General features: G+C 72.5%; 78 protein-coding genes (1 of these 78 cut by a window edge). 29 read left to right on the top strand and 49 right to left on the bottom strand.

Annotated features, from left to right (window positions below):
• Positions 1-353 precede the first annotated feature (353 nt).
• The 3 genes from ACFY0X_RS08115 to ACFY0X_RS08105 form a co-directional block, all read right to left on the bottom strand.
• Positions 354-983: an RloB family protein gene (locus ACFY0X_RS08115; protein ID WP_387750462.1), complete on the bottom strand. Its 630-nt coding sequence runs from the start codon at positions 981-983 to the stop codon at positions 354-356.
• Positions 937-2256: an ATP/GTP-binding protein gene (locus ACFY0X_RS08110; protein WP_387750459.1), complete on the bottom strand. Its 1320-nt coding sequence runs from the start codon at positions 2254-2256 to the stop codon at positions 937-939. Before ACFY0X_RS08110 ends, ACFY0X_RS08115 begins: the two co-directional genes overlap by 47 nt.
• Before the next feature lie 272 nt (positions 2257-2528).
• On the bottom strand, positions 2529-2963 hold the full coding sequence (locus ACFY0X_RS08105) for an ATP-binding protein (RefSeq protein ID WP_387750456.1): 435 nt from the start codon (positions 2961-2963) through the stop codon (positions 2529-2531).
• A gap of 163 nt (positions 2964-3126) precedes the next feature.
• On the opposite strand from ACFY0X_RS08105, the gene ACFY0X_RS08100 reads away from it, so the two are divergent.
• The 3 genes from ACFY0X_RS08100 to ACFY0X_RS08090 all read left to right on the top strand — a co-directional run bounded on the left by ACFY0X_RS08100 (position 3127) and on the right by ACFY0X_RS08090 (position 5242).
• Positions 3127-3939 (top strand): helix-turn-helix domain-containing protein, encoded by an 813-nt coding sequence (locus ACFY0X_RS08100; protein WP_387750453.1) that lies wholly within the window; start codon positions 3127-3129, stop codon positions 3937-3939.
• On the top strand, positions 3936-4196 hold the full coding sequence (locus tag ACFY0X_RS08095; RefSeq protein ID WP_387750451.1) for a DUF397 domain-containing protein: 261 nt from the start codon (positions 3936-3938) through the stop codon (positions 4194-4196). The genes ACFY0X_RS08100 and ACFY0X_RS08095 overlap by 4 nt, the downstream gene beginning before the upstream one ends.
• A 209-nt stretch (positions 4197-4405) precedes the next feature.
• On the top strand, positions 4406-5242 hold the full coding sequence (locus tag ACFY0X_RS08090) for a hypothetical protein (protein ID WP_387750448.1): 837 nt from the start codon (positions 4406-4408) through the stop codon (positions 5240-5242).
• Positions 5243-5512: 270 nt separating this feature from the next.
• Here ACFY0X_RS08090 and ACFY0X_RS08085 read toward each other — a convergent pair whose 3' ends face one another.
• The 4 genes from ACFY0X_RS08085 to ACFY0X_RS08070 all read right to left on the bottom strand — a co-directional run bounded on the left by ACFY0X_RS08085 (position 5513) and on the right by ACFY0X_RS08070 (position 10307).
• Complete coding sequence (locus tag ACFY0X_RS08085) at positions 5513-5992, bottom strand: ATP-binding protein (protein ID WP_387750445.1); 480 nt, start codon at positions 5990-5992, stop codon at positions 5513-5515.
• A 209-nt stretch (positions 5993-6201) separates the two neighbouring features.
• A complete protein-coding gene (locus tag ACFY0X_RS08080; protein ID WP_387750442.1) occupies positions 6202-7449 on the bottom strand; it encodes an Ig-like domain-containing protein in 1248 nt (415 codons plus the stop codon).
• A gap of 214 nt (positions 7450-7663) precedes the next feature.
• Positions 7664-8914, bottom strand: a complete 1251-nt coding sequence (locus ACFY0X_RS08075; protein WP_387750439.1) for an Ig-like domain-containing protein — start codon at positions 8912-8914, stop codon at positions 7664-7666.
• A 205-nt stretch (positions 8915-9119) separates the two neighbouring features.
• Entirely contained in the window at positions 9120-10307 is a 1188-nt protein-coding gene (locus tag ACFY0X_RS08070) for an Ig-like domain-containing protein (RefSeq protein ID WP_387750436.1), read from the bottom strand.
• Positions 10308-10586: 279 nt separating this feature from the next.
• On the opposite strand from ACFY0X_RS08070, the gene glgX reads away from it, so the two are divergent.
• Positions 10587-12767, top strand: coding sequence for a glycogen debranching protein GlgX (gene glgX / locus ACFY0X_RS08065; RefSeq protein ID WP_387750433.1), 2181 nt, complete (start codon positions 10587-10589; stop codon positions 12765-12767).
• Between the two features lie 6 nt (positions 12768-12773).
• Here glgX and ACFY0X_RS08060 read toward each other — a convergent pair whose 3' ends face one another.
• Complete coding sequence (locus tag ACFY0X_RS08060; RefSeq protein WP_387750430.1) at positions 12774-14201, bottom strand: family 2B encapsulin nanocompartment shell protein; 1428 nt, start codon at positions 14199-14201, stop codon at positions 12774-12776.
• A 233-nt stretch (positions 14202-14434) separates the two neighbouring features.
• Between ACFY0X_RS08060 and ACFY0X_RS08055 the strand changes: the two genes are divergently transcribed.
• Positions 14435-16360, top strand: a complete 1926-nt coding sequence (locus ACFY0X_RS08055) for an ABC transporter ATP-binding protein (protein WP_387750427.1) — start codon at positions 14435-14437, stop codon at positions 16358-16360.
• A complete protein-coding gene (locus ACFY0X_RS08050; protein ID WP_387750424.1) occupies positions 16357-18204 on the top strand; it encodes an ABC transporter ATP-binding protein in 1848 nt (615 codons plus the stop codon). The genes ACFY0X_RS08055 and ACFY0X_RS08050 overlap by 4 nt, the downstream gene beginning before the upstream one ends.
• Positions 18205-18368: 164 nt before the next feature.
• Here the strand turns inward: ACFY0X_RS08050 and glgP are convergent, their stop codons facing one another.
• Entirely contained in the window at positions 18369-21200 is a 2832-nt protein-coding gene (gene glgP / locus ACFY0X_RS08045; protein WP_387750421.1) for an alpha-glucan family phosphorylase, read from the bottom strand.
• A 1035-nt stretch (positions 21201-22235) separates the two neighbouring features.
• Here glgP and ACFY0X_RS08040 point away from each other — a divergent pair.
• The 7 genes from ACFY0X_RS08040 to pyk all read left to right on the top strand — a co-directional run bounded on the left by ACFY0X_RS08040 (position 22236) and on the right by pyk (position 35243).
• Positions 22236-24191: an alpha-1,4-glucan--maltose-1-phosphate maltosyltransferase gene (locus ACFY0X_RS08040; RefSeq protein ID WP_387750614.1), complete on the top strand. Its 1956-nt coding sequence runs from the start codon at positions 22236-22238 to the stop codon at positions 24189-24191.
• Entirely contained in the window at positions 24188-25912 is a 1725-nt protein-coding gene (gene treS / locus ACFY0X_RS08035; RefSeq protein WP_387750418.1) for a maltose alpha-D-glucosyltransferase, read from the top strand. Before ACFY0X_RS08040 ends, treS begins: the two co-directional genes overlap by 4 nt.
• A 246-nt stretch (positions 25913-26158) precedes the next feature.
• The gene (locus tag ACFY0X_RS08030) at positions 26159-27646 is read left to right on the top strand and encodes a maltokinase (RefSeq protein WP_387750416.1); all 1488 of its coding nucleotides are present in this window, start codon (positions 26159-26161) and stop codon (positions 27644-27646) included.
• Between the two features lie 57 nt (positions 27647-27703).
• Positions 27704-30145, top strand: a complete 2442-nt coding sequence (glgB, locus tag ACFY0X_RS08025; protein WP_387750413.1) for a 1,4-alpha-glucan branching enzyme — start codon at positions 27704-27706, stop codon at positions 30143-30145.
• Between the two features lie 214 nt (positions 30146-30359).
• Positions 30360-32501 (top strand): phosphate acetyltransferase, encoded by a 2142-nt coding sequence (pta, locus tag ACFY0X_RS08020; RefSeq protein WP_387750410.1) that lies wholly within the window; start codon positions 30360-30362, stop codon positions 32499-32501.
• A complete protein-coding gene (locus ACFY0X_RS08015; RefSeq protein ID WP_387750407.1) occupies positions 32498-33721 on the top strand; it encodes an acetate kinase in 1224 nt (407 codons plus the stop codon). Before pta ends, ACFY0X_RS08015 begins: the two co-directional genes overlap by 4 nt.
• Before the next feature lie 94 nt (positions 33722-33815).
• Positions 33816-35243, top strand: coding sequence for a pyruvate kinase (gene pyk / locus ACFY0X_RS08010; protein ID WP_387750405.1), 1428 nt, complete (start codon positions 33816-33818; stop codon positions 35241-35243).
• Positions 35244-35324: 81 nt separating this feature from the next.
• Here pyk and ACFY0X_RS08005 read toward each other — a convergent pair whose 3' ends face one another.
• The 4 genes from ACFY0X_RS08005 to ACFY0X_RS07990 form a co-directional block, all read right to left on the bottom strand.
• Positions 35325-36788 (bottom strand): hypothetical protein, encoded by a 1464-nt coding sequence (locus ACFY0X_RS08005; RefSeq protein ID WP_387750403.1) that lies wholly within the window; start codon positions 36786-36788, stop codon positions 35325-35327.
• Complete coding sequence (locus ACFY0X_RS08000; protein WP_387750400.1) at positions 36785-37438, bottom strand: DUF6114 domain-containing protein; 654 nt, start codon at positions 37436-37438, stop codon at positions 36785-36787. The genes ACFY0X_RS08005 and ACFY0X_RS08000 overlap by 4 nt, the downstream gene beginning before the upstream one ends.
• A gap of 123 nt (positions 37439-37561) precedes the next feature.
• Positions 37562-38233 (bottom strand): DUF6230 family protein, encoded by a 672-nt coding sequence (locus tag ACFY0X_RS07995; protein WP_387750397.1) that lies wholly within the window; start codon positions 38231-38233, stop codon positions 37562-37564.
• A 744-nt stretch (positions 38234-38977) separates the two neighbouring features.
• Entirely contained in the window at positions 38978-39970 is a 993-nt protein-coding gene (locus ACFY0X_RS07990; protein ID WP_387750394.1) for a tetratricopeptide repeat protein, read from the bottom strand.
• A 476-nt stretch (positions 39971-40446) separates the two neighbouring features.
• Between ACFY0X_RS07990 and ACFY0X_RS07985 the strand changes: the two genes are divergently transcribed.
• Complete coding sequence (locus tag ACFY0X_RS07985) at positions 40447-41046, top strand: TetR/AcrR family transcriptional regulator (RefSeq protein ID WP_387750611.1); 600 nt, start codon at positions 40447-40449, stop codon at positions 41044-41046.
• Between the two features lie 106 nt (positions 41047-41152).
• Here the strand turns inward: ACFY0X_RS07985 and ACFY0X_RS07980 are convergent, their stop codons facing one another.
• From ACFY0X_RS07980 to ACFY0X_RS07970, 3 genes are all read right to left on the bottom strand, one after another.
• On the bottom strand, positions 41153-42838 hold the full coding sequence (locus ACFY0X_RS07980; RefSeq protein WP_387750391.1) for a methylmalonyl-CoA mutase: 1686 nt from the start codon (positions 42836-42838) through the stop codon (positions 41153-41155).
• A 331-nt stretch (positions 42839-43169) separates the two neighbouring features.
• The gene (locus tag ACFY0X_RS07975; RefSeq protein WP_387750389.1) at positions 43170-43511 is read right to left on the bottom strand and encodes a DUF3817 domain-containing protein; all 342 of its coding nucleotides are present in this window, start codon (positions 43509-43511) and stop codon (positions 43170-43172) included.
• Between the two features lie 76 nt (positions 43512-43587).
• A complete protein-coding gene (locus ACFY0X_RS07970; protein WP_387750386.1) occupies positions 43588-44124 on the bottom strand; it encodes a MarR family winged helix-turn-helix transcriptional regulator in 537 nt (178 codons plus the stop codon).
• Between the two features lie 497 nt (positions 44125-44621).
• Between ACFY0X_RS07970 and ACFY0X_RS07965 the strand changes: the two genes are divergently transcribed.
• Both ACFY0X_RS07965 and ACFY0X_RS07960 read left to right on the top strand, forming a co-directional pair.
• Positions 44622-46253, top strand: coding sequence for a M4 family metallopeptidase (locus ACFY0X_RS07965; protein WP_387750383.1), 1632 nt, complete (start codon positions 44622-44624; stop codon positions 46251-46253).
• A 423-nt stretch (positions 46254-46676) separates the two neighbouring features.
• The gene (locus ACFY0X_RS07960; RefSeq protein WP_387750380.1) at positions 46677-48302 is read left to right on the top strand and encodes a M4 family metallopeptidase; all 1626 of its coding nucleotides are present in this window, start codon (positions 46677-46679) and stop codon (positions 48300-48302) included.
• 124 nt (positions 48303-48426) lie between these two features.
• On the opposite strand, the gene ACFY0X_RS07955 is transcribed toward ACFY0X_RS07960, so the two are convergent.
• Complete coding sequence (locus ACFY0X_RS07955; protein ID WP_387750377.1) at positions 48427-48738, bottom strand: DUF3817 domain-containing protein; 312 nt, start codon at positions 48736-48738, stop codon at positions 48427-48429.
• 266 nt (positions 48739-49004) lie between these two features.
• Here ACFY0X_RS07955 and ACFY0X_RS07950 point away from each other — a divergent pair, with 266 nt between their 5' ends.
• From ACFY0X_RS07950 to ACFY0X_RS07930, 5 genes are all read left to right on the top strand, one after another.
• Entirely contained in the window at positions 49005-49802 is a 798-nt protein-coding gene (locus tag ACFY0X_RS07950) for a DUF2127 domain-containing protein (RefSeq protein ID WP_387750375.1), read from the top strand.
• 80 nt (positions 49803-49882) lie between these two features.
• Positions 49883-50521 (top strand): AIM24 family protein, encoded by a 639-nt coding sequence (locus ACFY0X_RS07945; RefSeq protein ID WP_387750372.1) that lies wholly within the window; start codon positions 49883-49885, stop codon positions 50519-50521.
• Positions 50521-51171, top strand: a complete 651-nt coding sequence (locus tag ACFY0X_RS07940; protein ID WP_387750369.1) for an AIM24 family protein — start codon at positions 50521-50523, stop codon at positions 51169-51171. The genes ACFY0X_RS07945 and ACFY0X_RS07940 overlap by 1 nt, the downstream gene beginning before the upstream one ends.
• A gap of 227 nt (positions 51172-51398) precedes the next feature.
• Positions 51399-52211, top strand: a complete 813-nt coding sequence (locus ACFY0X_RS07935; RefSeq protein WP_387750608.1) for an AIM24 family protein — start codon at positions 51399-51401, stop codon at positions 52209-52211.
• 40 nt (positions 52212-52251) lie between these two features.
• A complete protein-coding gene (locus tag ACFY0X_RS07930) occupies positions 52252-52767 on the top strand; it encodes a MarR family winged helix-turn-helix transcriptional regulator (protein WP_387750366.1) in 516 nt (171 codons plus the stop codon).
• A 94-nt stretch (positions 52768-52861) separates the two neighbouring features.
• Here the strand turns inward: ACFY0X_RS07930 and meaB are convergent, their stop codons facing one another.
• Both meaB and ACFY0X_RS07920 read right to left on the bottom strand, forming a co-directional pair.
• Positions 52862-53818 (bottom strand): methylmalonyl Co-A mutase-associated GTPase MeaB, encoded by a 957-nt coding sequence (meaB, locus tag ACFY0X_RS07925; RefSeq protein ID WP_387750364.1) that lies wholly within the window; start codon positions 53816-53818, stop codon positions 52862-52864.
• Between the two features lie 87 nt (positions 53819-53905).
• Positions 53906-55099, bottom strand: coding sequence for an acetyl-CoA C-acetyltransferase (locus ACFY0X_RS07920; protein ID WP_387750361.1), 1194 nt, complete (start codon positions 55097-55099; stop codon positions 53906-53908).
• Positions 55100-55342: 243 nt separating this feature from the next.
• On the opposite strand from ACFY0X_RS07920, the gene mce reads away from it, so the two are divergent.
• The 3 genes from mce (at position 55343) to ACFY0X_RS07905 (ending at position 62199) form a co-directional block, all read left to right on the top strand.
• Positions 55343-55783, top strand: a complete 441-nt coding sequence (mce, locus tag ACFY0X_RS07915; protein ID WP_387750358.1) for a methylmalonyl-CoA epimerase — start codon at positions 55343-55345, stop codon at positions 55781-55783.
• Between the two features lie 509 nt (positions 55784-56292).
• Positions 56293-61152, top strand: a complete 4860-nt coding sequence (locus tag ACFY0X_RS07910; protein WP_387750355.1) for a hypothetical protein — start codon at positions 56293-56295, stop codon at positions 61150-61152.
• 117 nt (positions 61153-61269) lie between these two features.
• On the top strand, positions 61270-62199 hold the full coding sequence (locus ACFY0X_RS07905) for a cellulose-binding protein (protein ID WP_387750353.1): 930 nt from the start codon (positions 61270-61272) through the stop codon (positions 62197-62199).
• A gap of 114 nt (positions 62200-62313) precedes the next feature.
• On the opposite strand, the gene ACFY0X_RS07900 is transcribed toward ACFY0X_RS07905, so the two are convergent.
• On the bottom strand, positions 62314-62634 hold the full coding sequence (locus ACFY0X_RS07900) for a hypothetical protein (RefSeq protein WP_387750350.1): 321 nt from the start codon (positions 62632-62634) through the stop codon (positions 62314-62316).
• Positions 62631-63428 carry an alpha/beta fold hydrolase gene (locus ACFY0X_RS07895; RefSeq protein WP_387750348.1) on the bottom strand — a complete coding sequence of 266 codons (798 nt, stop codon included), beginning with the start codon at positions 63426-63428 and terminating at the stop codon, positions 62631-62633. Before ACFY0X_RS07895 ends, ACFY0X_RS07900 begins: the two co-directional genes overlap by 4 nt.
• A 235-nt stretch (positions 63429-63663) precedes the next feature.
• Here ACFY0X_RS07895 and ACFY0X_RS07890 point away from each other — a divergent pair, with 235 nt between their 5' ends.
• Positions 63664-64668, top strand: coding sequence for an ABC transporter ATP-binding protein (locus tag ACFY0X_RS07890; RefSeq protein WP_387750346.1), 1005 nt, complete (start codon positions 63664-63666; stop codon positions 64666-64668).
• Position 64669: 1 nt separating this feature from the next.
• Complete coding sequence (locus tag ACFY0X_RS07885; protein WP_387750343.1) at positions 64670-65437, top strand: ABC transporter permease subunit; 768 nt, start codon at positions 64670-64672, stop codon at positions 65435-65437.
• A 20-nt stretch (positions 65438-65457) separates the two neighbouring features.
• Here the strand turns inward: ACFY0X_RS07885 and ACFY0X_RS07880 are convergent, their stop codons facing one another.
• Positions 65458-65781, bottom strand: a complete 324-nt coding sequence (locus tag ACFY0X_RS07880) for an ATP/GTP-binding protein (RefSeq protein ID WP_387750341.1) — start codon at positions 65779-65781, stop codon at positions 65458-65460.
• A 390-nt stretch (positions 65782-66171) separates the two neighbouring features.
• Here ACFY0X_RS07880 and ACFY0X_RS07875 point away from each other — a divergent pair, with 390 nt between their 5' ends.
• Entirely contained in the window at positions 66172-67320 is a 1149-nt protein-coding gene (locus ACFY0X_RS07875) for an LLM class flavin-dependent oxidoreductase (RefSeq protein ID WP_387750605.1), read from the top strand.
• A gap of 73 nt (positions 67321-67393) precedes the next feature.
• On the opposite strand, the gene ACFY0X_RS07870 is transcribed toward ACFY0X_RS07875, so the two are convergent.
• Entirely contained in the window at positions 67394-67786 is a 393-nt protein-coding gene (locus ACFY0X_RS07870; protein ID WP_387750338.1) for an SCO5389 family protein, read from the bottom strand.
• 481 nt (positions 67787-68267) lie between these two features.
• Here ACFY0X_RS07870 and nucS point away from each other — a divergent pair, with 481 nt between their 5' ends.
• Positions 68268-68927, top strand: a complete 660-nt coding sequence (gene nucS, locus ACFY0X_RS07865; protein ID WP_355252708.1) for an endonuclease NucS — start codon at positions 68268-68270, stop codon at positions 68925-68927.
• A 4-nt stretch (positions 68928-68931) separates the two neighbouring features.
• Here nucS and ACFY0X_RS07860 read toward each other — a convergent pair whose 3' ends face one another.
• The 5 genes from ACFY0X_RS07860 to ACFY0X_RS07840 form a co-directional block, all read right to left on the bottom strand.
• On the bottom strand, positions 68932-71214 hold the full coding sequence (locus tag ACFY0X_RS07860) for an ATP-binding protein (RefSeq protein WP_387750335.1): 2283 nt from the start codon (positions 71212-71214) through the stop codon (positions 68932-68934).
• Positions 71215-71471: 257 nt separating this feature from the next.
• Entirely contained in the window at positions 71472-71810 is a 339-nt protein-coding gene (locus ACFY0X_RS07855) for an STAS domain-containing protein (RefSeq protein ID WP_387750332.1), read from the bottom strand.
• A gap of 353 nt (positions 71811-72163) precedes the next feature.
• Positions 72164-73033: a 3-hydroxyacyl-CoA dehydrogenase family protein gene (locus ACFY0X_RS07850; protein ID WP_387750330.1), complete on the bottom strand. Its 870-nt coding sequence runs from the start codon at positions 73031-73033 to the stop codon at positions 72164-72166.
• Positions 73034-73271: 238 nt separating this feature from the next.
• Positions 73272-73922, bottom strand: a complete 651-nt coding sequence (locus ACFY0X_RS07845; protein ID WP_387750328.1) for a response regulator — start codon at positions 73920-73922, stop codon at positions 73272-73274.
• Positions 73919-75136 (bottom strand): sensor histidine kinase, encoded by a 1218-nt coding sequence (locus tag ACFY0X_RS07840; RefSeq protein ID WP_387750325.1) that lies wholly within the window; start codon positions 75134-75136, stop codon positions 73919-73921. Before ACFY0X_RS07840 ends, ACFY0X_RS07845 begins: the two co-directional genes overlap by 4 nt.
• Before the next feature lie 147 nt (positions 75137-75283).
• Here ACFY0X_RS07840 and ACFY0X_RS07835 point away from each other — a divergent pair, with 147 nt between their 5' ends.
• Positions 75284-75904, top strand: coding sequence for a hypothetical protein (locus ACFY0X_RS07835; RefSeq protein ID WP_387750322.1), 621 nt, complete (start codon positions 75284-75286; stop codon positions 75902-75904).
• Between the two features lie 82 nt (positions 75905-75986).
• Here ACFY0X_RS07835 and ACFY0X_RS07830 read toward each other — a convergent pair whose 3' ends face one another.
• From ACFY0X_RS07830 to thrB, 21 genes are all read right to left on the bottom strand, one after another.
• Positions 75987-76559, bottom strand: a complete 573-nt coding sequence (locus tag ACFY0X_RS07830; RefSeq protein ID WP_387750319.1) for a cob(I)yrinic acid a,c-diamide adenosyltransferase — start codon at positions 76557-76559, stop codon at positions 75987-75989.
• A 53-nt stretch (positions 76560-76612) separates the two neighbouring features.
• Entirely contained in the window at positions 76613-77113 is a 501-nt protein-coding gene (locus ACFY0X_RS07825) for a DUF2550 domain-containing protein (protein WP_387750317.1), read from the bottom strand.
• 148 nt (positions 77114-77261) lie between these two features.
• Positions 77262-77645: a F0F1 ATP synthase subunit epsilon gene (locus tag ACFY0X_RS07820; RefSeq protein WP_030057524.1), complete on the bottom strand. Its 384-nt coding sequence runs from the start codon at positions 77643-77645 to the stop codon at positions 77262-77264.
• A 186-nt stretch (positions 77646-77831) separates the two neighbouring features.
• A complete protein-coding gene (gene atpD / locus ACFY0X_RS07815; RefSeq protein WP_387750314.1) occupies positions 77832-79277 on the bottom strand; it encodes a F0F1 ATP synthase subunit beta in 1446 nt (481 codons plus the stop codon).
• A gap of 2 nt (positions 79278-79279) precedes the next feature.
• Positions 79280-80194, bottom strand: coding sequence for a F0F1 ATP synthase subunit gamma (locus tag ACFY0X_RS07810; protein WP_387750311.1), 915 nt, complete (start codon positions 80192-80194; stop codon positions 79280-79282).
• Positions 80195-80226: 32 nt separating this feature from the next.
• Positions 80227-81801 carry a F0F1 ATP synthase subunit alpha gene (atpA, locus tag ACFY0X_RS07805; RefSeq protein ID WP_387750308.1) on the bottom strand — a complete coding sequence of 525 codons (1575 nt, stop codon included), beginning with the start codon at positions 81799-81801 and terminating at the stop codon, positions 80227-80229.
• Between the two features lie 156 nt (positions 81802-81957).
• A complete protein-coding gene (locus ACFY0X_RS07800) occupies positions 81958-82773 on the bottom strand; it encodes a F0F1 ATP synthase subunit delta (protein ID WP_387750305.1) in 816 nt (271 codons plus the stop codon).
• The gene (locus ACFY0X_RS07795) at positions 82770-83330 is read right to left on the bottom strand and encodes a F0F1 ATP synthase subunit B (RefSeq protein ID WP_387750302.1); all 561 of its coding nucleotides are present in this window, start codon (positions 83328-83330) and stop codon (positions 82770-82772) included. Before ACFY0X_RS07795 ends, ACFY0X_RS07800 begins: the two co-directional genes overlap by 4 nt.
• A gap of 35 nt (positions 83331-83365) precedes the next feature.
• Positions 83366-83602 carry an ATP synthase F0 subunit C gene (gene atpE / locus ACFY0X_RS07790; RefSeq protein ID WP_031074289.1) on the bottom strand — a complete coding sequence of 79 codons (237 nt, stop codon included), beginning with the start codon at positions 83600-83602 and terminating at the stop codon, positions 83366-83368.
• Positions 83603-83693: 91 nt separating this feature from the next.
• Complete coding sequence (atpB, locus tag ACFY0X_RS07785) at positions 83694-84506, bottom strand: F0F1 ATP synthase subunit A (RefSeq protein WP_317620169.1); 813 nt, start codon at positions 84504-84506, stop codon at positions 83694-83696.
• Positions 84507-84791: 285 nt separating this feature from the next.
• Positions 84792-85235 (bottom strand): hypothetical protein, encoded by a 444-nt coding sequence (locus ACFY0X_RS07780; protein ID WP_387750297.1) that lies wholly within the window; start codon positions 85233-85235, stop codon positions 84792-84794.
• A 299-nt stretch (positions 85236-85534) separates the two neighbouring features.
• The gene (locus tag ACFY0X_RS07775) at positions 85535-86824 is read right to left on the bottom strand and encodes an MraY family glycosyltransferase (protein WP_387750294.1); all 1290 of its coding nucleotides are present in this window, start codon (positions 86822-86824) and stop codon (positions 85535-85537) included.
• A gap of 170 nt (positions 86825-86994) precedes the next feature.
• Entirely contained in the window at positions 86995-88275 is a 1281-nt protein-coding gene (glyA, locus tag ACFY0X_RS07770; RefSeq protein ID WP_387750291.1) for a serine hydroxymethyltransferase, read from the bottom strand.
• A gap of 115 nt (positions 88276-88390) precedes the next feature.
• A complete protein-coding gene (locus ACFY0X_RS07765) occupies positions 88391-89032 on the bottom strand; it encodes a low molecular weight phosphatase family protein (protein ID WP_049658080.1) in 642 nt (213 codons plus the stop codon).
• 32 nt (positions 89033-89064) lie between these two features.
• Positions 89065-89712 (bottom strand): L-threonylcarbamoyladenylate synthase, encoded by a 648-nt coding sequence (locus ACFY0X_RS07760; protein WP_387750288.1) that lies wholly within the window; start codon positions 89710-89712, stop codon positions 89065-89067.
• 138 nt (positions 89713-89850) lie between these two features.
• Entirely contained in the window at positions 89851-90717 is an 867-nt protein-coding gene (gene prmC, locus ACFY0X_RS07755) for a peptide chain release factor N(5)-glutamine methyltransferase (RefSeq protein ID WP_360346986.1), read from the bottom strand.
• A 63-nt stretch (positions 90718-90780) separates the two neighbouring features.
• On the bottom strand, positions 90781-91860 hold the full coding sequence (gene prfA, locus ACFY0X_RS07750) for a peptide chain release factor 1 (RefSeq protein ID WP_387750284.1): 1080 nt from the start codon (positions 91858-91860) through the stop codon (positions 90781-90783).
• Between the two features lie 131 nt (positions 91861-91991).
• Complete coding sequence (gene rpmE, locus ACFY0X_RS07745; protein WP_329927982.1) at positions 91992-92213, bottom strand: 50S ribosomal protein L31; 222 nt, start codon at positions 92211-92213, stop codon at positions 91992-91994.
• Between the two features lie 137 nt (positions 92214-92350).
• Entirely contained in the window at positions 92351-93469 is a 1119-nt protein-coding gene (locus tag ACFY0X_RS07740) for an LCP family protein (protein ID WP_387750280.1), read from the bottom strand.
• Between the two features lie 141 nt (positions 93470-93610).
• The gene (gene rho, locus ACFY0X_RS07735) at positions 93611-95722 is read right to left on the bottom strand and encodes a transcription termination factor Rho (protein WP_387750277.1); all 2112 of its coding nucleotides are present in this window, start codon (positions 95720-95722) and stop codon (positions 93611-93613) included.
• Positions 95723-96326: 604 nt separating this feature from the next.
• Positions 96327-96521, bottom strand: partial view of a homoserine kinase gene (gene thrB / locus ACFY0X_RS07730; protein ID WP_387750274.1) — the 3' portion only. Its footprint extends 744 nt past the window's final position; 195 of the gene's 939 nt are visible here — the last part of the coding sequence; the start codon falls outside the window, past its right edge; its stop codon occupies positions 96327-96329.

The raw sequence follows: 96521 nt of genomic DNA, 5'->3' as shown, positions 1-96521 counted from the left end.
ACCACCCTTCACACCGCCCGCCAGGGACCCGCGCCCCGGAAATTCCCGCGCCCCCCCCCCCCCCCGCGGGGCCCACAGCGGCCCAGCCCCCCCCCCGCCCCCCCCCCCCCCGCCCCCCCCCCCCCCCCGCCCCCCCCCCCCCGCGGCCTGACCCACGGGTCCGGCACTCCTTACGCGGGGTATCGGCCCGTCGGAAGGACCCGCTCATGCGCCGCTCCCGCCTCCAGCTGTCCCTGGCCGTGACGGCTATGGTCGCCTCCGAGGTCGTGCAGGACGAACCGTACCTGTGGCCCTGCCGGTGCTCCGCGACCCGCAGGCCCAGCCGGAGGGCGCGAAGATCACCCGGCGGCCCTTCACAGCCGCGCTTCACCACCTCCGATGGCGAGCGCGAGCTTCCACATCCCGGTGGACGGATTGACCTCGTGCTCCTTCCCCCATTCGGCCAGTTGCTCCGCCCGCCTCGCAGCCAGCCGCCAGTGCGGCGCGTAGCGGTCGAACTTCATGCCGGTCTTGCCGTATCCGGCGGGGAACACTTCACCAAGGACCGGCATGAGCTCCTTGAAGGAGCGAGCCGGACGGCGATAGTCCTTGAAGTGCAGCAGGAGCCACACCTCGAAGCAGGGGTTCGAGAACGCTACCTCGATGTTCTTCCGCCGCGCTTCGACTGCCGTCCGCTCCAGGTCGGGAAAGTCGTCAACGTCGAGAACGCACCACGTCGCGTCGTATTCGCCGCCCGCCTGGTCACGCAGGAGCACCGCGTGGTCAACGACCTGGGAGGGCGACCTCGGGTGTTCGACGATCCTCAGGGAAACGGCTGAATTCCGAACGCTCGACTTCAGCCCCTGAAGGTAGTCGCGCTCGGTCACCTTCGCGCCACAGACCACCAGAAGCCTCTGCTTCGACTCCCGGTGCCCCGTCCGCCTGGTCAGTGACGTGTCAAAAGAGGGACGCTTGCGTCCGCTCGGCTTCTCCGCCCTTGCCATCATCGTCCCCCCGCGCCGCCACGGCGCTGGCAAAATTGTCGTCGATGTACGGCACACCGCCGTAGCTCCCGCTGAGGTACCGTCGCTCGCGGTTCTCCTCCTGGCGCGGCTTGAAGTCGGCGAGGGCGAACAGCTCCGTCTCGCCGTGCTCGGTCTTCTCCACGAACCAGACCTGATCCCGCCGCAGGACGTCCTCCCCGCCTGCCCGACCGAGCAGACTGGAGTCGTGCGAGGTGAAGATCAACTGGGCACCGTTCGGATTGGTCCCGGAATCCTGGAAAAGCCCGATCAAGCGTGCTGTGAGAATCGGGTGGAGGCTCGAATCGATTTCGTCCACCACGAAGGTACCGCCCCGACGGAGTGCCCCCATGATGAGAGGTGCCTGCCGCAGCAGGGCCTGAGTGCCCTCGGACTCCTCGGACACGTCCATCCTGACGATCCCGTCGCGCCCGCGATGTCCTATCCACGGGCGCATGACCTCACGCGGTCCGTGCTCTTCGAGTTCCGCGAGCCGCCATTGCGGAATGCGCGTGCCGTAGCGTTTCCGCAGCTCCTCCTCATCCAGCAGCACGCGATCTGTGCCGCATTCCGCGATCCCGAGGTCTGCGGCGCGCAGCAGACCGATGAACTCGGGATTCCGGTCCGGGTTCTCCAGGATTCGCGCCACACCGATGCCGCTCGCTCCCTGTGACCGTCGGCTGAACTGCAGGCTCCGGGCGAACCAGTCGTAAACAGGGCGGAAGTCGTCCTGCCGGGAGCGTGCCGCGAGGGACATGAAGAGGACGTTGGGCTCGGTGATGTTCTCGACCAGTTCCAGCTCCCGCCGGTGCTGCGAATCGCCGATCTCCAGTCCATCCACCGAACGTTCGAAGATCTTGCGCTTCCGGCCGTGGGGAAAGCTGTGCAGCCACTCGTCGACCACTCGGTCGTCGTCCACGCTGAACCCGTAGGTGTAGCGGACTCCGTCGATGAGTAGGTCCACCACGTACCAGGACGGTTCCTCTCGCGCCGCCCCTTCGAGACGGAAGGGCTGCCGGGCCACACCACCGTCCGGCTCCGCGTCCCGGTGCGAGTTGACGACCATCCTGCTCATGTACGCCAGGGCATCGATCACGTTCGACTTGCCGGCGGCATTGGCTCCGAAGATGCCCGCCACAGGGACCGCTTCCCAGTGCGTCCCCGGCGGCCTGTCCGCTTCATAGACCGGGTTGAGCTGGAGCGATTGCTCCTCTCTGATCGAGCGGTGGTTCGCGACCCTGAAGTTCAGCAACATCTGCGATCCCCCCTTCGCGGGCTGTCAGGCGTTTCTCTGCAAGTCAATCGCGCAAACCGGCCTTGGGCAAGCCTGAACAGGCTGCCACACGCCCGCGGCAGCCTGAAGATCGTGGACTTCCCGCACCGAGGCCGCGAGGCCGGCGCGAGAAGTCGGCCCGGCTGACTTCTCGCGCGGTCGGTGGGTGGCCCAGTCGGCGGGCCACAGAGCGGCGGCGAGCGCAGGAAGTCGGCGGGGTCGACTTCCCTGCGCGGGCGGTGGGGGAAGGGGGCTCAGCCGTGGGGGTTGGCCGGGGCGGGGAGGGCGAGTTCGCACCAGACGGTCTTGCCGATGTAGCCCTCGCCGCGCGGGTGGGCGCCCCAGGATGTGGCGAGGGCGGCGACGAGTTCGAGGCCCCGGCCGGACTCGTCGTCGGGGGTGGCGTCGCGCAGGGTCGGGAGGTCGGGGTTCGCGTCGGAGACCTCGATGCGGAGCAGGGAGACGGTGGGGAGGAGGACGCGCACGCCGATCATCCGATCGCGCGGGGAGCGGGCGTGACGGCAGGCGTTGGTGACGAGTTCGCTGAGGAGGATCAGGCCGGTCTCGGCGGCGTCGACGGGCACCTCCCACTCGAAGGCCTGCCGGATGAAGCGGATCCGGGCACGGCCGGCGCTGCGGGGGAGGCGGGGGAACATCCACTCGACGAGGTCGGCAGGCTGAGTGAGCATCAGGGAGTCCTTGGGGGTGTACGGACGGCTTCACTCGTGAGGGCTGAGTTCGGCCATTTCACCCTTCAAGGGTCGGCAGCCAGGCATAGCCTCAGGAGTAACCACGTAAGTACAGCCAGAGCTTTGACCGCCCAGCGACCAGGGCAGGAAGGGGTGCCGGGCCGTGAGCACGCCGAAGCAGAACCCGATGTCGTGGAGGTACTGCGGCGATCAGGTCAAGCGCTGGCGCACACTCGCGGGCGTGAGCCGGGAACAGCTGAGCCAGGCCGCCCACTACGACATCGAGAGCGTGCGCTCGATGGAGGCAGGAAGGCGCAAGCCGACGCTCCAACTGCTGCAGGCAGCAGACGAGTTGTGTGACGCGAAGGGGATGCTGCTGGGAGCGGCGACCTTCATGACGCCGGAGAAGTTTCCGTCCTACTTGCAGGGCTACACGGACGCCGAAGCCAGCGCCATCGCGATCCACACGTACGAAGCCCTGCTCATCCCGGGACTGCTCCAGACCGAGGAGTACGCCCGAGAGTTGATCAGCCATTCCCTGCCGCCCCTGGACGACGACACCGTCGAGGCGCGCGTGGCGGGCCGAATGCAACGCCAGGAGAAGCTGGCGAACTCCCCGAGGGTGCTATTCGGCTTCGTGATCTACGAAGTCGCACTGCGGGCAAAGGTCGGCAGCGCGGACCTCATGAAGAGGCAGCTCGCGCACATCATCGATTTGAGCAGTCGGCGGAACGTCGCGGTCCAGGTACTTCCCGCGAACCGTGCGGCCTACCCAGCCCTCACCGGCCCCATCACCCTACTGGAGACGGCCGACCGCGAGGAGCTGGCATACGTGGAAGGACATCGGACCGGCGTGCTGCATGCCGACCCGGACAGGGTGAACGTCCTCAAGCAGCGGCATGGCATGATCCGCATGCAGGCCCTCAGTGTTGAGGAGTCCGTAGAGTTCATCGGGAAAGTCTCGGAGGAGCTATGAGCGCCGAAGCCGACTGGTTTAAGTCCAGCTACAGCGACGACAATGGCGGCGCCTGCGTCGAAGTCGCCGTCTCCTGGAGCAAGTCCAGCTACAGCAATGACGACGGCGGCAACTGCGTCGAAGTGGCCTCCTGCCCCTCCACCGTCCACGTCCGGGACTCCAAGGACAAGGCTGGCCCGACCCTCGCCTTCTCCCCCGAGGCCTGGTCGTCCTTCGTCTCCTTCGCGGCCGAAGCTCAAGCCGCCGAGGCCGAGTGACCCCTAAGGGAATGGGTGGGCAACCACCTTCCAACCAGCCCCGTACACAGCACATATGACTTATCGTCACAGCTTCACCACGCCGCGTTCCGCCGTGTAGCGTGCGCACCAACGAAACAACCCCCGCCGGTGTTAGCAGCACCGAACGGGGGTCTGACCCTCACGATCGAACGGAACTCGATCCTGTGGCTGCCCACGACTCTACCCCCATGGCCTCTCCCGGGTACGGCAAGCAGTCCGCCCCGGAGCAACTCCCCCGCTCCGCGACCGACTTCGCCCACCTCCCGGCGCGCGAGGCGTACCTCGCCTCGCTCATCGACCACCTGCCCGACGGCGCCGCCATGGACGTCAAGACCCTCGCCGTCCTCCAACCCCACTACGGGCAGATGGCCTGCCGCACCGCCCTCAACAGGCTCTCCACCGCAGGCCACCTGCGTCGCGTCCGGGAGCGCATCAGCGCCAAGGACTGCCGCTGGGTGTTCCGCACCTACTTCTCCCGCACGCCCCGCTCGGACGCCTGGTGGACGCGGTTCACCATGACCGGCGAGACGTCAACGCCCACCACGCCCGATCCCCCGCAGGAGCGAACGCTCAACCGCACCTCCCCCGCCTCGGCCGCCTACGCCGCCCTCGCCGGCCTCGGCCTCGCGGACGCCCGCCTCGCCCTCTCCGCCGCCGACTGCGCCGCGCTCGAACCGCTGGCCGCCGAGTGGCTGGCCCGGGGCACCACGCCCGCCCTCTTCACCGCCGCGCTCACCGCGAACCTCCCGCCGGACATCCACAGCCCGGCGGCCTTCACCCGCCGCCGCCTGCTCGACAAGCTGCCCCCGGACCGCACGCCCCTGGACGGCCACCCCCGGCAGGCCCGCGTCCTCGAATGCACCGCCTGCCGCACCCCGTGCCGTCCGCACGCCCTCCTCGGCGGCCTCTGCCGCGCCTGCCACGGCGCCCCTCCACCCCCGCCGCCCCGCTCCGGCGGCCTCTCCCCCACCGCCGTCCGCGCCCACGCCGCCCGGATCCGGCAAGCCATGGCCACATCACCGTGATCATGAATATTCACAGGCGATGGCGTTAACCTATGCAAAATCCCAAGGTGAACCAGATAACAAACCTTGCATTCCAAGTCATCCGGTTTGCTCACATGCTGAGATCCGTGCGATAGTCAAGGCGTCGAACTTCGGCGGGCCCGACCTGGCACTGCCGACGCCCATCGCGCGGCACGCACCCCCTTGGCCGGCGCGATGACCTGCAGGGGCCCCCATCCGCCGGACCACGGCGAATCCGGGGGCCCCGCGTGTTCTCCCGGGCCGGGAGCCTCAGCCCCGCACCTTCAGCTCGAACCAGACGCCCTTGCCCCTCGGCAGCAGGTCCGCGCCCCAGCGGTCGGCGAGGTCGTCGACGATCCTCAGCCCCCGCCCCCGCTCGTTCACCGGGCTGGCCTCGGCGAGGATCATGCAGGGCAGCGCCCGGGAGGAGTCCCGGACCTCGATCCGCAGCCAGCCGGGCTTGCGGCTGACGTGCAGGCCGATGGTCCGTCCGGCCGCGTGCCGCACCGCGTTGGCCACCAGCTCGCCGGTCAGCAGCTCCCCGACCTCCAGGTGCTGGTGGAGATCCCAGGACTCCAGGACGCACAGCACCAGCCGACGGGCCACCGGCCCCGACTCCGTCCGGGACGGCAGCCGCACCTCGTTGGGCGCGGACGGGTCGCGGAGTCTGTCGGAGTACATCTCCTCCAGCTCCTCGGAGGAGAGCCGCTCCAGCGCCGAGAGCCCGCCCTGGAGGTGGATCCAGGACACCTCGGCCACCGCGCCGGCCCCGGAAACTGACGACTGATCTGTTTCGCCCCAACCCGCCATGCGGACCATCATTGCGGAACGCAAGCAGCCGCGTACGGACAATGAGCAAACGATCTCACCCGATCGGCATATGCCGCGAGCAAGAAGGGGCCACCCGGGCCGACTTCCGTCAAGCCCGGGTTGACCCCGGCTCCCCGCTCAGCCGCCGGCTACCAGTTGCTCCACGGCAGGTTCCAGCCGCTCAGCCCGTTCGCCGGGTCGAGCGTCTCCTTCCTCGACGAGTTCTTCACGGTCATCACGTCGCCGACCAGCGAACCGTCGTAGAACTTGCCCATCGAGGTGTCCGCACCGCCGCCCTCGACGTCCTTGAGGCCCACGCAGCCGTGGCTGACGTTGTCCTCGCCGAAGGTGCTGTTCCTGCTCCACCAGTTGCCGTGCACATAGGTGCCGGAGGTCGTCAGCCGCATCGAGTGCGGGACCTGGAGGTCGTACGGCGCACCGGTCATCCCCGGGAGGGTGCTGGACTGCATCCGCACCACGCCCTCCTTGGACATGATGACCATCGTCCCGTTCCAGGTGGGGTGTTCGGGCGCACCGGCGCTGATGTCGATGTCGCTCGGCACGCCGTCCCGTACGACCGTCATCTTGTGTGCGGCGACGTCAACCGTCGAGATCTGGGACCGCCCGATCGTGAAGGGCTCGTCCCGGTCCCCGCCGTACACCCCCGGGGCGATCTCGACGCTCTTGAGGCGGTAGTGCACGACCACCTTGGTGCCGGGCTTCCAGTACTGCTCCGGACGGAAGTCGATCCGGCGGTCGTCGAACCAGTGGCCCTTGACCACGGTGCCGTTGTCGGTCTCGAAGGTGATGCCCCTGGCGACCTCGTCCCGGTTCCTGACGTCCTTGCTGAAGTTCACCGAGACGATCATGCCGACGCCGTAGGTGGCGCCGTTGTCGACGTTGTCCGAGGCCTTGGCGAGCGCCGTCGGGGTCAGCGTGGTGAAGCTGCTGTCCGCCGTGGCCACCGCGCCGTCGGCGTCCGCGGCCATCGCGCTGACCTGGTAGGCGGTGCCCACCTCCAGCGGGGCCGCGGGCGCCCAGGAGGCGCCGTCCGCGGCGATGGCGCCGGGGACCTCCTTGCCGGTCCGGTCGTTCACCTTGACGGTGGTGAGCCTGCCGCCCGTCGCGCCGATCTTCAGCGCGTTCGGCGCCACGTCCACCGAGCCGGCCTTGGGCTCGATGCTCACGGCGGCGGTGGAGACCTTCGGCACCGTGCTGGTGGGCGCCGCCGCCGCGGGCTTGGCACTGGCCGCACCGGCCGCACCGGCCCCGAGGTCGGCCCTGGCCGCGCTGCCCGCACCCGATCCACTGCCCCCGTCACCCCCGCCGCAGGCGGCCGTCAGCGCCATCGCCCCGCCGACCAGACCGACGGCCACCACTCTGCGTATCGACCTCAACGTCGATTCCCTCCCTCAGAAAACCCGAGAAACTCCCCGTGGACCCGACGGACCCGACCGGACACACGCGCCCGGCCACCGGAAAGGTTGCGCCATTCGTGAGGCTCGTCGCCCCGGAAACCGCGGCGGTCCGACCCCAACGGGTGAGGTCGGACCGCACGACGGAGGACTCGCCGGCAGGCCCGGAGTACCCGGGCCTACCGCCGGGTAGGGCCTACCAGTTGGCCCACTCCAGGTTCCAGCCGCCCAGCCCGTTGGAGGGCGCGACGGTCTTCTCCTTGGTGTTCACGATCTTGATGGGATCGCCGATCATCGAGTCGTTGAAGAACTTGCCCGCGACCGAGCTGTCGCTGCCGCCCTTCACGTCCTGCATCGACACGCAGCCGTGGCTGGCGTTGGTCTTGCCGAACGGGTTGGCCCAGTAGTTGCCGTGCACGAAGGTGCCGGAGGTGGTCAGCCGCATCGCGTGCGGCACGTCCTGGATGTCGTACTCGCCGCCGAGACCGACGGTCTGCGAGTTCATCCGGGTGACCTTCTCCTTGGACATGACGACCATCGTCCCGCCCCAGGACGGCGTGGCGTCCGCGCCCAGGGTGACCGGCACGGTGGTGCTCTTGCCGCCGGTCTCGATGGTCATCTGGTGCGACTTGGCGTCCGCCGTGGAGATCATCGAGCGGCCGATGGTGAACGGCTCGTCCTTGTCCACGTCGCCGTAGATGCCCGGCGCGACCTCGACGTTCTTCAGCCGGTACTTGACGGTCACCTTGGTGTCCGGCGCCCAGTACTGCTCCGGACGGAAGTCCACCCGGCGGTCGCCGAACCAGTGGCCCTTGACCACGGTGCCGTTGCTGGTCTCGAAGGTGATGCCCTTGACGACGGCGTCCTTGTTCTTGACGTCCTTGTTGAAGTTCACCGAGACGATCATGCCGACGCCGTAGGTGGCGCCGTCGCTGATGTTGTCGTTGGTGGAGATCTTCTTCTCCGGCGTCAGCGTGGTGAACGAGGTGGTGGACGCGGCCACCAGACCCTCGCCGTCCTTGGCCTGCGCGTTCACCTTGTACGCCATGCCGACCGCGAGCGCCCCCGTGGGCTTCCAGGCAGCACCGTCCGGGGTGACCGCACCCTCGACCGGCTTGCCGTTCTTGTCGGTCACCTCGACCGTGGTGAGCTTGCCGTTGGAGACGGACACCTGGAGCCCGTTCGGCGCGACGTCCTGGGCGCCGTCCTTCGGCTCGACGGCGAGCACCGCGGCCGAGGGCTTCGGCGTGGCCGGCGCGCCCCCGTCCGCCGCCGCGGGCGCCGAGGCCGCGCTGCCGCCCGCCGAGTCGCCCGAACCGCTGCCCTTGTCGTCGTTGCAGGCCGCGGTGAGCAGCAGTACCCCGCCCATGACCAGCGCCATCGCACCCCGGCGCCCGTAGCGGTTGCTGGTGCGTATCGCGGTGCCGGCCGTCTTACCCGTCTTCACGGTTTCTCCCCTCCCGGTATTCACTCTCTTGACGCGTTGAGTGCCCCTGTGAGTTGCACCGGTCGCCGACTCTTTCGGCCCGGGCTGCGGACGCGCCGGAGCAGGATAACTAAGCCGTTCGAGTGAACCCCGGGAGGAGTCGGGTTGACGGCATGTGAAGCAGTCGTAAAGACGGACGGAACGGGCGGAATCGGGCCGAAGTGCCCTACGGTGCGGCGGGCCCGGACGGCGGACCGGACGCCCCGGCCGACGGCGCCCGGCGCAGCGCGCTGCCCGCCACCCACTGCTCCCACGGCACGTTCCAGCCGTTGAGCCCGTTCTGCGGCGGTACGAGGTCGCCGGACGAGGCCGTCACCTCCAGCACGTCCCCCGGGAGGGTGTGCTCGAACAGCCAGCCCGCCGGGGAGTCCTTGCTCGCCCCGCCCTTGGCGTCGGCCAGCCCGATGCAGCCGTGGCTGGTGTTGGCGGCGCCGAACACCTGCGGGTCCGCCCAGTAGTTGCCGTGCACGAAGGTGCCGGAGGCGGTGAGCCGCATCGCGTGCGGGACGTCCTTGATGTCGTACTCGTCGCCCATGCCGACGGTCTGCGAGTTCATCCGGGTCTCCCGGTACTTCTCCGACACCACCATCACCCCCCGGTAGGTGGAGTGGTCGGGGCTGCCGCCGGAGACCTTGAGCACCCGGACCACCCTGCCGCCCTGGCCGGCCCGGACCGTCAGGGTGTGGGCGTCCAGGTCGACGGTGGAGACCTGCGCCCGGCCGACGGTGAAGCGCAGGTCCCGGGTCTGGGTGCCGAACTCCCCCGGCGCGCCCTGCACGTCCTTGAGCCGCAGCGCCACCGTGACCCTGGTGCCGGCCGCCCAGTACCGCTGCGGACGGAAGTCCAGCCGCTGGCCGCCGAACCAGTGCGCGGCCACCGGCACCGGCGGGTCGGCGACGACCTGGACGGCCTTCTCCACCGCCGCCCGGTCGGCGATCGGACGGCTGAAGCGCAGCGACACCGGCATGCCGACGCCGACCGTGGAGCCGTCCTCCGGCGTGAAGAACGCCACGAAGGTGTGCTCCCGCGCCGCGGTCGTGAACGCCGAGTGCTGGGCCGCCTTCTGGCCCCGGTCGTCCTCGGCGACGGAGTCCAGGGTGAACGCGGTGCCGAGCGGCAGCGGGCCGTCCGGCGCCCAGCCGGCGCCGTCCGGGCCGATCGTGCCGGGCACCTCGGTGCCCTTGGCGTCGGCCAGCCGGACGGAGACCAGCCGCCCCTGGACGACGCCCACCCGGACCGCCCCCTCCGGCTTCACGTCCTGCGCCCCGTCGGCCGGCAGCACGCTGATCACCGCCCGGGAGGGCGCCGGCGGCGCCGTCCGCCCGTCGGCCGCGACCGCGTCCCCGTCCGGCACCGCCGGGGAGGGCCCCCCGCCGCACCCCGTGAGAACGGCCAGACAGCAGGCCACCGCCGCCGCGCCCCGCGCCCACACCCGTCCTCGGCGCCGCATCCCGGGGCCTCCCACTGTTCACGTCTCGACGCCTGGAACAACGAGGCGCGGCGACGCGGGGACACGCCGGCCGGCCCCGAATCCCACCCCCCGTCGACCGCCCGTCCGGGCACACTGCTTCCGGCCGACGCAATCCGGGAAAGAGAAGGTGAACGGACCCGGAACACCGCGCCCAGGGAGGCCATGGCGATGGCGTCGGACCAGGAGCTGACCCCCGGCAGCTGGCAACCCCTGGGCGCCCGCTACCGCACCGACCGGCTCGGCCGCCGCGGCACCAACTTCGCGCTCTGGGCGGGCGGCGCCGAGGCCGTCGAGCTGTGCCTGTTCGACGAGGACGGCCGGGAGAGCCGCCACCGCCTCACCGAGCAGGACTTCCAGGTCTGGCACGGCTTCCTCCCCGGCGTCCGCCCCGGCACCCGCTACGGCTTCCGGGTGCACGGCCGCTGGGACCCGTGGACCGGCGCCCGCTGGAACCCGGCCAAACTGCTGCTCGACCCGTACGCCCGCGCCGTGGACGGCTGTTACACCTCGCACGACGCCGCCTGCGCCGCCGTCCGCGACTGGCCCGAGGCGGACGTCGCCGACACCGTCCGGGACAACCGCGACTCCGCGCCGTACGTGCCCAGGTCCGTGGTCGTCCACGACGACGACGACTGGTACGACGACCACCGCCCGAAGACCCCCTGGCCCGAGACGGTGCTCTACGAGCTGCACGTGCGCGGCTTCACCATGCGCCACCCCGACGTCCCCCCGGAGCTGCGCGGCACCTACGCCGGCCTCGCCCACCCCGCCGCCGTCGCCCACCTCACCCGGCTCGGGGTGACGGCCGTCGAGCTGCTGCCGGTGCACCAGCACGCCAGCGAGGACCACCTGCAGGCCCGCGGACTGGTCAACTACTGGGGCTACAACACGATCGGCTACTTCGCCCCGCACGCCGGCTACTCCGCCTCCGGCTCCCGCGGCGGCCAGGTCGGCGAGTTCAAGCGGATGGTCCGCGCCCTGCACGCCGCCGGGATCGAGGTGATCCTGGACGTGGTGTTCAACCACACCGCCGAGGGCGGCGCCCTCGGCCCGGCGCTCTCGCTGCGCGGCATCGACAACGCCGCCTACTACCGCCTCCCGCCGAACCGCCCGCGCGGCTACGCCGACTACACCGGCTGCGGCAACACCCTGGACACCCGCCGTCCGCAGGTGATCCGGCTGATCACCGACTCGCTGCGCTACTGGGTCGCCGAGATGGGCGTGGACGGCTTCCGCTTCGACCTGGCCGCCGCCCTGGCCCGCGGCGGCCCGAACGGCGGGGACGCCGTCGACCCGGACCACCCCTTCCTCGCCGCCGTCGCCCAGGACCCGCTGCTCAGCCGGGTGAAGCTGATCGCCGAGCCCTGGGACGTCGGGCCGGGCGGCTACCAGGTCGGCGGCTTCCCCCCGCCGTGGGCCGAGTGGAACGACCGGTACCGCGACACCGTCCGGGACTTCTGGCGCGGCGCCCGCCCGGACGTGCGCGAACTCGGCTACCGCCTCTCCGGCTCCTCCGACCTCTACCAGCGGGCCGGCCGCCGCCCGTACGCCTCGGTCAACTACGTGACGGCGCACGACGGTTTCACCCTGCGCGACCTGGTCTCCTACGACCGCAAGCACAACGGGGCCAACGGCGAGGACAACCGGGACGGCACCGACGACAACCGCTCCTGGAACCACGGCGCCGAGGGCGAGACCACCGACCCGGCGGTCAACTCGCTGCGGCTGCGCCAGCTCCGCAACCTCACCGCCACCCTGCTGCTCTCCGCCGGCGTCCCGATGCTCACCGCCGGGGACGAGCTGGGCCGCACCCAGGGCGGCAACAACAACGCCTACTGCCAGGACAACGAGGTCGGCTGGCTGGACTGGTCGCTGCTGGAGCAGCCCTGCTGGCAGGAGCTGTGCGAACTCACCGCCCGGCTGGTCCGGTTGCGCCGGGCCCACCCGGTGCTGCGCCGGCGGGCGTTCTTCTCCGGCCGGGCCCGCACCCCCGGCGGGCAGCCCGACCTCGCCTGGTTCACCCCGCGGGGCCGGGAGATGACCGAGGACGACTGGTTCGCGCCGACCGCCTGCCTCGGCATGCTGCTCTCCGGCACCGCGATGTCCGAACGGGACGACGCCGGGCTGCCGTTGAGCGACGACGGCTTCCTGCTGCTGCTCAACGGGGGCCCGGAGCCGGTCGTGTTCAGCCTGCCCGGCGAGCCCTGGGCGGCGCCGTCGGCCGGCTGGGAGACGGTGGTCGACACCGCCGCCGCGGACTCCGGCGGGCCGTGCCCGCGCGGCGCCGTCGTCCTGGGCGGGCGCTCGCTGCGACTGCTGCGCGCGCCCGCCCCGGACGCCTAGACCGGGTCAGCCGCGGGCGCGCCCGAGCTCGACGTTCTCCAGCACACCGATCGCGTCCGGCACCAGCACCGCCGCCGAGTAGTAGGTGCTGACCAGGTAGGAGGCGATCGCCTTCTCGTCGATGCCCATGAACCGGACGTTCAGGCCCGGCTCCACCTCGTCCGGGATGCCGACCTGGGTGAGGCCGACCACGCCCTGGTTGTCCTCGCCGACCCGCATCGCGATGAACGCGGTGGTCTGCTGGTCGGACACCGGGATCTTGTTGCACGGGAAGATCGGCACCCCGCGCCAGGTCGGCCGCCGCTTGCCGAGGACGTCGACGGTGCCCGGGTAGAGGCCGGCCCGGTTGCACTCCCGCTCGAAGGCCGCGATCGCGCGCGGGTGGGCGAACAGGTAGTCGGTCTCGCGGCGCATGCTCAGCAGTTCGTCCAGGTCGTCCGGGGTGGGCGCCCCGGCCCGGGTCTGGATCCGCTGGTCGAAGTCGGCGTTGCCGAGCAGGCCGAACTCCGGGTTGTTGATGAGCTCGTGCTCCTGCCGCTCCCGCAGGGCCTCGATGGTCAGCCGCAGCTGCTCCTCGGTCTGGTTCATCGGCTTGTTGTAGAGGTCCGCGACCCGGGTGTGCACCTTGAGGACGGTCTGCGCCACGCTCAGCTCGTACTCGCGCGGCCTCAGCTCGTAGTCCACGAAGGCGCGGGGCAGCTCGTACTCGCCCTCGTGGCCGGCCGAGAGGTCGATCTCCGCCTCGCCGTGCTCGTTCTGCGCCTGCGCGGCGTCGGCGGCGAAGCCCAGCAGCTGCTCGCGCAGCGACTCGGAGCGGCCGATCAGCTCCTGGAGCACCGACCAGGACAGCGCCATCGCGACACCGGGGGTGCTCGCCCGCACGGTGTACGGCCAGCTGCCGCCGCCCTCGGTGATCGCCTCGTCGCCGAGGTGGTCGCCGTCCGCGAGCGAACCGAGCACGGTCTGCTCGCCGTACTTGCCGGTGCCGATCCGGTCCACCTTGCCGTGCGCGATCAGGAACACCTCGTCGATCGGCGCCCCCTCCCGCACCAGCTCCTCGCCCCGCGCGAAGTCCCGCTGCACGAACCGGCGGGCCAGCTCGGCCAGCACCTCCTCGTCCTCGAAACCGCGCAGCGCCGGCACCTCGGTCAGCGAGGGGGCGATCACGCTCACCGCGGAGCCGGTCTTCGCGAAGCTCACCCGGCCGCGCCCGGGGGCGTAGCTCAGCCGCCGGTTGACCCGGTAGGTGCCGGCGCTGACCTGCACCCACGGCAGCATCTTCAGCAGCCAGCGGGAGGTGATCTCCTGCATCTGGGGCTTCGACTTGGTCGTCGTGGCCAGGTTCCGCGCCGCGGTGGTGCTGAGGCTGAGCTGGGCCCGTACCTGCACGGTTGTGGAGCCCGGGCCGGGGGTCGGCTCGGTTTCGACCGTCATCTGAGCACTCCTGTCACTCTCGTAACACCGAACATCCGTCAGGAGATCTCATCGGTCGATCGGCGGGCGCTCGCAAGAGGCGCACGGCGCACTCCTCCCTGCACGAACGGCGGCGCACGCCCCGCATCTCACGCCCGCCCCGCCCGTTCGGGTGGCCGGTTCTCGCCGAGCGTCCCCGACAGGCGCGAAAAACCGGATGAGAAGTGACCGGCTCTCTGCCTACGCTCACCGAGATGGCCGAGAACAGACAAGACCCCGAGAACCCGCCCCAGGGAAGCCCCCGGACCGCCCCGACCGACGCGCTCGCACCGACCGACGGAGCCGACGGAGCCGGTCCGACCGGGCCCGGGCCGCGGCGCTCCGCGGTCCGCTCCCTGCTGCGCCTGTGGCCGTACGCCCGCGCCGTCCGCGGCCGGCTGGCCGTCTCGGTGACGACCGCCACGCTCGGCATGCTCAGCACCCTCGCCGTGCCGGTGGTCCTCGGCCTGATCGTGGACGGCCCGCTCGCCGAGCACGACCTGGCCGGCCTCTGGCCGCTGGTCGGCCTGCTGCTGCTCCTCGGCCTGGTCGAGGCCGCGCTGTTCTACACCCGCCGGGTGGTGCTGGCCCGCCCGCTGGCCGGGCTGGAGACGGCGATGCGCGGGGACCTCTTCGCCAAGCTCCAGCGGCTGCCGGTCTCCTTCCACGACCGCTGGGGCTCCGGCCAGCTGCTCTCCCGGGCCACCGCCGACATGTACACCATGCGGCTGTTCCTGGCCTTCCCGCTGGTCTTCCTGATCGTCAACTCGGTGATGTTCCTGGCCGGCACCGTGGTGATGTTCACCCAGGACTGGCGGCTCGCGCTGATCGCACTGACGCCGGCCGTCCCGCTGTTCGTGCTCACCCGGCGGTTCGAGTCCGGCTACTCCGGCGCCGCCCGGCTCGCCCAGGACCAGAACGGCGACATCGCCACCCTGGTCGAGGAGTCCGTCCTCGGCATCCGCATCCTCAAGGCCTTCGGCCGCCACCGCTCGATGGCCGAGCGCTTCCGCGCCCAGACCCAGCAGCTGCGCCGCACCGAGCTGCACAAGGCGCACCTGCTCGCCAACCTCTGGGCGGTGATCGTCGGCCTGCCGGAGATCGCGCTCGGCTGCGCCCTCGCCGTCGGCTCCTACCTGGTGGCCCACGACGAGCTGAGCGCCGGCACCCTGGTCGCCTTCCTGTCCACCGCGCTCGCGCTGCGCTGGCCGGTCGAGTCGCTCGGCTGGCTGCTCGCCTACGCCAACGAGGCGGCCACCGCCACCGACCGCTTCTTCGAGGTGCTGGACGAGCCGGACACCCCCGAGGCGGACACCCCCGCCGCCGGCGCCCCCGCCCCGGGCGCCGCCGCCGGGCCCGCCGCCCGGGACGGCATCCGCCTCACCGGCGTCCGCTTCCGCTACCCCGACGCCCCCGACGGCACCCCCGACCTGCTGGCCGGCATCGACCTGCACATCCGCAGCGGCGAGACGATGGCCCTGGTCGGCGCCACCGGGAGCGGCAAGACCACGCTCACCGCGCTGCTCCCCCGGCTGTACGAGGCCACCGGCGGCACCATCACGCTGGACGGCCGGGACATCCGCGAGCTCCCCCGGCAGCGGCTGCGCGAACTCGTCGCGGTCGCCTTCGAGGAACCCACCCTGTTCTCCGCCACCGTCCGGGAGAACGTCCTGATGGGCGCCCCGGGCGCCGGCGAGGAGCAGCTGCGCACCGCCCTCGCCACCGCCCAGGCCGGCTTCGTCGAGAAGCTCCCGCAGGGCCCGGACACCGAGGTCGGCGAGCAGGGCCTGAGCCTGTCCGGCGGCCAGCGCCAGCGCCTCGCGCTGGCCCGCGCGGTGGTCGGCGACCCGGCCTTCCTGGTGCTGGACGACCCGCTCTCCGCGCTGGACGTGCACACCGAGGCCCTGGTCGAGCGGGCGCTGCGCGAGGTCCTCGGCGCCACCACCGCCCTGGTGGTCGCCCACCGCCCCAGCACCGTGCTGCTCGCCGACCGGGTCGCGGTGCTGGCGGACGGCCGGATCACGGCCGTCGGCACCCACCAGGAGCTGCTGCGCGACTGCGCGCACTACCGAGAACTGATGTCGGGCGAGGCCACCCCGGTGCCCGACGGCCCCCTGCTGTCGAAAGGAGGGCACGCGTGACCACCACCGCCGAACCCGTGCAGGCCGGCCCCGCCGCGCCGATCGAGGAGGAGCTGCCCCCGCCGCCCGCCGACGAGGAGGACATCCCCGTCCCGCCGGGCGCGCCCCGGGCGCTGCTGCGCTCGCTGCTCGGCCCGCACCGGGGCCGGATCGCCATCGCCATGGTGGTGATCCTGGTCCAGCAGGCCGCGCTCCAGTCCGGCCCGCTGCTGGTCGCGGTGGCGATGGACCGCGGCATCCCGGCGCTGCGCGACCACGACGCCGGCCCGCTGATCGCGGTGGTCGCGGCGTACCTGTTCTGCGCGCTGCTCAGCCCGGTGCTGCAGTGGGTGTTCATCAAGATCAGCGCCCGGGTCAACCAGGACGTGGTGCTGGAGCTGCGCGGCCGGATCTTCCGGCACGCCCAGCGGCTCAGCCTGGACTTCCACGAGCGCTACACCTCGGGCCGGATCATCTCCCGCGCCACCAGTGACATCGACGCCCTGCGCGAGCTGCTCTCCGAGGGCCTGCAGGAGCTGCTGGCCGTCTTCCTGTCGGTCTGCTACATCTCGGTGCTGCTGGTGGTGCTGGACTGGCGCCTCGGCCTGGTCTCGCTGGCGTCCTTCCTGCCGCTGGCGCTGATCGCCCGGTCCTTCCGCCACCGTTCGCGCCGGGTCTACCGCCGCTCGCGCACCTCGGCCGCCTCGCTGATCGTCCGCTTCACCGAGACCATGAACGGCATCCGCCCGGTGCAGGCCTTCCGCCGCGAGGAGGCCAACGACGCCGCCTTCGCGGTGATCAACCGGCAGTCCGCCCACGCCACCGCGGACGGCTTCCTGGAGCTCGCCCGCTACGTCGGCCTCTCCCGCGTCACCGCCAACCTGTGGACCACCGGCGTGGTGCTGCTCGGCGGCTACCTGGTCGTCGACGACGCGCTGGAGCTGGGCGTGCTCACCGCCTTCGCGCTCTACCTGCGCCGGCTCTACGACCCGGTCGACCAGCTGGCGATGTTCCTGAACAGCTACCAGTCGGCCGCCGCCGCCCTGGAGAAGATCGCCGGCCTGCTCGCCCACGAGCCGACCGTCGCCGAGCCGGCCGAGCCGAAGCCCCTCCCGGGTGGGCGGACCACCGCCCGTGAGGTCTCCTTCGAGAAGACCCGCTTCGCCTACCGCACCGGCAAGGAGGTGCTGCCGGCCTTCGACCTGCTGATCCCGGCCGGGCAGACGGTCGCGGTGGTCGGCGCCACCGGCGCGGGCAAGTCGACGGTCGCCAAGCTGCTGGCCCGCTTCTACGACCCGACCGACGGCCGGATCCGGCTGGACGGCGTGGACCTGCGCGACCTGGCCACCCCCGAGCTGCGGCGCGGGGTGGTGATGGTGACCCAGGAGTCCTTCCTGTTCTCCGGCACCGTCGCCGAGAACATCGCGATCGGCCGTCCCGGCGCCACCCGCGAGGAGGTCGAGCAGGCCGCCCGCGACATCGGCGCGTACGAGTTCATCGCCGCCCTGCCGGACGGCTTCGACACCGACGTGCGCAAGCGCGGCGGCCGGATCTCGGCCGGCCAGCGCCAGCTGGTGGCCTTCGCCCGCGCCCTGCTGGCCGACCCGGCGGTGCTGATCCTGGACGAGGCGACCAGCTCCCTGGACGTCCCCGGGGAGCAGGCCGTGCAGCGGGCGATGCGCACCGTGCTGGCCGGCCGGACGGCCGTGATCATCGCCCACCGGCTCTCCACCGTGGAGATCGCCGACCGGGTCCTGGTCATGGACCAGGGCCGGATCGTGGAAGATGGCTCCCCACAGGAGCTGATCGACGGCTCCGGCCGTTTCGCCGCCCTCCACCGGGCCTGGCGGGACAGCCTGGTCTAGGCCCTCGGCCCCCTGAATGTGCCCGTCCGGGTGCGCCGTCACGCACCCGGCCGGGCCACCCCGCTTCCCGACCGGAGGTACGGCCGCGGCCGTGCGCCCGGTTCACGGCGGTGCCGCGTGGGCGGCCGCCGTCCGCCTCGGCGGGACGGCGGCCGTCCGTGCGGTCAGCGCAGCAGTCCGGCGTCCATCCCGGCCGACTCGGCGGGCAGGGCGACCAGCCCCAACTCGGCCGGCGAGGCCAGCCGCGGGTGCGCGGGCAGCACCCGGACGGTGTAGCCGAACGGACCGGTCCGGCACAGCTCCAACGAGCCCTCGTAGCGGGTGCGGCCGTCCAGGTCGGGCCCGCCGACCGGCTTGAGGGCGAGCAGGCAGGCGTCCGAGATCCGGTCCCGCTCGTCCACCCGGCCGGAGACCACCTGCACCTCGACGTCGCCCGGCTCCAGCGCCCCGAGCGCGACCTGCACCCGCAGCGCCAGCGAGCTGCCCAGCTCCTGCGCCTCGGCCGGGCAGTCCGCCTCGACGTGCTCGACCCGCACGGCCGGCCACGCCTCGCGGACCTTCGCCTTCCAGACCGCCAGCTCGCGGGCGCCGGTGAACCGCCCGGCTGCTACTCGCCCGCTCGCCTCCGGGCGCTCGGACCCGGCGCCGACCGTCGTCGCTCCGGCACTCCCTCCTCCGTCGATCGCTTGTCGCTCCTCACCTTCGCCACCGGCGCGCCCTTCGGCTCGGGGCGGGAGGGTGACTCGCCCGCTCGCCTCCGGGTGCTCACCCACCAGCTCCCGCTGGGCCTGCGCCGCCGGGGCGTACAGCCGTTCGACGTACTCCCGGACCATCCGCCCGGCCAGCACCTTGGGCCCGAGGGTGACCAGGGTGTGCCGGACCATGGCGATCCACTGCTGCGGCAGCCCGTCCGCGTCCCGGTCGTAGAACCGGGCGGCGACCTGGTTCTCGATCAGGTCGTAGAGCGCGGCCGCCTCGATGTCGTCGCGCCGCTCGGCCTCGCCGCTGTCCGGGTCGAGCGCCCCGCCGCCCTCGTCGGCGGTGGGGATCGCCCAGCCGTTTCGGCCGTCGTACCACTCGTCCCACCAGCCGTCCAGGACGGACAGGTTGAGGCAGCCGTTGAGCGCGGCCTTCATCCCGGAGGTGCCGCAGGCCTCCAGCGGGCGCAGCGGGTTGTTCAGCCAGACGTCGCACCCCGGGTAGAGGCGCTGGGCCATCGCCATGTCGTAGTCCGGCAGGAAGACGATCCGGTGCCGCACCGCCGGGTCGTCGGCGAAGGCGACCATCTGCTGGATCAGCCGCTTGCCGCCGTCGTCGGCCGGGTGGGCCTTGCCGGCGACCACGACCTGCACCGGCCGGGTGGGGTGCAGCAGCAGGGCGCGCAGCCGCTCCGGGTCGCGCAGCATCAGGGTGAGCCGCTTGTACGAGGGCACCCGGCGGGCGAAGCCGATGGTGAGCACGTCGGGGTCGAGCACCGAGGAGACCCAGCCGAGCTCGGCCCCGCCGGCCCCGCGCCGGCGCCAGGATGCGTGCAGCCGGCGGCGGGCCTCCTCCACCAGCTGGGCCCGCAGGGCGCGCCGCAGCTCCCAGACCTCGGTGTTGCCGATCCGCTCCAGGCCCGTCCAGCGCCCGGTCTCACCGGTGGTCATGGCCTCCTCGGCGCGTTCGGCGCCGAGTTCGGCGGCGCCGAGCCGGACCACCGCCGGGTCGATCCAGGTGGCGGCGTGCACGCCGTTGGTGACCGAGGTGATCGGCACCTCGGCGGCGTCGAAGCCGGGCCACAGGCCGTTGAACATCGAGCGGCTGACCTCGCCGTGCAGGGTGGAGACCCCGTTGGCGCGCTGGGCCAGCCGCAGGCCCATGGCGGCCATGTTGAACAGCTTCGGGTCCCCGTCGTGCCAGCTCTCGGCGCCGAGCGCGAGCACCTGGTCGACCGGCACGCCCGGCAGCGCGGCGTCGCCGCCGAAGTGGCGGGCGACCAGCTCGCGGTCGAAGCGGTCGATGCCGGCCGGGACGGGCGTGTGGGTGGTGAAGAGGGTGCCGGCCCGGACGGTCTCCAGGGCCGCGGCGAAGTCGAGGCCGTTCCGGCCGTCGGCGACCAGCTCCCGAATGCGCTCCACGCCGAGGAAGCCGGCGTGGCCCTCGTTGGTGTGGAAGACGTCGGGGGCGGGGTGCCCGGTGAGCCGGCAGTAAGCCCGCACCGCCCGGACGCCGCCGATGCCGAGCAGCATCTCCTGGAGCAGCCGGTGCTCGCTGCCGCCGCCGTACAGCCGGTCGGTGACGTCCCGCTCGGCGGGCGAGTTGGCCTCGATGTCGGAGTCGAGCAGCAGCAGCGGGACCCGCCCGACCTGGGCCTTCCAGATGTGGGCGGCCAGGGTGCGGCCGCCGGGCAGGGCGAGGTCCACCCGGCCGGGGGTGCCGTCGGCCTCCCGCAGCAGGCTGACCGCGAGTTCGTCCGGATCGAGCAGCGGATAGCGCTCCTGCTGCCAGCCGTCCCGGCTCAGGGACTGGCGGAAGTAGCCGTGCCGGTAGAACAGGCCGACGCCGATGACCGGCACGCCGAGGTCGCTGGCGGCCTTGAGGTGGTCGCCGGCCAGGATGCCGAGCCCGCCGGAGTACTGGGGCAGCGCGGCGGCGATGCCGTACTCGGGCGAGAAGTAGGCGATCGCGGCGGGCAGCGGGGCGGCGTCGGACTGCTGCCGGGTCTGGTACCAGCGGGGGCCGGTGAGGTACTCGCGCAGGTCGTCGGCGAGGTCGCCGAGTCTGCGCAGGAAGCGCCGGTCGGTGGCGAGTGCGGCCAGTCGGGCGGCCGGGACCTCCCCGAGCAGCCGCACCGGGTCCTCGCCGGTCGCGGCCCAGACCTCCGGGTCCACGGACCGGAAGAGGTCCCTGGTCTCGGGGTGCCAGGACCAGCGCAGGTTGAGGGCCAGCTCGTGCAACGGCTGGAGTTGTTCGGGCAGGACGGTGCGGACGGTGAATCTGCGGATTGCCTTCACGGCGTGAAGCGTAGCCGCGGCGGTCGGCCCGACAGTGCGTCAAGTGGGCTATTGGGCGCCCGTTCGGGCTATTGATGAGATCGCATTCGGCGCATTGGTCTGTACGGGGGGCGCGCGGGGCGCACATTTCGGGGGCCCGCGCTACCAATACGTGAACTCTTCGGTACGGGGCCATTTCCGATCGTGTGTCCGCCCGGGAGAAGGCCCGAAACTACTGTCGTACCGCTGCGAAAACCTCGCTGCCGGTGCGAGGATGACCGAAGGCCGCTGATGCTGTGGGGAGTGCGACGACGGGTGGCGTCCCCCGCGAAGCAGCACGTCCGAATCCTTTTCGCGTTGGCCGTTCCCGTCCTTCTTAGCCCATTCGGCGCCCGCCGCGCGCGGACGCGTGTCCTCGCCCCCGGCCCGCTCGTTCACGGGTGGACCGGGTCGGTCGGGGACGTGCCCCGCGGAGGCGTGCGCCGGGACGCACACGGGCTCCGGGACGTCCCGCCACCGGCCCGGCGGACGCCGGGCAGGTTGCCGGGAACAGCGGCGCGGGCAGGCTCCGGTCGCACGTCCTCCCCACCCAGCAGTCCTCCGGTACTCCCCCGGCCCGACCCCGGCCCGCGGGGAGCTGCCGCCGATCTCGGGCAGGAGCTTGGCATGCACGGCGACACGCGGGACCAGTCCACACCGGTGGCCGAAGGCCACGACGCAGCGGTCGCGGAATCCGCCGGACGGATGGATTCTGACACTCGGACAGATCCGGCGATGCCGGCGCCGAGGGCGTCCGGGGCGGTCCGTGGCGGATCCTCCGAAGCCCAGCCCTCCGCGGCGGCCCTGCACCCCGGGGCCGAGGAGGACCCGGCGGCGGCACCCCGCAGGCGCACCACCACGCGCCGCGCCACCGCCACCGCCACCGCCCCGAAGGCCGGCGCCGCGAAGGCCGCCACGCCGGAGGCCGCCGCCACGGGGGCGCCGGCCACCCGGGCGCCCGCCCGGAAGTCCACCGCTCGCAAGCCCTCCGCCCGCAAGACGACAGAGAGCGACACCGTGATCGGCCGCATCCCCGTCCTGGACGTCAGTCCCCTCGTCGACGCCGGCCGCCGCCCGGCCAAGGCCGTCGTCGGCGAGACCTTCCTGGTCACCGCGACCGTCTTCCGCGAGGGCCACGACGCCGTCAACGCCAACGTGGTGCTGCGCGACCCGCGCGGCCGCAGCGGCCCGTGGACGCCGATGCGCGAGCTGGCCGAGGGCACCGACCGCTGGGGCGCGTACGTCACCCCGACCGCGCCCGGCCGCTGGTCGTACCTGGTGGAGGCGTGGAGCGACCCGGTCGCCACCTGGCGCCGGACCGCCTCGGTGAAGCTGCCCGCCGGGATCGACACCGCGCTGGTCCTGGAGGAGGGCGCCCGGCTGCTGGAGCGGGCCGCGGCCGGGGTGCCCAAGAAGGAGGGCCGCGCCGACGTGCTGGCCGCCGCCGACGCGCTGCGCGACCCGACCATGCCGCCGCTGTCCCGGCTGGCCGCCGCGCTCGCCCCCGAGGTGCTCGACGTGCTGGCCCGCCACCCGCTGCGCGAGCTGCTCAGCGCCTCCCGCCCGCTGCCGCTCCAGGTGGACCGCGAGCGCGCGCTGTTCGGCTCCTGGTACGAGTTCTTCCCCCGTTCGGAGGGCGCCGTGGTGGATCCGGCCGGCGTCGAGCCGCCGCGCTCCGGTACCCTGCGCACCGCTGCCGAGCGGCTGCCGGCGGTCGCCGCGATGGGCTTCGACGTGGTCTACCTGCCGCCGGTCCACCCGATCGGCCGAGCCTTCCGCAAGGGCCCGGACAACACCCTGACGGCCGGTCCGCACGACGTCGGCTCGCCCTGGGCGATCGGCTCCCCCGAGGGCGGCCACGACGCCGTCCACCCGGACCTCGGCACCATCGAGGACTTCGACCACTTCGTCGCCGAGGCGCGGGCGCTGCACCTGGAGGTCGCGCTGGACTTCGCCCTCCAGTGCTCCCCCGACCACCCGTGGGTGAACAAGCATCCGGAATGGTTCAGCCACCGCGCGGACGGCACCATCGCGTACGCCGAGAATCCGCCGAAGAAGTACCAGGACATCTATCCGATCAACTTCGACCAGGACATGGACGGAATCGTCAAGGAAACCATCCGGATCCTCCGGTTCTGGATGTCCCGCGGGGTCCGGATCTTCCGGGTCGACAACCCCCACACCAAGCCGGTGGTGTTCTGGGAGAAGGTGCTCGCCGACGTCGCCCGGACGGACCCCGACGTGGTCTTCCTGGCGGAGGCCTTCACCCGCCCGGCGATGATGCACACCCTGGCGAAGATCGGGTTCCACCAGTCGTACACGTACTTCACCTGGCGCACCACCAAACCGGAACTCACCGAGTACCTCACCGAACTCAGCGGTGACGCGGCCGCGTACATGCGGCCCAACTTCTTCACCAACACCCCGGACATCCTGCACGAGTACCTCCAGCACGGCGGCCGGGCCGCCTTCGCAGTCCGCGCGGTGCTCGCCGCCACCCTCTCCCCCAGCTACGGCGTCTACGCCGGCTACGAGCTGTACGAGAACGAGCCGGCCCACCCGGGCTCCGAGGAGTACCTGCACTCGGAGAAGTTCGAACTGCGCCCGCGCGACTGGAGCCGCACCGACACCCTGGCCCCGCTGCTGACCGTGCTGAACCGGCTGCGCCGCCGCCACCCCGCCCTCCAGCAGCTGCGCGACCTGCGCTTCCACCCGACCGACAACGACCAGGTGCTCGCCTACTCCAAGACCGCGACCACCCCCGAGGGGCTCACCGACCAGGTCATCACCGTGGTGAACCTCGACCCGCACCACGTCCAGGAGGCCACCGTCACGCTCGACGGCGACGGCCCCTACGCGGTGCACGACGAGCTCACCGGCGCCGTCTACACCTGGGGCCGGCGCAACTACGTCCGGCTCGATCCCTCAGCCGAGCCGGCTCACCTCCTCACGGTTCGGAGGAACCCAGCGTGACAGTGAACGAGCCCGTCCCCGACACCTTCCCCGAGACCTCGAAGAAGAAGCTCGACCCCGAGTGGTTCAAGCGTGCGGTCTTCTACGAGGTGCTGGTGCGGTCCTTCCAGGACAGCAACGGCGACGGGGTCGGGGACCTCAAGGGGCTCACGGCCAGGCTCGACTACCTCCAGTGGCTCGGGATCGACTGCCTCTGGCTCCCCCCGTTCTTCGCCTCGCCGCTGCGCGACGGCGGCTACGACGTGTCCGACTACACGTCGGTGCTGCCGGAGTTCGGCGACCTCGCCGACTTCATGGAGTTCGTCGACGCCGCGCACGCCCGCGGCATGCGCATCATCATCGACTTCGTCATGAACCACACCAGCGACCAGCACCCGTGGTTCCAGGCCTCCCGGACCGACCCGGACGGGCCGTACGGCGACTTCTACATGTGGGCCGACGACGACAAGCAGTACCCGGACGCCCGGATCATCTTCGTCGACACCGAGACGTCCAACTGGACCTACGACCCGGTCCGCAAGCAGTACTTCTGGCACCGCTTCTTCTCCCACCAGCCGGACCTCAACTACGACAACCCCCGGGTCCAGGACGAGATGATCGCCGGGCTGCGGTTCTGGCTCGACCTCGGCATCGACGGCTTCCGGCTGGACGCGGTGCCGTACCTGTTCGCCCGCGAGGGCACCAACTGCGAGAACCTGCCGGAGACCCACGAGTTCCTCCAGCGGGTCCGCAAGGAGATCGACGCCAACTACCCGGACACCGTGCTGCTCGCCGAGGCCAACCAGTGGCCCGAGGACGTCGTCGACTACTTCGGCGACTTCACCTCGGGCGGCGACGAGTGCCACATGGCGTTCCACTTCCCGGTGATGCCGCGGATCTTCATGGCGGTGCGCCGGGAGTCCCGGTACCCGGTGTCGGAGATCCTCGCCAAGACCCCGCGGATCCCCGGCGGCTGCCAGTGGGGCATCTTCCTGCGCAACCACGACGAGCTGACCCTGGAGATGGTCACCGACGAGGAGCGCGACTACATGTACGCGGAGTACGCCAAGGACCCGCGGATGCGCGCCAACGTGGGCATCCGCCGCCGGCTCGCCCCGCTGCTGGAGAACGACCGCAACCAGATCGAGCTGTTCACCGCCCTGCTGCTCTCGCTGCCCGGCTCGCCGGTCCTCTACTACGGGGACGAGATCGGCATGGGCGACAACATCTGGCTCGGCGACCGGGACGGCGTGCGCACCCCGATGCAGTGGACCCCGGACCGCAACGCGGGTTTCTCCTCCGCCGACCCGGGCAGGCTCAGTCTGCCGCCCATCATGGACCCGGTGTACGGCTATCAGGTGACCAACGTCGAGGCGCAGCAGAGCAGTTCGAGTTCGCTGCTGCACTGGACGCGTCGCATGATCGAGATCCGCAAGCTCAATCCGGCGTTCGGCCTCGGGAGCTACGCCGAGCTGCCCTCCAGCAACCCCGCCGTGCTGGCCTTCGTGCGCGAGTACGAGGGGGACCTGGTCATGTGCGTGAACAACTTCTCGCGGTTCGCGCAGCCGACCGAGCTGGACCTGCGGCAGTACGGCGGCCGGTACCCGGTCGAGCTGATCGGCGGGGTGCGCTTCCCGTCGATCGGCGAGTGGCCCTACCTGCTCACCCTGGCCGGACACGGCTTCTACTGGTTCCAGCTCCGGCAGCCCCCGCGCCTGAGCGGGACCAGGCGATCGAAGTAACGATCCGCCGCACGCCGCGCACCAGCATGAACAGCACCACCAGACCCTCCGGGGGCGCGAGTAGAACCCCGCGCCCCCGGAGTTCTCTGCACACCGCGTACGGAGAACAGCCCAACGGCCACCCACACGAAGGCGTGACACCCGAGCCGTGCTCGCGTGCCGCGACCGCCGCGCCGCCGCAATCCGGAAGACTGACGGACCCGGCCACGACCCGGGCAGCCCGCGCGCTTCCGGGGAAAGGGAGTCATGTCCGAAATCTCCCGTTCTCAAGCCCACCTCCAGGACGACTCCGCCGCCGGTTCCGCCGCCGCGGGCACCCGGGGCACCGGGGCCCGGAGAACCGCCGTGGGCGTCAGCGAACTCGTCCAGGCGGCCTTGCCGCTGATCTCCGCATGGCTGCCCACCCAGCGCTGGTACGCCGGCAAGGGGCGGCCGATCACCGGCCTCACCCCGGTGGTCGGCACTCCCCTGCAGGTCGGCGACCCGGCCCTGCTGCACCTGCTGCTGCGGGTCGAGCACGCCACCACGGCCGGTGCCCCGCACGGCGACATCTACCAGCTGCTGCTCGGCATCCGTTCGGGCGGCCTCGGGGACATCGGGCCCGGCGCCGTGCTCGGCCGGCTCAGCCAGGGCCCCTACGACGGCGCGACCCTCTACGACGCGGTGCACGACCCCGAGCTCACCGGGCGGCTGCTGGAGCACCTGGCCACCGGCGACCGCTTCGGCGCGCTGTCCTTCCGCCGCACCCCCGGCTCCGGACTGCCCGCCGACCTCCCCGGGCGGGCTTCCACCGCCGAGCAGTCCAACAGCTCGGTCATCTACGGCACCTCGTACATCCTCAAGCTGTTCCGCCGCATCCACCCGGGAACCAACCCGGACCTGGAACTCTCGCTCGCGCTCTCCCGGGCCGGCTCCACCCGCATCCCCCGGGTCGCCGCCTGGTTCGAGAGCCGGATGGAGCGCGCCGAGCCCGCCACCCTCGGACTGCTGCAGCGCTACCTGCCGGACGCCGAGGACGGCTGGGAGCTGGCCCTCGACCAGGTCGGCCGGCTCAAGGGCGACCGCTCCCCCGGCAACTTCGCCATCGAGGCGCACCGGCTCGGCCGGGCCACCGCCGAGGTGCACCGGGTGCTGGCCCGCTCGATGCCGGTCGCCCGGCTCGACCGCACCCAGACCGGACGGCTGGCCGGCGCGATGGCCGACCGGCTGGACAGCGCCGTCGCCGCCGTCCCCGGGCTGCTGCGCTTCCGGGCCGCGCTGCGCACCGCCTTCCAGCAGCTCGCCGACGCCCACCCGGACGGCCTGCCGGTCCAGCGCATCCACGGCGACCTCCACCTCGGCCAGGCGATGCGCACCCCGCACGGCTGGGTACTGCTGGACTTCGAGGGCGAGCCGGCCAAGTCGGTCAACGAGCGCCGCGAGCCCCAGCCGGCCCTGCGCGACGTCGCCGCGATGCTGCGCTCCTTCGACTACGCGGCCGCCCACCTGCTGGCCGGCGGCCCGGTCGACCCGGAACTGGCCCACCTGGCCGCCGCCTGGGCCCAGCGCAACCGCACCGCCTACTGCGCCGGCTACACCGCCGGCGGCGGCGCCGACCCGGCCGCCTCACCGGAGCTGATGCGTGCGCTGGAGATCGACAAGGCGGTGTACGAGGTGGTCTACGAGGCCCGGCACCGGCCGAGCTGGCTGCCGATCCCACTGGCCGCGATCAACCGGCTGGCCCTGTCCGTCTGACCCCGCTTCCCGTCCCGTCCGCAGGCCCCGCCCACCCCGTCCCAGGAGGACCCCGCCGTGACGCCGATCGACCCGACCGGCCGCCCCACCCGCCCCGTGCCGGCCACCTTCCTGGCCGGACCGCTCCCCGCCGGAGGGCGGGCGGCCGAAGGACGCGCCGGCCGCGAGCGCGCGGCCCGCCGGGCGACCGCGGAGGAGGGGGGCACCGGCACCGGCACCGGCACCGGACCGGAGCCCCCGACCGCCCGACCGCCCGCGGCCGGGGAGCCCGCGGGGAGCGGGCGACCCGCCCCCGCCGGGGCGCTGCGGCTGCCCGAGGCGCCGCTGCCGCCGGCCGAGGTCGACCGGCTGGTGGGCGGGCAGCACCACGACCCGCACGCCCTGCTCGGCGCGCACCCGGTGCACGGCGGCACCGCGATCCGGGTGCTGCGCCCGTTCGCCGAGCGGGTGGTCGTCGAGACCGCCCACGGCCCCGCCGAACTCACCCACCAGCAGGGCGGGTTGTTCACCGGCTTGGTGGCCGGCGGCGAGCCGCCGGAGTACACCCTGCTGGTGACGTACCCCGGCGGCGAGCCGCTGCGCCAGCACGACGGCTACCGCGCCGCGCCCACCCTCGGCGAGCTCGACCTGCACCTGATCTCCGAGGGCCGGCACGAGCAGCTGTGGCGCGCGCTCGGCTCGCACCCGCGCACCGTCGACGGGGTGCCCGGCACCGCCTTCGCGGTCTGGGCGCCGAACGCCGTCGGGGTGCGGCTGATCGGCGACTTCAACCACTGGGACGGCACCGGGCACCCGATGCGCTCGCTCGGCTCGTCCGGGATCTGGGAGCTGTTCGTCCCCGGCCTCGCCGAGGGGGCCTGCTACAAGTACGAGGTGCACACCCGGCAGGGCTGGGTGCTGGACAAGGCCGACCCGCTGGCCCGGGCCGCCCAGTGCCCGCCCGGCACCGCCTCGGTGGTCACCTCCTCCGACTACGCGTGGCAGGACGGCGATTGGATGGCCCGCCGGGCCCGCACGGCGCACCACCGGGCGCCGATGTCGGTGTACGAGCTGCACCTGCCGTCCTGGCGCCCCGAGCTCACCACCTACCGCGCCATCGCCGAGGAACTGCCGGGCTACCTCAAGGAGTTGAACTTCACCCACGTGGAGTTCATGCCGGTGATGGAGCACCCCTTCGGCGGCTCCTGGGGCTACCAGGTGTCCGGCTACTACGCCCCCACCGCCCGGCTCGGCGGCCCCGACGACTTCCGGTACCTGGTGGACACCCTGCACCGGCACGGCATCGGCGTGATCGTCGACTGGGTGCCCGCGCACTTCCCCAAGGACGACTTCGCGCTCGCCCGCTTCGACGGCGAGCCGCTGTACGAGCCGGCCGACCCGCTGCGCGCCGAGCACCCGGACTGGGGGACGCTGGAGTTCGACTACGGCCGCAAGGAGGTGCGCAACTTCCTGGTCGCCAACGCGGTGTACTGGTGCGAGGAGTTCCACGTCGACGGCCTGCGGGTGGACGCCGTCGCCTCGATGCTCTACCTCGACTACTCCCGCGAGGGCGGCGCCTGGACGCCCAACCGGTTCGGCGGCCGGGAGAACCTGGACGCGGCCGCCTTCCTCCAGGAGATGAACGCCACCGTCTACCGGCGCTGCCCGGGCGTGGTGACCGTCGCCGAGGAGTCCACCGCCTGGGACGGGGTCACCCGCCCCACCGACGCCGGCGGCCTCGGCTTCGGGCTGAAGTGGAACATGGGCTGGATGCACGACTCGCTGGTCTACATGTCCAAGGAGCCGGTGCACCGGAAGTACCACCACAACGAGATCACCTTCTCGATGGTGTACGCCTACTCGGAGAACTACGTCCTGCCGATCTCGCACGACGAGGTGGTGCACGGCAAGCAGGCGCTGGTCTCCAAGATGCCCGGCGACTGGTGGCAGCAGCGCGCCAACCACCGCGCCTACCTGGGCTTCATGTGGTCCCACCCGGGCAAGCAGCTGCTGTTCATGGGGCAGGAGTTCGCCCAGGGCGCGGAGTGGGACCACGAGCAGGGCCCGCAGTGGTGGGTGCTCGACGAGCAGTGGCCGGCCCACGAGGACCACCTCGGGGTGCGCCGGCTGGTCCGCGACCTCAACCGGCGCTACCTCGACACCCCGGCACTGTGGGAGCTGGACACCGTCCCGGACGGCTTCCGCTGGCTCGACGGCGGCGCCGCCGAGGACAACCTGCTCTCCTTCGTCCGGTACGCGGCCGACGGCTCCCCGCTGGTCGCGGTCTGCAACTTCTCGCCGGTCGTCCGGCACGGCCACCGGGTCGGCCTGCCCCGGCTGGCGGGCCGCGAGCAGCTGTGGGAGGAGGTGCTGAACACCGACGCCGAGGAGTACGGCGGCAGCGGCACCGGCAACTCCCACCCGGTCAAGGCCGAGCCGGTGGAGTGGGACGGCCAGCCCCGCTCCGCCGAACTGGTCCTCCCCCCGCTCGCCACCCTCTGGCTCCGCCCGGTGCGCTGAGGGCCCGCCCGCCCGGTGCGCTGAGGGCCCGCCCGCCCGGGGCCGCTCGGCCACGCGCCCGGCGGCCCCGGGTGCCCGCCCCGCCGGGCGCGCACCCGGGCGGGACCTCCGCCCCTTGCCCGAGCCCCGCCCCTCTGCTCGCGGACGGTCGTTCGGGGTGCGAAGGTATGGTCGATATGACCACTTTCCGAGACGACGGGACGGAGACACCCACGTGGCGCGCAGCGTGTACGTGACCGGCATCGACCGGGGGGACGGCCGACAGGCCGTCGAACTCGGGGTCATGGAACTGCTCACCCGCCAGGTGGACCGGGTCGGGGTGTTCCGTCCGCTGGTGCACGCGGCCGCGCCCGGCGAGTCGGGGTCGGACCACGTCGTCGAGCTGCTGCGCGCGCGGTACCGGCTCGACCTCCCGGGCACCGAGCTGTACGGCCTCACCTACGAGGACGCCGCCGCGCTGCAGGCCGCCCACGGGCAGGACGAGCTGGTCTCCGTCCTGGTCGACCGCTTCCACGCGCTGGAGCGGCGCTGCCAGGCGGTGCTGGTGCTCGGCACCGACTTCGCCGACACCGGCATCCCGGACGAACTGGCCTTCAACGCCCGGCTGGCCAACGAGTTCGGCGCCGCCGTGCTGCCGGTGGTCGGCGGCCACGGAGCGGACGCCGAGACGGTGACCGCCGAGGTCCGCAACGCCCACCGGGCGTACACCGACCTCGGCTGCGAGACCCTGGCGATGATCGCCAACCGGGTCGCCCCGGGCGCCAAGCAGCGGATCCAGCGCACCCTCGGCGAGAAGCTGCCGATCCCCGCCTACGTCATCCCGGAGGAGCCGGCGCTGGCCGCGCCCACCGTCGCGCAGCTGGTCGAGGCGACCGGCGCCGAGGTGCTGCTCGGGGACGCCGCCGGCCTCGCCCGGGACGTGCGCGGCTACGTCTTCGGCGGCGCCATGCTGCCCACCTTCCTGGACGCGCTGACCGAGGGCGCCCTGGTGGTCACCCCCGGGGACCGCGCCGACCTGGTGATCGGCTCGCTGGCCGCGCACGCCGCCGGCGCCCCGCCGATCGCCGGCGTGCTGCTGACGCTCGGCCAGCACCCCGGCCCCAACGTGATGGCGCTGGCCGCCCGGCTCGCCCCCGGCACCCCGGTCGCGGTCGTCCCAGAGGGCAGCTGGCCGACCGCCGCCCATCTGACCCACCTGGAGGGCAAGCTCACCTCGGCCAGCCCCCGGAAGGCCGAGATCGCCCTCGGCCTGTTCGAACTGCACGTTGACACCGTCGAGTTGACCGACCGCATCGAGGTCGGCCGGTCCGAGCGGGTCACCCCGATGATGTTCGAGCACGAGCTGCTGGAGCGCGCCCGGGCCGCCCGCCGGCACGTCGTGCTGCCGGAGGGCACCGAGGAGCGGGTGCTGCGCGCCGCCGAGATCCTGCTGCGCCGCAACATCTGCGACCTCACCCTGCTCGGCGAGGTGGACGCCGTCCGCCGCAAGGCCGCGAGCCTGAGCATCGACCTCCCGGCCGAGGCCCCGGCCGCCGACCGCGCCCGGGTGCGGATCGTCGACCCGGCCACCAGCCCGCTGCGCCGCCAGTTCGCCGAGCTGTACGCGAGGCTGCGCGCCCACAAGGGGATGACCGTCGAGCTGGCCCTGGACGTGGTCACCGACGTCTCGTACTTCGGCACCCTGATGGTCCAGGAGGGCATCGCGGACGGCATGGTCTCCGGCGCGGTGCACTCCACCGCCGCCACCATCCGGCCCGCCTTCGAGGTGATCAAGACCTCGCCGGGCGCCTCGATCGTCTCCTCGGTCTTCTTCATGTGCCTGGCCGACAAGGTGCTGGTGTACGGCGACTGCGCGGTCAACCCCGACCCGGACGCCCAGCAGCTGGCCGACATCGCCATCCAGGCGGCCGCCACCGCCGCCCAGTTCGGGGTGGAGCCGAGGGTCGCGATGCTGTCGTACTCGACCGGCACCTCCGGCTCCGGCGCGGACGTCGACAAGGTCCGCAAGGCCACCGAGCTGGTCCGCGAGCTGCGGCCGGACATCCTGGTGGAGGGCCCGATCCAGTACGACGCGGCGGTGGACGCCCACGTCGCGGCCACCAAGCTGCCGGGCTCCGCGGTGGCCGGACGGGCCACCGTGCTGGTCTTCCCGGACCTCAACACCGGCAACAACACCTACAAGGCGGTCCAGCGCTCGGCCGGCGCGGTCGCGGTCGGCCCGGTGCTGCAGGGGCTGCGCAAGCCCGTCAACGACCTCTCCCGCGGGGCGCTGGTGCAGGACATCGTCAACACCGTCGCGATCACCGCCATCCAGGCCCAGAACCACGAGTCGGACAGCAAGGAGCCCGGCGCATGACTGAAGGTACCCGCGTTCTCGTCCTGAACGCCGGCTCCTCGTCGGTGAAGTACCGGCTGATCGACATGCTGGACGGGGCCGCGCTTGCCTCCGGGCTGGTCGAGCGGATCGGCGAGGCCGGCGGGCGGCTGGTGCACACCCCGCGCACCGGCGGGCCGCGCGAGGCCGTCCAGGTCTTCCCGGACCACGCCGCCGCGCTCAAGGCCGTCGCCGAGGAGCTGGCCGCCGACGGCCTCGGGCTGGACTCCCCCGAGCTGGCCGCGATCGGACACCGGGTGGTGCACGGCGGCCTGCGGTTCACCGAGCCGACGGTGATCACCGACGAGGTGCTCAAGGAGATCCGCCGGCTGATCCCGGTCGCGCCCCTGCACAACCCGGCCAACATCACCGGCATCGAGGTGGCCCGCGCGCTGCGCCCCGACCTCCCGCAGGTGGCCGTCTTCGACACCGCCTTCCACGCCTCGATGCCCGAGTACGCGGCCCGGTACGCGATCGACCGGGCCGTCGCGGACCAGCACCGGGTGCGCCGCTACGGCTTCCACGGCACCTCGCACCAGTACGTCTCGCGGGCCACCGCCCGGCTGCTCGGCAAGGACCCGGCCGAGGTCAACGTGATCGTGCTGCACCTGGGCAACGGCGCCTCCGCCTCGGCGGTCGCCGGCGGCCGCTGCGTGGACACCTCGATGGGCCTGACCCCGCTGGAGGGCCTGGTCATGGGCACCCGTTCGGGCGACATCGACGCCGGCGTGGTGTTCCACCTGCACCGGGTCGGCGGGCTGTCCGTGGACGAGATCGACGACCTGCTCAACCGCCGCAGCGGCCTGCGCGGGCTGTGCGGCGAGAACGACATGCGCGAGATCATGCGCCGGGCCGACGACGGGGACGCGGACGCGAAGCTGGCGTTCGACTCGTACGTCCACCGGCTGCGCAAGTACATCGGCGGCTACTACGCGGTGCTGGGCCGGGTGGACGCGATCGCGTTCACCGCAGGCGTCGGGGAGAACGCGGCCCCGGTGCGCGCGGCGGCCACCGCGGGACTGGAGGAACTGGGCATCGCCGTCGACCCGGAGCTGAACTCGGTGCGGTCCGGCGAGGCCCGGATCGTCTCCCCCGAGTACGCCCGGGTGGCGGTCGCCGTGGTGCCCACCGACGAGGAGCTGGAGATCGCCCGACAGGCCTTCGCGCTGGTGCACCGGGAACGCCGGGAGTCCGAGGACTGACACGAAACCGTCTCACTCCTCGGAACCATTCGTCGGCGATTCCTCCCGGTGCGTGCCGAATGCACCTATAACACGAACGGATAGACTGATCCATATGCGCCGAGCGAAAATTGTCTGCACCCTGGGTCCGGCGACGGACTCCTACGAACAGCTGAAGGCCATCGTCGAGGCGGGGATGAACGTCGCCCGACTGAACATGAGCCACGGCAACCACGCGGACCACGAGGAGCGGTACCGCAAGGTCCGCCAGGTCTCGGAGGACACCGGCAAGGCCATCGGCGTCCTTGCCGACCTCCAGGGTCCGAAGATCCGTCTGGCGACCTTCGCCAACGGCCCGGTGACCGTCGACAACGGCGACGAGTTCACCATCACCACCGAGGACGTCCCCGGTGACCAGCACATCTGCGGCACCACCTACAAGGGCCTGCCCGGCGACGTGAAGCCCGGCGACCCGATCCTGATCAACGACGGCGTCATCGCCCTGGAGGTCGTCAGCGTCGACGGCCCGCGGGTGAGGACCGTGGTGGTCGAGGGCGGCGTGCTCTCGAACAACAAGGGCATCAACCTGCCCGGCGCGGCCGTGAACGTGCCCGCCCTGTCCGAGAAGGACAAGGACGACCTGCGCTTCGCGCTGCGCCTGGGCGTCGACATGATCGCCCTGTCCTTCGTCCGCAACGCGGACGACATCAAGGACGTCCACGAGGTCATGGACGAGGTCGGCATCCGGGTGCCGGTCATCGCCAAGATCGAGAAGCCGCAGGCCGTCGAGGCCATGGAGGAGATCGTCCTCGCCTTCGACGCCATCATGGTCGCCCGCGGCGACCTGGCCGTCGAGTACCCGCTGGAGCGGGTGCCGCTGGTCCAGAAGCAGCTGATCACCCTGGCCCGCCGCAACGCCAAGCCGGTCATCGTCGCCACCCAGATGATGGAGTCGATGATCCACGCCTCGCGCCCGACCCGCGCCGAGGTCTCCGACGTCGCCAACGCCATCCTGGACGGCGCCGACGCGGTGATGCTCTCCGCCGAGTCCAGCGTCGGCAAGTACCCGGTCGAGACCGTCCGCACCATGAGCCGGATCTGCGAGAAGGCCGAGGAGGAGCTGGTCTCCCAGGGCCTGCAGCCGCTCAACCCGGGCCGCAAGCCGCGCACCCAGGGCGGCTCGGTCGCCCGCGCCGCGTGCGAGCTGGGCGACTTCCTGGACGGCAAGGCGCTGGTCGCCTTCACCAAGTCCGGTGACACCGCCCGTCGGCTGTCCCGCTACCGCTCGCCGATCCCGGTGATCGCCTTCACCCCGGACTCCGCCACCCGCAACCAGCTCTCGCTGAGCTGGGGCGTCGAGGCGTACGTGACCGAGCAGGTGGCCACCACCGACGCGATGGTCGCGCAGGTCGACCGGGAGCTGCTGCGGATGCGCCGGCTCGACGAGGGCGACACCGTCATCGTCACCGCCGGTGTCCCGGTCGGCATCCCCGGCACCACCAACATGGTGCAGGTGCACCACCTGGGCACCCGGGGCGAGTGAGCACCCGTCAGGCCCGAACGCCCGTGGGGCGGTCCTCCTCCGGGAGGGCCGCCCCACGGGCGTTTCGGCCTCGGCTCCCGCTCACTTGTCGCTGTAGGGGGCGTCGTCGTTGAACAGGTGCATCCCCGGGATGTGCAGGGTGCCGCCGAACTGGCCGGCCTGCTTGGCGGTGACGCCGGTCAGCTCCAGGTCCAGCGGGATCGGGATGGCGCCGATCAGGTCGTACAGCCAGCGCGGCAGGGTGTCCGGGGTGAGGGTGATCTCGCCCAGGTCGATCGGGATCGGCAGGCCGAGCACCTTGGAGAGGTGGCCGGACAGCCGCTCCACGTACATGGTGACCGGGCCCTGGCGCATGGTCGAGGTGGAGCCCGGGGCGCCCTGGACGTGGAAGGTGACGCCGTTGCCCTCCAGGGTCGACATGTCGAGGTTGTCGATGTCCACGCTGTCGACCACGAACTTCAGCACGCGCTTGGTCCTGGTCGGGGTCTTCACGTCGTAGACGCCGTGGAAGGCCGCGCCGTGCAGGGCGAGCCGGCTGGTCTTCAGGGTCCAGTTCTGCTCCGGCACGACGTGCCCGGCGGCGGCCGCCCCGGCGGTCAGGCCGCGGGCGTCCACATCGCAGTCGGGGTTCTCGGTGGGCGTGGCGGACGGGGTGCCGGAGGCGCCCGCGGAGGGCGTCGCCGACGGCGTCGGCCTGGCGTCCGCGGAGGGTGCCGGCTTGGTGCTCGCCTTGCCGCTCGGCGTCGCGGTGGGCGAGGGCCGGCCGGCGGCCGGCTGGGTCGCGGGCGGCGCGGCCTGCTGGGCGGCGGCGGCCGGGGCCTGCGGCTGGGCGGGCTGGTCCGCGGTGCCCGTACGCGGGGCGGGGGCGGGCGGGGCGGCCGGGGTGGTCGGCGCCGCCGGGGTGGTGGGCGCCGCCGGGGTGGTGGCCGGGGCGGGGCTGCTCGGCGAACCGTCCGGGTTGAACAGCCGGGTGATGCCGCCGACCAGGTCGTCGATCAGCCCGGCCTGGGACACCGTACCGGTCCCGGTGGCGGTGCCCTGGTGGACCGCGCCCGACACGGCCGCGTCGCCGGTGGCGGCGGAACGGGCGGCGGACTGCTCGGCGGACGGGGTGGCCGTCCCGGCGGCCGGCGGCTTGACCGGCGAGGTGGGCTGCTGCGCGGGCGCGCCGGGCGGCGCCTGCGTCGGCACCGAGCCCGGGTCGGTGGACGGGCCGGCCGGGGGCGCGGCGGTCGGGGCCGTACCCGGCGCGGTGGACGGGCCTGGCGGCGGCTCGGGCAGCTCGCTCTTGGGCACCGGCGTCTCGATCGGCGCGACGTCCGGCACGACGGCCGGCGCGGTGCCGCAGGGCTTCCCTGCCGCGGACTCGGCGACCGCCGGGTTGGGCGTGTAGGCGGCGGCCATCAGCAGCGCGGTCGGCACCGCCGCCATCGCCAGCGCCCGGCCTCTCAGCCGGACCCGGACGGACGTGCGCGGGGCCGCGTGCCGGCCGGAGCGCGGCGCGGGAACGGTCGTGCCGTCGGCTTGCTCGGCCGGCCCGGTCACCGTGCCTCCTCCTGCTCCACGGCTCCGCCCTGCTTCGGGACCGCGGCCTCGTCGGCCGGGCCGGCGGCGTTCTCGACAGCGGTCCCGGCGGCCTGCGGCGTGCCCTGGGCGGGCAGTTCGGCGGTCGGCGCCTCGACGGCCGGCTCGGTGGCGACGCTCTGCGCCACGGCGTTCCCGGCCGCGGCGCCGTCGGCGCCCTTGGCCCGGCGGCGTCGGCCCTTGGCCGCCGTCCCGGCGGTGGGCTCCGGCAGCGGCGCCCAGGAGACCATCAGCCCGCCGCCGATCAGGCCCGGCAGCAGCGCCAGGCCGAAGCCCGCGAGGTTGGAGACCGGAATCGACACCAGCGTCAGCAGGATGGTCGCGATGCCGGCGAAGACCCGTACCGCGGGCTGGAACCAGGCGGTCAGCCCGAGGATGACCATCAGGATCCCGATGATCAGCGACCCCGCGCCGGCCGTGGTGGACATCGCGATGGTCAGGCCGCCGAACGACAGGTGGGCGTACGGGAAGTAGAGGATCGGAACGCCGGCGATCATGGCCAGCAGTCCGCCCCAGAAGGGCCTGGTGCGGCGGAATTCACGGAAGTGCCGCCAGAGCCACCCGACGGGGTTCTGCTGGCGGGGCCGCGTCTCGACCGTTGCGCTGGACATGGTGCAGCTCCTCGACGTCGCTACGAGGGAAGAACAATGGGGGTGGGCCGGGGGCGGTCTGTCACCGCCCCCGGCCCCGGGCCGTCACTCGGGCACGCCGTCCGGCGCACCGTCAGGCGAGGCTCAGAAGCACTCGTTGCCCTTGCCGTCGCCGCTCTTGAGGGAGAGGTTCAGGCCGTTCAGCTTGAACGTTCCGGCGGAGGTGGCCCGGGCGGTCTGCTGGACGCCGGTCAGGTCGGCCTCCTTGGCGGCCTGGGCGAAGCCGGTGGCACCGGTCGGCAGGCCCTTGTTCCCGGTCGCCTTCTGGACGGCCGCGTGGGGCGACCAGCCCTGGGTCGCCGAGCCGGCGAGGGTGGAGGCGTCCTGGCCGATGTTGATGTTGGTGAAGGTCGCGTCCGCCTTCAGCTGCTCCAGGTCGATCAGCAGGTTGTCCGCCTGGACCGGCTTGCCCGCCTCGGTACCGGCGTTCAGCTGGAGGGTGATCTTCCCGAGGCCGAAGCCGGACAGGTCGGTCACCACCGACTGGCACAGGTTCTCGATGTCGGCGTGGTCGAAGGCCGAGACGGCGACCGGGTGCGGCGTGCCGTTGGCCTCGATGTCGACGGTGCCGAACTGGGCGAAGTTGGTGCCGTGCAGGTGAGAGGTGCTCACCTTGAACTGCTGGCCGGAGATGCTGAACGAGGCGGCGAGCGCGCTGTTGGCGATCGAGACGCCCACCATCGCGGTGGCCGCGACGCTCGGCACCATCACCAGGGCGAAGCGCTTCCAGCGGGTCTTGCCGTAGGTCTGGGACATGCGAGTCCTCCTTCTAGGACGTACATCTCCGGCTCCCCGGCGGTGCGTCCCGCACCGGTGGGGGCCTGGGATGGGAGAGAGCTACGTCCTCGGTAGCGGAGAGCGCCTTGGGCGTCGTCGGACGCGGGAACGGCCCGCGTGCAGCGGGCGTCCCGTCCAAGCACCGGCCGTCCTTGCGGGGCGGCGGGCAGGACCGACGACATCGGCGATCACCCCCGAGCGACAACCAGCGACCGCGCAGGGCCGCGCGGCCGGTCGAAGGACAGGAACCGCCGTGGGACCGCGGATACCCCCCTGCCCTCCCTCCCGCCGGCCGGAGCCGGCGGATCACCCGGTGGGGATCCCGCACTCCGCGTGACCGACCGGGGTCGGGGGCCGTGGAGCCCGGGACCGGGCGTGGCCGATCGTGCTTGAATCCCGGGCGAAGCACAAGGGGTGCCTTACTGACGGGTAATCCAACACTGGGTGGCATTGATCATGGAATCGGCCCGAAGTGCACCCTGCGTGACGACTTGAAGGAAACGTGAGGACGAAATCCGCCGGAAACAGAAGCGAAACACCCGTGGACGGTCACATGACGTGACCATCCACGGGTGAAATCAAGATTTGGTAAACCTCTGGGCGGTTGACCGGATTGTCGCCAAATCACCCGACGACACCGCAGGTCATCCACCGTGCCAGGCGCCCGGCCCGAACCCGGCGCGGAACCGGGTCGGGGCTGGGCCCGAACCGCCCGAACCGGGCTCAGAACAGCACGCGCGCCAGCGCCGTACGGGCCGCGACGACCCGCGGGTCCTCCGGGCCGATCACCTCGAACAGCTCCAGCAGGCGCAACCGGGCGGTGTCCCGGTCCTCGCCGGCCGTCCGCCCGACCGTGGTCACCAGGCGCCCGAAGGCGTCCTCGACATGACCGCCGACCAGGTCCAGGTCGGCCGCCTTGAGCTGGGCCTCGACGTCCTTCGGGTCGGCGGCGGCCGCCGCCCGGACGGCCTGGAGGTCCAGGCCCTCGATCCGCTTCAGCAGCTCCGCCTGGGCCAGGCCCAGCTTGGCCTCGGTGTTGCCCGGCTCGTCGGCCAGCACGTTCCGGTACGCCTGGATGGCGCCGCCCAGGTCACCGGCGTCCAGCGCGTCGTGCGCGGCGGACAGCGCCGGGTCCTCGGGACGCTGCGGGGCGGCGGGGGCGGCCTCGCCCGGGGCACCCGCGCCGCCGGACACGCCGAAGCGCTGCTCGGCGACCAGGATCAGCTGGTCCAGGATCTTGCGGACGTTGGCGGCGCTCTCCGCGCCCTGGAACAGCGGCACCAGCTGGCCGGCGACCACGGCCATCACGGCCGGGATGCCCTGGATGCCGAACTGCTGGGAGAGCAGCGGGTTGGCGTCCACGTCGATCTTGGCGAGCACGAAGCGGCCGGCGTACTCCTCGGCCAGCCCCTCCAGGACCGGGCTCAGCTGCTTGCAGGGCCCGCACCACTCGGCCCAGAAGTCGATGACGACCGGCACCTCGGTGGAGCGCTGGACGACCTCGGTCTCGAAGTCGTCCTCGGTGACGTCGATGACGAGCTGGTAGGCGAACTGGGCCGGGGCCGCTCCGGCCGACTCGGCGGCCGCCGCCTGACGGGCCCGCTCGGCCCGGGCCTGCTCGGCCTTCTGGGCGGCTTCGCCGGCCGCCTTCACTGCGGCGAGGTCGACCGCTCCGCGCAGGGCGGAGCTGTTGAGACGCGAATTCCGTGGCTGCATGGCACCATCCTCCCCCGTCCGCGCTGCTCGCGGGCACCAACCTCCGGAAAGTCGCCCCGCACGGGCCGCGCGGTGCGGATTCCCGGGCGCGGTGCCCCTCCCCCGGTAGCCTGGACCGTTCGGCGCGGATCCCCACCCGCGCCCGCGCCGCTCCCGTCCCACAGGAGGCGGCGCCTGGTTGTCACTGCTTTCGCTACGAGTCGTAGCGTAACTGGAGCCGGTGCCCCGCCCGCAAGCCCCACCGGCGGTTCGGGGACGTGACCTGCCCCACTTTCCCGGGGTGCCCCGCTCCCCGAACGGGGGAACAGTCGCTACCGTTACCAGCCCCACCCAAGTTACTTACCGGTAAAGCGCAAGGAGGCCCGGTGCCGGCCGCCCAGCCCCCAGCGAGCCCGGACAGCCCGGAGAGCCCGGACCAGGCCTGTTCCGACCAGGCCCCGACGGCCCGGGTCCCGGCGGCCGCGGAGCCCGCAGGGATCATCCGGGCCAAGGGCCGCCCGCGCAGCGCCGCCGCCGACCGCGCCATCCTCGACGCCACCCGCGAGGCGCTGGCCGAACTCGGCTGGGGCGGCCTGACCATGGGCCACGTGGCGAGCCGCGCCGGGGTCGCCAAGACCACCCTCTACCGCCGCTGGCCGTCCAAGAACGAGCTCGTGGTGGACGCCGTCGCCAGCCTCTTCGACGAGCTGGAGATGCCCGACCTCGGCAGCCTGCGGGCCGACATCGAGGCCGTGGTGACCCAGTTCGCCGACCTGCTGGCCCGCCCGGAGACCCAGGCCGCGCTGCTCGCGCTGTTCGCCGAGGGCACCCGGGACCGGCAGCTGCGGCGCCGGATCCGGGAGTCCATCGTGGACCCGCAGAAGCGGCTGGTCCGCCAGGGCCGGGCGGCCGCCCAGGCGCGCGGCGAGCTCGACGCGGACACCGACGCCGCGGCGGCCCGCGAGGAGGTCGACATCATCTTCGACACCATCGCGGGCACCGTCGAGCACCGCGTCCTGGTCAGCGGCGAGCCGATCACCGCCGAGTGGACCCGCCGCTTCACCGACCTGCTGCTCGGCCCGCTCATCGCCGGCTGACCCGCCCGGGCACGGCGGAGCCGCCCGTACGGATTCCCGTACGGGCGGCCTGCGCGGGTCGACGGGTCTGCGGGCCAGCGGACCGGCGGACCGGCGCGTCAGCGGATCAGAACGCCGCGTTCTCCCGGTACGTCCCCCACTCCTCCCGCAGCGCGTCGCAGATCTCGCCCAGCGTCGCCTCGGCGCGCACCGCGTCCAGCATCGGCGGGATCATCGACTCGCCCGAGCGCGCCGCCGCCAGCATGGCGTCCAGCCCGGCCCGGACGGCCGCCTCGTCACGGGCCGCCTTGCGCTCCTTGAGCACCCGGACCTGCTCGCGCTCGACCTCGTGGCTGACCCGCAGGATCTCCAGCTCCGGGGTGACGCTGCGCGGGTGGCAGTTGACGCCGACCACGCGCTTCTCGCCCTTCTCCACGCCCTGCTGGTACTGGAAGGCCGCCTCGGCGATCTCCCCGGTGAACCAGCCCTCCTCGATGCCGCGCAGGATGCCGGAGGTGATCGGGCCGATCTCGTGGTCCTCGCGGCCCTTGTCCAGGATCCGCTGGAAGATCGCCTCGGCCTGCTGCTCGATCCGGTCGGTCAGCGCCTCGACGTACCAGGAACCGCCCAGCGGGTCGGCCACGTTGGCGACGCCGGTCTCCTCCATCAGCACCTGCTGGGTGCGCAGGGCGATCTCGGCGGCCTGCTCGGAGGGCAGCGCCAGGGTCTCGTCCAGGGCGTTGGTGTGCAGCGAGTTGGTGCCGCCGAGCACCGCGGCCAGCGCCTCGACGGCGGTGCGGACCACGTTGTTGTACGGCTGCTGCGCGGTCAGCGAGACGCCGGCGGTCTGGGTGTGGAAGCGCAGCCACTGCGCCTTGTCGGTCTTGGCGCCGAAGCGGTCGCGCATCCAGCGGGCCCAGATCCGGCGGGCGGCGCGGAACTTGGCGATCTCCTCGAAGAAGTCCAGGTGCGCGTCGAAGAAGAAGGACAGGCCGGGCGCGAAGACGTCCACGTCCAGGCCGCGGGACAGGCCCAGCTCGACGTAGCCGAAGCCGTCCGCGAGGGTGTACGCCAGCTCCTGCGCGGCCGTCGCACCGGCCTCGCGGATGTGGTAGCCGGAGACCGACAGCGGCTTGTACGCGGGGATGCCCTCGGCGCAGTAGGCCATCAGGTCGCCGATCAGGCGCAGGTGCGGCTCGGGGGCGAAGAGCCACTCCTTCTGCGCGATGTACTCCTTGAAGATGTCCGTCTGGAGGGTGCCGTTGAGCACCGCCGGGTCCACCCCCTGGCGCTCGGCGGCGACCAGGTACATGCAGAAGATCGGCACGGCCGGGCCGCTGATCGTCATCGAGGTGGTGACCTCGCCGAGCGGGATGCCGTCGAACAGCACCTCCATGTCGGCGGCCGAGTCGATGGCCACGCCGCAGTGGCCGACCTCGCCGAGCGACTTGGCGTCGTCCGAGTCGTAGCCCATCAGGGTGGGCATGTCGAAGGCGACCGAGAGGCCGCCGCCGCCCGCGTCCAGGATCATCCGGTAGCGCTCGTTGGTCTGCCGGGCGTTGCCGAAGCCGGCGAACTGCCGGATGGTCCAGGTGCGGCCCCGGTAGCCGGTCGGGTGCAGACCGCGGGTGTACGGGTACTCGCCCGGCCAGCCGATCCGCTCGAAACCCTCGTAGGCCTGCCCGGCGGGCGGGCCGTAGACCGGCTCGACCTCGTCGCCGGAGAGGGTGGTGAAGTCCGCGTCGCGCTTGCGGGCCTTGTCGTATCGCTGCTGCCAGCGCTGCCGGCCGCGCTCGATCTCCTCGGCGTCCATGACCCCGAACTCCGCTCCGTACGGCCGCCACGGCGACGGGGCGGCACAGCTAGTAGGACGTCCTAACAATTTACTCGGACGTCCTACTACTTGTCGATGGCAGCCGGGTCGCAGTCGCCCGCGGCGGGCGGGAAGCGGGGGCGGGAAGCACGGGCGGGAAGCACGGGTGACCACGGCGGACCGCGGCCGCGCGAACGCCGGAGCGCCCCTCCCCCGGTCGGGGAAGGGGCGCTCCGGAAGGCGCGGGAGGCGGGGCTCAGACCCCGCGAACGCCGGAGCGCCCCTCCCCCGGTCGGGGAAGGGGCGCTCCGGAAGGCGCGGGAGGCGGGGCTCAGACCCCGGCCGGCTGGCGGGCGCCGGCGCCCGCCGGGAGCTTCTCGGCGGCCTCGCGGGCCACCTTGCGCTCGAAGACGAAGGAGAGGAAGGGGATGCAGCCCGCCGCCAGGGTGAGCACCAGCCGGCCCATCGGCCACTTCAGCTTCTGCCCGAGCATGAAGGTCACCACGAAGTACCCGATGTAGAGGTAGCCGTGCAGCATCGCGACGTACGTGGTCACGCCCTCGGCGGTCTCGAAGCCGTACTTCGCGACCATGAAGCCGCAGAACACCAGCAGTGCCAGACCGGTCGCAATGGCCAGGCCCCGGTACCAGCCCAGCAGGGGGGTCGCCTTCATGATCTTCCTCGCGTCGCTCGGCAGTATCGGCCGGTACGCCCGGATCCGCGCACCGCTCACACGAGGGTAGCCGCCTTCACCTCCTCCGCTTCGCAGCCCCCTCGGCCTGCTCGGCGAAGTCCCCCGCGGCGATCCGCAGCGGCCTGAGCAGATCGAACACCTGGCGGCACTGCTCGGCGTCGTACTCCTCCAGCCCGAAGTCCATCGCCATCAGCTCGCGGGTCGCCTCCTCGACCACCTCGCGGCCGCGGTCGGTGATCGTGGCCAGCACGCCGCGGCCGTCGAGCGGGTTGGGGCGGCGGGCGACCAGGCCGGCCCGCTGCAGGCGGTCGACGGTGTTGGTGACGCTGGTGGGGTGGACCATGAGCCGCTCGCCGACCTTGGAGAGCGAGAGCTCGCCGGTCCGGCTGAAGGTCAGCAGCACCAGCGCCTCGTAGCGGGCGAAGGTCAGCCCGTACGGCTTGAGCACCGCGTCCACCCGGGACAGCAGGATCTGGTGGGCGCGCATGATCGAGGTGATCGCCGCCATCGAGGGGACCCCGCCCCAACGGCGGGTCCACAGCTCGTCGGCGCGGGCGATCGGGTCGAAGTCGAGAGCGAGGGGCTTGGCCACCTCCTTACCGTACCGGCGCAGGGGGTTCGCGGTACCAGGCGTTCCTGATGGTGGACAAGCGCAGCACGTGGCGAGAACCCGCCAACCGGACGGCCAGGTCCATACCAGGACATTGCGGCGGTGTGAACGCGCGGCAACGGGCTCCGGTCGCGGCGGGGTTGACCCCGGATCGGCCCCGCGCCGCGCCACCAGGCTTCGGTTCGGACGGTAACCCGCTGCAAGGACGAGCGATACGTCCCTTTTATCCGCTCGTTCATATTCCTTCACCTTGGCGGAACTTGGCCAATTCATGAGCAAGACCTGTCATTTGATGTGCTCGATTGTCATGCTTTCGGCCAACCCCGTTCGACAGCCACCACCCCCACCCACCGGTGGCGAAGCCGCTTCGACCGCACGGGGCCTGCACGTCAGCGCACGTTCCGCCCCTCAGGTGCCGCCCCGGCCCCCGGAACGCCGCGCGACCGCGCCTGCTCGCGGTTTCCCGGAAGGACTCGTTCGTGAAGCGAAAGCTCGCCGCAGTCGCCGTACTCTCCGCCACCGCCCTGCTCACCGGTGTCGTCCAGGTGAGCACCGCGGCCGTCGCGGACCCCGCCCCGCACTCCCGGGCCGCGCAGCAGCGCGCCGACCTGATCGCCCTGGCCAACGGCCAGGCCGGCAAGGTGGCGCACGCCCTGGCCCTGAGCGGCCAGGAGCAGCTGGTGGCCAAGGACGCCGTGGTGGACGCCGACGGCACCCGCCACCTCCGCTACGAGCGCACCTTCGCCGGCCTCCCGGTCCTGGGCGGTGACCTGGTGGTGCACCAGAGCGCCGACGGCTCGACCACCTCCGTGGACAAGGCCACCGGCGCCACCATCGCCCTGCCGAGCCTCACCCCGCAGATCCCCGCCGACAAGGCCGCCGCCCAGGCGACCGGCGCCGTGCAGTCCACCGTCGGCATCGCCGTCGACGAGGACGAGTCGCCGCTGACCGAGGTCCACCAGACCGGCGCCGCCAAGCTGGTGGTCTGGGCCGCCGACGGCTCGCCGCGCCTGGCGTACCAGACCACGGTCGAGGGCCTGCGCGCCGACGGCACCCCGAGCAGCCAGCTGCTGGTCACCGACGCCGCGACCGGCCAGGTGCTCTCCACCCACGAGCAGGTCCGGACCGCGGCCGGCTCCGGCAACGGCGTCTTCGTCGGCAACGTCTCCCTGACCACCACCCAGGTGTCGGGCGGCTACTCGCTGAAGGACGCCTCCCGCGGCGGCCAGTCCACCAGCGACATGAAGAACCGCACCTCCGGCTCGGGCACGCTCTACACCGACGCGGACAACGCCTGGGGCGACGGCACCGTCGCCAACGGCCAGTCGGCCGCCGTGGACGCCCAGTTCGGCGCGTCGGCCACCTGGGACTTCTACAAGAACACCTTCGGCCGCAACGGCATCCGCAACGACGGCGTCGGCGCCGCCAGCCGGGTCCACTACGGCAAGAACTACGTCAACGCCTTCTGGTCCGACCAGTGCTTCTGCATGTCGTACGGCGACGGCGCCAGCAACACCCACCCGCTGACCGAGCTGGACGTGGCCGGCCACGAGATGACCCACGGCGTCACCGCGGCCACCGCCAACCTGAACTACTCGGGCGAGTCCGGCGGCCTCAACGAGGCCACCTCGGACATCTTCGGCACCATGGTCGAGTTCTACGCCAACCTCTCCACGGACAAGCCGGACTACCTCATCGGCGAGGAGATCGACCTCAACGGCAACGGCACCCCGCTGCGCTACATGGACAAGCCGTCCAAGGACGGCCGTTCGGCCGACTACTGGTCGTCCTCGGTCGGCAGCCTGGACGTCCACTACTCCTCGGGCGTGGCCAACCACTTCTTCTACCTGCTCGCCGAGGGCAGCGGCGCCAAGACCATCAACGGCGTCAGCTACAACAGCCCGACCTACAACAACTCGACGCTCACGGGCATCGGCCGGGACAAGGCCGCGCAGATCTGGTACAAGGCGCTGACCGTCTACATGACCTCGACCACCAACTACGCGGGCGCCCGCACCGCCACCCTCAAGGCGGCGACGGACCTGTACGGCGCGAGCAGCGCCGAGTACAGCGCGGTCGCCGCGACCTGGGCCGCCGTCAACGTCAACTGACGCACCGCACCGGCGCACCGGACGCCCGGGTCCTCCCCAGGGAGGGCCCGGGCGTCCGGCCGTTCCCCGCCGGGGCCGTCCGCCGTCCCGGGCGGCTGTCAAGGCCGTCCGGCTGGCGGAGTCCCGCCAGGGGGGACGAACCGCCGGAAACCGGGCAACGGGCGGCAGCCGAACCATCCGTACCGGCACTGGCGGTTCCTGGCCAATCCGGGAGGCACCCTGTCCATCCCTGCCGACAATTGTCATGCTTCTGACCAAGTCCCGTCCGATCCTCCGCCGCCCCACCCACATCCGGCGGAGTGTCAGAAGCCGCACGGGACCGGCACGTCCGCGCCCTACCGCCCCCAAGGTGCCAACCCCGGCGCCCCGGTACGCGGCGCACCCGCATCGCACCCGCGGGTCTCGTGGAAGGAACCCCCGCACGTGAAGCGAAAGCTGACTGTCGGAGCCGTACTCTCCGCCACCGCCCTGCTGGCCGGCGTCATCCAGATCGCCGCCGTCCCCGCCCAGGCCGCCGCCCCCTCGCCGGCGCAGCAGCAGTCCGCGCTGCTCGCGCTGGCCACCGGGCAGAGCGCCCCGGTCGCCCAGGCCCTCGCCCTCGGCGGCCAGGAGAAGCTGGTTCCCAAGGACGTGGTGGTGGACCGGGACGGCACCCGCCACCTGCGGTACGACCGGACCTACGCGGGCCTGCCGGTGATCGGCGGCGACCTGGTCGTCCACCAGAAGGCCGACGGCTCGGTGAAGTCCGTCGACCGGGCCTTCGCCGGGCAGCTGGCGGTGACCAGCCTGACCCCGGGCCTCGCCGCGCCCCAGGCCGCCGAGGCGGCCACCGCCGCGGTGCGCGCGACCGTCGGCGTCGCCGCCGACCGGGACGAGGCGGCACTCAGCCGGGTCGACGGCGCCGGCGCGCCCGAGCTGGTCGTCTGGGCCGCCGACGGCACCCCGCGGCTCGCCCACCGCACCGTGGTCGAGGGCCAGCGCGCGGACGGCACCCCGAGCCGCCAGGAGGTGATCACCGACGCCGCCACCGGCGCGCTGCTCGCCAGCGACGAGAAGGTGCAGACCGCCACCGGCACCGGCAAGGGCGTCAACGTCGGCACCGTCACGCTGACCACCACCCAGAGCGGCAGCTCCTACCAGCTGAAGGACGCCTCCCGGGGCAACCAGTCCACCACCGACCTCAAGGGCGGCACCTCGGGCAGCGGCACGCTGTTCAGCAACACCACCAACTCCTGGGGCAACGGCCTGCCCTCCAACCGCGAGTCCGCCGCCGTGGACGCCCAGTTCGGCGCGGCGGCCACCTGGGACTACTACAAGAACACCTTCGGCCGCAACGGCATCAAGAACAACGGGGTCGGCGCCGCCAGCCGGGTGCACTACAGCACCAACTACGTCAACGCGTTCTGGGACGACTCCTGCTTCTGCATGACGTACGGCGACGGCTCCAGCAACACCCACCCGCTGACCGCCATCGACGTCTCCGGCCACGAGATGAGCCACGGCGTCACCTCGGCCACCGCCGGCCTGATCTACTCCGGCGAGTCCGGCGGCCTCAACGAGGCCACCTCGGACATCTTCGGCACCATGGTCGAGTGGTCCGCCAACCTGTCCGTCGACCCGGGTGACTACCTGATCGGCGAGAAGCTCAACATCAACGGCAACGGCACCCCGCTGCGCTACATGGACAAGCCCTCCAAGGACGGCGCGTCGGCCGACAACTGGTCCTCCACGGTCGGCAACAAGGACGTCCACTACTCCTCGGGCGTCGCCAACCACTTCTTCTACCTGCTCTCCGAGGGCAGCGGCGCCAAGGTCATCAACGGGGTCAGCTACAACAGCCCGACCTCCAACGGCTCGACGGTGACCGGGATCGGCCGCACCAAGGCGGCCGCGATCTGGTACCGCGCGCTGACCGTCTACATGACCTCCACCACCAACTACAAGGCCGCCCGCGCGGCGACCCTGAAGGCGGCCACCGACTTGTACGGCGCGACCAGCACCGAGTACAAGACGGTCGCGGCGGCCTGGAGCGCGGTGAACGTCAACTAGCGGCCGACCGCGCCACCCCGGCGGGAGACGAGCCACCCCCGGTAAGAAACGGCGACAGGCTGCCGCGGCCCTTTGGGAGAGGAGGCCGTGGCAGCCTGTCGACCGTCCACGATGGAGCCGGGGCTCAGGCGGTGGCGGGCTTCGGCTCGCCCCGCTCCTCGCGGCCGAGCATCCGCTCGGCGAAGAAGCCGCCGGTGGGCAGCACCGCCAGCACGAACATCAGGACGCCGCGCTTGGCGTCCCACTTCTGCGCCTGCCAGGCCTGGATCCAGAAGACCACGTACAGGATGAACAGGACGCCGTGGACCATGCCCATCACCGGGACGGCGTCGAACGAGGTGGTCCGCTTCAGCACCGAGCAGATCAGCAGCAGGATGAAGGAGACCCCTTCGGGGCCGGAGACCAGGCGCAGGCGGTGGACGGCGCTGCTGTTCACGATGGATACCTCGATACGGGGGTCGGCGGCGCGGACGCGCTTGTGAAGCGACTCACAAGCCTTCCGGCCCATTATCACCGAGCACATGTGCGGCACCCCGGCCGGGGGTGGGCTCCGTGCCGCATCTCACAGGGCCGGGCCGCCCTGTCACAGCTGTGTGCCGGAACGCCGCCGAGCGCGGCCGCCGACCGCCGGGAACCCCTATCCTGCTGCCCGCGCGCCCACCGATCCGGGCGCCGACGCATCGCACACGGGGGTAGCCGCAGATGTTCGAGCTCGACTGGGACCGCAGGACCTGCGCCAGGCGCGGTCACATCACCTACGCGCCGACGGAGCCCGAGCTGGCCTCCCGGCTGCACGCCACGACCGCCCTCGGCGACGCCTGGCGCTGCCTGCGCTGCGGCGACTTCGCGCTGGGCGACCCGCACGGCTCCGGCCCGGCCGAGGACGCGCCGCTGGTGCCGCGCGGCAAGGCGCTGCGGGACCTGTTCATCCTGCGCTTCCTGGCCGTCGAGCGGGTGCTGCGCGGACTGCTGATCATCGTGGTCGCCTGGGCCGTGTGGAAGTTCTCCAACAGCCAGGACGCGGTGCACCGGGTGTTCGACGAGAACCTCACGGTCTTCAAGCCGGTCACCGACCACTTCCACTGGGACCTCGAACACGCCCCGATCGTCGAGACGATCCGCAAGACCTTCGAGTTCAGGAAGAGCACCCTGCTGATCGTCGCGGGCGCGTTGATCGCCTACGCGGTGGTCGAGATCGTCGAGGCGGTCGGCCTCTGGCTGAACAAGCGCTGGGCCGAGTACCTGACGGTGGTCGCCACCGCGGCCTTCCTGCCGCTGGAGGGCTACGAGCTGAGCCACCACGTCAGCGCGCTGAAGGTCTGCACCCTGGTGCTGAACATCGCGGCGGTGCTCTGGATCATGCTCTCCAAGCGCCTGTTCGGGCTGCGCGGCGGCGTGGCGGCCTTCGAGGCGGAGCGCCACTCGGCCTCGCTGCTGGAGGTCGAGCAGGCGGCCGGCACCGTTCCGCACTCCGGACGGGGGGCGCGCGCCGGAGTCTGACCGGCGCGTTTGTCGCAGCCCGGTACCAGTTGTCCCGCGCACTCTCCCCGGGTCGCGCCCGCAGCGGCTAGATTGCGGCCGTGGCTCAGTTCAGACTCCAGGGATCCCGCGTGCTCGCAGTCGAGCTGGGCGGGGACGCCGTCAAGGCGCGAAACGGTTCGATGGTCGCCTACACCGGGCAGATGGCCTTCAAGAAGCTGACCGGCGGCGGGGACGGCCTGCGGGGCATGGTGACCCGCAGGCTGACCGGCGAGAAGATGACGGTCATGGAGGTGAAGGGACAGGGCACCTGCTACTTCGCCGACAAGGCCACCGAGATCAATCTGGTCCGGCTGAACGGCGAGACGCTGTACGTCGAGGCGGACAACCTGCTCTGCACCGAGGGCACCCTGCACACCGGCACCAGCTTCACCGGGCTCAACGGCATGTCCTCCGGCAACGGCCTGTTCACCACCAAGGTGGAGGGCCACGGCTGGGCGGCCGTCACCTCCAACGGCCCCGCCGTCATCCTGCGGGTCGACAAGAGCATGCCGCTGCGCGTCGACCCGGGGGCGTACGTGGCGCACACCGGCACCCTGCAGCGCAGCCTGAAGTCGGGCGCCGGCTGGACCACCGTCATCGGCGAGGGCGGCGGCGAGGCCGTCCAGATCGAGTTCACCGGCGAGGGCCTGGTGTACGTCCAGCCCTCCGAGAAGGTCACCGTCGGGGGCGACGTCTGATGGGCTTCACGAAGATCAACGGCAAGATGGTCGAGGCCCAGGTGGTGCCCGGGCAGCGGCTGTTCAGCCAGCGCGGCGCGATGCTCGCGTACAGCGGCGACGTCCGCTTCACGCCGAACATCACCGGCGGGCAGGGCGGCGTGATGTCGATGATCGGCCGCCGGGTGGCCAACGAGGACACCCCGCTGATGACCGTCGAGGGCCAGGGCCGGGTGATGTTCGGCCACGGCGGCCACCACGTCCACGTGATCGACCTGTTCGGCGACACCCTGTACGTCGAGGCGGACCGGCTGCTCGCCTTCGAGGGCACGCTGCGGCAGTCCACCATGTTCATGGGCTCGCAGGGCGGGGTGATGGGCATGGTTCGCGGCCAGGTCACCGGGCAGGGCCTGTTCACCACCAAGCTGGAGGGCCAGGGCGCGGTCGCGGTGATGGCCCACGGCGGCGTCTTCGAGCTGCCGATCGTCCCCGGCCAGTCGGTGCACGTCGACCCGCAGGCGTACGTGGCGCACCGCGGCGACGTCCGCAACAAGCTGTCCACCGCGCTGGGGTGGCGCGACATGATCGGCCGCGGCTCGGGCGAGGCGTTCCAGCTGGAACTGTCCGGGCAGGGTGCGGTGTACGTCCAGGCGAGCGAGGAGAAGCTCTGATGTCCTACCCGCCGCAGCCCCCGTACGGCTCGCCGCACAACCAGCCGACCCAGCCCGGCTTCGCGGTCCCGCCGCCCCCGCCGAACTACGGCGCGCCGCAGGGCTACCCGCCGCCGCCCGGCGGCCACCCCCAGCAGGGCTACCCGCCGCCCCCGCCGGCCCAGCAGCCCCAGCAGCAGCCGTACGGCCAGCAACAGCCTTACGCCCAGGAGCAGTTCGGCGGACCGGTGGCCCCGCTGCCGACCGGCCGGGGCGACGCCGGCCCGGTGGTGTGGGACGCCCACAGCCTGCCGGCCGGGGACAACGTCAACCCGTACGCCTTCTCGGTCGACCTGAACGGCTCGTACTTCCTCCAGAAGGGCAAGATGGTCGCCTACTACGGCGACATCTCCTTCCGGGGCGTCGGGGCCGGGGCGATCGACCGGATGCTCGGGCAGCACTTCAACTCGCCGATGCACGCGGCGGACTGGGTGATCGCCGAGGGCCGCGGCAAGCTGCTGCTGGCCGACCGGGCGTTCGACCTCAACTCGTACGACCTGGACGAGGGCAACCTGACCGTCCGCTCCGGCAACCTGCTGGCCTTCGACCCGACGCTGCGGCTCAAGCAGTCGATCATCCCGGGCTTCCTGACCCTGATCGGCACCGGCCGCTTCGTGGCCGCCTCCAACGGCCCGGTGCACTTCGTCGAGCCGCCGATCCGGGTGGACCCGCAGGCGCTGGTCGGCTGGGCGGACTGCCCGGCGCCGTGCCACCACTACGACCACGACTACATGCACGGGCTGATCGGCGGCCTGCGGCGGCTGACCGGCTTCGGCGGCGCCTCCGGCGAGGAGCACCAGTTCGAGTTCATCGGCGCCGGCCAGGTGCTGCTGCAATCGAGTGAAAAGCTGATGGCGGAGCAGCCGGTCGGACAGGTCGGCGCCGAGGCGGGAGTGCCGGTCGGCGGGGTGCCGATCCAGCCGGGCGGGCACGGCGGCGGGAATCCGAACCTGCCGGGCCTCGGTAACCTGGGCGACCTCGGCCGACGTTTCGGTCTGTAAACTTGTACAAGATTGAACTATATCGGCTATGCTGGGCCCCATGGATACGCACACGATCGACACTGCGGACGACCCGCCGTCGCAGCCCGGGGAGGAGACCCCCTGGCTGACCGCCAGGGAGCAGCGGATGTGGCGCGCCCATCTGGAAGTGTCCAAGCTGCTGGAGTACCAGCTCAGCCGTGAACTCCAGCCGCACAACCTGGCGATCAACGACTACGAGATCCTGGTCGTGCTCTCCGAGGCCGCGGACCGCCGGATGCGCATGACCGACCTCGCGACCGCCACCCTCCAGTCGAAGAGCCGCCTCTCCCACCAGATCACCCGGATGGAGAACGCCGGCCTCGTCCTGCGCCAGGAGTGCCCCGGCGACCGCCGCGGCCTCTACGCCCACCTCACCGAGCACGGCTGGGAGACCATGCAGCAGGTCGCCCCGGACCACGTGCGCAGCGTCCGGGCCCACTTCATCGACCGCTTCACCCCGGAGCAGCTCGACGAGATGTACGAGGCCCTCGCCCCCATCGCCGAACACCTCCGCGGCCTCCGCGGCAAGCCGTAGGCCCTGCCGCACCGAAGGGCCGGTCCCCCGGGACCGGCCCTTCGTCGTTCCCGCCGCGCGGTGAGCCGGCCCGGCCGGCTCACCGCGCGCGGGCTCAGCTCGCGGTCAGGCCGGCGACCAGTTCGTCGGCCGCGCCGTACGGGTCGAGGGCGCCGTCGGCCACGCGCTCGGCCAGGGCGGCCAGATGCCGGTCCCCGCGCAGGTCGCCGATCCGGGCGCGCAGTTCGGCCAGCGCGATCGCCACGATCTCCTCGGCGGCCCGGCGGCGGCGGCGCGCGGCGAGCTCGCCGTGCTCCTCCAGCCAGGCGCGGTGCTTCTCCAGCGCCTCGACCACCTCGTCCACGCCCTCGCCGCGGGCCGCGACGGTCTTGACGATCGGCGGGCGCCAGTCCCCCGGCTCCCGGGCCTCGCCGAGGCCCAGCATGTGGTTGAGCTCCCGCGCGGTGGCGTCGGCACCGTCCCGGTCGGCCTTGTTGACCACGAAGAGGTCGCCGATCTCCAGGATCCCGGCCTTGGCGGCCTGGATGCCGTCGCCCATCCCGGGGGCCAGCAGCACCACGGTGGTGTCCGCCTGGGCGGCGACCTCGACCTCGGACTGGCCGACCCCGACGGTCTCGACCAGGATCACCTCGCAGCCGGCCGCGTCCAGCACCCGCAGCGCCTGCGGCGCCGCCCAGGAGAGCCCGCCGAGGTGGCCGCGGGTGGCCATCGAGCGGATGAACACCTCGGGGTCGGTGGCGTGGTCCTGCATCCGGACCCGGTCGCCCAGCAGCGCCCCACCGGAGAACGGCGAGGACGGGTCGACGGCCAGCACCCCGACCCGCTTGCCGAGCCGCCGGTAGGCGGAGACCAGCGCCGAGGTGGAGGTGGACTTGCCCACCCCGGGCGAGCCGGTCAGGCCCACCGTGTACGCCCGCCCGGTGTACGGCGCGAGCGCGGCCATCGCCTCCCGCAGCTGCGGCGCGGCGTTCTCGACCAGCGTGATCAGCCGGGCGACCGCCCGCGGCCGGCCCTCCCGGGCCTGCTCGACCAGCGTGGCGACATCGATCATCAGGAGCTCCTAGCGCAGACGCAGATGCCGAAAGGGGCTACGGACCGCAGCAACGCGGTCCGTAGCCCTGGAGGTCGGATCGGCCGGTCAGGCCTTCGGGACGCGCACGATCAGCGCGTCGCCCTGGCCGCCGCCGCCGCACAGCGCGGCCGCGCCGACCCCGCCGCCGCGGCGCTGCAGCTCCAGCGCCAGGGTCAGCACCACGCGGGCGCCGGACATCCCGATCGGGTGGCCGAGCGCGATGGCGCCGCCGTTGACGTTGACGATGTCGGAGGAGACGCCCAGGTCCTTCATGGACTGGTGGGCGACCGCCGCGAAGGCCTCGTTGATCTCGATCAGGTCGAGGTCGGCGACCTCCAGGCCCTCCTTGGCCAGCGCGTGCTTGATCGCGTTGGACGGCTGCGACTGCAGCGAGTTGTCCGGGCCGGCCACGTTGCCGTGCGCGCCGATCTCGGCGATCCAGGTCAGGCCCAGCTCCTCGGCCTTGGCCTTGCTCATCACGACCACGGCGGCGGCGCCGTCGGAGATCTGCGAGGAGGTGCCGGCGGTGATCGTGCCGTCCTTGGTGAAGGCCGGGCGCAGCTTGGCGAGGCCCTCGACGGTGGTGTCCGCGCGGATGCCCTCGTCCTGGCTGAACAGCACCGGCTCGCCCTTGCGCTGCGGGATGGCGACCGGGACGATCTCGGCATCGAAGACCCCGTCGGCCTGCGCCTTGGCGGCTCGCTGGTGGGAGGCGGCGGCGATCTCGTCCTGCACCTCGCGCGGGATGCCCAGGCGGGTGTTGTGCTTCTCGGTGGACTCGCCCATCGGGATGTTCTCGTAGGCGTCGGTGAGGCCGTCGTGGGCCATCGCGTCGAGCATCCCGATCGCGCCGTACTTGAAGCCCTCGCGGGACTTCGGCAGCAGGTGCGGGGCGTTGGTCATCGACTCCTGGCCGCCGGCCACCACGATGTCGAACTCGCCGGCCCGGATCAGCTGGTCGGCCAGCGCGATGGCGTCGAGACCGGAGAGGCACACCTTGTTGACGGTCAGCGCCGGGACGTTCATCGGGATGCCGGCCTTGACGGCGGCCTGGCGGGCCGGGATCTGGCCGGCGCCGGCCTGGAGCACCTGGCCCATGATCACGTACTGGACCTGCTCGCCGGTGATCCCGGCCCGCTCCAGGGCCGCCTTGATCGCGACGGCGCCGAGCTCGGCACCGGAGAAGCCCTTGAGGGAACCCAGCAGGCGGCCCATCGGGGTCCGCGCACCGGCAACGATCACAGAGGTGGTGTTGGTCATGGGACGGGCCCCTTCGCACGTCGTGGCCAGGTGAGGATGCGCTCAATGTACTGACCTGTTACCCGCCCGTCACCGGAGCGACGGTGTGATCGAGCGCACTGGCACCGTCCAGTCAACACCGTGCCGACCCGTTCCGGGTGAACCGCCCGCCGTGTGAGCAGGCTCGCACGTCCGGCACTGGCGTCCGTCGCGGGGCATGCGCTGCACTGGGTGCACCCTTCCCCCCATCACCCGGAGGCCGTCGTGCTGACCCGAATCGACCACATCGGCATCGCCTGCCGAGACCTCGACAAGACGGTCGAGTTCTACCGCGCCACCTACGGCTTCGAGGTCTTCCACTCCGAGGTCAACGAGGAGCAGGGCGTCCGCGAGGCCATGCTCCGGATCAACGGCACCGACGACGGCGGCGCCTCCTACCTCCAGCTGCTGGAGCCCACCCGGCCCGACTCCACGGTGGCCAAGTGGCTGGAGAAGAACGGCGAGGGCGTGCACCACATCGCCTTCGGCACCGCGGACGTGGACGGCGACGCCGCCGCCATCCGGGACAAGGGCGTCCGGGTCCTCTACGACGAGCCGCGGATCGGCTCGATGGGTTCGCGGATCACCTTCCTGCACCCCAAGGACTGCGGCGGCGTGCTGACCGAGCTGGTCACCTCCGCGCAGCAGGGCCACGACGAGCACTGATCCCCGTCCGGACCGCCCCGGGGCGCCGCGCGCCCCGGCGGCAGCCGACGCCCCGTCGGTCATGACCCGTCAGTAACCTGGCGGGAAGAGCCGGAAAACACCCCTGCGGCCATTCCCCCGCAGTGCGCTCCCACTACAATGCCCAGGTGCGCGAAGGCTCCGGGGGACGGAGGCGACGGGCACGGCCGAAGACAGGCCCGTCCGCCCTCCGGTGGTCGGCCCGTCGCAAGGGGAGTCCACAACGCGGGCACGGCTGAACAGTCGCAAGACGGATCTGTCACCATTCTCCACAAGGCAAGAGTTCGCCCAGGAGTCCACCCGGACGGGGGAACGCGGCACCCCCGCGCTCCCGCGCCCCGGACTCCGACGACCGCGGCGGGCGGCCCCGACACCACGGGGAGCCGTCCACCAGCCGTGGATGCAAGGACCAGTCGGACCGGCACCCGGGTATCGGGAGCCCGGCACCGGTCGGGTCGAGGACGCGACCAGGAGATGGATGGGACCGCGGAGTGCGGGGCAACGACCGCTACGAGGCTGACGATCACCTCTCCCAGTTCGAGGCCGAGATGGGTCGGACTCGGAAGGAGCGGGACAAGGCAGTCGAGCATGCCGAGGACCTCGCCTACCAGGTGGAGGTGCTGCGGGCCAAGCTGCACGAGTCCCGCCGCATGCTCGCCCAGCCGCGCGCCTTCGACGCCGTCTCCGGCCAGGCCGAGCAGATGCTCCGCACCGCCGAGATGCAGGCCCAGCAGCTGCGCGCCGACGCCGAGCGCCAGCTGCGCGACTCCCAGGCCGCCACCCAGCGGATCATGGCCGAGGCCGCCGAGCGCACCGCCCGGTTGGAGGCCGACCTCGCCGCCCGCCGCCGCCAGCTGGAGGACGAGCTCGCCGAGCTGCGCCGCTCCGCCGAGCAGCACGTCAACGGCTGGGCCGAGCAGACCAGGGTCGGCTCCGAGCAGGAGGCCAAGCGGCTGCTCCAGGAGGCCCGCGCCGAGGCCGAGCGGATGGTCGCCGCCGCCCGCGCGGAGGCCGTCGCCCTCTCCGACCAGGCCCGCGCCCAGACCGCCGCCGACGTGGACGCCGCCCGCGGCGAGGCCCACGCCGCCGCCGAGGCCGCCCTGCAGCGGGCCCAGAGCGACGCCGAGCGGCTGCTGCGCGCCGCCTCCGAGCAGGCCCAGCAGGCCGGCGCCCAGGCCGCCGCCGACGTGGACGCCGCCCGCGGCGAGGCCCAGCAGCAGCTGGCCGCCGCGCACGCCGCCGCCGAGGGACAGCTGGCCGCCGCCCAGGCCGAGATCGGCCGGCTCAAGACCCAGGCCGCCGCCGAGCAGGCCCGCGCCGAGCAGCAGCTCGCCGCGGCCAAGGCCGAGATAGAGCGGCTGCGCGCCGAGGCGATCGCCGAGGCGGAGCGCACCCGCCGCGAGGCCGCCGAGCTGCGCGCCCAGGCCGAGCGGGCCGCCGAGCAGCTCCAGGCCGACGCCGAGGCCGCCGCCGAGCGCAAGGTCGCCGACGGCGAGGCCGCCAACGAGCAGCGCTCGCAGACCGCCCGGGCCGAGGTCGCCCGGATGGTCGCCCAGGCCACCAAGGAGGCCTCGGCGATCCGTGCCGAGGCCGAGGCCGTCCGCGCGGAGGCCTCCACCAAGCAGGCCGAGGCCGACGCCGCCAAGGCCGCCGCGGCCGAGGAGAGCGAGCGGCTGCGGGCCACCGCCGAGTCGGTGGCCGCCGAGCTGAAGGCCGAGGCCGAGGCGGCGATCGCCGAACTGCGCGCCCTGGCCGAACGGGACGTCGCCGAACTGCGCGCGCGGGCCCAGGCCGACGCCGAGCGGCTGCGCGGCGAGGCCGAGGAGGCGGGCCGGGCGGCCGGCGCCAAGGACGCCACCGTCCACCTCGCCAAGGCCGCCAAGACCGCCGAGGAGGTGCTCGGCCGGGCCAACCAGGACGCCGAGACCGCGCGCGGCGAGGCCGCCGCCGAGGCCGAGCGGATCCGCGCCGAGGCCGCCGCCGAGGCGCAGCGGCTGCGCGAGCAGGCCCAGGCCGCCGTGGAGCAGGCCCAGAACGCCGCCCTGGACGACGCCGCCGCGATCCGCGAGCGGATCGAGCGGATGCAGGACGAGGCGGCCCGGCTGCGCGCCGAGGCCGAGGAGCTGCGCGCCCAGGCCGCCGCCGAGGCCGACCGGGTGCGCGGCGAGGCCCGCCGCCAGGCCGTGGTCCAGATCGAGGAGTCGGCGAAGAACGCCGAGGAGCTGCTCACCAAGGCCAAGGCCGACGCGGACGAGCTGCGCGCGGGTGCCGCCGGGGAGATCGAGCGGCTGCGCGCGCAGGCCCAGGAGCAGGCCGCCGAGACCCAGGGCCGGGCCGAGCAGACCCTGGCCCGGGCCCGCGCCGAGGCCGGGAAGATCACCGAGGCCGCCGAGCAGCAGGGCCAGGACGCGCTCGCCGCCGCCAAGGCCGCGGCCGCCGAGAACCGCGCCGCCGCCGAGCGCGAGACCGCCGAACTCCGGCGCGAAGCCACCGAGTTCGACCAGCGGGTGCGCGCCGAGGCGACCGCCGCCGCGGAGGCCCTGACCACCGAGGCGCAGGCCGAGGCGAACGCCGTCCGGGACGCCGCGGTGGCCGACGCCGAGCGGGTTCGCACCGAGGCCGACACCGAGGCCGCCCGGACCCGGGCCGAGGCCGAGGCGGCCGCCGACGCGCTGCGCGAGGAGAGCCGGCGCGAGCGCGAGGAGGCCGCCGACGGGCTGCGCCGCGAGCGCGAGGAGACCGCCGAGCACCTGGACGCCGCCGAGGCCGCCCGCGAGCAGGCCGAGCGGGCCGCCGCGGAGACCCTCGCGGAGGCCGAGCAGGCCGCCGGGGAACTGCGGGCTCTCGCCCAGCGCGAGACCACCCAGCAGCGCGAGGCCGCCGAGGCCTACGCCGACCGCGTCCGCACCGAGGCCGAACAGCACGCCACCGACCTCACCGAACGCACCGCGGCGGAGACCGCCGAGGTCCGCCAGGCCGCCGACGCCTACAGCGCCGAGGTCCGCGAGCAGGCCGACGCCTACAACGTCCAGGTCCGCGAGGCCGTCGACGCCTACGCCGCCGAGCAGCGCACCACCGCCGACACCTACGCCGCGGAGACCCGGGCGGAGGCCGAGCAGGCCGCCGAGGAGCTGCGGGCCCTCGCCCAGCGCGAGACCACCCAGCAGCGCGAGGCCGCCGAGGCCTACGCCGACCGCGTCCGCGCCGAGGCCGAACAGCAGGCCACCGACCTCACCGAACGCACCGCGGCGGAGACCGCCGAGGTCCGCGAGGCGGCCGACCGGCACAGCGCCGAGGTCCGCGAGCAGGCCGACGCCTACGCCGCCGAACAGCGCACCGCCGCCGACGAGGTGCTGGAGCGCGCCGAGGCGACCGCCGAGCAGCGCCGCGCCGAGGCCGCCAAGGACGCCAAGGCCACCCGCGAGAAGGCCGCCGCCGAACTGGCCCTGGCCAACGAGCAGGCCGGGACCGTCCGGGCCGAGGCCGGCCGCGAGCTGTCCGAGGCCCGCGCCACCGCCGACGGCATCCGCGCCGAGGCCGCCGCCGAGCTGGAGCAGGCCAAGGCCGACCGCGCCGAGCTGATCGCCGCCGCCAAGGCCGAGGGCGCCGAGCTGGTGGCGGCCGCCGAGGAGGAGGCCGCCGAGGTCCGCCAGTCGGTGGCCGGCATGCACGAGGCCGCCGCCGAGCAGATCGCCGCGCTCAGGGCCGCCGCCGAGCAGGAGGCCGCCGAGGTCCGCGAGGCCGCCGAGAAGGACGCCACCGAGCTGCGCGTCCTCGCCGAGCGCGAGACCACCGAGCAGCGCGAGGCCGCCGACGCGTACGTCGCCGAGCTGCGCGCCCTGGTCGAGCGCGAGACCACCGAGCAGCGCGAGCTCGTCGACCGCGAGACCGCCGACCTGCGCGCCCGCACCGAGGCCGAGACCACCGCCCTGCGCGAGCAGACCGAGCTGGAGCTGGCCGCCGAGCGGGAGGCCGTCGAGAACGAGCTCGGCCGCCGCCGCGCCGAGGCCCGGGCCTACGACGAGCAGCTGCGCGCGGACGCCGAGGCCGAGCTGCGCGCCGCCCAGGAGGCCGCCGAGCAGCTGCGCGCCGACGCCGAGGCGCAGGCCGCCCGTACGGTCGCCGAGGCCGAGGCGCAGGGCGCCCGCAGCATCGCCGACGCCGAGGAGCTGGCGGCCGGTCTGCGCGCCGAGGCCGAGGAGTACGCCCTCGCCACCCGCACCCTGGCCGACGAGTACGACTCCGCCACCCACGCGCGCGCCGACGCCTACGACGCGCAGACCCGGGAGGCCGCCGAGCAGTTCGACAAGGCCACCCGCGAACAGGCCAAGTCCGTCCTGGAGAAGGCCTTCGCGGACGCCGAGGCGCTCGGCGAGGACGCCCAGACCACCGCGCTGGCGACCACCGCCGCCGCGGAGGAGCAGGCGGACGCGATGGTCGCCGCCGCCCGCAAGGAGGCCGACCGGCTGGTCGCCGCCGGCGAGGCGGCCGGTCAGGCCGAGGTCGAGAAGGGCCGCTCCGACGCGGACGCCCTGCTCGCCGAGGCCCGCCGGGACGCCACCGCGATCCGCGAGCGCGCCGAGGAGCTGCGCGAGCGCACCGACGCCGAGGTCGAGGCCCTGCACGAGCGCGCCCGCAAGGAGAACGCGGCGGCCATGAAGTCGGCCGGCGAGCGGGTGGACGCGCTGGTGACGGCCGCCCAGGAGCAGCTGACCGAGGCCGAGGAGCAGGCGGTGGCCACCGTCGCCGAGGCCGAGGACCGCGCGGCGGCCCTGGTCGCCGCGGCCGAGGACCGCGCTGCCGAGCTGACGTCGGAGGCCTCCGCGGAGGCGAGCAAGGTCCGGATCTCCGCCGTCCGCAAGGCCGAGGGCCTGCTGAAGGAGGCGGAGACCAAGCTCGCCGACTCCACCAGCCGCGCCGAGGCGCTCATCGTCAAGGCCGAGGCCAAGCTGCGGTCGTCCGAGGCCGAGGCCGAGGAGCGGCTGGACCGGGCCGCCGCCGAGGCGGAGAAGCGGCTGCGGGACGCCGACGAGGCCGCGGACGAGCAGGTCGAGCTGGCGAAGGCGGAGGCCGAGCGGCTGCTCGCCGAGGCGAAGGCCGAGGCGAAGCGGGTCACTGACGAGGGCCGGCGCGAGCTGGACGAACTGGTGCGCCGCCGCAAGGACATCAACACCGAGATCTCCAGGGTCCAGGACGTGCTGTCCGCCCTGGAGGCGTTCGAGGCACCGTCACCGGTCGCCCAGGCCAACGGGGGAAGCAACACCAAGAAGGACGGGGGTGCCAAGGCCGGTGCCGGAGTTGGCTCCCCCCGGTCGGGTGGCAATCGCTCCAAGAGCTCACCACCCGATTGAGCGGACATTGGCGGTCATTGTCCGTGAGAGAACGGCGTACAGCCGTCGACACTCCGGTACCGTGTCAGGATTCCCTCAACCACCTCAGCGGTTTGACGACAGGAAGCCCAGAACCCCATGAGCGACAGTCACTCCCCTCACGGCTTCGACCTGGTGCGCCGTGGGTACGAGCGCGCCCAGGTCGACGAGCGGATCACCAAGCTGGTGGCCGACCGTGACAGTGCCCTGACCCGGATCAGCGCGCTGGAGAAGCGCATCGAGGAACTCCACCTGGAGACCCAGACCGCTCAGGCGGCGGTCGTCGAGGCCGAGCCCTCCTACGCCGGTCTCGGCGCCCGGGTCGAGAAGATCCTGCGGCTCGCCGAGGAGGAGGCCAAGGACCTGCGCGACGAGGCGCACCGCGCCGCCGAGCAGCACCGCGAGCTCGCCGAGGCCGCCGCCCAGCAGGTCCGCACCGAGGCCGAGAACTACGCCAAGGACCGCAAGGCCAAGGCGGAGGACGAGGGGCTGCGGATCGTCGACAAGGCCAAGAGCGACGCCGCCCAGCTGCGCGCCGAGGCCAACAAGGACGCCCAGAACAAGCGCGAGGAGGCGGACGCCCTCTTCGAGGACACCCGCACCAAGGCCGCCCAGGCCGCGCTGGAGTTCGAGACCAACCTGGCCAAGCGCCGCGAGCAGTCCGAGCGCGACCTGGCCGCCCGTCAGGCCAAGGCCGAGAAGCGCCTGGCCGAGATCGAGCACCGGGCCGAGCAGCTGCGCCTGGAGGCGGAGAAGCTGCGCACCGACGCCGAGCGCCGCGCCCGTCAGACCGTCGAGACGGCCCAGCGCCAGTCCGAGGACATCGTGGCCGACGCCAACGCCAAGGCCGACCGCATCCGCAGCGAGTCCGAGCGCGAGCTGGCGGCGCTCACCAACCGCCGCGACAGCATCAACGCCCAGCTGACCAACGTCCGCGAGATGCTGGCGACGCTGACCGGCGCGGCCGTGGCCGCCGCCTCGCTGCCGAACGACGACACCATGGGCGTGCCCGCCCAGCAGTCGCGCTGACGCCGGCAGGACCGCGCGGCAGCACCACAGGCCCTCACCCGTCCGGGTGAGGGCCTGTCGGCTTTCGCCCCGTCATCACCTCGGGCACTTCTGGGGCCCGCCGTGGACGGAGTCCTACCGCGGGTAGGCGCCGTCCGGCCGCTGGTGCCCGCTGCTGAGCTGGTTGCCCTCGTCGTCCGAGACGGTGCCGAACCAGGAGGTGCACCAGACCGACACCGAGTCCGGCCAGTACTGCACCTCGAAGGGGTGCCCGGGCCCGTAGTCGCCGTACGAGGTGACGATGAAGGTCTCCCCCGGGCGCATCCAGTAGTCCTCGCCGAGGGGTTCGAGGGTCAGTTCGAGCAGCCCCTCGCCCCGGTTGGTGAGGGGCATCCGGCCGGTCACCTCCAGCGCCGAGAAGTCCCAGGCCGCCGCGTCCTGGCTCTCCTGGCTCATCCGGCGGCCACCCGGGCGAGCAGGGTGCGCACGACGGCGTCGAAGGCCTCGGGCGCCTCCAGGGCGCTCAGGTGGCCCACCCCGGGCAGCACGGTCAGCTCGGCGTCCGGGCGGGCCCGCAGCATCGTCGCGGCCTCCTCCGGCGCCACCAGGGCGTCCTGGGCGCCGGCGACGACCGCGACCGGCACCCGCAGCCCGGCCAGCACGTCCAGGGAGTCCGGGCGGGCCGCCATGGCCCGCTGGGCCCAGGCGACGGCGGCCGGCGGCGCGGCGGCGACCATCGCCTGCACCCGCTCCACCAGGTGCTGCGAGTCCGGTCCGAGCTGCCCGGCCGCGACCTGCTCGTCCAGCAGCAGCCGCACGCTGCCCCGCGCGGTGACCGCGGCGGCGATCCGCTCCCGGTTGGCCCGTGCCGCGTCGGTGTCGGCGGTGGCCCGGGTGTTGGCCAGCAGCAGGCCGGACAGCCGGTCGGGGTGGCGGCGGGCGAGGGCCAGCGCCACGTAGCCGCCCATGGAGAGCCCGCCGACCACCGCGCGCTCGATCCCGGCCGCGTCCAGCAGCAGCGCGAGGTCGTCCGCGACCCGGTCCAGCGAGGGTTCGTCGACGCCCAGCGCGGTGCCGCCGAACCCCCGCTGGTCCGGGGCGAGCACCCGCGCTTCGTCCCCGGTCAGGCCGGGCAGCGCGTCCAGTTGGGACGACCACATCGAGGCGTTCAACGGAAAGGCGTGCAGCAGCAGGAGTGGTGTTCCGGTACCGCTCTCGCGGACCGACACTGCGGAGGGGAGCTCGCTCATGCACCCACCTCGCTTCGCTCGGCAGGGGCGTTCGCCCACGCGCACCTCTCGATGATTCGCTCGCTTCGCTCGCTCATGCGCCCAACCTATTCCGGCACGCCCGGCGGGCCCACTCAGCGAGCCGCGATACCCCCTTTGTCCCGAGCGCCGCCCGGCAATTCCCGCCGGGGCCCGCGCTGATCCGCCGCCGAATGTCGGACATGTCCTAGCCTGGCAGGGACCTGAGGGAGCGCGAATGATCGAGTTGCACGACCTGACAAAACGTTACGGCAAGACGCTCGCGGTAGACCGGCTCAGCTTCCAGGTGCCCCGGGGCGTGGTGACCGGCTTCCTCGGCCCCAACGGCGCCGGCAAGTCCACCACCATGCGCATGATCCTCGACCTCGACCGCCCGACCGCCGGCCGGGTCACCATCGACGGCAAGCGCTACGGGCAGCTGAGCGAGCCCCTCAAGTACATCGGCGCGCTGCTGGAGGCCAAGGCCGTCCACCCCGGCCGCACCGCCCGGGACCACCTGCTCTGGCTCGCCCAGAGCAACCGCATCCCCGAGCGCCGGGTGGACGAGGTGCTCGCCCTGGTCGGCCTCACCCCGGTGGCCCGCAAGCGGGCCCGCGGCTTCTCCCTCGGCATGGGCCAGCGCCTGGGCATCGCCTCCGCCCTGCTCGGCGACCCGGAGATCGTCATGTTCGACGAGCCGGTCAACGGCCTGGACCCGGAGGGCATCCTCTGGATCCGCAACCTGATGAAGCGCCTCGCCGCCGAGGGCCGCACCGTCTTCGTCTCCTCGCACCTGATGAGCGAGATGGCCGTCACCGCCGACCACCTGGTGGTCATCGGCCGGGGCCGGCTGCTCGCCGACCTGTCGATGCCGGACTTCATCCGGCGCAACTCCCGCTCCGCCGTACGGCTGCGCAGTCCGGAGCCCGAGCGGCTGCTGGACGTGCTGGCCGAGGCCGGCCTGCGGCACGAGCCGGGCCCGGACGGCTCCTACGAGGTGGTCGACGGGGACATCGCGCGGCTCGGCGAACTGTTCGCCGGGAACGGTGTGGTGCTGCACGAGCTCAGCCCGCAGCAGGCCTCGCTGGAGGAGGCGTTCATGCAGATGACGGCGGACTCGGTGGAGTACCACGCGGGCGACGGACCGGGCCGGGACGCGGCGGGCGCGCCCGCCGAGTGGGGCGCCGACTGGAAGGCGGACAGTACCCGGAAGACGGGCACGGCACGGCAGGAGGAGAACTGAGATGACGTCCTTCCCGGCGATCCTGCGCTCCGAGTGGACGAAGATCCGCAGCGTCCGCTCGACGGTCTGGACGCTCGCGCTGACCTTCGTCGTCACGGTCGGCATCGGCGCGCTGCTGTCCCTGCTCACCAACAACAACTTCGGCGAGTTCCGCCGGAACGACCAGTCCACGTTCGACGCCACCGGGACGTCCTTCTCCGGCATCATGCTCGGCGAGCTGGCGATCATCGTCTTCGGCGTGCTGGCGATCGGCAACGAGTACAGCACCGGCATGATCCGGGTCACCCTGGCCGCCGTCCCCCAGCGCGCCACCCTGCTCACCGGCAAGGCGGCGGTGCTCGGCGCGCTGGCCCTGGCGGTCTCGCTGGTGACGGCCTTCGTCACCTTCTTCGTCGGCCAGGCGCTGCTCGGCTCGCACTCCACCACGATCGGCGAGCCGAACGTGCTGCGGGCGGTGTTCGGGGCCGCGCTGTACCTGACGATGCTCTGCCTGTTCGCGGCGGGCGTCACCACGATGCTGCACAACCAGACGCTCGCGCTCGGCGTGCTGGTGCCGTTCTTCTTCCTGCTCTCGCCGATCCTCTCGGCTGTGCCGAAGGTCAAGACCCTGGCCCACTACTTCCCCGACTACGCGGGCTCGCGGATGCTCCTGGTGTACGAGCAGCACGGCCAGCCGTACGGGCCGTGGACCGGCTTCCTGATCTGCCTCGCCTGGACGGCGGCGGCGCTGGTCGGCGGCGCGCTGGTGCTCAGGAAGCGCGACGCGTAGCCGGCCCGGCGGAGGGACCGTCAGTACCGCGGAGCGCCGCGGCCCCGCAGCACGTTGGAGGCCCGGCGCTCCCGCGCTCCCCAGCAGGCCCGGTGCCAGTGCCGCCGGTCGTCCACCCCCGCGCCGTGCATCGGCCAGGCCACCACGTGGCCCGTCCCCGGCGGGATCTCCTGGTCGCAGCCCGGGCAGCGGTAGAACCGCCCCGCCGTCCCGGCCACCGTCTGGACCACCCAGTCGTCGCCCTGGTAGCTCTCGGTGCGGCGCAGCGAACCGCCGAGCGGGGCGGCCGGCTCCGCGCTCTCGCGGGGAACGGCGCTCTTGATCCGGTTGCGGCGCGGCGACACGGCGGACTCCCTCTCCTCCTGGGCTCTGGATCGTTCCAGCCTACGGCCGGCCGGGCTACCGCACGGCCACTACCACGGCTCCGTCCGACGCTCCGGGGTTTTTGCCGAGATCCACCCGATCATCGGGGAAATCCGGGGTTCCGCGTGCCATTGGCACATGACATCGGATACCCACAAGGGGAGAAGGCGGGGCCCGCAGACCCTGCGCGCACCCGAGGAGGACCAACGATGAGCGAGACCAGCGCCCGCGCCGAGAGCGGCCGGCCCGTCGGGGTCCGGCCACCCGCCCCCGGTCCGACGCTGACCGCCGTCCCCCCGGTGACGGCCGTGGCGGGCGAGCCGCTGCCGGCGACCCAGCGGGCGGGCGCGCTGCCCCCGGCCACCGGCCCGCTGCGGGTCGGACTGTTCCAGCTGTCCGCGCAGTTCCCCGGGCAGAGCCACGGCGAGGCGCTGGAGCGCACCGTCCGCTCCGCCGTCGAGGCCGAACGCGCGGGCCTGGACAGCGTCTGGCTGGCCGAGCACCACTTCGTGCCGTACGGGGTGTGCCCGGACGCCGCGACGCTGGCCGCGATGCTGCTCGGCCGCACCCGCCGGATCGGCGTCGGCACGGCGGTCAGCGTGCTCTCCACCCGCCACCCGGTGGGCCTCGGCGAACAGGCCGCGCTGCTGCACCTGACCTCCGGCGGGCGGTTCACGCTCGGGGTGGGGCGCGGCGGGCCGTGGATCGACCTGGACGTGTTCGGCGGCGGGGTGGACGCCTTCGAGAACGGCTTCCCGGAGCGGCTGGACCTCCTGCTGCGCTGGCTGCGCGGCTCCCGGGTGGGCGCGGACGGCCCGCAGTTCGCCTTTCCCGAGGTCGCGGTGGTGCCCCGGGCCGCCGAACCGGTGCGGCGGCCGGGCCTGAGCAGCTGGCTCGGCCTCGGCGAACGGTCCGGCCCGGTGCGCTTCCCGCGCCAGCGCCGGGACGACGAGGACCTCGGCGAGGAGCTCACCGCCGCCGGGCTGCCGGTGGCCGGCCCGCCCGTGGTGGTCGCCTGCACCTCGCCGGGCGGGGTGCGGCTGGCCGCCGAGCGCGGCCTGCCGATGCTGCTCGGCATGCACTCCGGGGACGACGACAAGCTGCGGATGCTGGAGCTGTACCGGACCGCCTGGCTGGCCGCCGGTCGCGGCGAGGAGCAGCTGCGCCGGATCGCCCGCCAGCACGTCGCGGCCGGCGTGGCCCAGGTCGACGACCGCGCCACGGCGGCCCGGTCCACGCTGCTGGACGCGATGCCCGGCTGGTTCGAGTACGGGCTCGGCGCCCACCGCACCGTGGACGGCCGCGAGCGCAGGATGCGCGACCCGCGCCAGTACACCGAACTGCTCTGCGACCTGCACGCGGTGGGCACCCCGCGGCAGTGCGCCGACCGGCTGCTGGCCACCGCCGAGCGCACCGGCATCCGCCGCTTCGCCCTGCTCGCCGAGGGCAGCGGCGACCAGGAGGCCACCCTGCACAACATCGCCCGGCTCGGCTCCGAGGTGCTGCCGCAGCTGGGCTGAGCGGGCGGGGCGGGCCCGGGCCGCCGCCCCGTCCCCCGTACGGGGGACGGGGGCGGCCGGAGCCGCGGCCCGGTCAGCAGTCCCGCAGTTCCTCGGACTGGTTGAGCAGCTGCTCCCGGACCGAGGTGAAGCGGTCGTACCGCGCCTCGTTGGGCTCCGACGGCAGGAACACCGCCACCCGGTGACAGTTCTGGAAGGCCAGCCGGACCCCGAAGTGGCGCTGGAGGGCGCCCCGGATGGCGTCGCTGGCAAGGGCGCGCAGCAGCTGGCCGCGGGCCTGCTCGCTGGGCGGTGGTACCTGGTTGTCGGCGAAGTCGGTGCCGTCGACCTTCGCCTGGGCGACCAGGGAGCTGATCAGGTCCCAGGCGTACGGCAGCGAGACGCGGACGCAGTCGACGAATTCCCGCTCGTCGACCTCGCCCCGCTCGGCCTTTTCCAGCAGGGCCGGTGAGACGTCGAGCGACATGGATTCTCCTCTCGCGGTCCACCCGCGCGGCGCCCGGGTGGTCGTGCGTAGGTCAAGCTCACAGTGAGGGTGGCGAATGCGCGTGGGGCGTCCGGAACACCGAGGGACAGGGGTTTCCGGCGCCTTCGCGACCGCGGTGGCACCACGGGACGTGACGCCCTGGACACCGAACGCGCTCAGAACAGCGTGGCAGTCAACGGCGTGGCAGGCCGGTCATTCCTGCGGATTGCTTGGGAAATATGTTGCGGTGCACCAGATTGGCCGGATCCCGTCGGATCGTTCATCTGAAGTCTCCATCCCCGTTGACAGCGATCCCGCGAGCGTGCCGTCACACACCGTAGCGACTCGTGGGTGGGGGCGCCAGACCTCGACGGGGCGGCGGCGGGACCACAGGACCTCAATGTTGGCCGGGTTCGCGGTTTCTTCACCCTGCCGTCGCGGAATCGCATCAACTGGCCCTGGTGGGCTAGCGTGGTCGACCGTGCGTCTCGTAATTGCCCGCTGCTCAGTCGACTATGCCGGTCGGCTCTCCGCCCATCTGCCCTCCGCCACCAGGCTGATCCTGGTCAAGGCCGACGGCAGCGTCAGCATCCACGCCGACGACCGCGCCTACAAGCCGCTCAACTGGATGTCCCCGCCGTGCGTCCTCAAGGAGGCCGACGGGGTCTGGACGGTGGAGAACAAGGCCGGCGAGAAGCTCATCATCACGCTGGAGGAGGTGCTGCACGACTCGTCCCACGAGCTCGGGGTCGACCCGGGCCTGATCAAGGACGGCGTGGAGGCCCACCTCCAGGAGCTGCTCGCGGACCGGATGGAGGTGCTCGGTGCCGGCTGGTCGCTGATCCGCCGCGAGTACCCCACCGCGATCGGCCCGGTCGACATCCTCTGCCGCGACTCCGACGGCGCCACGGTCGCCGTCGAGATCAAGCGCCGCGGCGAGATCGACGGCGTCGAGCAGCTCACCCGCTACCTCGAACTCCTCAACCGGGACCCGCTGTTGGCCCCGGTCAAGGGCGTCTTCGCCGCGCAGGAGATCAAGCCGCAGGCCCGTGTGCTGGCCACCGACCGCGGCATCGGCTGCGTGGTGCTGGACTACGACGAGCTGCGCGGCATCGACGACGACAAGCTCAAGCTGTTCTGACCGCTCAGGACGGCCCCGGGGCGGTCGGACTGCCCGTCCCGCTCGGGGTCGTCGGCGACCCGGACGGGGTCGGCGACGTCGGGGTGGTCGCCGTGGACGTCTGGCTGTGGCTCGGCTGCGGCGGCTGCGGCGGCTGCCCGGTCGGCTGAGGCTGCTGCGGCTGGCCCGGCTGCGGAGCCGGCGGCTGCGGCTGGCCCGGCGCGGGCGGCTGCGGCTGCTGCGGGGCCGTCGACCCGCCGGCCCCCGGCGAGGAACTCGGCTTCCGCGTCGGCGAGGCGCTCGGCGAGTGCGAGGCGCTGCCGCTCGCGGACGGCTCCGGACTGCTCCCCTGCCCCGCCGCCGGACTGGCCGGCCCGGCACCGGCCGTTCCCGGCCCGGCGCTGCCGGAGGACTGCGGGAACGGCGGGTCCTGGGTGCCGCCGCCGTCCAGCCGGCCGCTGTGCGGGTCCCTCCCCTTGACCTCCTCCGGCCCGCTGAAGCTCATCGCCACCGCCGTACCGAGCACCCCCAGGGTCAGCACCGCCGTGGAGACCACGGCCGCCCGGCGCCGCCTGCTGGACTTCAGCCGGGCCGGCACCCGGGCCGCGATCTTGCGGATCACCGGTGCGCGGCCGGGCGCCGCCGCGGCGGGCGCGGCGGCCGACAGCTGCCGGCCCTCGGCGCGCAGCAGGTCGAGCATCCGGCGGGCGGCGGCCACCCCGCGCTGCTCGCCCGCCGTGCTCCGCAGGGTGAGCGCGGTCTCCAGTTCGGCGATGGCCCGGGAGGGCTGCTGGACGCAGATCGCGTGCACGCCCGCCTCGTGGTGGAACCAGGCCTGGTCGACCGCCGAGCCGGTGCGGCGGGCCGCCTCCAGACCGAGCTGGAGCACCCGCTCCCAGGCGCCCCAGCGCAGCGACAGCGCCAGTGCGGGCGCGGCGGCGCGGGCGAGCCGGACCACCGCGTCGTGCCGCCCGGCGGCGCGGTCGGCGAGCAGCACCCCGATCATCACCTCGGCCTCGGCGGCGATCTGATCCAGCGTCACCGAACTGTGCCCGACCCACCAGGCGAAGTGCTGGGCGGCACCGTCGACGCAGCCGCGGGCGGGCCAGTGCGGTATGAGCAGTTCGAGCGCGCCGGCGGTCAGCCGGTGGTGCCCGCCGATGGACACCGCCAGGCCGGCGTCGGCGAGTTCGGCGAGGGCGGCCTCGCCCTGCCCGACGTCGATCAGCGCCGGCAGGTGCGGCGCGGTGGGGCACTCGCCGCCGAGTGCGACGGCGAGCCGCAGCACGGCCTGCGCGGGCTCGCTCAGCCCCTCGGCGAGCCGGACCGCGGGCGAGGCGGTCTCCGCCACCGAGGGCAGCGGGACGGTGCCGCGCAGCGCGTTCTCCCGGATCGCCGGGTCCGGGTCGTGGCGGGGCTCGGCGACGGCTCCGAAGACGTCCAGCCGGTCGTCCTCGGCGGCGACCAGGGCGTCCACCGCGACGTCCCGCTGGCGCAGCAGCGCGGCGGCCTGGACGAAGCGCAGCGGCAGGCCCTCGGACTCGAACCAGAGGTCCACCGCCCAGGCCTTCTCGTCGACGTCCAGCGGCCGCCCGGCCAGCCGGGCGGTGAGGGCGAGGCAGGCGGAGCGGGAGAGCCCGGCCACCAGGTGGTCCTGGAGCCGGGAGCCGGCCGGCAGCGGCGGGCTGCCCGGGGCGACGGAGACCAGGAAGGCGCAGCCGGGGGCGGCGGCGAGCAGTTGCTCCAGCTCGGCGCCCGAGGGCTCGGCGGCGTCGATCACCACGATCGCGCCGACCTCGGCGAGGTGGGCGGCCAGCTGTCCGGGGTCGGGGCGGTAGCCGGGGGCGTGGTGGGTGGCCGCGAAGAGGTCCTGGAGCAGGTCGGGGACGGTCCGGCGGTGGCCGCAGAGCTGCACCACGCCGCCGGGGGCGAGGTCGGCGGCGGCCGCGGCGACGGCCGACAGCAGCGCGCTGCGGCCCGAGCCGGCCTGGCCGACCAGGCGTATCGAGCGGCCCTCGGCGAGCAGGCCGAGCAGTTCGGCGATGTCCGCCTCGCGGTCCAGCATCGGCAGGTCGGCGGGCCCGGCGCCGAGCGCCAGCGGGCCGACCGCGCGGCCGACGCCGCCGACCGGGCCGCGGGCGGGCTCGCTGCGTTCGATCCGGCGCGGCCGCGGCCGCCACTCCTCGGGACAGGTCCGGGCCTCGGAGCCGTCCGGGGCGCCGACGCCCACCAGCAGGCCGCCGGAGACCAGTTCGCCGCCACGGGTGCGGACGGCCTCCTGCCGGAACTCCCCGGATGGCTGTGCCACGTTCTGCTCCGCATCGTGCTCGGCCGGCGGCGCCCCGCGCCGCCCGGCTGACGTCCCGGTAGCGGCCGCGGCCGGGCTGGAGGCAGCCCCGGCGGCCGTCTTCTGACGGGCAGACTCTCGCACATTCGGCCCCGGCCGTGCAGAGGGGTCCATGGCGGACGGCCGCTCGGCGGCGCTGACCAGCGACGTTGCGCGGGCCAGGCCGGGGTACGCAGGCGCGCGGGCCGGGCGCGCGGCGTGGGGAGGCCCGGAGAGGTCTAGAGCACGACCCCGTGCGCCTCGGTGACGCCGACGACGCCGGTGACTCCGTCGACGGCCAGGATGCGGTGCAACTTGGTGGCCACCAGCAGCCGCTGGAGCTGGGCCGGGACGGAGCGCAGCACCAGCCGGCGGCCGATCCGACCGGCCCGCCGGTGGGTGCCCATGATCACGCCGAGGCCGGTGGCGTCCCAGAACTCCAGCCGGGCGAGGTCCAGTACGAGGTCGCCGAGGCCGCCGTCCACGGCCTGGTGCAGTCGGGACCGCGCGTCGGCGGCGGTGCGCACGTCGAGGCGGCCTTCGATGGCCAGCGCCGTGTGGTCGCCGGTGATGCGCATGCTCTCCTCCTTCGCCTGGACGGCCTGGTGCGGGGCGGGTCCGCCCCGGCCGTGCCGGGTGCGGGAGTGGCGGGTGCATCCGGGAGGGCCGCGGCCCCACGTCCGGACCCGGGCGGAATGCCGGGTTCCCTCATCTGACGGTCAACCGGCTCCGCAGGTTGCTGGTTCCGGCCAGATCTGAGGCAACTTCACCCGTCCGAGGGAATATACGCAGGTCGGCCCCACACCTACGCTCGATTCCCGCCCAAATCACCCGTCTGCGGCACCGGGCGTGAGGAAACTCACCCGACCCGGTGGAGCGGGCCGTACGATGCTCCGATCGCACGGCCCGCCGGTCGTTCGGCCCTGTCGGCTCACTTGCCTTCGTACGGGTAGAAGCCGCGGCCGCTCTTGCGTCCCAGGTCACCGGCGGTGACCATGCGGGCCATGATCTCCGGGGCGGCGAACTTCTCGTCCTGGGTCTCGGTGTAGATGTTGCGGGCGGCGTGCAGCAGGATGTCCACGCCGGTCAGGTCGGCGGTCTGGAGCGGGCCCATCGCGTGGCCGAAACCGAGCCGGCAGGCGGTGTCGATGTCCTCGGCGGTGGCCACGCCCGTCTCGTACAGCCGGGCGGCCTCGACGACCAGCGCGGTGATCAGGCGGGTGGTCACGAAGCCGGCGATGTCGCGGTTGACCACCACGACCTCCTTGCCGACGCCCTCGGCGTAGGCGCGGGCGGCGGCCAGCGCCTCGTCGCTGGTCTTGTAGCCGCGGACCAGCTCGACCAGCTTCATCATCGGGACCGGCGAGAAGAAGTGGACGCCGACGACCGACTCCGGGCGCTGGGTGGCGGCGGCGATCCGGGTGATCGGGATGGCGGAGGTGTTGGAGGCCAGCACGGCACCGTCCTTGGCGAGCTTGTCGAGCTCGCGGAAGACGCCCTCCTTGACCTCCAGCTTCTCGAACACGGCCTCGACCACGATGTCGGCCTCGGCGACGGCGCCCAGGTCGGTGGTGGTGGTGATCCGGCCCAGCGCGGCCTCGGCGTCCTCGGCGCTCAGCTTGCCCTTGGAGACGAACTTCTCGTACGAGGCCCGGATGCCCGCGAGGCCGCGCTGCAGCGCCTCCTCGGTGACGTCCCGCAGCACCACCGGGTGGCCGGCCTGCGCGGAGACCTGGGCGATGCCGGCGCCCATCAGGCCGGCACCGATCACGGCGATCTGCTTGCTGGACGCATTGCTCATGGCTGGGTCTCCCGATGCCGTCGCCGCCTCGCGGGCGGGCCCTGAAGGCGGCTCAGGGCAGGGGTCACCGCCGAAGAGCCGCGTCGCTCTGGCCGGACTCTAATGCCCAAATCCCCCGTGCAGTAGCAATCGAGAGTGTGATCTGCAACCGACCTGGTCAGGTGGCCGGACAGGCGACGTCGGACGGTCGGACCGAGCTCGGACGGTCGGAAGGTCGGATCACGGGACGGTCGGAAGGTCAGACGGTCAGCCCGAGGTCCTGCGCCAGGATCGCCGCCTGCACCCGGCTGCGCAGCCGCAGCTTCGCCAGGATGCGGCTGACGTGCGTCTTGGTGGTCGCCTCCGCCATCTCCAGCCGGGTCGCGATCTCCCCGTTGGACATCCCCGCCCCGATGCAGGCCAGCACCTCCCGCTCGCGGCCGGTCAGCGCCCCCACCGCGGCCCGGGCCTCCGGTCCGACCGGCCGCTCGGGGCGGGCGAAGGCGCCGATCAGCCGCTTGGTCACCGAGGGCGCCAGCATCCCGTCCCCGCGCGCCACCGTGCGGATGCCCTCGACCAGGGTGTCCGCCTCCAGGTCCTTGAGCAGGAACCCGGAGGCGCCGGCCCGCAGCGCGCCGTAGACGTACTCGTCCAGGTCGAAGGTGGTCAGCACGAGCACCTGGCCGGCCGCGGCGGCGACCACCTCGCGGGTCGCCGAGACGCCGTCCAGCCGGGGCATCTGGACGTCCATCAGCACCACGTCCGGCCGCAGCTCCAGCGCCAGCCGGACGGCCTCCTCGCCGTCGGCGGCCTGCCCGACCACCTCGAACTCCGGCTCGGCCCGCAGGATCATCACCAGCGCCGCCCGTACCGCCGCCTGGTCCTCCGCCACCAGCACCCGGATCGTCATGCCCGTCCCTCGTTCCCCTGGGCGCGCGGCAGCACCGCGCGCACGCTCCAGCACCCGTCCTGCGGCCCGGCCTCGAAGCTGCCGCCGAGCAGCCCGGCCCGCTCCGCCATGCCCACCAGTCCGGCCCGGGCGCCGGGCAGTTCGCGGCCCGGCCCGCCCCGGTACGGACTGTCGACGGCGATCCGCAGTTCCCCGGGCGCGAACTCCAGCCGCAGGCTGACCAGTCCGGGCCCGGCGTGCTTGAGCGCGTTGGTCAGCGACTCCTGGACGATCCGGTAGGCGGCCAGCCCGACCGGCACCGGCACCTCGCCGCGCTCGCCGCGCTCCTCCAGCTCGAAGTCCAGCCCGACGTCCCGGCCGGCCGCCCGGGCCTTGGCCAGCAGGGCGTCCACCGCGGCCAGGTCGGGCGCCGCGTAGGACTCGTCCACCTCTCCCCCGCCGCTGTCCCGGAGCAGTCCGATCATGCGACGCATTTCGGCCAATCCCTGGACGCTGTTCTCCCGGATCACCGCCAGCACCTCCACCAGCGGATCGTCCGCGGGCAGGTTCCGGCGTCTGGCCACCGACTGGGCGCCGGTGGCGTGGATCGCGATCGCCGACAGGTGGTTGGCCACCACGTCGTGCAACTCCCGTGCCATCCGGGCCCGTTCGGCGACGATGGCCTCCCGCCGGTCCATCTCCGAGAGCAGCGCGGTCTGTTCCGCGCGCAGCCGCTCGGCCTCCGCCTGCTGACGGTGCTTGCGCACCACGTCGCCGGTCCACACCGGGCCCAGGAAGACCAGCGCGCTGATCACCACCACCAGCAGCGCGAAGGAGGTGCCGCCGTAGACCGCCGCCAGGGCGGAGAGCGTCAGCACGGTCGCCCCGCCGGTCAGGTGCAGCACCCGGGACATCCGCGGGCTGCCGTAGATCACCGCCGCGTACAGCAGGTCGGTGTACATGATCAGCGTGGCCGTCAGGTTGCCGAGGAACACGCTCGCCACGAAGACCAGCCCGCCGACCGACACCGCCAGCACCGTCCTGGTCCGCCGGACCAGCTCCAGCCCCGCCATCACCAGCAGCGGCGGCACCACCGCCCACGGCGGCACCCGGCCGGCCTGGTCGTACGCCTTGAAGACGATCAGCACCGCGCCGCCGAGCAGCCCGCAGAGGGCGATCAGCTGGTCCTGGCGGCGCGGGGAGAGCGCGGGGAACGGGAGGGGCACGCTCCCCATCTCACCACCCCCGGCACCCGCCCGGCTCCGGTCCACGGAGGAGTCCGCTACATCGAAAGATGCAGCACCGGACGGCACCGCGCGACGACGACACCGGCGCGCCCCCGCACGAGGCTGGAAGCACCACCGAAACGTCGGGAGCAGAACGTGATCGTCACTCTCATCGTCGCGGCCGAGGTCTCCTTCTGGATCCTGCTCGGCCTCGGCCTCACCACCCGCTACCTGCTCCGGTGGCGCCGCACCAGCACCGCGCTGCTGGTCGGCCTGCCGGTGGTGGACCTCACCCTGTACGCGCTCACCGTCCTCGACCTGCGCGGCGGCGCCGTCCCGAGCTGGACGCACGCCCTGGCCGCGAGCTACGCGGGCTTCTCGATCGGCTACGGCCCCTCGCTGGTCCGCTGGGCCGACCGGCACTTCCTGCACCGCTTCGCCGGCGGTCCCAAGCCGCTGCCCTCGCCCAAGTACGGGCCGGAGCGGACCAGGTACGAGTGGCAGGTCGCCGGCCGGACCGTCGTGTCGGCGGCGATCACGTTGAGCCTGATCACCCTGCTCGTCCCGCTCTCCGCCGGCTCCGCGCACTTCGGCACCTTCTCCCAGTGGTACCTCAAGCTGGGCATCGCGGCCGCGGTCAACGTGGCCGTGGCCGCCTGCTACTCGATCTGGCCCAAGGAGCCGCCGGCCGGCGTGCAGGTCGAGAACGGCCGGGCGGTCACCGGGAAGCCCCTCGTCGGCAGCGCCCCCGGCCGCACCCCGGCCGACCGGCCCTGAGGCCCGGAGGGGACCCTGGACGCGCGGGGCCCGCCGCCGGACTCCCACGGGGGGAGTCCGGCGGCGGGCCCCGCGTCGCGTTCTAGCGGTTCTCGCCCGGGACCCAGAGCACGTCGCCGCGCTCCTTGTTGGCCACCCGGGCCAGGATGAACAGCAGGTCGGACAGCCGGTTGAGGTACTTCGCGGTCAGCGGGTTGACGCTGTCGCCGTGCTCCGCGATCGCCGACCAGGTCGAGCGCTCGGCCCGCCGCACCACCGTGCAGGCCAGGTGCAGGTGCGCCGCCCCGGCCGTGCCGCCGGGCAGGATGAAGCTGCGCAGCTTCTCCACCCGTCCCAGGTACTCGTCGCAGTCCGCCTCCAGCCGGTCGATGTAGGACTCCAGCACCCGCAGCGGCGGGTACTTCGGGTCCTCCACCACCGGGGTGGACAGGTCGGCGCCGACGTCGAACAGGTCGTTCTGGACCCGGACGAGCACCGCCGTGATGTCCTCCGGCAGTTCACCGACGGCCAGGGCCACGCCGATCGCGGCGTTGGCCTCGTTGGCGTCCGCGTAGGCGATCAGTCTCGGGTCGGTCTTGCTGGTCCGGCTCATGTCGCCGAGCGCGGTGGTGCCGTCATCGCCGGTACGGGTGTAGATGCGCGTCAGATTGACCATGCGGCCAGACTAGCCGCCGGGTTAGGCGGCGTTAACCCCGTCTCGGAACACCGCTACGCGACGTTGACTCTCTGGCCGGGCGGAGCCGCCTCCAGCCAGGCCAGGAAGCCGGTCAGCGCGTCCTCGCTCATCGCCAGTTCCAGCGGCGCCCCGTTGTGCAGGCAGCGCAGCACCACCGAGCCGGACAGCAGCGCCAGCTCCTCCTGGCCCTCCGGGTAGCGCCGGCCGAGCACCTCAATCTCCCGGCGCGGCAGCGTCCGGCGCGGCCGCGGGGCGTACGAGAAGACCCGGAACCACTCGATCGAGTCACCGCTGTACCGGCCGATACCAAAAACCCACCCCTTGCCGTCGGTCGGGGGGACCGGGGCGGAGGTGGGTTTGCCGTTCTCGTCGAGGTCGGGCTGCGTCGAGGCGTCGGCGGGCATTTTCAGCCGGTAACTGCAGTCGAAGGTGCCGCCGACCCGCTGGATCAGGCGGCGCCTGACGGCGAAGGCCATCAGCCCGATCACACCCAGGGCCACGACCGCCGCACACACCACAAGCGCGAGGACCATGCTCACCCACCTCCTCGCTACCCGCGTTCCCCGTAGCGGTCGTATCAAGCGACCGCGCTGACCTACCAACTACGACGACAGTCCCGGGGTCACGCTCACGCGTCCCCGGGACCGTCGGTCGACCCCGCTAAGCCGGGGTCCGGCGCACTCAGGCGTGGGCCTTGAGGCCGCGCGCCGCGAACAGACGGACCTCGGCGCGCCGCTCGGCGTGCTCGTCCAGGTCCGACTTGGCCTTCTCCAGTGCGCGCTCGGCACGCGCGACGTCGATCTCGTCCGCCAGCTCGGCGATCTCCGCGAGCAGAGACAGCTTGTTGTCGGCGAAGGAGATGAAGCCGCCGTGCACCGCGGCGATCACGGTGCCGCCGTCCACCGTGCGGATGGTGACCGGACCGGTCTCCAGCACGCTCAGCACCGGGGTGTGGCCCGGCATGATGCCGGTGTCACCGGAGGCCGTACGGGCGACGACGATGGTGGCCGCACCGGACCACACCTTGCGGTCGGCTGCGACCAGCTCGACGTGCAGCTCAGCCAACGTGGGCTCCTAGGCTCATGCAACGCCCGATTACTCGGGAGTTTCGGTAAGAATAACGGCCCCGCGCCTCCGGCATGAAACCGGCGGCACGGATTTGACCGGAATCACAGCCGATGCGACGCGAGGGGTGGTCCCCAGGCTCGGGGGCCACCCCTCACGGTCACGCACAGCTGCTACCGGCCGCGATTACTTCTTCGCCAGCTCGGCGGCGTTCTTCTCGAGGTCCTCGATGCCACCGCACATGAAGAAGGCCTGCTCCGGGACGGAGTCGTACTTGCCGTCCGCGATCGCGTTGAAGGCCTCGATGGTCTCCGACAGCGGCACGGTCGAACCCTCGACACCGGTGAACTGCTTCGCCACGTAGGTGTTCTGCGAGAGGAAGCGCTCGATGCGACGGGCGCGGTGCACCGTGATCTTGTCCTCTTCGGACAGCTCGTCGATACCGAGGATCGCGATGATGTCCTGGAGGTCCTTGTACTTCTGCAGGATCCCCTTGATACGGATGGCCGTGTCGTAGTGGGTCTGCGCGATGTACCGCGGGTCGAGGATGCGGGACGTGGAGTCCAGCGGGTCGACGGCCGGGTAGATGCCCTTCTCCGAGATCGGACGCGACAGAACGGTGGTCGCGTCCAGGTGGGCGAAGGTGGTGGCCGGCGCCGGGTCGGTCAGGTCGTCCGCGGGGACGTAGATCGCCTGCATCGAGGTGATCGAGTGACCGCGGGTCGAGGTGATGCGCTCCTGCAGGAGGCCCATCTCGTCGGCCAGGTTCGGCTGGTAGCCCACCGCGGAGGGCATGCGGCCGAGCAGGGTCGACACCTCGGAACCGGCCTGGGTGAACCGGAAGATGTTGTCGATGAAGAGGAGCACGTCCTGCTTCTCGACGTCACGGAAGTACTCCGCCATGGTCAGCGCGGACAGCGCGACGCGCAGACGGGTGCCCGGCGGCTCGTCCATCTGGCCGAAGACCAGCGCGGTCTTGTCCAGAACGCCCGAGTCGACCATCTCGTCGATGAGGTCGTTGCCCTCACGGGTGCGCTCGCCGACACCGGCGAACACCGACACACCACCGAAGTTCTCGGCGACGCGGTAGATCATCTCCTGGATCAGAACGGTCTTGCCGACACCGGCACCACCGAACAGACCGATCTTGCCACCGGTGACGTACGGGGTGAGGAGGTCGATGACCTTGATGCCGGTCTCGAACATCTCGGTCTTGGACTCGAGGTCCTTGAACTCCGGGGCCTTGCGGTGGATCGGCCAGCGGACCTGGACCTGCGACTCGAACTCGTCCTTGTCGACGTTCAGCACGTCACCGAGGGCGTTGAAGACCTTGCCCTTGGTGATCTGGCCGACCGGGACGGAGATCGCGGCACCGGTGTCGGTGACCTGCGAACCGCGGACCAGGCCGTCGGTCGGCTGCATCGAGATGCCGCGGACCATGCCGTCGCCGAGGTGCTGGGCGACCTCGAGGGTCAGGGTCTTCCGGCCCGTGCCGTCGGGGTTGTCCACCTCGACGTGCAGGGCGTTGTACATGTCCGGAATCGCGTCGACGGGGAACTCCACGTCGACGACCGGGCCGATGACCCGCGCGACGCGGCCCGTCGCCGTGGTCGGCTCAACAGTGGTGGTCATACTCATTCGCTCCCGCGGCTGGCGTCGGCCAGCGCGTTGGCGCCACCGACGATCTCGCTGATTTCCTGGGTGATCTCGGCCTGACGGGCCGAGTTGGCAAGCCGCGTGAGCGACTTGATGAGCTCGCCGGCGTTGTCCGTCGCGCTCTTCATCGCACGCCGACGAGCGGCGTGCTCGGAAGCGGCCGACTGCAGCATCGCGTTGTAGATCCGGCTCTCGACGTACCGCGGCAGCAGCGCGTCCAGGACGCCCTCCGCCGACGGCTCGAAGTCGTACAGCGGGAAGATCTCCGCCTTGGCCGGCGTCTGGTCGCTGAGCTGGACCTCGTCCAGCTTCAGCGGCAGCAGCCGCGCCTCGACCGCGTTCTGCGTCAGCATGGACACGAACTCGGTCGAGATCAGGTGGAGTTCCTCCACGCCGCCCGTCTCGGCCGTGAAGGCCGCGATCAGGTCGGCCGCCACGGTCTTCGCGTCACCGTAGGTCGGCTTGTCCGAGAACCCCGTCCACGAGTCCGCGATCGCCAGACCGCGGAACGTGTAGTACGAGACGCCCTTGCGGCCGACGACGTACGTCACCACGTCCTTGCCCTCGGCCTTCAGGCGCTCGGTGAGCGTCTGGGCGGCCTTGATGGCGTTGGTCGAGTAGCCGCCCGCCAGGCCGCGGTCCGCCGTGATCAGCAGGACGGCGGCGCGCTTGGCGTTCGGGTTCTCGGTGGTGAGCGGGTGCTTGGCGTTGGACCGGGTGGCCACCGCCGTCACCGCCCGGGTGAGCTCATCGGCGTACGGAGTGGAGGCGGCCACCGCGCGCTGCGCCTTGACGATGCGCGACGCGGAGATCATCTCCATCGCCTTGGTGATCTTCTTCGTCGCGGTGACAGAGCGGATCCGGCGCTTGTAGACCCGAAGCTGTGCTCCCATGGGTCGTTACGTCCTTTCCCTCGCTACCGGACTCAGGCCTGCTCGGAGAGCAGCTTGCCGTCAGCGGTCTGGTAACCCTGCTTGAAGGCCTCGATCGCGCTGGTCAGCGCGTCGATGGTGCCGTCGGCCAGCAGACCGGTCTCGACGATGCCGGCGAGCAGGTCCTTGTGCTGCAGGCGGACGTGGTCCAGGAACTCGCGCTCGAAGCGGCGGATCTCGGCGACCGGGACGTCGTCCATCTTGCCGTTGGTGCCGGCCCAGATGGAGACGACCTGCTCCTCGACCGGGAAGGGCTGGTACTGGCCCTGCTTCAGCAGCTCGACCATGCGCGCACCGCGCTCCAGCTGGGCCTTGGAGGCCGCGTCCAGGTCGGAACCGAAGGCGGCGAAGGCCTCCAGCTCGCGGTACTGGGCGAGGTCCAGACGCAGACGGCCGGCGACCGAGCGCATGGCCTTGATCTGGGCGGAGCCACCGACGCGGGAGACCGAGATGCCGACGTTCACGGCCGGGCGGATGCCGGCGTTGAACAGGTCGGACTCCAGGAAGATCTGGCCGTCGGTGATGGAGATGACGTTGGTCGGGATGTACGCCGAGACGTCGTTGGCCTTGGTCTCGATGATCGGCAGACCGGTCATCGAGCCGCCGCCCAGGGCGTCGTTCAGCTTGGCGCAGCGCTCCAGCAGGCGGGAGTGCAGGTAGAAGACGTCACCCGGGTAGGCCTCGCGGCCCGGCGGGCGGCGCAGCAGCAGGGAGACGGAGCGGTAGGCCTCGGCCTGCTTCGACAGGTCGTCGAAGATGATCAGGACGTGCTTGCCGGCGTACATCCACTCCTGGCCGATGGCCGAACCGGTGTACGGGGCGAGGTACTTGAAGCCGGCCGGGTCGGAGGCGGGAGCAGCCACGATGGTGGTGTACTCCAGCGCGCCGGCCTCCTCCAGGGCGCCGCGGACGGACGCGATGGTGGAGCCCTTCTGGCCCACGGCGACGTAGATGCAGCGGACCTGCTTCTCCGGGTCGCCCGAGCGCCAGTTGTCACGCTGGTTGATGATCGTGTCGACGGCCACCGCGGTCTTGCCGGTCTGGCGGTCGCCGATGATCAGCTGGCGCTGGCCGCGGCCGATCGGGGTCATCGCGTCGATGGCCTTGATGCCGGTCTGCAGCGGCTGCTTGACCGACTTGCGGGCCATGACGCCGGGGGCCTGCAGCTCCAGGGCGCGGCGACCGGTGGCGGCGATGTCGCCCAGGCCGTCGATCGGGTTGCCCAGCGGGTCCACGACGCGGCCGAGGTAGCCGTCGCCGACCGGAACCGAGAGGACCTCGCCGGTGCGGCGCACGGTCTGGCCCTCTTCGATGCCGCCGAACTCACCGAGGACGACGACACCGATCTCGCGGGTGTCGAGGTTCAGCGCGAGGCCGAGCGTGCCGTCCTCGAACTTCAGCAGCTCGTTCGCCATGACCGAGGGCAGGCCCTCGACATGCGCGATGCCGTCCGCCGCGTCAGTGACCGTGCCGACCTCTTCCACAGAAGCGGCGTCCGGCTGGTACGACTGGACAAAGTCGGCCAGCGCGTCCCGGATCTCCTCCGGACGGATCGTAAGCTCCGCCATCAGGCTTCCCTGCTCTCCTAGTTTGCGATCCTCGGCCCGCCATTGAGGGCCGCAAGTATTCGACTCTCGGCCGGGTCTTCCGAACCGGCCGTACGATGTGCCGGCTCCTTGGGGAGCCGGTTTCCCGACCGAGGGTCGGATGTGCTGCTTCGGTGCTCAGCCTTCGAGCGACTGGCGAGCGCCCTCGAGGCGGCTCGACACGGTGCCGTTGATGATCTCGTCGCCGATCTGCACCCGCACGCCGCCGACGACCTCGGGGTCGACGTCGATGTTCAGGTGGACCTGGCGGCCGTACATCCGGGCCAGAGCACCGGACAGGCGCTCCTTCTGGGTGTCCGACAGCGGCACCGCGGTGGTGACCAGGGCCACCACCCGGCCGCGACGCGCGGCGGCGAGCTTCGAGTAGGACTCGAGACCCTGCTCCAGGCTACGGCCACGCGGCACGTTGACGAGGGCGGTGACCAGCCGGACGGTGCCGGCGTGGGCGCGGCCGCCCAGCAGCTTGCTGATCAGCGCGGCCCTCGCGACGGCACCGGCCTTCGGCTCGGTCAGCGCGGCGCGCAGCTCGTGCGAGCCGCTCACCACCCGGCCGAAGCGGAAGAGCTCGTCCTCGACGTCGTCCAGGGCGCCGGCCTTGTCCGCGGCGATGATCTCGGCGTACGCGGCGAGCTCCTCGGTCGCGTCCACCAGGTCGCGCGAACCCGACCAGCGGGAGCGGACCAGGCCGGAGACCAGGTCCACGGCCTCGCCGGAGACCTGGCCGGTCAGCAGCGAGGTGACCAGCTGGGCCTTGTCCTGGCCCGACCGGGAGGGGTCGGTCAGGACACGGCGCAGCGACACCTCACGGTCCAGCACGGCCGTGACGGCGGTGAGCTCCTCGGCGAGCTTGGCCGCGTCCACCGAGGTGGAGTCGGTCAGGCTCTCCAGGTTCTGCCGGCCGGCGGCGAGGGCCTCGCGGCTGGCGCCGATCACTTGGCCGCACCCTGAGCAACGGCGGCCTTGGCCTCCAGCTCGTCCAGGAAGCGGTCGATGACGCCGCTCTGCCGGGTGTGGTCCTCGAGGGACTCACCCACGATGCGGGACGCCAGCTGGGTGGCCAGCGAGCCCACGTCCTGACGCAGGGCGGCAGTGGCCTGCTTCTTGTCCGCCTCGATCTGGGCGTGACCGGCGGCGACGATGGCCTCGCGCTGGCGCTGGCCCTCCTCGCGCATCTCGGCGAGCTGGGCGGCACCCTGCTCGCGAGCCTGCTCGACGATGCGGGCAGCCTCGTGGCGCGCCTCGGCGAGCTCGGCGCGGTACTGCTCAAGCAGGGCCTGGGCCTCCGCCTGGGCGGCCTCGGCGCGCTCCATCCCGCCCTCGATCGCGTCCCGGCGCTCCGACAGCACCTTCTCGATGCTGGGGAGGAGCTTCTTGCCGAGCAGACCGAAGACGATGAAGAAGCAGAGCAGGCCGATGATGATCTCGGGCCACGCGGGGAGGAGAGGGTTCATCTTCTCCTCGGCCGCGAGCTGGACGATCGCCATGCTCATATCTGGACCTTCCTCAGAAAGGGTCTACGGCGGGATTACTTGTTGCCGAAGACGAACGGCATGACGATGCCGATGAGGGCGAGCGCCTCGGTCAGCGCGAAGCCGATGAACATGTTGGAACGGATGAGACCGGCAGCCTCGGGCTGGCGGGCCATGGCCTGGACACCGTTGCCGAAGATCAGACCGACGCCGATGCCGGGGCCGATGGCGGCGAGGCCGTAGCCCAGCGAGGCGACGGAACCGTAGACAGTGCCCTCAGCGAGGATGCTCATTGACGTTGTCCTTTGCAGGGTGGTGAACCGGTGGTGATTGGCCACCGGGCGATCCGGGAGGTGGTTCTCGGCGGGGCCGCGGCCCCGGGGCTCAGTGCGCCTCTTCCAGGGCACCGGCGATGTAGCTGCTGGCCAGCATCACGAAGATGTAGGCCTGCAGGAACTGGACCAGCAGCTCGAAGGCGGTCAGGGCGATGGTCACCACGAAGGAGACCGAGCCGTAGAGCGCGCCCAGGGTCGGGCTGAGCAGGTACCAGGAGGCGATGGAGAACATCACGATCAGCAGGTGGCCGGCGAACATGTTCGCGAAGGCTCGGACCGCGAGCGTGAAGGGGCGCACGAGGACGTTCGAGAAGAACTCGATCGGCACCAGGATGAACATGACCCAGCCGGGGATGCCCGAGGGCCAGCAGAGGTTCTTCAGACCGCCGACGAAGCCGTGCTTCTTGAAGGTCAGCGTCATGTAGGTGAGCCAGACGATCGCCGCGAGGCCCGCCGGGAACGCGATCGCCGCCATCACCGGGAACTGGGCGAAGGGGATGATCGACATGATGTTCATCAACCAGATGAAGAAGAACATCGAGACGAGCATCGGGACGTACTTCTCGCCCTTCTTGCCGATCGTCTCCAGCACGATGGAGCGCTTGACGAAGTCGTAGCCGATCTCACCGACCAGCTGCAGCTTGCCGGGGACCAGACGCGGCTTGGCGAAGGCGGCCCAGAAGAAGCCGACCACCAGGAACGCGACGATGAACGACAGCAGCATCGGCTTGTTGAACTCGACGCTGCCGATCGAGAAGATCGGCTTGAACTGGAACTCGTTCAGACCCGGGGCCGGGAAGCCGCAGCCAGCGTCCCCGAAGTGGCAACTGCCTGAGGCGAGGGACGTGAGTTCAGCACTCACCACGGACTCCTTCGTCGTGACGCATGGATACGGCAACCTCGGTGTGTCGGCGTGGCCTGAGGCCACGGAGCGGCACTGGAACTTGATGGGTTTCTCGCCGACCCCGCGCGCCGGTGCACTGCACCACAGCGGGATCATCGAAGACTGCGCGGATCAGGGGGGCGATCCGTCCGCTGTCCGGACAGACCTGGCCTCTTCCCGTACTCCGTTGTTGCGACGGACGATAGCAGCCCGTCAGCGCGGCATAAACACCGCCCCCCTCGTTGGGAGGACAGCCGGGCCTCGTCACTGTTGACGCCCCTTGTCGGAGGGCTTGTCGCCCTTCTTTTCGGAGGCGTCGGGGTCGACGTAGAAGGTCTTGGCCTTGAGTGCGCCGCGCACCTGGAAGCCCGTCCAGACCAGGGCGCAGCCGAGCAGGGTGAAGGCGAACGCCTGCCGGTTGAAGAGGTCGGTGTCCTTGAAGACCGCGAGCACGATGCCGACCAGCAGGATCTGCGTGGTGTACACGAGCAGCGCCGCGGCCATCATGATCTGCGGGTTCGACCGGGTCAGCCGGTCGAGCGCGACCTGGCCGAAGCTGAAGAAGGCCATCACCAGCAGCGCGCCGAACAGGGCGCCGAGCAGCCCCTTCCCACCGGCGACGGCGAAGGAGATCGCCATGGCGATGATCCCGGCGACCGCAGTGGGAATCGCGGCGCCTCGGAGGATCCGGGCGTCGGTGGACGGCATGTCGGCAGCTCCGGCGGCATGTCGATGTGGCGGGGGGACGGGCACAACGGGTGGCGGGTGACACCGGACCGAGGCATCGCCGCGGGCCGCCCATCGCAACGGCGGGCCCGGGGAGGGAGACCGACAGGGACGGAAGTCATCCACCTGTCAGGTCTTTCGGCGTGTTCTCGGTACTCGTGAACGGTATCACAAACTATTTGATGAGAGCTTTACCATGAATGTGTGGCACCTGTCACACCAACGGCGCAATGGTTCCGCCGTTCGAGTGAACGCTCTCTGACGGGGCACCAACTCCCTTGTCAGTGGCGGCCGGTGGCCTTGTGGTGGGAGCCGGCCGCGGTGGAGCCCAGCTCGGAGTCCCGGCCGGCTTCACCGAGGAGTTGCTTGTCCTTCGCCGACAGTTCGGCCATCGGACCGGTCCGCTGCCGGCGGTAGCGCGGGGGGACGAAGGCCTGCACCGCCCGCGGGGCGCGCGGCCGGAACCGCGGGATGAGCAGCACCACCAGGCCGACCAGGCAGAGCCCGGCCAGCGCCAGGACGACGGTGCGGCCGGTGTTGGTCACCGAGAACGCCACCGAGCCGAAGGCGATCAGCGCGGCCCAGAAGTACATGATCAGTACGGCGCGGCTGTGCGAGTGGCCGACCTGGAGCAGCCGGTGGTGCAGGTGGCGCTTGTCCGCGGCGAACGGGGACTGGCCGGCCCAGGTCCGGCGGACCACCGCGAGCAGCAGGTCCGCCAGCGGCAGCGCGATGACCGTCAGCGGCAGCAGCAGCGGGATGTAGATCGGCACCAGGGCGTGCACGGCGGCGGTCTGCGAACCGGTCTCGTTGCTGATCAGGTCCGGGTCGACCCGGCCGGTGATGGAGATCGCGGCGACGGCCAGCATCAGGCCCAGCATCATCGAGCCGGAGTCGCCCATGAAGATCCGCGCGGGGTGCATGTTGTGCGCCAGGAAGCCCAGGCACATGCCGATCAGCAGCACGCTGAACAGCACGGCGGGGGCCGCGTCGGAGATCGTGTAGCCGTACCAGAGCCGGTAGCTGTACAGGAAGAAGGCCATCGCGGCGATGCAGACCATGCCGCCGGCCAGGCCGTCCAGGCCGTCGATGAAGTTCACCGCGTTGACCATGACGACGACCAGGACGACCGAGATCACCATGCCCTGGGTCGGGCTCACCGCGACCGGGCCGACGCCGGGCACCGGGAGGGTGATCACCGTGACGCCCTGCCAGACCATCACACCGGCGGCGATCATCTGGCCGCCGAGCTTCACCAGCGCGTCCACGCCCCACTTGTCGTCGAGCACCCCGAGCAGGAACATGATCCCGGCGCCGGACAGCAGCGCGCGGATGTCGGTCCCCTGGGAGAACACCTTGCTCAGGTTGTCGAGCTGCGAGGCGACCAGGATGCCCGCGCACAGTCCGCCGAACATCGCGATGCCGCCGAGCCGGGGGGTGGGCTCGCGGTGCACGTCGCGGGCACGCACCGGCGGCATGGCGCCGGCCGCGATGGCGAACTTCCGGACCGGGCCGGTCAGCAGGTAGGTGACGGCGGCCGTGCAGAACAGCACCAGCAGATACTCACGCACCACTGGCCTCCTGCATCACTGTCGAACGGGGAGGTACCGAAGGTACTCCCCTGCCGTCCCGGGGTTCGAGGTGCGTCGCCACGGCACACACCTTATTGAGTCGGACGCCGGGACCGTGCATCGCGGTTCGCCCTCCCGGGTAGGAGATCCGGATACCCGCACGGGCCCCGTCACGCCGGGCGGGCGAAGGCCAGCGCCAGCTCCCGGACCCGGGCCGCGGCCGGGGCGGCCGCGCCCCCGGTGAGCACCCGGGCGACCAGTCCGGCGATCTCGGCCAGCTCCGGCTCCCCCATCCCCTGGCTGGTCACCGTGCCCGTGCCCAGCCGGATCCCGGAGGCCTCGGCGACCGGCGCCGGGTCGTACGGCAGCGCGCACTTGCCGAGCAGCAGCCCGGCCGCCGCGCAGCGCCGCTCGGCCTCCGCGCCGGTGACGCCGAGCGGGCTCACGTCGGCGGTCACCAGGTGGGTGTCGGTGCCGCCCGTCAGCGGGCGCAGGCCGGCCTCCGCGAGGCCCGCGGCGAGCGCCCGGGCCCCGGACACCGTCCGCTGCGCGTACGCCCGGTAGGCGGGCGCGGAGGCCTCCGCGAGGGCGACCGCCTTGCCGGCCACCTCGTTCATGGCCGCGCCGCCCTGGCTGAACGGGAAGACCGCCCGGTCGATCCGCTCGGCCAGCTCCGCGGTGCACAGCAGCAGCCCGCCGCGCGGACCGCGCAGCAGCTTGTGGGTGGCCGCCACCGTGACGTCCGCGTACGGCACCGGGGAGGGCGCCACCCCGGCCGCGATCAGCCCGGTGGTCTGCGCGGCGGAGGCGATCAGGTAGGCGTCCACCTCGTCGGCGATCTCCCGGAACGCCGCCCAGTCGGGGTGCCGGGGGTGCGAGATCGAGCCCGCCACGATGGCCTTGGGGCGGTGCTGCCGGGCCAGGTCGCGGACCTGGTCGAGGTCGATCAGCCCGTCGGACTCGCGCACACCGTAGCCGGTGAAGTCGAACCAGCGCCCGGAGAAGTTGGCGCGCGAGCCGCAGCTGAGGTGGCCGCCGTGCTCCAGCGACATCGCCAGCACCCCGTCACCGGGGCGCAGCAGCGCCGCGTACGTCGCCAGCATCGCCGAAGTCGCCGACCGGGGCTGGACGTTGGCGTGCGGGGCGGCGAACAGCTCGCGGGCCCGGTCGATCGCCAGCAGCTCGGCGGCGTCCGCCAGCGCGCAGCCGGTGTGGTGCCGGCGGCCCGGGTAGCCCTCGGCGTACTTGTCGATCAGCGGGCCGGTGAGGGCCGCCAGGACGGCGGGGCTGGTGAGGTTCTCCCCCGCCAGCAGCTGGATCGTTTCGGCGCGCCGCTCGGCCTCCGCGGCCAGCAGGTCGGCCAGCTGCGGGTCGGCGCGGCGCAGCGCCTCGGACGCCCACGGGCGCCCGGTCGTCGCGGTCGGGCCGGTCGCTGCATCGGTGACGGTCATGGCGGGGCTCCCGGGCGCTGCGGGGACTGTGTCACCCAGCGTAGGACCGCTGCCGCCGCCCGGCCCGCCGAGCCGCGGTCGGAGGCCCCGTTCGGCCGCGGGCCCGTCGGTTAAGTCAGCGCGGCGCGGGGACGCCGGTGAGCGCGGTGACCACCGGGTCGACCGCGTGGAATATCTCCTCGCCGCAGTTGCGGAACATGCCGATGGGCGCCCCGTACGGGTCGTCCACCTCGTCCGACTCCGGGGTGGCGGCCAGCAGCCAGCCGCGCAGCGCGGCGGCCGCCCGGACCAGCGCGCGGGCCCGCTCGGTGACGTCGGCGCCGCGCCGCGGGTCCGGCAGGGTGCCCGGGTCTATCGTCCGCACCAGTCGGGTGAACTCCTTCAGCGTGAAGGTGCGCAGCCCCGCCTCGTGGCCCATCGAGATCACCTGGGCGCGGTGGTCCAGCGTCGCGGTGAGCACCAGGTCGGCCTCGACCACGTGCTCGTCCAGCAGCTCGCGGCCGGTGAAGCCACCGCTGTCGGCGCCGTACTCGTCGAGCACGGTCGCGGCGTGGTCCTCCATCGGCGCGCCCTCGTGGCCCCAGGTGCCGGCGCTCTCGACCAGGATCCGTCCGGCCACCCGGGGGCTCAGCCGGGTGTCCAGCTCACGCCGGGTCAGCCGCTCGGCGATCGGCGAGCGGCAGATGTTCCCGGTGCAGACGAACAGGATCCGGAAGTGGTCCAGCGGCCTGGGGCCCACGCTCAGGTACGGCGCTATGCCCGGCCCGGCGTGGAGCGAGGCGGTGGGCGTCAACTGCCGGCCTCCAGGTCGGGGACGACCTCCCTCAGCTGCTCGACGCTGATCGCACCGGCCCGCAGCAGAACCGGGACCTTGCCGGTGACGTCGACGATCGACGAGGTGGCGGAGTCCTCGGCCGCCCCGCCGTCCAGGTAGACCGAGATCGCGTCGCCGAGCTGGGCCTGCGCGTCGTCGCAGGTCAGCGGGGAGGACCCGCCGATCCGGTTGGCGCTGGAGACGGCCAGCGGGCCGGTGGCGTTCAGCAGCTCGATGGCGACCGGGTGCAGCGGCATCCGGACCGCGACGGTGCCGCGGGTGTCGCCGAGGTCCCAGCGCAGCGAGGGCTGGTGCCGGGCGACCAGGGTGAGCCCGCCGGGCCAGAACGCGTCGACCAGCTCCCAGGCCTGCTCGGAGAAGTCGGTGACCAGGCCGTGCAGGGTGGTCGGCGAGCCGACCAGCACCGGGGACGGGGTGTTGCGGCCGCGGCCGCGGGCGGCCATCAGCTCGCCGACGGCCTCCGCGGAGAAGGCGTCCGCGCCGACCCCGTACAGGGTGTCGGTGGGCAGCACGACGAGTTCGCCGCGGCGGATGGCCGAGGCGGCCTCGCGCAGACCGGTGGTGCGGTCCCCGGCATCGGCACAGTCGTAGCGGCGGCTCATCGGTGCGGTCCCCTTCCGGAGTGGCTCATGGCGGTCACTACGGCCCTCACTGCGGTCACAGCGCGGCCTTGCGCGCTGTCGTACAGCGTTCGATGTTCACGACCCGACCCTCCGGGCGGTCGTACTGTGCTCGACCGTTCACGACCCGACCCTCCGGGCGGTCGTGAAGCGCGGCCGGTTGTTGAGGTCGCGGTGGTCGGCGGTGTCCGTCCAGCCGTGTTCCTCGTTGAAGATCCACGGCACCTGGCCGCCCTGCTGGTCGGCGTGCTCGATCACCACCGCGCCGCCCGGGCGCAGCAGTCGGGCCGCGACCCGCTCGATGCCGCGGATGGTGTCCAGGCCGTCCTCGCCGGAGAACAGCGACATCTGCGGGTCGTGGTCGCGGGCCTCCGGCGCGACGTACTCCCACTCGGTGAGCGGGATGTACGGCGGATTGGAGATGACCAGGTCGAAGCGGCCGTCCCAGGAGCGGTCGTCCTCGAAGGCCTTGGTGGCGTCACCGGCGTGCAGGGTGACCCGGGCGCGGTCGGGGCTGGCCTCGATGTTGCGCCGGGTGTACTCCAGCGCGCCCTCGTCCAGTTCGAAGGCGTGCACGGTCGAGCGCGGAAGTTCCTGGGCCAGGGCGAGGGCGATCGCGCCGGAGCCGGAGCACAGGTCCACCACCAGCGGCTCGGCCACGTCCATGTCGCGCACCGCGTCTATCGCCCACTCGACGACCGTCTCGGTCTCCGGCCGGGGCACGAACACCCCGGGGCCGACCTCCAGTTCGAGGTAGCGGAAGAACGCCCGCCCGGTGATGTGCTGGAGCGGCTCGCGCGCCTCCCGCCGGGAGACCGCCTCCCAGTAGCGGGCGTCGAAGTCGGCGTCCTTCACCGTGTGCAGCTGGCTGCGCTTGACGTTGTGGACGTAGGCGGCGAGCTCCTCCGCGTCGAAGCGCGGCGACGGCACGCCGGCCGCGGCCAACCGCTGGGTGGCCTGGGCCACCTCGGCGAGCAGCAGGTTCATCCGTACGACCTCTTGTTTCTGCGCTCCGGCTTCGGGCGAAGCGCGGGCTGGGGCGCGCCGGTCTCAGTTCTCTTGGGCGGCCGCGGCGAGTTTGGCCGCCGCGTCCTTGTCCACGCAGGACTGGATCACCGCGTTCAGTTCGCCGTCCAGGACCTGGTCCAGGTTGTACGCCTTGAATCCGGTGCGGTGGTCCGAGATGCGGTTCTCGGGGTAGTTGTACGTGCGGATCCGCTCGGAGCGGTCGACCGTGCGGACCTGGCTGCGGCGCGCGTCCGAGGCCTCCCGCTCGGCCTCCTCCTGCGCGGCGGCCAGCAGCCGCGACCGCAGGATGCGCATCGCCTGCTCCTTGTTCTGGAGCTGGCTCTTCTCGTTCTGGCAGGACGCCACGATACCGGTCGGCAGGTGGGTGATCCGGACCGCGGAGTCGGTGGTGTTGACCGACTGGCCGCCGGGGCCGGAGGAGCGGTAGACGTCGATGCGGAGGTCGTTGGCGAGGATCTCGACCTCGACCTCCTCCGCCTCGGGGGTGACCAGCACGCCCGCCGCGGAGGTGTGGATGCGGCCCTGCGACTCGGTGGCGGGGACGCGCTGCACGCGGTGCACGCCGCCCTCGTACTTCAGCCGGGCCCAGACGCCCTGGCCGGGCTCGGTGCTGCCCTTGGTCTTCACGGCCACCGAGACGTCCTTGTAGCCGCCGAGGTCGGACTCGTTGGAGTCGATGATCTCGGTCTTCCAGCCGACCCGCTCCGCGAAGCGCAGGTACATCCGGAGCAGGTCGCCGGCGAACAGCGCGGACTCCTCGCCGCCCTCGCCCGCCTTGATCTCCAGGATGACGTCCTTGTCGTCGCTCGGGTCGCGCGGGACCAGCAGCAGCCGCAGCTCCTCGGTGAGCTCCTCCCGGCGCGCCTCGGAGTCCTTCACCTCGGCGATGAACTCCGGATCCTCGGCAGCGAGTTCGCGCGCGGCTTCGATGTCCTCGCCGGCCTGTCGCCACTGCCGGTAGACCCGGGTGATCGGGGTCAGCTCGGCGTACCGCTTGGCCAGCTTGCGGGCGTTGGCCTGGTCGGCGTGGACGGACGGGTCGGCCAGCCTCGTCTCGAGGTCGGCGTGCTCGACGAGGAGCTCTTCGACTGCCTCGAACATGGGGGTGGCCTTCTTCCCGGGGACTCGGAAACGTGTGGGGGGTGGGGAACTCGCGGGGGACGCGAACGGCGCCGGCCCCCGACGCCCCCGACAACAGTACGGGGGCGCCGGGAACCGGCGCCGAGTGAGCGCTAGGCCTTCGCGCTGTGCTGCTTGCCGAAGCGGGCCTCGAAGCGGGCCACGCGGCCACCGGTGTCGAGGATCTTCTGCTTGCCGGTGTAGAACGGGTGGCACTGCGAGCAGACCTCGGCGCGGATCTCGCCACTGGTCTCGGTCGAGCGGGTCACGAACTCGGCGCCACAGGTGCAGGTCACGCGGGTGACCACGTACTCGGGGTGAACGTTGGACTTCAAGGGGGTCTCCTAGGTTTCGGGAGGGCACCGGGTCGGCGGCTGGAGCGCCGCACGTGAACCGGGACCGACGGACCAGTCTGCCAGGACCGGCCGCATCTTCCCAAACCGGGTCGCGTTCCGGGATATTCCGGGCCCCCTCAGCGCCTGGCGGTGGCCTTGGGGCCGGGCTTTCCCGCGGTCCGCGCGGAGGTCGACGGAGCGGCCGGCGTCTGGGCGGGGTTCTCCGGCTGCGTGGAGACGACGGCCGGGGGGAACGGCTGGTCGGCCTTGAGCGCCGCCCAGACCTGCCCGGCCTGCGGCTGCTGCGGCACCACCCGGTTCGGGTCGCCGGGGGCCGCCGCCACCGGCAGGGTGACCATGCTCAGCTGGTCCGGGCCTATCCCCTTGAGCTCCTGGGCGAGCCCCACCAGCGCGTTCACCGAGCCGAGCGCGGAGTCGGTGGTGATGCTCCTGGTCACGGTGTCGCCGAGCGACCACAGCTTGACCGGGTTGGTGAGCAGCCCGCTCCCCCCGGCCTGCTTCAGCAGAGACCGCACCATCTGCTTCTGGAGCTCGATCCGGCCGAGGTCGCTGCCGTCGCCGACGCCGTGCCGGGTGCGCACGAAGGCCAGCGCCTGCTGTCCGTCCAGGTGGTGCTCTCCGGGCGGCAGGTCGAGCCCGCTGTCCTTGTCGTGGATGGCCACCGTGGTGGTCACGGTGGCCCCGCCTATCGCGTCCACGACCCGGGCGAAGCCGGCGAAGTCGATCTGCAGGTAGTGGTCCATCCGCAGCCCGGTGAGCTGCTCGGTGGTCCTGACCGCGCAGGCCGCGCCGCCGCTCTCGAAGGCGCTGTTGTACATCGCGCGCTTGGCGCCGGGCACCGTCCGGCCGTTCGCGTCGGTGCAGTCGGGGCGGGCGACCAGGGTGTCGCGCGGGATCGAGACGATCTGGGCGCGGGAGTGGTCCTGGGTGATGTGCACCACCATCGCGGTGTCCGAGCGGGCGGTGTCGCCGGTGTCCCCGCCGGCGATCGAGCCGTTGGCGCCGTTCCGCGAGTCGGAGCCGAGCACCAGGATGTTGAAGGAGCCGTCGGTGGCGGCCGGCGGCCGGGCATCGCCGAGCCGGGCGTCGATGTCGACGCTCCTGATGTTGCCGTTGAACCTGAAGTAGGCGAAGAGGGCCGCACCGGCGCCGAGGACGACGAGCGCGGCGAACGCGCAGGCCGCCGTCCGCAGGAGCCTGCGGCGGCGACTCGGGACCCTCTTGTGTTCGGCCATACGGTCCAGGGTAAATCGGACAAGGCGCGCCAAACGCCCCCAAGTTGTCCCGACTCTGGAACAAACCGGGCCGGACGCGACGGAACCCCGGACCGCTCGCGCGATCCGGGGTTCCGTGCTTCGACAGCCGTCCGGCTACGGTCAGTCGCCGGAGCCGGGGGTGGTCTTGGCGATCTGCATCAGGAACTCGGCGTTGCTCTTGGTCTGCTTCATCTTGTCCAGGAGCAGCTCGATCGCCTGCTGCGAGTCGAGCGCGTGCAGCACCCGGCGCAGCTTCCAGACGATGGCCAACTCCTCGCTGCCGAGCAGGATCTCCTCCTTGCGGGTGCTGGAGGCGTCCACGTCGACGGCCGGGAAGATGCGCTTGTCCGAGAGCTTCCGGTCGAGCTTGAGCTCCATGTTGCCGGTGCCCTTGAACTCCTCGAAGATCACCTCGTCCATGCGCGAGCCGGTCTCGACCAGCGCGGTGGCCAGGATGGTCAGCGAGCCGCCGTTCTCGATGTTGCGCGCGGCGCCGAAGAACTTCTTCGGCGGGTACAGCGCGGTCGAGTCGACACCGCCGGACAGGATGCGGCCGGAGGCCGGCGCGGCCAGGTTGTAGGCACGGCCGAGGCGGGTGATCGAGTCCAGCAGGATGACCACGTCGTGGCCCAGCTCCACCAGGCGCTTGGCGCGCTCGATGGCCAGCTCGGCGACGGTGGTGTGGTCCTCGGCCGGGCGGTCGAAGGTCGAGGAGATGACCTCGCCCTTCACCGACCGCTGCATGTCGGTGACCTCTTCCGGACGCTCGTCGACCAGGACGACCATCAGGTGGCACTCGGGGTTGTTGTGGGTGATCGCGTTGGCGACCGCCTGGAGCACCATGGTCTTGCCGGTCTTCGGCGGCGCGACGATCAGACCGCGCTGGCCCTTGCCGATCGGCGACACCAGGTCGATGATCCGGGTGGTCAGCACGCCCGGGTCGGTCTCCAGGCGCAGCCGCTCCTGCGGGTACAGCGGGGTGAGCTTGTTGAACTCGGGACGGCCGCGGCCGCTCTCCGGGTCCATGCCGTTGACGGAGTCCAGCCGCACCATGGCGTTGAACTTCTCGCGGCGCTCGCCGTCGCGGGGCTGGCGCACCGCACCGGTGATGGCGTCACCCTTGCGCAGGCCGTTCTTGCGGACCTGGGCGAGCGAGACGTAGACGTCGTTCTGGCCCGGCAGGTAGCCGGAGGTGCGCACGAACGCGTAGTTGTCGAGGATGTCGAGGATGCCCGCGACCGGGATCAGGACGTCGTCCTCGCCGATCTGCGGCTCGACGGGGCCGGCCTCGAAGCCGTCGCGGCCACGGCGGCCACGGCGGTCGCGGTAGCGCCCGCGCCGGCCGCGGCGGCCCTCGCCGAACTCGTCGTCCTCGTAGCCGCCCTGCTGGGCCTGCGGCTGCTGGGCCTGCTGGGTCTGGCGGCCCTGCTGCTCGGCCTGGCCGCCCTGCTGCTGGCCGCCGCCCTGCTGGGACTGGCGGTCGGTGCGGTCGGTGCGCTCGCGGCGGTTGCGGCGGTCGCGGCGCGACTCGCGGCCGTCGCCGTCCTGGGCCTCGCCGCCCTCCTGGCGGTCGGTGCGCTCGGTGCGCTCGGTGCCGTCGCGGCGCTCGCGGCGCTCACGGCGGTCGCGACGGCTCTCGCGGCCGTCCTCCCGGCTCTCGAAGCCGCGGGTCTCGGCCGGGCGGGCCTCGGCCTGCTTCGGCTCGGCGACCGCGACGCCGGCGGCCTCGGTGGCGGCCTCCGCGGCCGGAGCGGTGGGCGCTCCGGCGGCCGAGGTGGCCCGGCGGCGGGTGCGCTCGGCGCGGGCGGGCGCGGCGGTCTCGGCGGCGGCCTGGACCGGGATCTCGATCTGGGTCTGCGGCTCGGCGGCGGCCGGGGCCTCGGCCTCCGCCTTGGCGGCGGCGGCCTTGGTGCGGCGGGCCGGCTTCTCGGCCGGGGCCTCGGCGTCCGCCTTGGCGGCGGCGCGCTTGGCGGCCGGGGCGGCGCCACCGGCGGCGAGCAGCGGGTCCCCGCCGCTCTTCTCCTTGATGGTCTCGATCAGCTGGCTCTTGCGCATGCGTCCGGTACCGGTGATGCCAAGGTCCGCGGCGAGCTTCTGGAGCTCGGCCAGGACCATGCCGTCCAGGCCCGCGGCGGCACTGCGGCGGCGCCGCGCCGGGGCAGCGGGGGCGGCGGCTGCGTCCGACGCATCGGCGTCCGGGCGCGCGCCCATCAGATCGGTGGAGTCGCTCACTAAGGGTCCTTCCCTGGAGCGGACGTCGGCCTGTCTGGCTCGGCGACCGGTTGTGCTGTCCTGACCAACGCTCGACTGCGTCGGTCCGAGGCGGTGGTCCCTCGAATGGCGGGAGCCCGTCGAGGGAGAGCTACGTACGAGGTGCGGTGCGTGAAGCACGGTGGTGCTGAGTGGCGCGTGGGCCGGTCGTGTGTCGACCTCCCCTGAGGGCGTAACCCCCACGCTCCCTGCGAATCCCGGGCCCCCGTCGCGTGACGGTGGCCCGCGCTCCGCCCGTCCTGTGCCTCTAGGTGGGAGGCCGCGGGTGGGAGTCAGGTGCCGTCACGGCTTCGGGATGCGGCCGCATGTCGCGCAGGCAGGCTGCGTACGCGCTGCGGTGGGCTCCCGGAGAATCGTCGCCCCGTGGATCGCCGGGACTCCACTGCCGTGGAGCGCTGGGATCGGGACGCGGCGCACCTAGCCCCGGAGGGCACCTGGTGCAGCAATGAGGTTAACACTACCGACTCCCTCAGACATTCCCCAGCCTCGCGCTTGCCAATCGTGTCCGTCGGAGCCGGCTCGGCGGGGTGCCGCCACCGGGCCCCGAACGGCACGTTCGGGCTGCTCAGACGTCCAGCGGGAGCACGACGGCCCCGGCTCGGTCGACCTCCAGCCGGTGCGCGGCGAACGCCGGGTCGCCGCCGTGGCCGTGGTGCCCGGCGAAGGAGAGCACCTTGTCGGCGCCCGCCTCGTCGGTGAGCGCCAGGACGGTCGGGCCGGCCCCGGAGATGACCGCGGGGACCCCCTCGGCGCGCAGCGC

The organism is Kitasatospora sp. NPDC001547, from assembly GCF_042894165.1.
In the GTDB taxonomy this organism is placed as follows: Bacteria; Actinomycetota; Actinomycetes; order Streptomycetales; family Streptomycetaceae; genus Kitasatospora.
The sequence above is the reverse complement of the archived record's forward strand: the minus strand, read 5'-3'. Positions and strand labels throughout refer to the sequence as shown.

Coding starts and splice junctions, on each gene's coding strand:
- ACFY0X_RS08030 (WP_387750416.1), top strand. CDS start 26,159: ATGTCCGAAATCTCCCGTTCTCAAGCCCACCTCCAGGACGACTCCGCC.
- atpD (WP_387750314.1), bottom strand. CDS start 79,277: ATGACCACCACTGTTGAGCCGACCACGGCGACGGGCCGCGTCGCGCGG.
- ACFY0X_RS07825 (WP_387750317.1), bottom strand. CDS start 77,113: ATGGTCCTCGCGCTTGTGGTGTGTGCGGCGGTCGTGGCCCTGGGTGTG.
- meaB (WP_387750364.1), bottom strand. CDS start 53,818: ATGATCGATGTCGCCACGCTGGTCGAGCAGGCCCGGGAGGGCCGGCCG.
- atpA (WP_387750308.1), bottom strand. CDS start 81,801: ATGGCGGAGCTTACGATCCGTCCGGAGGAGATCCGGGACGCGCTGGCC.
- ACFY0X_RS07870 (WP_387750338.1), bottom strand. CDS start 67,786: ATGTCGCTCGACGTCTCACCGGCCCTGCTGGAAAAGGCCGAGCGGGGC.
- ACFY0X_RS07995 (WP_387750397.1), bottom strand. CDS start 38,233: ATGTCCCAGACCTACGGCAAGACCCGCTGGAAGCGCTTCGCCCTGGTG.
- ACFY0X_RS07740 (WP_387750280.1), bottom strand. CDS start 93,469: ATGGCCGAACACAAGAGGGTCCCGAGTCGCCGCCGCAGGCTCCTGCGG.
- ACFY0X_RS08110 (WP_387750459.1), bottom strand. CDS start 2,256: ATGTTGCTGAACTTCAGGGTCGCGAACCACCGCTCGATCAGAGAGGAG.
- ACFY0X_RS07975 (WP_387750389.1), bottom strand. CDS start 43,511: ATGAAGGCGACCCCCCTGCTGGGCTGGTACCGGGGCCTGGCCATTGCG.
- ACFY0X_RS08000 (WP_387750400.1), bottom strand. CDS start 37,438: ATGTCCAGCGCAACGGTCGAGACGCGGCCCCGCCAGCAGAACCCCGTC.
- ACFY0X_RS08090 (WP_387750448.1), top strand. CDS start 4,406: ATGGCCTCTCCCGGGTACGGCAAGCAGTCCGCCCCGGAGCAACTCCCC.
- atpE (WP_031074289.1), bottom strand. CDS start 83,602: ATGAGCATCCTCGCTGAGGGCACTGTCTACGGTTCCGTCGCCTCGCTG.
- ACFY0X_RS08095 (WP_387750451.1), top strand. CDS start 3,936: ATGAGCGCCGAAGCCGACTGGTTTAAGTCCAGCTACAGCGACGACAAT.
- ACFY0X_RS07855 (WP_387750332.1), bottom strand. CDS start 71,810: ATGCGCATCACCGGCGACCACACGGCGCTGGCCATCGAAGGCCGCCTC.
- ACFY0X_RS07810 (WP_387750311.1), bottom strand. CDS start 80,194: ATGGGAGCACAGCTTCGGGTCTACAAGCGCCGGATCCGCTCTGTCACC.
- ACFY0X_RS07980 (WP_387750391.1), bottom strand. CDS start 42,838: ATGGACGCCGAGGAGATCGAGCGCGGCCGGCAGCGCTGGCAGCAGCGA.
- ACFY0X_RS08060 (WP_387750430.1), bottom strand. CDS start 14,201: ATGACGGTCGAAACCGAGCCGACCCCCGGCCCGGGCTCCACAACCGTG.
- ACFY0X_RS07895 (WP_387750348.1), bottom strand. CDS start 63,428: ATGAGCGAGCTCCCCTCCGCAGTGTCGGTCCGCGAGAGCGGTACCGGA.
- pyk (WP_387750405.1), top strand. CDS start 33,816: ATGCGCCGAGCGAAAATTGTCTGCACCCTGGGTCCGGCGACGGACTCC.
- ACFY0X_RS07950 (WP_387750375.1), top strand. CDS start 49,005: ATGTTCGAGCTCGACTGGGACCGCAGGACCTGCGCCAGGCGCGGTCAC.
- prmC (WP_360346986.1), bottom strand. CDS start 90,717: ATGAACCTGCTGCTCGCCGAGGTGGCCCAGGCCACCCAGCGGTTGGCC.
- ACFY0X_RS07940 (WP_387750369.1), top strand. CDS start 50,521: ATGGGCTTCACGAAGATCAACGGCAAGATGGTCGAGGCCCAGGTGGTG.
- glgX (WP_387750433.1), top strand. CDS start 10,587: ATGGCGATGGCGTCGGACCAGGAGCTGACCCCCGGCAGCTGGCAACCC.
- ACFY0X_RS07780 (WP_387750297.1), bottom strand. CDS start 85,235: ATGCCGTCCACCGACGCCCGGATCCTCCGAGGCGCCGCGATTCCCACT.
- ACFY0X_RS07830 (WP_387750319.1), bottom strand. CDS start 76,559: ATGGTCAATCTGACGCGCATCTACACCCGTACCGGCGATGACGGCACC.
- prfA (WP_387750284.1), bottom strand. CDS start 91,860: ATGTTCGAGGCAGTCGAAGAGCTCCTCGTCGAGCACGCCGACCTCGAG.
- ACFY0X_RS07795 (WP_387750302.1), bottom strand. CDS start 83,330: ATGAGCATGGCGATCGTCCAGCTCGCGGCCGAGGAGAAGATGAACCCT.
- ACFY0X_RS07890 (WP_387750346.1), top strand. CDS start 63,664: ATGATCGAGTTGCACGACCTGACAAAACGTTACGGCAAGACGCTCGCG.
- ACFY0X_RS07885 (WP_387750343.1), top strand. CDS start 64,670: ATGACGTCCTTCCCGGCGATCCTGCGCTCCGAGTGGACGAAGATCCGC.
- ACFY0X_RS08055 (WP_387750427.1), top strand. CDS start 14,435: ATGGCCGAGAACAGACAAGACCCCGAGAACCCGCCCCAGGGAAGCCCC.
- ACFY0X_RS08105 (WP_387750456.1), bottom strand. CDS start 2,963: ATGCTCACTCAGCCTGCCGACCTCGTCGAGTGGATGTTCCCCCGCCTC.
- ACFY0X_RS07840 (WP_387750325.1), bottom strand. CDS start 75,136: ATGGGGAGCGTGCCCCTCCCGTTCCCCGCGCTCTCCCCGCGCCGCCAG.
- ACFY0X_RS07850 (WP_387750330.1), bottom strand. CDS start 73,033: ATGAGCAATGCGTCCAGCAAGCAGATCGCCGTGATCGGTGCCGGCCTG.
- ACFY0X_RS07990 (WP_387750394.1), bottom strand. CDS start 39,970: ATGCAGCCACGGAATTCGCGTCTCAACAGCTCCGCCCTGCGCGGAGCG.
- ACFY0X_RS07900 (WP_387750350.1), bottom strand. CDS start 62,634: ATGAGCCAGGAGAGCCAGGACGCGGCGGCCTGGGACTTCTCGGCGCTG.
- ACFY0X_RS08115 (WP_387750462.1), bottom strand. CDS start 983: ATGGCAAGGGCGGAGAAGCCGAGCGGACGCAAGCGTCCCTCTTTTGAC.
- glyA (WP_387750291.1), bottom strand. CDS start 88,275: ATGACCGTCACCGATGCAGCGACCGGCCCGACCGCGACGACCGGGCGC.
- ACFY0X_RS08015 (WP_387750407.1), top strand. CDS start 32,498: ATGACTGAAGGTACCCGCGTTCTCGTCCTGAACGCCGGCTCCTCGTCG.
- ACFY0X_RS07930 (WP_387750366.1), top strand. CDS start 52,252: ATGGATACGCACACGATCGACACTGCGGACGACCCGCCGTCGCAGCCC.
- ACFY0X_RS07920 (WP_387750361.1), bottom strand. CDS start 55,099: ATGACCAACACCACCTCTGTGATCGTTGCCGGTGCGCGGACCCCGATG.
- ACFY0X_RS07905 (WP_387750353.1), top strand. CDS start 61,270: ATGAGCGACAGTCACTCCCCTCACGGCTTCGACCTGGTGCGCCGTGGG.
- ACFY0X_RS07845 (WP_387750328.1), bottom strand. CDS start 73,922: ATGACGATCCGGGTGCTGGTGGCGGAGGACCAGGCGGCGGTACGGGCG.
- ACFY0X_RS07760 (WP_387750288.1), bottom strand. CDS start 89,712: ATGAGCCGCCGCTACGACTGTGCCGATGCCGGGGACCGCACCACCGGT.